This window comes from Pseudomonas sp. YQ_6 (assembly GCF_043103245.1).
GTDB classification, from domain to species: Bacteria; Pseudomonadota; Gammaproteobacteria; order Pseudomonadales; family Pseudomonadaceae; genus Aquipseudomonas; species Aquipseudomonas alloputida.
This window is the reverse complement of record NZ_JBICJR010000053.1, coordinates 170714-274980: the sequence shown is the minus strand read 5'-3', so window position 1 is coordinate 274980 and position 104267 is coordinate 170714. Positions and strand designations below refer to the sequence as shown.

Sequence of the window (104267 nt, the reverse complement as noted above, 5' to 3'; positions counted from 1 at the left end):
CGACCACAAATATCGCATATCCGGATTCGCTGGGCTGTCCATCTGGACATTCTGGCAACAGAATTTCTTGACGACCATAGAGCATTGGAACCACCTGATCCCATCCCGAACTCAGTAGTGAAACGATGCATCGCCGATGGTAGTGTGGGGTTTCCCCATGTGAGAGTAGGTCATCGTCAAGATTCATTTCGCAAAACCCCTATCTGCGTATGCAGGTAGGGGTTTTGTCATTGTGGGCAAAAAAGCCTGGGCTTGCTTGAATCCCTGTGGGAGCGGAGATGGCACCGGCGTTGCCGGTGTTCGCGGGTAAACCCGCTCCTACGACGGGCTGTGTCCAACCATCGATGTGTGTTTACCACCGATCTGTGTAGGAGCGGGTTTACCCGCGAATACGGTGGCGGCGGCAACGGTGAACGGCGGTGGAAATTGGCCAGCAGGCCCGGCCCATTCGCAGGTAAACCCGCTCTTACAAATCATGAAATGTGCGTCATTTATACCTGACGAATGACAGCGTAATGCTACGCTCGCGGAAATACTCAGCACGGATACTTACCATGGAAATGAACTGGCATCAGGCCTTGCAAGAGAGCCTAAGCTGGCTGGCAGTCGCCTCGTTCATCACCCTTGTCAGCTTCACTGCAGCCGCAACTCTGGCCGTGCGTTTTACACGCTGGGGCAGCCAGTTCTGGCAGCTTGCCGGGCCCTATTTCAGTTTCAGGCGCAGTTGGCGGCCGTTGCTGGTGTTTGCCCTGCTGCTGGTCCTGACGCTGTTTTCGGTTCGCCTGAACGTGCTGTTTTCGTTTTGGTACAACGGCTTCTACAGCGCCTTGCAGGGCCTTGACCAGGCGGCGTTCTGGTACCTGCTCGGGGTCTTCGCGGTGCTGGCCACCATCCATGTGCTGCGCTCGCTGTTCACCTTCTATGTCAGCCAGGCATTCAGTATCAAGTGGCGGGTCTGGCTGACCGAGCGCCTGACCCACGACTGGATGCAGGGCGATGCCTATTACCGTGGCCAGTTCCTTGCCGAGCCAGTGGACAACCCTGACCAGCGTATCGAACTGGACGTTAACGCTTTCGTCACCAACTCAGTCAGCCTTGCCTTGGGTGCAGTCAGTGCGCTGGTTTCACTGGTGGCGTTCACCGGCATCCTCTGGGGGCTGTCAGCACCATTGACGGTGGCCGGCGTGGAGATCCCTCGGGCGATGGTATTTGCCGTTTACCTGTATGTCATCATCGCCACCTGGGTCGCCTTCCGCCTCGGGCGCCCACTGATCCGGCTTAACTTCCTCAACGAGAAACTCACCGCCAACTTCCGTTACGCGTTGATGCGCCTGCGTGAGAACGCCGAGAACATTGCCTTCTACCAAGGTGCGCAAGTCGAGCGGGGCACGTTGCTCGGCCGTTTTGCTGCCTTGATCGTGAATGCCTGGGCATTGGTGTACCGGAACCTGAAGTTCAGTGGCTTCAACTTGGGTGTCAGTCAGGTTGCTGTTGTGTTTCCGTTCATTCTTCAGGCTCCGCGCTTCTTCAGTGGGGCGATCAAGCTGGGCGACGTCATGCAAACTTCCCAGGCCTTTGGGCAGGTGCAGGATTCTCTGTCGTTCTTCCGTGAGTCGTACGATGCGTTCGCGCAGTACCGCGCGACCCTTGACCGTCTCACCGGCTTTCTCGATGCCAACCAGCAGGCAAGTGCGTTGCCGCGCGTCACGACCGAAGACCAGGCGCATGCGCTGCAGATCGCGGGCCTGCAGGTGCTGCGCCCGGACGGACATGCCCTTATCGCCGACCTGGACCTGAGCTTGCACGCCGGTCAGGCGTTGTTGATCAAAGGGCCGTCAGGCAGTGGTAAAACCACGCTACTGCGTGCCCTGGCGGGCCTTTGGCCGTATGCCGAAGGCAAGGTCAGGCGGCCAACGGGCCATCAGGCACTGTTCCTGTCGCAACGCCCTTACCTGCCGCTAGGTGACTTGCGTACCGTAATTGCCTACCCGGCAGCCAGCAACCCCAAGGATGAACTGCTCATGCAGCAGGCATTGCGCCAGGTCAACTTGGCCCACCTGGCCGAGCGTCTGGACGTCAGCTGCGACTGGTCACACATCCTCTCGGTGGGCGAGCAGCAGCGCCTGGCTTTCGCCCGGGTGCTGTACAACCGGCCTCAGGTGGTGTTTCTCGATGAGTCCACCTCGGCGATGGATGAAGGGCTCGAGCATGCCCTGTATGCGTTGCTGCGTTCAGAAATGCCGAGTGCATTGCTGGTCAGTGTCGGCCACCGCAGCACGCTGGCGGCGTTTCATACCCACCGGCTTGAGGTGGATGGGCATGGCGGTTGGTCGTTGCTGGAGCAGGAGGCTGCGCTGGCCTAGTTCGGCTTGGGGGTGAGATCGCCACAGCGAGCATCGCGATCATCTCGGCCCCTTTCCTCCGTGTATTGCCGGCATCCTTGGCGCCCCGAACCCCTCTAACGCCTCAATCGCAGGGCTAGCCAGGTTCAGCGCAGCAGCATCAGTCCTGCAAGGGAGGGCCGGCAAGCCCCGCACCGGTCAGCAGGTTCAGCAAAGTTCAGTTACAAACATGTAAACTTCGTAAATAAGATTTACTCGCATTTGCGACTCTCTATATTTACCAACCCTGTTGGCCGCCAAACTGAGTGCGGGGCCGGTGGGCGAGGGCTCCCGGTTTCCTACAGGGATGTGCCTTTTCGCTCATGAATCGCAGGAGATGTACCCATGCAGTGCAGAACTTCACCCAACAGCCTGGCCCTGGCGTTCGTTGCGCTGGCGTCGCCGTCCATGCTGGCGACAGCGGCAGAGTCCGAGGAGCGGCGTGCGGGTGAGGTCCTGGAAGTGCCCGTCGCCGACAACGCTCTGGTGATCCAGGACACCCTGATCACTGCCGAGCGCGAGGCGCGACAGGCCCTGGGCACGTCGATCATCACGGCCGAGGACATCAAGCGCCACCCGCCGGCCAATGACCTGTCCGACATCATCCGCCGCGAGCCCGGGGTTAACCTGACCGGCAACAGTGCCAGTGGGGCACGCGGAAACAACCGGCAGATCGACCTGCGCGGCATGGGCCCTGAAAACACCTTGATCCTCATCGACGGCAAGCCATCCAGCGCGCGCAACGCCGTGCGCTATGGCTGGAACGGTGACCGTGATACTCGGGGTGAAACCAACTGGGTGCCGGCCGAAGCCGTCGAGCGCATCGAGATCTTGCGTGGCCCTGCCGCCGCACGCTATGGCTCCGGCGCCATGGGCGGGGTGGTCAACATCATCACCAAGCGCCCTTCCGACGAGCTGAAAGGCAGCGTCAGCCTGTACACGCAGCTGCCTGAAGACAGCGCAGAGGGCGCCAGCCGCCGAGCCAACTTCAACCTCGGTGGCGGCCTGACCGATAACCTGGGTTTCCGCCTGTACGGTGGTCTGGCAAAGACTGACGCCGACGATCTGGACATCAACGCCGGGCATGCCACCAGCGCCCTGGTAGCCGGGCGGGAAGGCGTTCGCAACAAGGACGTCAACGGCCTGCTGAGCTGGAAACTGAACGACGAGCACCGCTTGGAAGCCAGTGCCGGCTACAGCCGTCAGGGCAACATTTTTGCTGGCGACACCATGAACAGCAATGGCGGCGGAGACGTCGACTTCGTCTCCAGCCTCTACGGCCACGAAACCAACGTGATGCAGCGCAGTACTTATGACCTGACCCACCTCGGTGATTTCACCTGGGGTACCAGCAAGACCACGCTGGCCTACGAATACGTACGCAATTGGCGGCTTAACGAGGGCTTGGCTGGCCGCACCGAAGGTGCCCCAAGCAACGAAGGTGGAGCCATGTCACGTTTGCGCAACACACGCCTGAGCAGTGAGGTGAACCTGCCGTTCGCCATGGGCAGCACAGAACATGTGCTTACCTTGGGCGGCGAGTACCTGTACGAAACCCTCAACGACCAAGGTTCGTTGCGCCCGCAGAGCTCCGACCCCACCAACAATGACAGCCTTGTCGGCTTCGATCGCAGCAGCTCGAAGGTGACCGCACGCAGTTATGCGCTGTTTGTAGAAGACAACATCATCGTTGGCGACACCACCATTACGCCGGGCCTGCGTTTCGACCACCACGAAACCTTCGGTGACAACTTCAGCCCCAGCCTGAACCTGTCGCACAAGCTCACCGAAGCGCTGTCGGTAAAAGGTGGTATCGCCCGTGCCTACAAGGTTCCGAACCTGTACCAGTCCAACCCCAACTACCTGCTGTACAGCCGCGGTAATGGCTGCAGCGTGCAACAGACCAACAATGGCGGCTGCTACCTGCAGGGCAACGCCGACCTCAAGCCCGAGATCAGCGTCAACAAGGAAATCGGCCTGCTGTACGACCGGGGTACCTGGCGCACCAGTGCCACCTACTTCCGCAACGACTACAAGAACAAGATCATCGGTGATACCGATGTGCTTTACACCATTGGTACCGGCAGCCGCGTGACTCAGTGGGACAACGCCGGAAAGGCGCGGGTGGAAGGTGTCGAAGGCAACTTCTTCATCGAGTTGGCCCCGACCCTGGACTGGAACACCAACCTGACCTGGATGCTCGACAACGATGATCGCGAAACGGGCGAGCCGCTGTCGGTGATCCCGGAATACACCGTCAACACCAGCCTCGACTGGCGCGCCACCGAGCAGCTGTCATTCCAGGTAGCGGGTACTTACTTCGGCAAGCAAAAATCGCCGACCTACAACTACCGCACCCAGCAGGACTACGACAAGATCGCCCAGCAGGACGTCGAGGCCTATGGCCTGGTGGACGTGAGCGCCGGGTACAGTTTCAATGCCAACTACGACGTGCGGGTAGGCGTGAACAACGTCTTCGACAAGCAGATCCTGCGCGGCGGCAACGCCAGCAGCTCGGGGGCAAACACGTATAACCAGCCGGGCAGGGCTGTGTTTGCTGCGCTGAATATCAACTTCTGATCCAAAGTGCCGCGATGCGGCCCAATCGCGGGTCAATCGGGTCGCGCATGGCCGACGACATTGTTGCAGCCAAACGTCTCGCAGCATGCTAAACCATGCACCCCAGCCCGCTGCGAGAAATGCCTGGTGAAAGCCATCCGCCTGACCCTGATCTGCCATGCCCTGACCCAGGCCCAGAAGAACGGGCGCCTGCACAATACGGATGATGGCATCCTGCCGCTAGCCCGACAGTCAGACGGCGACCGTTCAGGCGTGCAACTGCTGAGTGCGCCAGAGCGGCGGGCCTGTGAGACGGCTGCGTGGTTAACGGGGGCTGTACAGGTCGATCCGGGATTGACCGATTGCGACCTTGGGCGTTGGCAGGGTGTGTCGTTGAAGCAGCTACAAGCCGAGCAACCGCAGGAGTTGGCCGAATGGCTGCAGGATCCGGCCAGTGCCGTGCATGGTGGCGAGTCGTTCGCTGCGTTATGCCAGCGCCTGGCCGCCTGGCTGGCGGCCTTCGACAGGCCGGGTGACTGGCTGGCAGTGACCCACCCGATGGTCATGCGCGCCATGCTGGTACAGGTACTTGGGTGTCCGATGAGTGCCGGGCAGCGAATCGACGTGCTGCCGCTGTCACGTCTGCAACTGAGCTTTACCGGGCAGTGGCGGTTGCGCCTGGGCTAAGGCTCAGAACGCCAGCTTGTAACCGATCATCAGCAGCATGGCTGCCAGGCAAGGGCGCAGCACGCGGTCGGAGATCCGCCCGGTGAGGTGGCTACCCAGGTAGATGCCTGGCAGCGAGCCCAGCAGCAGGTAGCCCAGCAGCGACCAATCCATGTTGCCCATGCCCGCGTGGCCCAGGCCCGCTACCAAGGTCAGTGGCACGGCGTGGGCAATTTCGGTACCGACCAGGCGACGGGTGACCAGGAACGGGTACAGCAGGAACAGCGCTACCGTACCCAGGGCGCCAGCACCGATGGAGGTGAGGGTGACCATTATTCCAAGCACAACGCCGGTCAGCACTGTGAGGATGTTCAGGCTGCGGTCGCTGAGGTGGTAGTGATCACCGGCATGGCGGCTGGCGAAGGCCTGCAGGCGCGATTTGAACAGGATGGCCAGGGCGGTCAGGATCAGCACCACCGCCAGGCCTTGCTTGATGATGGCGTTGAGCGCCGAGGTATCGGCGTGCAGGGTGCTGAGGAACCACAGGGTCAGCGCCGCTGCGGGCACGCTGCCTAGGCTGAGCAGGCCGGTGATTTTCCAGTCGATGTTCTTGTTGCGCGCATGCACCCACACGCCACTGGCCTTGGTGATCGCTGCATACAGCAGGTCGGTGCCGACAGCGGTCGCCGGGTGGATGCCAAACCACAAAAGGATCGGGGTCATCAGCGAGCCGCCACCGACGCCGGTCATACCGACGATGAAGCCCACGACCAGGCCAGCAATGGTGAAACCGAAAGAACCTACATCCATACGCTACTCGACTGCCCAACTTTGCCCGTTATCGGATGCCAGTCAGCATATAGATTTTTTTATAGCCAAATAGACTTGTTCGTTATTAGGTTATAACCAGGCTTGCCTTGGCGGGCGCGACCGATCAACGATCAGTCATCACCACCATGACATGGGCATCACCACCGTCATCGCTTTCCGACAGGTAGATGTGCCCCACCTGGCTGTCGAAATACGCAGTCTCCTGCGGCCCGATGCTGACCGCTTCGCCGGTCTCGAACTCGATGCGCACGCGCCCGCTCAGCACCAGCGCGAACTCTTGCCCGGGGTGGCGGATAAAATCGTCGAACTGGCCGCGTTCCCGGGCAATGATGCGGGCATAGGCCGGTGTCATGCGTCGTGCGGGGAAATCCCCGGCAATCGGATAATAGTCGTAGGTGCCGGTCGAATAACCCGCCGCTGCGGGCAGTGAGTCGACCACCACGGTCACCGGCACCGGGGCGCTGACCGTGCCGCTGGCGCGGAACAGCTGGGCAATATCGACATTCAGCGCCCGCGCAGCAGCGGCCAGTTTTTCATAGCTGACCGACACCTGCGCCAGTTCCATCTTCGACAACGTGGACAGCGGCACGCCACTGGCTTCGGACAATTGCTTGAGGGTCATCTGGCGCGCCTTGCGCACCTGGCGCAGGCGCTGGCCCACTACTGCACGGTCAAGCTGGGGTAGAGCTGAAGGCATTCAGGGATCTCGGCATGCGGCGTTGGTCGGGCATCTTACCTTGGACCCTTGCGCATTTCTAAATTCTCATATATTAGAATTCTCATAAATGATAATTAGCCTGGCAGGAGCGTTCATGACCCCGACCTACGACACCCTGATCATTGGTGCTGGCATCGCCGGCGCCTCGCTGGGCTACCGCCTGGCCGGCCAGCAGCGTGTGCTGCTGGTCGAGCGTGAATCGCAGCCTGGCTACCATTCCACCGGGCGTTCGGCGGCCATGTTCATGGAGGCTTACGGCACCCCACAGATCCAGGCACTGACCCGCGCCAGCCGGGCCTTCTACGAATCGCCACCGCAGGGCTTCTGCGAGCACCCGCTGCTGGAGCCGCGAGGCTGTCTGTATGTGGCCAGCCTGGAGCAGCGGGAACTGCTTGAGCAAACTTACGCGCAGAACCTGGCCAATGGCACAGAAGTCAGCCTGCTTGACCGGGATGCAGCCTTGGCACTGATACCCAGCCTGCGTGGCGAAACCCTGGCCGGCGCCGTGCTTGAGCCAGGTGCAATGGACCTTGACGTACATGCCTTGCACCAAGGCTTCTTGCGTGGTTATCGCACCGCCGGCGGTGAACTGCGCTGCAACGCCGAGCTGATCCAGGCCTGGTACCTGGACGACGTATGGCAGGTGGAGTTGGCTGATGGCAGCCGCCTGCAGGCCCGATGTCTGGTCAATGCTGCAGGTGCCTGGGCGGACCGTGTGGCCGAGCAGTGCGGGGTGGCGCGCATCGGTTTGCAACCGTGCCGTCGTAGCGCCTTCACCTTCCCTGGTCCGGCAGAGCAGGACTTTACTCGTTGGCCTGCGGTGATTGGCGTCGATGAAAGCTTCTACTTCAAGCCTGATGCCGGCCAACTGTTGGGGTCGCCAGCCAATGCCGACCCGGTTGAGCCACAGGATGCCGCGCCCGAGGAGTTCGACGTGGCCTTGGGTATTTACAACATTGAAGCCATGACCACCCTGGCGATCCGCCGCCCGAGCCACACCTGGGCCGGGTTGCGTTCGTTCGTTGCCGACGGCGACCTGGTGATCGGTTTCGATGCGCATGCCCCCGCGTTTTTCTGGCTGGCGGCCCAGGGTGGCTATGGCATCCAGTCGGCAGCGGGCGCCTCGCGCCTGGCCGCCGACGTGCTACTGGGCCAGCCGTTGTGTGCCAGCCTTATCAGCCAGGGCGTGGCGCCCGAGCGCCTGTCCCCGGCCCGTTTCCAGCAACCCTGAAAGGAGCATCCCATGAGCAATGACATTGAGCGTTTCCCCAGCAGCTTGCCGTTCCCGTTTTCCCGCGCGGTGAAGGCCGGTGGCTTTCTGTTCCTCTCCGGGCAGGTGCCGATGAGCGCCGGCGGCGAAGTGGTGCGCGGTGATATCCAGGCCCAGACCCGTGCTGCCTGCGAGCGTATCGCCGAAAGCCTGGCGGCCTGTGGCGCGCGCTTCGATCAGGTGGTGAAGGTCACGGTCTGGCTGTCGGACATGCGCCATTTCGCCGGCTTCAACGAGGTGTACAAGGCGTTCTTCGGCGCGGCGCTACCGGTGCGTTCCACCGTGGCCTCGGCGTTGGCCCTGGGCGTGGATGTGGAGATCGAAGTGCAGGCGTTCGTCGGCGACGCCTGACAGGGCAAAGAGCCCGTGTAGAGGCGACCTTGTGTCGCGATGGGCTGCAAGGCCGCCCCTACGACATGTATGCGACGGCGATGACAAAACAACAATAAATCCAGAGGTTCACATGCAAGAGCAGCTGAAGATTGCCGGCGCATTTGTCGGCGTGATCGTGGGGGCGGGGTTCGCTTCAGGGCGGGAACTGTTGTTGTTCTTTGTCGATTTCGGCGTGTGGGGCTTGGCTGGCGCGTTGGTCAGCGCCGCCCTGTTCACCTTCCTCGGCATGGCGTTGGCGGGGCTGGGCAATCGCCAGCAGGCCACCTCGCACAAGGATGTGATCCTGGCCATCTGCGGCCGTCACCTGGGCATGTTCGTCGACTGGTTGATCACCTTTTTCATGTTCGCCGTCACCGTGGTCATGCTGGCCGGTGGTGGTGCATTGCTGGAGCAGCAGTTTGGCATCCCGGCCCTGACCGGCAGCGTGCTGGTGACGCTGGTGGTGGTCGGTATCGTGTGCCTGGACGTGCGCAAGATGATTCTTGCAATTGGCGCCATCACCCCCTTGCTGATCCTGGTGGCTTCGGCGATAGCGCTGTATGCCGTGATCACCCGCGAGCAGAGCTTTGCTGCGCTCGATCAGGTGGCCAGCCAGCAACAGGCCGGCACCCGCCATTGGCTGCTGGGGGCGTTCTTGTATGTGTCGTATAACATCGTCGCGGGTGCGCCGATCCTGGCTATTCTGGGCGGTTCGGCCAAGGGCGAGAAAACCGCGGTGTGGGGAGGCCTGCTCGGTGGTGCAGCGTTAGGCGGCCTGATGCTGGTGATGAGTGCCGGGCTGTTGTCGCGCCTGGACAGTGTGGCCGACCAGCCGATGCCGATGCTGTCGATTGCCAACGAAGTGTCACCACTGCTGGGGCTGGTGATGTGCCTGATCATCTTCGGCATGATCGTCAACACCGCGGTGGGCACGCTGTTTTCCTTCCTCTCGCGGCTGTTGCCGGCGGGCACGACGAAGTTTCGCTGGGGCTCGGTGGTGACCGGGGTGGTGGCGTTCGGCTGTAGCCTGGTGGGGTTCATCAGCCTGGTGGGTGAGGTGTACCCGTTCTTCGGTTACCTGGGCTTTGTGCTGATGACGGCGGTATTGCTGGCCTGGGTACGGCGGGGCAGGGCTGCGAAGGCGGTGGCTGCATAAGGGACTGGTACAGGCGACAACAGGCATAGGCCGTCGCCGCCTGAACCCGGCGTTTAAATCCTGAAGCTGCCCACCAACTGCTTCAAACGTCCAGCCTGCTGGGCCAGCTGGTCGCAATGGCGCAGGGTCTCGTTGAGGTTCTCCACACCTTGCTGGTTCAGGGCGTTGATCTGGGTGATGTCCAGGTTGAGGCTCTCGACCACGGCAGTCTGTTCTTCGGTCGCTGTCGCCACCGACTGGTTCATGCCATCGATTTCGCCAATGCGCTGGGTCACGCTGGCCAGGCGTTCGCCGGCCTGGTTGGCCACCTGCACGGTCTGTTCGCTGGAAACCTGGCTGGTGTTCATGGTGTGCACCGCTTCGCGCGAGCCCACCTGCAGGCTGGTGATCATGCGATGGATTTCTTCCGCCGACTCCTGGGTACGGTGCGCCAGGTTGCGCACCTCGTCGGCCACCACGGCAAAGCCACGGCCAGCTTCACCGGCACGGGCCGCTTCGATGGCGGCGTTCAGTGCCAGCAGGTTGGTCTGCTGGGAAATGCCCTTGATCACGTCGAGGATCTTGCCGATTTCGTCGGTGCTGGCGTTGAGCGTTTCGATCTGCGCGCACGACTCGCTGATCCGTTGCGACAGGGCAGTCATGGCGCTGATGGCTTCTTCAACCACTTCACGGCCACCGTGCGCCTGTTCACTGGCACCGCTGGCATGTTGCGAAGCATCTGCGGCGTTGCGGGCGATTTCCTGGGTGGCGGCGCCCAGTTCGTTGATGGCCGCAGCGACGCTGTTGGTGCGCATGCTCTGTTCTTCAGACCCGATGATCGACGCATTGGACGCGCTGACCACTTTCTCCGAAAGGTCATGCACCAGGCGGGTAGCCGAGGACACTTCGCTGATCGAGGCATGGATACGTTCGACAAAGCGGTTGAACGAGGTAGCCAATTCGCCGAACTCGTCCTTGTTCTGCACGGCCAGGCGGCGGGTAAGGTCACCTTCACCCTCGGCGATGTCGCGCATGGCGCGGCCCATGGTGGTCAGCGGGCTCATCAGCACCGGAATCAGCAGGCCGAGCAGGCCGGCGATGGCGGCCACGGCAATCAGTATGGCAATGATCGCCGAGGTGCGGAACTGGCTGAGCGCGGCATAGGCCTTGTCCCTGTCGATCGACAGCCCGATGTACCACTGTGCCGAAGGCAGGCCGGCCACCGGGGCGAACGAGATGATGCGATCCTGGCCGTCGAGGGTGACATCCTGCATGCCGGCGGCAACCCGCAGGTTGCTGCCTGGGTAGATGTCCTTGAGGTTCTTCATCACCTGGTCTTTGTTCGGGCTGACGATCACCTGGCCATTGGCGTCGGCCAGGAAGGCGTGACCGATGCCGCCGAAGTCGACCGAGTTGATGATCTCGACGAGGGTGTCGAGGGTCACGTCACCGCCGACCACACCGATCAGTTCGCCATTGCGCTTGCTCTTCACCGGCGTGGCGATGGTCACCATCAGTCCACCGACTGCCCCTTGGTACGGGGCGGTCAGCACGGTCTGCCCGGCGCTGGCGGCGGCGCCATACCAAGGGCGCTGGCGCGGGTCGTAACCGGCGGGCATCTGGGCATCCGGGCGCTGGGTGAATTCGCCGTTGGCCTGGCCCAGGTAGGTGAACAGGAAATTACGCGTGTAGGACGGCTGCTCGATCAGCCCTGCCAAGGTGTCGCCGGCGCCTTGCTGGCCGATGTCCTGGGCCAGGTTCTCCAGCACCAGAATGCGCCCGCTCATCCAGTTCTGCACACTGCTGGCGGTCAGTGCACCGGACTGCTGCACCGAGGCTTCGATATTCTGGCGGATGGTATTGCGTTGCAGGTAGTCGTTGTAGAGCGTGAACAGGGCAAATGCCAGGACCACGACGCCGCAGGCGCTGAGCAGGATCTTGTGGCGAAATTTCAGGTTCATGTTTCGAGACCTTGAGCCAATGAGGGGAGGGCGCAGCGCGCTCATGACGCGATGCGGGGCCTATCGACCGAGATATCGGCTTGAGGGGTAAAAGATTGAAGTGCTTAGAGAAAATTCTTACAGTCGTTTCGACGGACGGCAGTCACGGGTCAGCCAGCTGCTCGATCAGCAGGCGTGCGGCCTGCTGCAGCGGCTGTTGTTTGCGCCACAGGATATGCACGGGCAGTTGCAATTCGTTGCGTGTATTGCGGAATTCCAGGCGCACCAGACGCCCGCTGGCCAGCAGCGGCGCGACCCGCGTCAACGGCAGATCGCCCCAGCCCAAGCCAGCTTCCACCATTTGCAAAGCCAGATCGAAGCTGTCGGTGGACCAGTGTGTGGCGCCGATCAGCGGGCGAGGGTCAGCCAGTGGCAGGTCGCGGCTGCGCACCAGAATCTGACGCACCCGGGTCAGGTCCTCGAGGTCGTGGATACGCCCCTCACGCAAGGCCGGGTGGGCCGGCGACAGGGTGGCCACCAGCGATTCCATGCCAATGTGCTGGAAGCCGCGGCGGGCATCGACCTGCAGGCCGGCAAAGGCTACGCAGAGGTCGGCACGGCCACTGTCCAGCAAGTGCAGGGCTTCTTCCTGCGGGGCGCTGAGCAGGGCAATGTCCAGCAAGGGGTGGCGCTTACCTAGGTTGGCGATGGCCGCCAGCAGCGGGCGGTGATCGATGTCGGGTACCACGGCCAGGGTCAGGCTGCTCTCCAGCCCTTGGGACAACTCCAGGGCATGAACCTGCAGCAGCCCCAGTTGTTCGGCAATCAGCCTGGCGTGTGGCTTCAGGGCCAAGGCCTGTGCGGTTGGGCGAACTTCACGCGGGCCGCGTTCGAACAGGCTGTAGCCAAGTTCTGCTTCAAGGTTGCCAATGGCCATGCTCACGGCTGAAGGCACCCGCTTGAGGGCGCGCGCTGCGGAAGAAAACGAACCGTGGTCGAGCACGGCCAGAAACAGCTGGATGTTGTCGCTGGAAAAATTCATGGCAGCCTCCTGTCAGTTGATCTGACAGCTGCTGACTTTTGCTGTCAAGTGCGTTGAAGCATGATCGCCCCCGTCGCTTTTTGTCTTTGGAGGAAACCTGGGTGCAGGGATTGAAACGCAAGCTGGTCTACGTGACTTTCTATGAACTGATCGGGCTGTGCATGTCGACCCTCGGGCTGGCCTACCTGTCAGATACGCAGGCGTCGCATACCGGGCCGCTGGCGGTGATGATCACCACCATCGCCATGCTCTGGAACCTGATCTACAACACCCTGTTCGAGTACTGGGAGAGCCGCCAGGCCAAGCGGGGACGCAGCGTGGCGCGGCGGGTGGTGCATGCCATCGGCTTCCAGTTGACCTTGGTGGTTTACTTGATTCCGCTGATTGCCTGGTGGCTGGACATGACATTGCTGGAGGCGCTGCTGGTGGATATGGCATTCATTATCCTGGTGCCGTGCTACACCTTTGCCTACAACTGGGCGTTTGATCGCGTGTTTGGCCTGCCACGTTCTGCCTTGGCCACCGCTTGATACAGCCTGGCGCAGCGAAGGAGCCGGCACAGGCCGCCATTAAGGTGGTAGGCGAATGATCAAAGGCGCCTGCTGCTGCTCGACCTGCTGCTCCACCGGCCGCGGCACACTGGCCAGCAAGCTGTCCTCAACCTGCCCCGACAGGTAATAGACCCCCGCCATGGCCCCGCTCTGGCGGTTCTCCATCAACTCCTGCCACTCCTGGTTCAACGCCACGTTCAGGATCACCCGCAGTTGTTCGACCATCTGCGGGTGGTCACGGTCATGGGTCATCATCCCGTAACCGGCTGCAGCAATCGAAATCATCGCCCCTGCCACTTTGCCCACTGCCGATGCCACGGCACTGGCGATACCGCGTGGGGCCAGGGTGGCGCCAAGCTTTTCGCTGGCCTGGGTGGCCACCGAGTTGAGCCCGACATCGGTCCTGCCAGGGCCTTTGCTGGCCTGTTGATGCAAGTGCTGGCGCATGGCTTGCCAGGCCGGCTGCTGGTCCAGTGACTTGGCCCGCAGCAGCTGATACAGGCTGGCATTGCGCGCATCCGGTGGCCCCAGGGCGATGGCGGGGATACGGTTGAGACGCTGGCTGAACTGCTCGGGCGGCGCGTTGTAACGGCTGATGATGGCCGGCAGTTGCTGGCCGAGCAGTTGCAGGTACAGTTCGCAGGCGCGGTCGCGGATGCCTTCGGGGTTGATCTGCTCGGCTACCGGCTCGATCACCCGCGCGTGATACTGCTCCTGCAGGTACAGGGCCAGGCGTTTTTCTGCCGGTTCCCGACCCTCGCCACTGTCGAGCTTGTACCAGGCCACCTTGAGGGTCAGCCACTGCTGGGTCCAGTAACCCGTGAACCAGGGGATGAAGTCGCTTTCGGTGCGTTGCTGCACCTGCTCCTTCCACACCCGCATGGAGCGCCTGGCATAGTCGTTGGCTGAGCCGGCGGCACCGGTCGAAGCTTCTATCAGTTCCTGGTCGATGCGTTGCCAGGCCGCGGGAGTGAGTATTGTGGGCGGCGGCGGGGCAGGGGGGCGCTTGCTGGCACAACCGCCGAGGGCCAGCAGAAGGCAGAGCAACAGGAGGGCTCGAGAACTCACGCGACCGCCTCCCTGGTAGAGGCTGGGGTGGTTCTCGAAGTATAGGGTGGGGTTATTGGGGCTGCTGTGCAGCCCATCGCCCGCGTCAGCACAGATGCAAATGGTTGCTTGAGCGCGTACTACGGGGGAGCGATCGCGTCAGTCTGGACGGGTTATTCCAGGTCCAGCTTTTCTTCCAGACGGTCAAGGTGCCTGTGCATCAACCCCAGCGCCGCTTCGGCATCACCTTGCTCCACGGCATCGATGATTGCCGCATGCTCTTCCCACGCACAGTGATCGCAGCACGGCGATTCGTAGCGTGCGATGATCAGCGAGGTCATCGGCACCAGCCCATTGAGAAATCGCGCCAGTGGTGCATTGGCCGCCACCTGGGCCAGTTTCAGGTGGAACTCGCCGCCCAGGCGGATCGCTGCGCAGCGTTCGCCACTCTCATGGTGCTGGCGCTCGCGCTCCACCAGTTGCCGTAGCTGGCGTACCTGCGCCGGCCGGGCGCGTTGCGCGGCCAGGGTGATCAGCGTGGTTTCGGCCAGACGCCGGGCACTGAGCACCTGACGTGCCTGGTCTGGGTCGGGGGCAGCCAGATGTGCGGTGTGGCTGGGGCGCTGTACCACTACCTGCTGGTCGGACAGGCGCCCCAGCACGCGGCGGATCACCGTGCGGCTGACACCAAAGGCATGGCCCAGCGCCTGTTCGGGCAACAGGCTGCCCGGCGGCAGGCGCTGTTCGAGAATGGCGTCGAACAGCCGCGGATAAATCTGCTCGGCCGACAGGCGGGTTTCGCCAGCCGCGAGCAGGGCAGGCAAGTGGGGGGCGGCGTTCATGGGCACTCTCCTGAGGTCATGGATGCGGATGTTCGTCCGGGATATTCAGCGCGATGCCCATGCGCAGCCCTTCGGCCACGATGTGCTGACGCATCTGGGCACTGGCCTGGGCGCTGCTGCGTTCGCGAATGGCGCGCACCACCGCTTCGTTCTCCTTCAGCCGCGCGGCCAGGTGCTCTGGCGAGTTGCGCAGCATGTCGGCGCTTTGCTTCAGGGCATTGCCGGTCTGCTGCACCACGCTCTGGAAAATCGGGTTGGTGGTCAGGGCGAACAGCGCCTCATGGAAGGCGATGTAGGCTTTGACCCCGGCCTCGCTGTCATTGGCCTCCAGCGCTTCGCGCATGTCCATCAGGGTCAGGCGCAACTGGCCGATGTCCTGGCTGTTGGCCGACTGCGCCACCAGGCCGACGATGAACGGTTCCAGTGTGTAGCGCAGTTCCAGCACGTCGGCCAAGCTGGCCGCAGTGCTGGTTTCCACGCCCGAAGCCTGGGCATCGGCATCCAGCACCAATACGCCCTTGCCGGGTAACGAGCGCACCAGGCCCAGTGTTTCCAGCACGGTTACCGCTTCGCGCAGGCTGGGGCGGCTGATGCCCAGTTGTTCGGCCAGTTCGCGCTGGCCTGGCAGCATGTCGCCGGTGCGCCATTGGCCGCGGGCCAGGGCCTGGCGGAGTTTTTCCACCACTGAGTTGACGACGGTTGATGAGCTGATCACGGTTCGCTCCTGGAAGGGCCGGCGTCATGCCGGCCACGTTCGCTCAGAATTCCTGTTGATGGGCGTTGGGTTGCTTGCGTGGCGTGGGGGCAAAGCCAGGCTTGCCGTCGAGTACGTTCTGCGCACGCTCCAGGTCAATGTCCTTCTCCCAACGGGCAATGGCCACGGTGGCCACGCAGTTGCCGATCAGGTTGGTCAACGCCCGGCCGATACCCATGAACCAGTCCACCGCCAGCACCAGTACCAGGCCAACCACAGGGATCGCCGGTACCGCAGTCAGGGTGGCGGCAAGAATCACCAGTGCCGAGCCTGGGATGCCGTGAGCCCCCTTGGAAGTCACCAACGACACCAGCAGGATGGTCAGCAGGTCGGTCATTTCCAGTGGCGTGCCGGTGGCGTTGGCGATGAACACGATCGCCAGGGTGAGGTAGATGGAAAAACCATCGAGGTTGAACGAGTAGCCGGTAGGGATCACCAGACCAACCGTGGAACTGCCGATGCCCAGGTGCTCAAGCTTGCGCATGATCTGTGGCAGCACGGCGTCGGAAGAGGCGGTGCCCAGGACGATGGTCAGCTCTTCACGCAGGTACTTGATCAACGGCAGCAGTTTCAGGCCCGACAGGCGCATGACGGTGCCCAGCACGATCAGCACGAAGCCGGCACAGGTCAGGTAGAACAGCGCCACCAGCCCGCCCAGGTGCTGCAGCGACGCCAGGCCGTACTTGCTGGTGGTGAAGGCGATGGCACCGAACACGCCGATCGGCGCCAGGCGCACGATCATGCCCATGATGCGGAAGATCACATGGCTCAGTTCGTTGATCAGTCGCGAAATGCCGGCGGCCGAGTCACCTACCAGGTTCAGCGCGCTGCCGAACAGCACCGAGAACAGCAGCACCTGAAGAATGTTGTTGTCGGCGAAGGCACCGATCACCGAGGTGGGGATCAGGTCCATGAAGAACGCCGTGGCGCCATGGATGTGCTGGCCGCGCTCGGCCAAGCCGTTGGCATCGGCGGCGGACAGTTGATCCAGGTGAATATTGGCACCGCTGCCAATGCCACTGGTGAAGGCGAACACCAGGCCGATCACCAGCGCCAGGGTAGTCAGCACTTCGAAGTAGATCACTGACTTCAGGCCGATGCGCCCGACCTTTTTCAGGTCACCCGCACCCGAAATGCCGCTGACCACCACGCAGAACACGATCAGGCCGATGAGCATCTTGATCAGCTTGATGAAGCCGTCGCCAAGGGGTTTGAGTTGCAGGGAGAGGTCGGGGAAGCTCAGACCGCAGGCGATGCCGAGGGCAAGGCCGAGTACGACTTGCAGGAAAATCGAACGCGAGCACCATTTGAGCATGGGAGGAGTCTCTGATCGGTGTCCTTGCTTCGGTAGCCGCACGGGGCGAAAGAGCGCAGGACTTAATTATTGTGGTCTTACCGGTTTGTTCAGCGCGAGGCCATAAAAGCGCGAAAAATCCCTGATTGCAAGGATTTTTGGCCTTACCGGTCTGACCAGTTGTGGGGCAATCCGGCCTGCCATGCTCTAGTTCGGTGCGTGCCGTGAAAGGGGGCGCGTGAAATAGCTCAGGGCTTGGCCAGTGCCTGGTCCACCGCTGCAATCAGCTTGCCAAGATCTTTGGGCGGGGCGTTGTGGATGACACCGAACAAGTAGGCGCGCTGCTCCTCTTCGTCGTCCGGTTCAGCGAAGAAGTCCTTGGGCTTGACGCCCAGCACCTGGGCAAAAGCCATGATTGCATCAATGCTGGGGGTGTAGGTGCTGGTTTCGAAACGGCTGATGGTCTTGGGGTCGAAGCCGGTTCGTTCGGCCAGTTGTGCCTGGGTCAGGCCCGCCAGCTTACGGTAGCGGCGCAGGGCGATACCCAAAGCTGATCTCGTCATCGCTTAATTCCCATTTAGAATCAAGAACTTAACGATATCTATCAATGTGGCGCAACGCCATGATCGATCACCTTTGTTTTATTTATGTGATGAATTTCGTAGAATTCATGGCTTGACCGGTCAGTCATCGTCACCTTCCTTGTACCGTTCGGCCCCGTGCCGCAACGGCAGGAAGCGCTTTTGCCCATTGGAACGGATCCTCATGAATCGGTTCCGATGGCCGTCGATGAACTGGGTACCGGCTTGTCATCGAATGGAGTCTCATCGTGCGCCTCAACTTGCCGGTAACCCCGGTCGAGCAACGTTTCCCCCCCGATCAGCGGCTGATTTCTGCTACCGATACCGCCAGCCTGATCACCTACTGCAACCCAGAGTTTGCCGCCATCAGTGGCTACAGCGAGGCCGAACTGGTCGGCAGCCCGCACAACCTCGTGCGCCATCCGGACATGCCGCCGGCGGTGTACGAGTTGATGTGGCGCTACCTGAAGGCCGGCAAGAGCTGGATGGGTATCGTCAAGAACCGCTGCCGTAACGGCGACTACTACTGGGTCAATGCCTACGTCACGCCCATCCTCGAAGGTGGGCGGGTCGTGGGTTACGAGTCGGTGCGCGTATGCCCTACGCGCGAGCAAGTAGCCCGTGCCGAAGCCTTGTATGCGCGGCTGCGCAACGGCCAGGCGGCATTGTCGGCGCCGCGCCGGCTGAGCTTGCTGACGCAGGCCTTGGCCTTGCCACTGGCCGGTGGGCTGCTGGCGGTGGGGGTCAACCAGCTGTGGCCTGGCCTGGTGGGGCAGGGGCTGACCCTGGGGCTGTTCGTGGCCTGCGGCCTGTGGGCGCGCAATGCCCTCGGGCGGCAGCTGCAGCAGATTGTGCAGGGTGCCGAAGGTGCCTTCGCCGACCCGGTTGCAGCCTTGACCTACAGCGACCTGTCGGGTGCTGCCGGGCAGTTGCAACTGATGCTGATCAGCGAAGAGGCACGTCTGAAAACCGCATTGACGCGGCTAAGCGATCTGGCCGGGCAAATGGCCGTGGCCGCTCGCGATGCCGGGCAGTTGTCGCGCAGCACCGAGGCGGCATTGCTGGAGCAGCGTGCCGAAACCGACCTGAGCGCCACTGCAATGAACCAGATGGCCGCCTCCATTGGCGAAGTCGCCAACCACGTGCAGTTGACCGCCGCCGAGGCACACACGGCGCACCTGCTGGCCGAGCAAGGTAGCCAGGTGGCCGATGCCAGCGGCACGGCCATTCGTAACTTGGCCAGCACTGTGACGCAGATCAACCAGGCGGTCAGCCACCTGGCGGGTCAGACCGGCGCCATCGCCGAGGCAGCCGGGATGATCCGCGGCATTGCCGAGCAAACCAATCTGCTGGCCCTCAACGCCGCCATCGAGGCTGCCCGTGCGGGCGAGCAGGGCCGGGGCTTTGCCGTGGTCGCCGACGAGGTGCGGGCACTGGCCGACAAGACCCGCCAGTCCACCCTGCACATCCAGGCCATCATCGATGCCCTGCGCAGTGGCGCCGAGGAAGCCGTAGCGATCGCCAGCCGAGGCATCGACGGTGCCGAGCAAGGCGTTGCCCAGGTGCAGGAAGCCCGGCAGGCGCTGCATGGCATTCGTGACGCGGTACAGCGCATCAGCGACATGAGCCAGCAGATGGCCACCGCCTCGCAGCAGCAGTCGGCGGTGGCAGAAGATGTTTCGCGGCAGATCAACGGCGTAGCCGGTATTGCCCAGCACAGCGCCAATAGCGCCAACGCTGCCGCCTCGCGCGGCACCGAACTGGAACACGTGTGCGCCGGATTGCGCGCCCTGGTGGAGCGCTTCAACCGCTAAGGCAGGATGCTTTATGGATGATAACTATCGCGCGGCCGTGGACGCGGCCGCAATTTTCTCGGAAACCGACCTGCGTGGGAACATCACCTACGTCAATCAGCAGTTCTGCAGCATCTCGGGCTACAGCCGTGAGGAACTGCTGGGGGCCAACCACCGCATACTCAATTCCGGGCTGCATGAACCGACGTTCTTTGTCGGCATGTGGCGGGCTTTGGTCGCCGGGCGGGTGTGGAAGGGCGAAATCTGCAACCGGTCCAAGGACGGTTCGTTGTACTGGGTCGACAGCACCATGGTGCCACTGGTCGATCCGCTGACAGGCCAGGTGCGCAAGTATGTGTCGATCCGCTTTGACGTCACGGAGAAGCGCCAGCTGCTGCATACCTTGCAGTGGCGGGTGGGCCACGATGTGCTCACCGGCCTGCCCAACCGCGCCTACCTGTCCGACCTTCTGAACCAGGCCCTGGCCTACTCGCGCCGCGAAGGCATCTCGCTGGCGGTGTGCATGCTCGACCTGGATGGTTTCAAGGCGGTCAACGACGGCTACGGGCATGCCGTAGGTGACCTGCTGCTGGTGGAAGTGGCGCAGCGCTTGAAGAGTATCCTGCGTGGTGGGGATGCCGTGGCCCGGCTGTCGGGCGACGAATTCGTGCTGACCCTGCGCGACGTCGACGATGAGCACCAGCTGCATGCAGCCCTGCAGCGGGTATTGCGTGCATTGGCGGCGCCTTGTGTGGTGCGTGAGCATACGCTGTCGCTCAGCGCCAGTATCGGCGTGACCCTGTACCCGCAGGATGACGAAGATGCCGACACCCTGGTGCGCCACGCCGACCAGGCCATGTATGTGGCCAAGCAGCGCGGGCGCAACCGTTACCACCTGTTCGACGTGTCGCAGGAACAGGAACTCAAGGCCACCCACCAGACCGTGGCGCGCGTGCGCCGGGCGCTGCGCAACGGTGAGCTGTGTCTTTACTACCAGCCCAAGGTCAACCTGCGCAGTGGCAAGGTGCTGGGCTTCGAGGGTTTATTGCGCTGGCAGCGGCCAGGCCGTGGCGTGGTGCCGCCTGGTGATTTCCTGCCCTGGGTAGAGCAGACCGACCTGATCGTCGAAATTGGCGAGTGGGTGATCGGGCAGGCGTTGAGCCAGTTGCAGGCCTGGCAGCGCCAAGGGCAGCCCTGGTCGCTGAGCGTGAATATCGCCGCGCGGCATTTGCAGCGCAGTGACTTTGCCGAGCGCCTGCAGCAGCTGCTGGCAGCGTACCCGGCGGTGGACCCGGCGCTGCTGGATCTGGAAATCGTCGAGTCGGTTGCCATCGACAACCTGCAGCATGTCAGCCGTTGCCTGGATGCTTGCCGTGCGCTGGGTGTGCGTTTCTCGCTGGACGATTTCGGCACCGGTTATTCGTCCTTGAGTTACCTGAAACGCTTGCCGACCCAGACGATCAAGATCGACCAGTCGTTCGTGCGTGACATCCTTCATGACCAGGACGATCTGGCGCTGACCGAGGCGGTGATCGGCCTGGCGCGGGCGTTTGGCCGCGAGGTGATTGCCGAGGGGCTGGAGAGTGTCGAGCACGGCCGGGTGCTGATGGGCCTGGGCTGCGAGCTGGCGCAGGGTTACTGCATCGCCCGGCCGATGCCCGCCAGTGACGTGCAAGCCTGGGCACAGGCCTACCGGCAGCCAGTGCAGTGGCGTGACCCTTGAAGGCCATCAGCGGGCCGTGGTCTTGACCTGCACGGGGGGGCGCCACCTGCTTATCGATCAGGGGTGGCTTCGAAGAGCTGCTGTGCGGCGCGCTTCAGGGCCGATCGAGTCATCGCTCACGCAACCGCTTGTACAGTGTGGTGCGGCTGATTCCCAGTCGGCGGGCCACCGCCGACAGGTTGCCATTGGCTTGCTCGACCAGGCTCTGCAGGTCCGTCTCTTCAGCCGCTATCGGCACCGGTATTTTCGACTCGGCCAGAAAGCCCGCAGGAAGGTGCTCGACGCCGACCGGCCCGTTGGCCGCCAGGGCCAGCGCGACCTGTAGCACACTCACCAGTTCGCGCAGGTTGCCCGGCCAGGGGTGTTGATCGAACAGGTCGATAATGGCCGGGGGCAGCCGCGCAGGTTGCCCGGGCTCGCGGTAGCGGGCATGCACCTGCTCAATCAGCTGGCGCCGGTCACCGCGTTCGCGCAGGGGAGGCAGCACCAGCGTCAGGCCGGCGATGCGGTAGTACAGGTCCTGGCGAAAGCGCCCGGCGCGCACTTCTTCGGCCAGGTTGCGATTGCTCGCCGACACCACGCGGATATCCACCGGCACCGGTTCGCCACTGCCCAGCGGCTGGATGCTGCGCGACTGCAGTACGCGCAGCAGGCGGGCCTGGGTGGGCAGTGGCATGTCGCCAATTTCATCCAGAAACAGGATGCCGTGGTCGGCCTTGCGGATCAGCCCCGGGTTGCCCTTGTGGTGGGCGCCGGTGAACGCGCCTTTGTCATAACCGAACAGTTCCGACTCCACCAGTTCGGCCGGGATCGCCGCACAGTTTACGGCGACCAGCGGCTGCCTGGCGCGGCTGCTGGCCCGGTGCAGGGTGTCGACGAACACTTCTTTGCCTACGCCTGTTTCGCCCTCCACCAACACCGGGATGTCCTTTTCCAATAGCAGGCCGGCTTGTATCAAGGCTTTTTCCAGGCGCGGCTCGGCACTGCCGGCTTCGGGGCGGCGAGTGGTTTCGCGTGGGGGGTGCCACTGGCAGTGAAAGCGGTTGCGCCCGGTGGCCTGCAGGGCGAAGGGCTGTTGTCGGGGATGGCTGAGCAGCTGTTGCAGGGGTAACTGGAACAGTTGCTCGATGTTTTGCTGCAGCGGGTTTACGCCAAGCAGGCTATCGGCCCGGTGATTGGCGGCCAACACCTGTCCGCGTTCATCGAACACCAGCAAGCCGGCCCAAGGGCTGTCGAGGTTGTCGGAGGCGCTGTTGAAGATCAGTTGTGCATGCTGGTCAGCATGTTCGGCGAGGATCAGGCGGTTCTCCAGGCTCTGGCCCATCATGCGCACCAGCCCAAGCGTCTGGCTGGCCGGCAGGTAGCCGTCGCTGGCTACGTCGAGCACCCCGACCAGCTGCCGTGCGGCGTCGAACAGGGGGGCGGCGGCGCTGGACATGTAGCGGTTCTGGCGCAGGAAGTGTTCGTCCTGGCCGACGTGAACCGCTTCGGCGCAAATCAGTGTGGTGCCCAGGGCGTTGGTGCCGACGCCACGTTCGTGCCAATGGGCGCCGGCGCTGAAACCATGGTGCTGGCGCGGTTCGATGAAACGCCGCGAGCCCCAGCTGTCGAGCAGGCAGCCACTGGCATCGGCCAGCATCACCAGGTAGCTGGCGTTACCCAAGAGGTGCGCATAGTGCGGTAGCACTTCCTCGCGGGTCAGGCGCAGCAGGTTTTGGCGCCGCTCCAGCAGGGCACTGAGCTCGGCGCGGGACAGGCAGTCAAAGTCTGGCGCATGCTGCGGCTGCAGGCCGTGGGCGCGGCAGCGGTCCCAGGACGCCTGGATCAGTTGGGCGTGGGTCGAAGTGGATGCGGCCATGGGCCTGTCCTGTGTGATTGTTGTCATGGGTCGACCGCCGTTCAGTGTTGTTCACGGCTGTTCATTGTCAAACTGGCCAGTGTCCAGTTGTGCAGCGATTGTGTTCACGTGCGAGCCCGCGATTTGCCAGCGCTGCCACCCGGGCCCCGAACCAGAGCATCGGGCAAGGATTGGCACGGAACTGGCTGTACTCGGCAGACAACAATCACAAAAAGGCCACGCCATGTCCCTGGTGCTGGAGCAGGTCAGCCGTAGCGTCGACAACCAGCCGTGGATCGTCGATGCATCACTGCGTTTCGAGCCCGGTTCGTTCAATGTGCTGCTGGGTCGCACCCTGGCCGGCAAGACCAGCCTGATGCGCCTGATGGCCGGGCTGGACCGTCCGGACCGGGGGCGGGTGCTGATGGATGGCCAGGACGTCACCGGTGTGCCGGTGCGTCAGCGCAATGTGTCGATGGTTTATCAGCAATTCATCAATTACCCGACCTTGAGCGTGTACGAAAACATCGCCTCGCCGCTGCGCCAGGCGCGCATGGCCGAGGACCAGATCCGACGGCGGGTGCAGGAAACTGCCGAGATGCTACGCATCGAAACCTACCTGCAACGCCTGCCACTGGAGCTCTCCGGTGGCCAGCAGCAACGCACGGCGATGGCCAGGGCACTGGTCAAGGATGCCTCGTTGATCCTCTTCGACGAGCCATTGGTCAACCTCGACTACAAGTTGCGCGAAGGCCTGCGCCAGGAGCTGCGCGAGCTGTTCGCGGCGCGCCATTGCATTGCTGTGTACGCCACCACCGAGCCCAACGAGGCGCTGGCACTGGGCGGCACCACCACGCTTGTGCACGAGGGCCGTATCGTGCAGAGCGGGCCCACCGCCGAGGTCTATCAGCGCCCCAGCAGCGTGCTGGCTGCCGAGCTGTTTTCCGAGCCGCCGATCAACCTGGTGTCTGGCCGTATCACGGGTAACGAGGTGAGCCTGGCCCAGACCGTGCACTTCGCCCGCAATGCCGACCTGGAGCCGCTGGCCGAGGGGGACTACCGTTTCGGCGTGCGCCCCAGTCATATCGCGCTGGTGCCGGCCCACGACGATGACCTGGAGCTTGCGGTGCTGGTGGAGTTGGCCGAGATCAGTGGGTCAGAAACATTTCTGCATGTGCGCAACGAATACTGGCGCATGGTGCTGCACCTTCCCGGGGTGCACGAATACCAGGTGGACACGCCGATACGCGTGTTCATCCCCACGCACAAGCTGTTCGTTTTCGACAGCGCCGGGGTGTTGGTGCAGGCCCCGGGGCTGCGCCAGGCAAGGAGAGGGTGATGGCCGAAATCCGCCTGCGCCAGCTGGCGCACAGTTACAGCCGCCAGCCCGCCAGCGAGGCAGACTATGCCCTGCACGCACTCGAGCATGTGTGGGAGCAGGGCGGTGCCTATGCGTTGCTCGGGCCGTCAGGCTGCGGCAAGTCGACCTTGCTCAATATCATTTCCGGGCTGCTGACGCCGTCTCATGGCGAGGTGCTGTTCGACGGCAAGCCGGTCAACCAGCTGTCCCCGCAGGCGCGCAATATCGCCCAGGTGTTTCAGTTCCCGGTGGTGTACGACACCATGACGGTGTTCGACAACCTGGCCTTCCCCTTGCGCAACCAGGGGCTCGATGAGGCCCGGGTGCATGCCCGGGTGGAAGAAATTGCCGAAGTACTCGAACTGACTGCCGTGTTGCGCAAGAAGGCACGCAACCTCACCGCCGATGAAAAGCAGAAAGTCTCCATGGGGCGTGGCCTGGTGCGCGATGACGTGTCGGCGATCCTGTTCGACGAGCCGCTGACGGTGATCGACCCGCATCTGAAGTGGAAACTGCGGCGCAAGCTGAAGCAGATTCATGAGCAGTTCAATATCACCATGATCTACGTCACCCACGACCAGTTGGAGGCCTCCACCTTCGCCGACAAGATCGCGGTGATGCACGGCGGACGCATCGTCCAGTTCGGCACGCCGCGCGAGCTGTTCGAGCGACCGCGGCATACGTTCGTCGGTTATTTCATCGGTAGCCCGGGCATGAACTTGATCGACGTGCGTGCCGAGGCGGGCGCAGTGGTGTTCGGCGATGTCCAGCTGGTGCTGCCCGATGGCCTGTGCGAGCGCCTGGCTGCATTGGCGGGCGGGCGGCTGCAGTTGGGCATTCGCCCGGAGTTCGTGCAGCTGTGGGACAGCCCGTTCGAGGGGGCCTACCCGGCGCGGGTGCTGGACGTCGAAGACCTGGGTACGTATCGCATCGTCACCCTCGAGCTGGGCGGGGTCGCGCTCAAGGCGAGGCTGGGCGAGGACCGCCCGTTGCCTGTGGGCCAGGCCTGGGTCAGCCTGCCGGCGCAGTGGCTGATGCTGTACGTCGACGATGTGCTGCTGGAGGCCGGGCCATGAACAACAAGGTGGCGAACAACAAGGCCTGGTGGCTGGTGCTGCCGGTGTTCCTGCTGGTCGCGTTCAGCGCGGTGGTGCCGATGATGACGGTGGTCAACTACTCGGTGCAGGACATCTTCGACCAATCCAGCCGCTACTTCGTCGGTGCCGACTGGTACCGCCAGGTACTGCGCGACCCGGCGCTGCACGACGCATTGCTGCGCCAGTTCATTTACTCGGCCTGCGTCCTGCTGATCGAAATTCCGTTGGGTATAGGCATCGCCCTGGCCATGCCAACCAAAGGCCGTATGGCCTCGGTGTGCCTGATCGTCATGGCTATCCCGTTGCTGATCCCGTGGAACGTGGTCGGCACTATCTGGCAGATTTTTGGCCGTGCCGACATCGGCCTGCTCGGCGCTTCCCTGGCCAAGCTCGGGGTCAGCTACAACTACGCCGGTGACCCGTTCGATGCCTGGCTCACCGTGCTGGTGATGGATGTGTGGCACTGGACTTCGTTGGTGGCTTTGCTGTGCTATTCGGGGCTGCGTGCGATCCCCGACGTTTACTACCAGGCCGCGCGCATCGATCGGGCCTCGGGCTGGGCGGTGTTTCGCCATATCCAGTTGCCCAAGCTCAAGAACGTGCTGGTGATCGCGTTGATGCTGCGCTTCATGGACAGTTTCATGATCTACACCGAGCCGTTCGTGCTGACCGGCGGCGGGCCAGGCAACGCGACCACGTTCCTCAGCCAGACCCTCACGCGTATGGCTGTAGGGCAGTTCGACCTGGGGCCGGCGGCAGCGTTTTCACTGGTGTACTTCCTGATCATCCTGCTGGTGTCATGGCTGTTCTACACAGCCATGACCCACGCCGACAAGGACTAGGCCATGAGCACACGCAAATCAATGGCCCTGCTGCTGTACTTCTTCTTCCTGCTGGTGCCGATCTACTGGTTGCTGAACATGTCGTTCAAGAGCAACGCCGAGATCCTTGGCGGCCTGACCCTGTGGCCGCAGGCGTTCACGCTCGACAACTACCGAGTGATCTTCACCGACGCCAGCTGGTACAGCGGCTACATCAACTCGCTGTACTACGTGTGCCTGAACACGCTGATTTCACTGCTCGTGGCGTTGCCCGCGGCCTATGCTTTCTCGCGCTACCGCTTTCTCGGCGACCGCCACCTGTTCTTCTGGCTGCTGACCAACCGCATGGCGCCACCGGCGGTGTTCCTGCTGCCGTTCTTCCAGTTGTACTCGTCGATCGGGCTGTTCGATACCCACATTGCCGTGGCGCTGGCCCATTGCCTGTTCAACGTACCGCTGGCGGTGTGGATCCTGGAGGGTTTCATGTCGGGCGTGCCAAGGGAAATCGACGAAACCGCCTACATCGACGGTTACAGTTTTCCGCGCTTCTTCGTGAAGATCTTCATACCGCTGATTGGCTCTGGCATCGGCGTCACGGCGTTTTTCTGTTTCATGTTCTCTTGGGTCGAACTGCTGCTGGCGCGCACCCTGACCTCGGTGAATGCCAAGCCGATTGCCGCGGTGATGACCCGCACAGTGTCGGCATCGGGCATCGACTGGGGTGTGCTGGCGGCGGCGGGAGTGCTGACCATCTTGCCGGGCATGCTGGTGATCTGGTTCGTGCGCAATCATGTGGCCAAGGGCTTCGCCCTGGGCCGGGTGTGAGGAGGGCAACGCATGGATTGGATGGCCTGGACCCTGCCGACAGCGCTGTTCTTCGCCGCTGTGGGCCTCTTGCTGCTGGGCATGACCCTGCTTGAACTGCGTCGCCCCTGCGTAGAGCGACGGGGCTTTTTGCCGCTGGTCACCAGCCGTGGTGACCGTTTGTTCATCGGCCTGCTGGCCAGCGCCTACCTGCACCTGCTGGTGGTCGGTGTCAGCGACTGGCCATTGTGGGTGGCCTCGCTGCTGTCGCTGGCGTGGCTGGCGGTGGTGTTGCGCTGGGGCTGAGCGAGCGGCCCTGTGGGATAACTGAAACGGGAGATCACAATGTTCGACAACAAACACAACAGGCGACATTTGACCCTGGCCGCGTTGCTGGTACTGGCCAGCGTGCAAGGCACAGCCTGGGCCGACCAGTACGAAGAGGCGGCAAAGAAATGGATCGGCAGCGAGTTCAAGCCTTCGACCCTTACCCCCGAACAGCAGTTGGCCGAATTGCAGTGGTTCATCAAGGCAGCCGAGCCGTTTCGCGGGATGAAGATCAACGTTGTGTCGGAAACCATCACCACCCATGAATACGAATCCAAGGTGCTGGCCAAGGCTTTCAGTGAGATCACCGGCATCCAGCTGACCCACGACCTGCTGCAGGAAGGCGACGTGGTGGAAAAACTGCAGACGCAGATGCAGTCGGACAAGAACATCTATGACGGCTGGGTCAACGACTCCGACCTGATCGGTACGCACTTTCGCTACGGCAAAGTGGAATCGATCACCGACCTGATGGCCAACGAGGGCAAAGCCTACACCTCGCCGACCCTCGACCTGAAGGACTTCATCGGAATTTCCTTCACCACCGCGCCCGATGGCAAGGTCTACCAACTGCCCGACCAGCAGTTCGCCAACCTGTACTGGTTCCGCGCCGACTGGTTCGAACGGCCTGAGTTGAAGGCCAGGTTCAAAGAGAAGTACGGCTATGAACTGGGGGTGCCAGTGAACTGGTCGGCGTACGAGGACATTGCCAAATTCTTCACCGAAGACGTCAAGGAGATCGACGGCAAGCGCGTCTACGGGCACATGGACTATGGAAAGAAAGACCCGTCCCTGGGCTGGCGCTTCACCGATGCCTGGTTCTCGATGGCCGGCGGCGGCGACAAGGGCCTGCCCAATGGTTTGCCGGTCGATGAATGGGGCATTCGCGTGGAGGACTGCCATCCGGTGGGTTCCAGCGTGACCCGCGGCGGCGATACCAATGGGCCGGCCGCCGTCTATGCCACGCAGAAGTACGTGGACTGGATGCGTGCTTACGCGCCCAAGGAAGCGCAGGGCATGACATTCTCCGAAGCCGGCCCTGTGCCGGCGCAAGGCAACATTGCCCAGCAGATATTCTGGTACACCGCGTTCACCGCCGACATGACGAAGCCCGGCTTGCCGGTTGTGAATGCCGACGGCACGCCGAAGTGGCGCATGGCGCCTTCACCGAAGGGGCCATACTGGGAAGAGGGTATGAAACTCGGCTACCAGGACACCGGCTCGTGGACCTTCTTCAAGTCCACCCCCGAGAAGCAACGCTTGGCGGCGTGGCTGTACGCCCAGTTCGTCACCTCAAAGACCGTATCGCTGAAAAAGACCATCGTCGGCCTGACGCCGATTCGTGAGTCGGACATCAACTCCCAGGCCATGACCGAGTTGGCGCCCAAGCTCGGTGGGCTGGTGGAGTTCTATCGCAGCCCTGCGCGGGTGCAGTGGACGCCGACCGGCACCAACGTGCCGGACTACCCGCGGTTGGCGCAATTGTGGTGGAGCCATATCGCCGAAGTCGCCAGTGGCGAAAAGACCCCGCAGGAAGCCCTGGATGGGCTGGCCCGCGACCAGGACCGCATGATGGAGCGCCTGCAACGCTCCAACGCCCAGGCGACGTGTGCACCCAAGCTGAATCCGGAGAAGGATGCCCAGTACTGGTTCGACCAGCCGGGTGCGCCGAAAGCCAAGCTGGCCAACGAAAAGCCCATGGGCGAGACAGTCAGCTACAACGAACTGCTGAAGTCCTGGGAGGCGGCCAGGAAGTGATCGGCTGAACACCGTGGTGGTTTCACCGACCGGGGGGGCCGTGCAACCGCTCGCTCGCGAAGAGGCCATTAGTCACGGGCAAAAAAAACGGCACCTGTAAGGGTGCCGTTTTTGCATCACGCGGTATTACTTGTGCAGCTCTTCTGCCGCATACAGCGTGTTCTCCAGCAGGCACGCCCGGGTCATCGGCCCGACGCCGCCGGGCACTGGTGTGATCCAGCCGGCGCGTGGCAGGGCAGTCTCGTAGACCACGTCGCCGACCAGCTTGCCGTCTTCCTGGCGGTTGATGCCCACGTCGATGACGATGGCGCCTTCCTTGACCCACTCACCTTTGACCAGGCCCGGCTTGCCGGCAGCCACGACCACCAGGTCGGCACGCCCGACATGGCCGGCCAGGTCCTTGGTGAAGCGGTGGCAGACCGTCACGGTGCAGCCGGCCAGCAGCAGCTCCATGGCCATCGGGCGGCCAACGATGTTGGACGCGCCGACGATCACCGCGTTCATGCCGTACAGGTCCTGGCCGGTGCTTTCCAGCAGGGTCATGATGCCTTTCGGTGTGCACGGGCGCAGCAGTGGAATACGCTGGGCCAGGCGGCCGATGTTGTACGGATGGAAGCCGTCCACATCCTTGTCCGGGCGAATGCGCTCAAGCAGCAACGAGGCGTCCAGGTGCGCCGGCAGCGGCAGTTGCAGCAGGATGCCGTCGACGGCCGGGTCGTCATTGAGACGGTCGATCAGCTCGGTCAGGGCTTGTTGCGTGGTCTCGCTGGGCAGGTCGAAAGCCTGCGAAATGAAGCCGACCTCTTCGCAGTCCTTGCGCTTGTGCGAGACATAGACTTGGGAGGCGGGGTCGGTGCCGACCAGGATCACTGCCAGGCCCGGCGTACGCAGGCCTTGCTGGCGACGCTCCACGACACGTTGAGCGATCTGCTGGCGCAGGCTGGCGGCGATAGCCTTGCCATCGATTAGGTGTGCAGTCATAGACGCGTGATTAACCATCGAGAAGGAACAATAAAGAACGTGCATTCTCGCACGACATGGGCCAAGGGCAAAGGCGGGTGGTCGGGCAAATCCCCTAACCCCTTAAATAATTTAAATTTTTTCGAAAAAGGTGTTGACGACTTTCGGGGTCGACTATAAGATTCGCCGCACTTGTCGGGCACAGCCTAGCACTGGTTGGCTAAGTCGGGCAGAATGAGTGGTTTAACAGTTCCTTGTTAGCGTCTCGTTCGGTTAGGCTTCAAGCTTAAGCGCCCGTAGCTCAGCTGGATAGAGCATCCGCCTTCTAAGCGGATGGTCGCAGGTTCGAGTCCTGCCGGGTGCGCCATTAGGCAGCTTTGGCAAGCAAGTAGGCTGTAATGCAATATGGTGGGCGTAGCTCAGTTGGTAGAGCGCTGGATTGTGATTCCAGTTGTCGTGGGTTCGATTCCCATCGTCCACCCCATATTTTTCAAGGGCGCCTCGATAGCATCTGGCGCCTTTGTTTTAAGCGTTACGCGGACGTGGTGAAATTGGTAGACACACTGGATTTAGGTTCCAGCGGCGCAAGCTGTAAGAGTTCGAGTCTCTTCGTCCGCACCATGCTTCTGTAAGGTAGTACTGCAAGACCGCAATATGGTGGGCGTAGCTCAGTTGGTAGAGCGCTGGATTGTGATTCCAGTTGTCGTGGGTTCGATTCCCATCGTCCACCCCATATTCCTGAAAGGCGCCTTGATCGTGAGATCGGGCGCCTTTTTGTTTTGGGTCTGCGTAGCGGTGATGAGCCCCGCCCCAGTCAAAACACCTCCTGCCCCTTGTAATCCACTGGTGGCACCCCAATAAAAGCTGTTAGATTTCAGCCGGTTGAAACACCGGCCTGTTTGGCCGGCAAAGGACATCACGATGATTGCAAAAGAAGCCCGTCAGGCCCTGGCGCTGCAGCGCTTTGCCGACGCCAATCCGCAGTTGCTCGAGGAGATCCGCGAGCTGGATGCGCGTGAGCAGGCCCAGCAAATCGAGTGGGCGTTCGAGGATGCCGCCGAGGAGCAGGGTATTGAGCCTTGGGAGCTGGCGCTGCAATTGATTGCCGAGTCCCCGGAGCAGCTGCAGGCCATGCGTCTGGAAACGCACCGTGAAGTGGCCGAGGCGCTGGGGCTGGAATGGGAGGAGTACTGCCAGTTCAACGACATTGATCCTGAATAAAGGAAGCGAATGCGTTGCGGGTAGTTGTTTGACAAAGTATTTCGGCTGCAGGCCGCCCCCGGCGCCGCGCAGCCCCTGTTGGAAGCAGGCCTGGCGCTGTGCCGTGCGGGCCTTGAAAGTTAATCGACCGGCGTTGTTTTCAGTCGTCCCGTGTGGGGTGACTTCTGCTGCGTGACTCACTAGAATGTTTGCCCTTGATTCTGGAGTCGGGCTAACGCCGGCTAACGTCTGTGCAACGAGGAATATCCATGCAAGTTTCTGTTGAAAACACTTCCGCTCTCGAGCGCCGCATGACCATCGCCGTTCCGGCCGAGCGCGTCGAGAACGAAGTCAACAAGCGTCTGCAGCAGACTGCCAAGCGCGCCAAGATTGCGGGCTTCCGTCCTGGTAAAGTACCGATGACCGTGATCCGCCAGCGTTTCGAGGCGGACGCCCGTCAAGAGGCTTTCGGTGACCTGGTCCAGGCCTCTTTCTACGAAGCCATCGTCGAGCAGAAGCTGAACCCGGCTGGCGCCCCGGCTGTAGAGCCCAAGTCCTTCGAAAAGGGCAAGGATCTGGAGTTCGTTGCCATCTTCGAAGTGTTCCCTGAGTTCACTGTTGCGGGCCTCGAGTCGATCAAGGTCGAGCGCCTGAGCGCCGAAGTGGCTGACAGTGACCTGGACAACATGCTGGAAGTGCTGCGCAAGCAGAACACCCGCTTCGAGGCCGTTGAGCGCGCTGCGCAGAATGACGACCAAGTCAACATCGACTTCGTCGGCAAGGTCGACGGTGAAGCGTTTGCCGGTGGTTCGGCCAAGGGCACCCTGCTGGTGCTGGGTTCCGGCCGCATGATCCCAGGCTTCGAAGAGGGCCTGGTAGGCGCCAAGGCTGGCGAAGAGCGCGTTGTCAACGTGACCTTCCCAGAGGACTACCAGAACCTGGATCTGGCTGGCAAAGCCGCCGAGTTCACCATCACCGTCAACAGCGTTTCGGCACCTGTACTGCCAGAACTGAACGAAGAGTTCTTCGCCCAGTTCGGCATCAAGGAATCGACGCTGGAAGGCTTCCGCGCCGAAGTTCGCAAGAACATGGAGCGTGAGCTGCGTCAGGCGATCAAGACCAAGGTCAAGAACCAGGTTATGGACGGTCTGCTGGCTGCCAACCCGATCGAAGTTCCAAAGGCCCTGCTGGAAAACGAAGTCAACCGTCTGCGCGTGCAGGCTGTTCAGCAGTTTGGTGGCAACATCAAGCCTGAGCAGCTGCCAGTCGAGCTGTTCGAAGAGCAAGCCAAGCGCCGCGTCGTGCTGGGCCTGATCGTGGCCGAAGTGGTCAAGCAGTTCGAGCTGAAGCCGGACGACGCCAAGGTTCGCGAGATGATCGAAGAAATGGCTTCGGCTTACCAAGAGCCTGAGCAGGTCATCGCCTGGTACTACAAGAACGACCAGCAACTGAACGAAGTGCGTTCGGTTGTGCTGGAAGAACAAGTTGTAGATACTGTTCTGCAGAAAGCGACTGTGACCGACAAGTCGGTCTCGTACGAAGAAGCCGTTAAACCAGTCGAGGCTCCTGCCGCTGCTGAGTAACGGGCTTCTCTCGTAGGAAACCTCCACAAGCCAGCCTTCGAGCTGGCTTGTGCGTATTCAAGCCATGACTATTTGGGAGTGAGCGCAGGACATGTCCCGCAATTCTTATATTCAGCAGAGCTCTGACATCCAGGCCGCAGGCGGCCTGGTCCCGATGGTTATCGAGCAGTCCGCCCGTGGCGAACGCGCTTACGACATCTACTCGCGCCTGTTGAAGGAGCGTGTGATTTTCCTGGTTGGCCCGGTAGAAGACTACATGGCCAACCTCGTCGTTGCGCAACTGCTGTTCCTTGAGGCGGAAAACCCGGACAAGGATATCCATCTGTACATCAACTCGCCGGGCGGTTCCGTCACCGCCGGCATGTCGATCTACGACACCATGCAGTTCATCAAGCCGGACGTTTCGACCATCTGCATCGGCCAGGCCTGCAGCATGGGCGCCTTCCTGCTGGCGGCAGGTGCCAAGGGCAAGCGTCATTGCCTGCCTAACTCGCGCGTGATGATCCACCAGCCGCTGGGCGGCTTCCAGGGGCAGGCCACCGATATCGAGATCCACGCCCAGGAAATTCTCAATATCAAGGCCCGTCTGAACGAGCTGCTGGCCTATCACACCGGCCAGGACCTCGAAACCATCAAGCGTGACACCGAGCGTGACAACTTCATGAGCGCCTCGCGCGCAGCCGAGTACGGCCTGATCGACTCGGTCTACGACAAGCGGCAACTGGCCTCCTGAACCGGGGGGTCAGAGCAGGTGGGCGTCGAAAGCGCCTACCTGCGGACTTGAAAAAGCCCGCAATTGCCTTCATCTTGTGTTGCAAGCCTACCGGATTGGATCGATCGAATGACTGACACCCGTAACGGCGAGGACAGCGGCAAATTGCTTTATTGCTCCTTCTGCGGCAAAAGCCAGCACGAAGTGCGCAAACTGATTGCCGGGCCCTCGGTATTTATCTGCGACGAGTGCGTCGACCTGTGCAACGACATCATCCGAGAGGAGGTGCAGGAAGCCCAGGCCGAGAGCAGCGCGCACAAATTGCCTTCGCCGAAAGAAATCAGCGGCATCCTTGACCAGTATGTCATTGGTCAGGAGCGCGCAAAGAAGGTGCTGGCCGTAGCGGTGTACAACCACTACAAGCGCCTGAACCAGCGTGACAAGAAGGGTGACGAAGTCGAACTGGGCAAGAGCAACATCCTGCTCATCGGGCCGACCGGCTCGGGTAAGACCCTGCTCGCCGAAACCCTGGCACGCCTGTTGAACGTACCGTTCACCATTGCTGACGCCACCACCCTGACCGAAGCCGGTTATGTGGGTGAGGACGTTGAGAACATCATCCAGAAGCTGTTGCAGAAGTGCGACTACGACGTGGAAAAGGCCCAGATGGGCATTGTCTACATCGACGAAATCGACAAGATCTCGCGCAAGTCGGACAACCCGTCCATTACCCGCGATGTGTCCGGTGAGGGCGTGCAGCAGGCGCTGCTGAAACTGATCGAGGGCACCGTGGCCTCGGTTCCGCCGCAGGGTGGCCGCAAGCACCCGCAACAGGAATTCCTGCAGGTTGATACCCGCAACATCCTGTTCATCTGCGGTGGTGCGTTCTCGGGCCTGGAAAAGGTCATCCAGAACCGCTCCACCAAAGGTGGCATCGGTTTTGGTGCCGAAGTGCGCAGCAAGGAAGAGGGCAAGAAGGTTGGCGAGTCCCTGCGTGAGGTCGAACCGGACGATCTGGTCAAGTTTGGCCTGATTCCGGAATTCGTCGGCCGTCTGCCGGTACTGGCTACCCTTGACGAACTGGATGAGGCTGCGTTGATGCAGATCCTCACCGAGCCGAAGAATGCCCTGACCAAGCAATATGCCAAGCTGTTCGAGATGGAAAGCGTCGACCTCGAGTTCCGCAGCGATGCGCTCAAGGCCGTTGCACGCAAGGCCCTGGAGCGCAAGACTGGCGCTCGTGGCCTGCGTTCGATCCTCGAAGGCGTGTTGCTCGATACCATGTATGAGATCCCTTCGAAAAAGGATGTCAGCAAGGTGGTTATCGACGAGAGCGTCATCGAGGGCACCTCGCAGCCGCTGATGATCTACGAAAACAGCGAGCCGCAAGCCAAGGCCGCGCCAGACGCCTGATTCAGGCAATGGCCGGTTCTCGGTTGCAAGCAAGAGGGGGCCTACGGGCCCCTTTCTGCTTTTCCTGTGCAAGCGCTTGTAATTTCCCAAGCGTACCCCCACATTAGGTCCAAGCATCATTTCCACCGGTTTCCGGCCATAAGGCCGCTGTAGAGGCGAAATCATGAAGACCACCCTCGACTTGCCTCTTTTGCCATTGCGCGATGTCGTTGTTTACCCGCACATGGTTATCCCGCTGTTCGTGGGGCGCGAAAAGTCCATCGAAGCCCTCGAGGCGGCGATGACGGGCGAAAAGCAGATCCTTCTGCTGGCCCAGAAGAATCCAGCCGACGACGATCCGGGCGAGGACGCCCTGTACCGCGTCGGTACCGTTGCCACCGTGCTGCAACTGCTGAAGCTGCCTGATGGCACCGTCAAGGTGCTGGTCGAAGGCGAGCAGCGTGGTGCGGTCGAGCGCTTCTCCGAAGTTGATGGGCACATCCGTGCCGAAGTCTCCCTGATCGACGAAACCGACACTGCCGAGCGTGAGTCGGAAGTGTTCGTGCGCACGCTGCTGTCGCAGTTCGAACAATACGTTCAGCTGGGCAAGAAGGTGCCTGCCGAAGTGCTGTCTTCGCTGAACAGCATCGACGAGCCAGGGCGCCTGGTCGACACCATGGCCGCGCACATGGCCCTGAAGATCGAGCAGAAGCAGGAAATTCTTGAAATCGTCGACTTGACTACCCGTGTCGAGCACGTGCTGGCACTGCTGGATGCCGAAATCGACCTCCTGCAGGTCGAAAAGCGCATTCGCGGCCGGGTCAAGAAGCAGATGGAGCGCAGCCAGCGCGAGTACTACCTGAATGAGCAGATGAAGGCCATTCAGAAAGAACTTGGCGATGGTGACGAAGGCCACAATGAAGTCGAAGAGCTGAAAAAGCGCATCGAAGCCGCAGGTCTCCCTAAAGATGCCTTGGCCAAGGCTCAGGCGGAGCTGAACAAGCTCAAGCAAATGTCTCCGATGTCGGCCGAAGCTACCGTGGTGCGCTCGTACCTCGACTGGTTGGTGCAGGTGCCGTGGAAGGCTCAGAGCAAGGTGCGTCTGGACCTGGCCAAGGCCGAGGAAATCCTCGATGCCGACCACTATGGCCTGGAAGAGGTCAAGGAACGCATCCTCGAGTACCTTGCCGTGCAGAAGCGCGTCAAGAAGATCCGCGGTCCGGTACTGTGCCTGGTCGGGCCACCCGGCGTCGGCAAGACCTCGCTGGCCGAGTCTATCGCTGCCGCCACCAACCGCAAGTTCGTGCGCATGGCCCTGGGTGGCGTGCGTGACGAGGCCGAGATCCGTGGCCACCGCCGTACCTACATTGGCTCCATGCCGGGTCGCCTGATCCAGAAGATGACCAAGGTGGGTGTGCGCAACCCGCTGTTCCTGCTCGACGAGATCGACAAGATGGGCAGCGACATGCGCGGTGACCCAGCCTCGGCACTGCTGGAAGTGCTCGACCCTGAGCAGAACCACAACTTCAACGACCACTACCTGGAGGTCGACTACGACCTCTCGGACGTGATGTTCCTGTGTACCTCGAACTCGATGAACATCCCGCCGGCGCTGCTGGACCGGATGGAAGTCATCCGTCTGCCTGGCTACACCGAGGATGAAAAGATCAACATCGCGGTCAAGTACCTGGTGCCCAAGCAGGTCAAGGCCAACGGCTTGAAGAAAGAAGAGCTGGAAGTCGACGTCTCGGCGATTCGCGACATCATCCGCTACTACACCCGTGAAGCCGGTGTGCGGGGTCTGGAACGGCAAATTGCCAAGGTCTGCCGCAAGGTGGTCAAGGAACATACCGGGCAGAAGCAGGTCAAGGTCAAGGTGGCCAGCGAGCAGCTGGAGCACCTGCTGGGCGTGCGCAAGTTCCGCTATGGCCTGGCCGAGCAGCAGGACCAGATCGGCCAGGTAACCGGCCTGGCCTGGACCCAGGTGGGCGGCGAGTTGCTGACCATCGAGGCCGTGGTCATCCCCGGCAAGGGCCAGTTGATCAAGACAGGCTCGCTGGGCGATGTCATGGTCGAGTCGATTACCGCCGCGCAGACCGTGGTGCGCAGCCGCGCCCGCAGCCTGGGGATTGCCGCCGACTTCCACGAGAAGCATGACGTGCACATTCACATGCCTGAGGGCGCCACGCCGAAGGACGGCCCAAGTGCCGGTATCGGAATGTGCACCGCACTGGTGTCGGCGCTGACGCAGATTCCGGTACGTGCCGACGTGGCCATGACCGGCGAAATCACCTTGCGTGGCCAGGTATTGGCCATTGGCGGGCTGAAGGAAAAACTGCTGGCGGCACACCGTGGCGGGATCAAGACGGTGATCATTCCCGAGGAAAATGTTCGCGATCTCAAGGAGATTCCTGAAAATATCAAACAGGATCTTCAGATCAAACCGGTCAAATGGATTGACGAAGTCCTGCAAATTGCGCTGCAATACGCCCCGGAGCCCTTGCCAGATGTGGCTCCGGAGATTGTCGCGAAAGACGAGAAGCGCGACGGCGATGCTAAGGAAAGAATCAGCACGCATTAGTAGTTTTTGGCTGGGGGGCTTTCCTTGACAGTATTTTCGGCGCCTTGCTATAAAGCGGCACGTTATTGTCGCCATGCCTCCCAGCACACGTTTCATAAGCTTTTCATTACATACTTAGAAACAAACTCAATAGAGAAATAAGGGGACTTAGAGTGAACAAGTCGGAACTGATTGACGCTATCGCCGCATCTGCAGACATCCCGAAAGCTGTAGCCGGCCGTGCGCTGGACGCAGTCATCGAATCCGTCACCGGCGCCCTGAAGCAAGGTGACGATGTAGTACTGGTTGGCTTTGGTACCTTCTCGGTCAAGGAGCGCGCCGAGCGTACTGGCCGCAACCCGCAAACCGGCAAGGCAATCAAGATCGAAGCCGCCAAGGTTCCAGGTTTCAAGGCAGGCAAAGGCCTGAAAGACGCCGTCAACTAAGTCGTCTTTCAGCCGGACCCGGCCTGGCCTGGTCCGAGCACGGTGATGGCGGGCCGCAAACGTTCCCGCCTGACACGTTTGCTAAGAAAAGGCGCATCCTCGGATGCGCCTTTCTTTTATCAGGATTCTACCCACGCTCCGCGGTTGTCGACGCAGTGGTACAGCCGTTTCTGGGGGACGCATGCTGCAAAATATCAGGGACAATTCACAAGGTTGGATTGCCAAGACCATCATCGGCCTTATCGTCGTGTTGATGGCATTGACCGGTTTCGAAGCCATTTTCCAGGCCGCCACTCATAGCCAGGACGCCGCCAAGGTGAACGGCCAGACCATCAGCCAGAACGAACTGAGCCAGGCGGCCGACATGCAGCGCCGTCAACTGATGCAACAGTTGGGCAAGGATTTCGACCCGGCGCTGCTGGATGACAAGTTGCTGCGTGAGGAGGCACTCAAGGGGCTGATCAGCCGCAAGCTGCTGCTGCAAGGTGCTGAGGATGCCAAGTTCGCATTCTCCGAGGCCGCGCTGGATCAGGTGATCTTGCAGACCCCTGAGTTCCAGGTGGACGGCAAGTTCAGCGCTGACCGTTTCGACCAGGTTATCCGCCAGATGGGCTACGGCCGCATGCAGTTCCGCGAGATGCTCGGCGAGGAAATGCTCATCGGCCAACTGCGCACCGGCCTGGCCGGCAGCAGCTTCGTCACCGATCAACAGGTCGATGCCTTCGCTCGCCTGGAGAAGCAGACCCGCGACTTCGCCTCCCTGACGTTCAAGGCCGACCCGGCCGCAGTCAAGGTCAGCGACGAAGAGATCAAGGCGCACTACGACCAGCACGCCAAGGAGTTCATGTCGCCTGACCAGGTCGTGATCGACTACATCGAGCTGAAGAAGTCGGCTTTCTTCGATCAGGTCAAAGTGACCGACGAAGAGCTCAAGGCCCAGTACGAGAAGGAAATCGCCAACCTGGCCGAGCAGCGCCATGCCGCGCACATCCTCATCGAGGTCAACGACAAGGTCACCGACGCCCAGGCCAAGGCCCGCGCCGAAGAGATCGAGCAGCGTCTGGCCAAGGGTGAGGACTTTGCCGCTTTGGCCAAGGAGTTCTCTCAGGACCCAGGCTCCGCCAACAGCGGTGGTGACCTCGGCTTTGCCGGCCCGGGCGTATACGACCCGGCCTTCGAAGAGGCGCTGTACCAGCTGCAGAATGGCCAGGTATCTGCTCCGGTGCGCACCGAATTTGGCTACCATCTGATCAAGCTGCTGGGCGTCCAGGCGCCAGAAGTACCGAGCTTCGCCAGCCTGAAGGACAAACTGACCCGCGATCTGAAGATGCCGCTGGTCGAGCAGCGCTATGTCGACGCCAGCAAGCAACTGCAGGATGCTGCCTACGAGGCTTCCGACCTGGCCCAGCCGGCTCAGGACCTGAACCTCAAGGTACACACCTCCGCCGCCTTCGGCCGCGAGGGCGGTGAAGGCATTACCGCCAACCGTGCGGTGGTGCAGGCTGCGTTCTCTGAAGAAGTGCTGGATGAGGGTGCCAATAGCACCGCCATCGAGCTCGACCCCGAGACCACGGTGGTGCTGCGCGTCAAGGAACACCGCAAGCCAGAGCAACTGCCGCTGGACGCTGTGGCCAAGAACATCAGGGAGCACCTGGCCAAAGAGAAAGCGACTGCCGAACTCAAGGCCAAGGCAGACAAGCTGATTGCCGGCCTGCGTGACGGTTCCATCGCAGCAGGCAGCGTGCACGAAGGCCAAGGCTGGAAAGCCTATGAAGCAGTTACCCGTGGTGAGGACGGTATTGACCCGGCCGAACTGCAGGCACTGTTCCGTCTGGGCAAGCCGCAAGCCAAGGACAAGCCTGTGTATGGCAGCGTGGTGCTGCGTGACGGTAGCCTGGTGGTGTTGCAGCTCAAGGGCGTGAACGAAGGCGCTGCCGCCACCGACGAAGAGAAGCAGCAAATTCGCCGCTACCTCGCGTCACGTGCTGGCCAGCAGGACTTTGCGGCTTACCGCAAGCAGCTGGAAGCCAATGCAGACATCACCCGTTACTAAGGTGTTCGTTGCATGAAGAAACAGGCCGCCTCGTGCGGCCTGTTTCGTTTTCGCCAGCCGCGAGCACGGTCATCGTCGAAGACCGCACCGCCTTCAGGGGCGGCGCCAACCAGGCTCTACCGTTTCACCCCTTCATAACTGTCCAGCGTATCGCGCGCAATCTCTCGCCCCAGGGCGATGAGCTCCGGCGCCTTGTAGAACTCGAAAAACCGGCACACCCGCTTGGGCACGTTGATCAGCACATCCGGTGGATAGCCGGCAATCTTGTACTGTGCCAGCGAAGTCTGCATGACCTCGAAGCTCTGGTTGATCAAGTCCAACAGCGACGCTGGCCCCACGTTGTCGATGATGAAAGAACCGGTGGCCGACTTCGGCGCGCCCTCGCGTTCCGGGGCCGCTGCCGCTTGCTGGCTTTCCGGGTCGGCGCTGTCAAGCCACGGGCTTGGCGGTGCCAACCCCTCGGCGACGATTTCCTTTTCGATGCGGATCAGCTCTTCCGCCGGTTTGCGCCGGAATGGCAAGCGTGAACCCAGCGAGCTCAACAAGGCGTCAAAGCGCATCTTGAACGCCGCCGGGCGCTCTATCACCGGCAACTGGTACTGCTTCTGGTTGGTGGCGTTGAGGTTGACCGCGATGATCAGGTCGCAATGGCTGGACACCACCGGCACGATTGGCAGCGGGTTGAGGATGCCACCGTCGACAAGCATGCGGTTGCCTTGCATCACCGGCGTGAACAGGCTGGGAATGGCCGCCGAGGCGCGCATGGCCTGATGCAGGCAACCCTCCTGGAACCAGATTTCCTGCTGGTTGGTAAGGTCGGTGGCAACTGCGGTGTAGGGGATGCGCAGTTGCTCGATGTTGATCTCGCCGACGATCTTGCGGATCTGCCCGAACACCTTGTCGCCGCGAATCGCGCCGAGGCGAAAGCTGACGTCGACCAGGCGCAGCACATCGAGGTAGTCGAGGCTTTCGATCCAGTTGCGATAGTCGTCCAGCTTGCCGGCGGCATAGATACCGCCAATCACCGCGCCCATGGAACACCCCGCGACGCAGGCTATGTCGTAGCCGCGGCGCTCGATTTCCTCGATTACGCCGATGTGTGCATACCCGCGGGCGCCGCCCGATCCCAGTACCAGTGCCACACGTTTACTCATGAACATTCCCCGGCCAGTGCCATCATGGTCCTACAATGCACCCATCGCTGCCTGTGCTTCAATGTAGATCGTGCTGAGCTACTGTAATAAAACTGGCTGGGCAAAGCCGGCCGGGCATGGCACTTTCCAGCTGTCGGAGCGTCGAACAGCCACCGTTTTTCCATAGAGGTATTACTGATGAAAGCCTGGATTTGCCTTCCACTGATTGCCTTGGCCCTTGCTGGCTGCGCGGGCAAGACGGCCTACCGTGACAGCTGCGCGACCCAGCTGGATGCCGCCTGGAAGGAGCTGGACCTGGCCAAGGCCGAAGGCTTCGCCGGGGCCGTAAGTTATTCCAAGGCCTTGTCATTGCTGACCGGGGCCAAGACCCAGCAGCAGTTCGAAGGCTACGAAAGCTGTACCCGCAAAGCTGAAAAGGCGCGATTCTACATTCGTGAATCTCGCGCCGGGCGCTGAACAGGGAGCATCGTATGTCTGCCATGCTCGACCATGTCGTTGCCCAGATACTGACCTTGCAGGTGCGCTTGCTGGCCTGTCGTGAACGCCTGGCTGCCAATACCGACAGCGAGGCCTTGCACGACTTGCGTACCACCTTGCGGCGCCTGCGCAGTCTGCTGAGGCCGCTGCGTGGGCTGCCTGGTGTGGAGCAGCTGGAGGATGCTGCACGTTCGCTGGGGACCCTTACCACGCCGCTGCGTGATCGCGAGGTGCTGGCAGCCGAGCTGATCGGGCGCGGTCACGCGGCAGCCGGCCAGCGGCGTCTGGAGGGGCGAGACAGGACTTTCGCCAGTGTCGCTGCCAGCCCACAGCTGGCCAGGGTATTGGCGATTCTCGACGCATTTCCATTGTTCCTGCGAGCGGCGGGCCGGGAGGGGCTGGTCAAGTCGCTAAGCAAACGTATCGACAAGCGCTTGGTCAAGCAGTGGCGCAAGTTGCACAAAGCGTTGCAGGACCCTGCTCACGATCGCCACCGCCTGCGTTTGTTGATCAAGCGTGCACGCTATGGCGACGAGGCCTACCCGCAACTCGATCACGCTGGGAAGAGACTGCAACGCCTGTTGAAAAAGGCACAGGGCAACCTGGGTAATTGGCACGACCGCCTGCAATGGCAGCTGCAAGCGCGCGACCATGCCGACTTGCTCCCCTGCAAGGCCGATTGGGAGCAGGAGCTGCATGAGGCGGAGCGCCAGTCGGATGTGACGCTGGATGCCCTGCAAGAGGCGCTGGCGCGGCGTTATCACGGAAAATGACCGATATGCGGGCTGATTGCCCAGCGTTTGCTGGCTAGGATGAGCGGACCTTTTCTTTGCAGGCAGGAGCCGGCCAATGAATTTCAACCAACTGCTCGACGCCGTGCGCGCCAACCCGGATTCCGTCAGCATTCCGCCCAGCTGGGCCCAGGGGCGCGCTGCCTTTGGCGGGCTGATGGCGGCCATGGTCTATGAAACCATGCGCCTCAAGATCTGCGACAACCGCCCGGTACGCTCATTGGCCATCAGCTTCGTGGCACCCGCGGCGGCGGATGTGCCCATCCGCTTCGAGGTGGAGGTTTTGCGCGAAGGCAAGGCGGTTAGCACGTTGCTGGGCCGCGCTGTTCAGGATGGCCAGGTGGTGACTTTGGTGCAGGGCAATTTCGGTGCGGGCCGCCCTTCGGTGGTCGAAGTGCCGGCGTTACCGGCCATTGAAATGCCTGCGCTCGAAGAGGCGGCCCCGGAGTTGCCCTATATCAAAGGCGTTACCCCGGAGTTCATGCGCCACGTGGCCCTGCGCTGGGCAGTAGGCGGGCTGCCGTTCAGTGGCAATCAGTCGCGCAAGATGGGCGGCTGGGTGCGTTTGCGGGATGTGGCTGACGAGCCGGTGAACGAGGCGCACTTGCTGGCGTTGGTGGATGCGTGGCCGCCCAGCCTTATGCCGTTTCTCAAGCAACCCGCTGCGGGCAGTACGCTGACTTGGACCATCGAGTTTATCCAGCCAACGGCGAAGCTTTCGACCCAGGAATGGTGCCGGTACTGCGTGGAAACCGAGCATGCGCGGGATGGCTATGGTCATGCTGCCGCGGCGTTGTGGACGGCGCAGGGTGAGTTGTTGGCCTTGAGCCGGCAGACCGTCACCGTTTTCGCCTGATCCTTACCAGGCTGCTCACAAGGAGCGCTCCGGCAGCTGGCTCAGTGTCGGTGCTTGTGCCGTTCGCGCCAGGCCCTCCACCAGGCCCCGCTCACCACAAAGCGCGGAAAGGTGATGAACTGCTCCGTCAGTAAGCGCTGCACGGCATCCTGGCGGTTGGCGAACGGCTCGGGCTGCTGGGCTTCAAGGCGGTGGCCTTGGCGCTGCAGGCCCAGCGCGGCGACCAGGGCAATCACACCCACCGCGATCTGGCCGAGGTCGAAACCGAACAGGCCGGACAGCACCAGCAGTGCCCCTAGAATGAACAACGGCACAGCGATCAGGTGCAACACCAGGTTGGCCGGGTGGCGGTGATTATGGTGATAGCCGCGCCATTGCCAGGCGGGAAGATTGGGCAGGCGTTTGCTCATGGGGATTTCCTCTCGGTCATGCCCAAAGCTTAGTGCGGCCCCCAAGCGGGGGCCAATCGAACCTGGCTATGGTGACTATAGTTTGAGCTGGCCAATGGCCTTGTTCAGTTCGCCGGCCAGGGTCGCCAGTTCGCTGCTGGTGGTCGCCGAACCGACCGTCTGCTGCACGGTCCGCTCGGTGACATCGCGGATGCTGACCACCGCGCGGTTCATTTCCTCGGCTACCTGGCTTTGCTGCTCGGCCGCTACAGCGATCTGGGTATTGCTTTCGCGCATCTGCGCTACGGCACCGGTAATTTCAGCCAGCGCCTCACCGGCTTCCTGTGCCTGACGTACGCAGTCGTCGGCCTTGTACGAACTTTCCTGCATGAACTCCACCGCATCGCGGGTGCCAGACTGCAGAGCCGAAACCATGGTGGTGATTTCATCCGTGGAGGTTTGCACGCGTTTGGCCAGGTTACGCACTTCATCGGCCACCACGGCAAAGCCGCGGCCCAGGTCGCCGGCCCGCGCGGCTTCGATGGCAGCATTAAGCGCCAGCAAGTTGGTCTGCTCGGCAATACTGTGGATCACACTGACTACACCGTTGATCTTCTGGCTGTCCTCGGCTAGCTGTCGAATCATCTCGGCAGTTTGCTGCACGCCGCTGGAAAGCCCGGAAATCGAATCCTGCACTCGGCTGACCACCGCTTGGCCGCTGCCGGCCAAGGTGTCGGCGGTTTGTGACAAATCGCGGGTGGCACCGGCGTGCTGGGCAATGTGGTGCACGGTCGCCGACATTTCGTTGATGGCAGTGGCGGCCTGGTCGGTTTCACTCTGCTGGCCGAGCATGCCATGGCGTACGTCGCTCATGCTGGCGGCCAGGCGTGCGGCGCCCGAGTCCAGCTGTGCTGCGCTTTGGGCGACGGTGCTGACTATGCGGTGATAGGTGGACTGCATGGCGTTGAAGGCCCCGGCCATCTGGCCGACCTCGTCGCCACTGGCTAGCGGTACGCGGGCCGACAGGTCGCCGGTTTTTTCCACGTGCAGCATCACGTCCTTGAGGGTGTTGAGTTGGCTGAGCAGGAAGCGGATCAGCAGTTGCGAGGCGCCGAGCATGGCCAGCATCAGGATCAGCACACACACCGCGTAATTGCTGAAGCGATCGAAGAAGACCTGGCGCAGGCTGGGTGACTGGGCCAGCACAGCCAACTGCTGGTCGCCATTGCGCAACACCTGTGCGCCACGCAGTGGGTTTTCACCGAGGATCCAGGCGCTCGGCAATGCTACCCAGCCTTGGGCGTTGCGCAGGGCATCGAGCGCCTCCCCGGCGTAGGTTGGCGTTTGCCCTGTTGACCAACTGATGACGTTGGCCGGGCGTGGCAGTGCTTGCCCGGCTGGCCAGGCGGCCAGCAACTGGGCTTGTGCGACCGCCTGGCCCTGAGCCGCCTCGGCACGTGCGCGTTGCTCCAGGTGCACGGCGTACAGCACCAGCAGCAAGGTGGTGACAAAGGCCACTGCGTTGACGGCCCAGAATTTGTACTTCAGGGAAACATTGCTAAGCCAGGCACCCATGGGCAGGTCTTCTCTGAGTTGAGCGGAAACAATATTGGCAAGGTGCCATCATTGTGCCCATATCCTCCTGGATATGTGTTGATGCATATCAACTGTGTTCACCCGCCCCGCAGAAACACGCGAGATTCAGGGGAGCTGGAAAAAAGCCCGCGCCGTTGCCGTGGTATGCGCCGCCGTGTGCTCGGCTGATTCACCGCGATGCAAGGCCACCTCGCGCAGTACCTCCGGCAAGAACGCCGGCTCGTTGCGCCCACTCTTCGGCTTGGGCCGCAAGCTGCGTGGCAGCAGGTAGGGCGCGTCGCTTTCCAGCATCAACCGGCCTTGAGGGATGTTGCCCACCAGCGGATGCAGGTGCGTACCGCGGCGTTCGTCGCAGATCCAGCCAGTGATGCCGATATGCAGGTCCAGGTCCAGATAGGCGTACAGCGCTTCGCGCTCACCGGTAAAGCAGTGCACCACCGCGCCGGTCAGGTGGTCGCGGTAGTCCTTGAGAATCGCCAGCAAGCGCTCGCTGGCATCGCGCTCGTGCAGGAACACCGGCAGGCGCAGCTGCGCAGCCAGTGTCAGTTGGGCTTCCAGGGCTTTTTCCTGCAGCGGGCGAGGGGAAAAGTCGCGGTTGAAATCCAGGCCGCATTCGCCTACCGCGCGTACGCGCGGTTCGCTCAGCAACAGTCGCAGCTGGCGCTCGCTGTCGGCATCCCAGGCCTTGGCATCGTGAGGATGCACGCCGGCCGTGGCGAACAGGTGCGCGCCGCTTGCATCCAGTTGTTGGCACAGCGCCAGGGCTTGTTCGCTGACCGCCAGGCTGGTGCCTGTCAGCAGCATTTGCGTAACGCCGGCCTCCAGTGCTCGCTCGACGATTGCGGCCTGTTGGTCGTGGAAACTGCTGTTGGTCAGGTTGACGCCGATATCGATCAGTTGCATGGTGCTATCTCGTGCCGCGGGGCGGCCAGCATAGCAAAAACCGCGTTTTTCTGAAAAAAACCAAGAACTTCATGCTGTTGCCGTGGTCTTTTACCGTCGTTTATCACTTGGCGGTGCAACCCATGGATGCCGCTCACCGACCACGGACACGTTTTCGCATGCAGCGATGCTGGCTCATTTTTCTGCTGACGCTGGGGTTGGCCTTTGCCGGTCCCGCCCAGGCGCGCTCGCCGGGGCCGCAGCAAAACATACCGCCTGCCAAGGTGCGTGACCTGCCGCAGATTCGCACCAGCAAAGTACTGCGAGTGCTGGTCAACCAGAGCCGCAACAGCTCTGGTGAGGTCAAGGGCGAGCCAGTCGGCATCGAGTATTATCGCCTGCGTGCCTTGGAGCATTTCCTAAATGCTCGCACCGCTGACGACCAGCAGATCCAGCTAAAGCTCATCCCGCGGGCCAAGGAACAGTTGCTGGGCGCCCTGGCCCGCGGCGAGGGTGACCTGGCTGCGCCCGGCGAGCTGCTTGACCCCACTACGGTGAGCGGTGTCCGCGGCAGTGCGCCGATACTCGACCAGGTGCCGCTGATGCTTGTCGGGCGCAAAGGCGAGCGAAGTTTCAGCAAGGTCGAACAGCTGTCAGGGCGTACCGTGGCCCTGACCAGTGCCAGTGCCGCCGGGCCGCTGATCCAGCAGGTCAACCAGCAACTGGCACTGCGCAAGCGGCCGCCGATCAAAGTGGAGTGGGTCGATTCGACGCTGGCGGTGGAGGATGTGCTGGAGATGGTACAGGCAGGCATCTACCACCTGACCGTGGTCGAGCAGCCCATTGCCCGGCGTTGGGCCCGGGTTATGCCGCGCCTGCGCCTGGACAGCCGGGTGCGCCTGGGGGCGCCGCAAGCCATGCGCTGGTATGTAGGGGGTGAAGCGCCGCAATTGCTGGCCGCAGTGGATCACTTTCTGCAAGGTTACCGCGCGCCAGATAACCAGGATGCGGCGTTCGAGCGCATCTACCGCCGCCAGTACCGGGTACACAACCCGTTGGCCAGCAAGGACCGCCAGCGTCTGGCATCGGTGCGGGCGGTGTTGCAGAAGCATGGCCAGGCGCAACAGATCGACTGGCTCAACCTGGCTGCATTGGCCTTCAAGGAGTCGACGCTCAACCCGGCTGCACGCGGTACTGGTGGTGCCCATGGTCTGATGCAGATTACCCCTTCGGCGGCCCAGCGGGTGGGGGTGAGCAATACTGCGACGGTAGATGGCAATGTCCTGGCCAGTGCCCGTTACCTGGCGCTTATCCGGCGCAAGTTTTTTGCCAGTACCAAGATCAACGAGCGTGAGCGCATGGCCTTTGTGCTGGCAGCCTACAACCTCGGCCCCGAGCGGGTTCAGGCCATGCGTGCAGAGGCTCGACGGCGGGGGCTCAACGGCAACCAGTGGTTTTTCCAGACCGAACGCATCGCCATGGAGCAAGTGGGGATGGGACCGGTCAATTTCGTCAACAGCATCAACAAGTACTACCTGGCGTTCAACCGCGAACGCGCGGCGCTGGAGCGCGTAGCGAAGCGTTAAGCATCGATTTTATCGATTGTTATGTTGGGTTTTTTGCGATTTTCATATCAATAGAATTGATTATGATGGCGCCCATACCCACACAACTGCTTCACTTCAAGGACGCTTCGACATGAACAACACTACCCTCAACGCTCTGTTCTCTACACGTGCTGGCGCTGGCTTGAGCGTTATCCGCATCCTGGTCGGCATCATCTTCATGGCTCATGGTGCGCAAAAACTCTTCGGCCTGTTCGGTGGCTACGGCCTGGAAGGCACCGGCCAATGGATGGAAAGCATCGGCCTGGCGCCGGGTTACCTGATGGCCCTATTGTCCGGTAGTGCCGAATTCTTCGGCGGCCTGGCCTTGGTGGTCGGCCTGCTGGCTCGCCCGGCGGCCCTGGCGCTGACGGTGACCTTGATAGTGGCGATCGTTTCGGTGCACATCGGCAACGGCCTGTTCATGTCCAACAACGGCTACGAGTTCGCCCTGGCGCTGTTGGCCGGCACCGTTGCAGTCATGATCGAAGGCGCTGGCCGCTTCTCGCTCGACCGCCTGATCGCCCGGTAATCAGCTGCACGCTGTGAGCTACGAGCCGCAGGCAAGCGCGGGCCAATACTCGGCTTGTTCTTGCTTGCGGCTTGTCGCTTGCAACTTGGGGCTCATCGCTCTAGCATACCGCCTGCGCCGATTTAAACAGCTACTTGCGGGGCGCAGGAAAGCCCCACCTCCGGGCCGTCCGAAATACCGCTAAAGCGCTGGTTCGGTGACGCCTCCCACCGCTGCCCAGCGGGATTCGCGAGGCGGAGAGAAGCTCCATGAGTTGCCCACGTACCAGTGTCTGTTTGAGCCCTTTGCCTGCCAGCCAGGCGTCCCGCACACCGCGCATCCTGCTCGGCGGCCGGCATCAGCCCACCCTTTTACGTCATCTTGAAGGCCTGTCCCGGCGCAAGGGCCAGGCGCGTGCCTTTCTGATCCAGTTCGCCGATAGCGGCTGCCACCTTGCGCTGTATGGCAACGACCGTTTCGACCTGGCTGTGATCCAGGCGCCGGCACCGGACGAAGCCGCTGAAGTTATCGGCCATCTCACCCGCATCGCGCGTCAAGGCCTGATTACCCGCCGCTGAGGAATGCGCTATTGAGCACCAACATCATCACCACAGAAGGCCATGAGGCGCTGAAGAAAGAGCTGGACCACCTGTGGCGGGTGTATCGTCCGGAAATCACCCAAAAGGTTGCCTGGGCGGCTTCGTTGGGTGACCGCAGCGAGAACGCGGACCTCGCTCAATCACCCCAGCGACACTACTATTTCCGCTGCAGCCCTTAGCCCACTTGGCCTGAACAGATAGTAGTGCTACTAGTTGAAGCCTACTATTTCGAGTAGGTATTTGGCCTCGAAGCAGCGTCGCTTTGCAGCGGCGTAGGCTTTTTTCGTTGAACAAGACCCATCTCTGCTTCAGGAAAGTCCTCTACGCGAGTGACCTAGATGGAGGCGGGAACCCGATCGGCCAAGCCTCTACACGAACCAAACCCACGCAATTCGCTTCAGAAAAAATCGCGAGCCGTCTCGCGAAAAAGTAGCGAGCCCGGCTATCCAGCATCAGAGTTTTGCGAATCGGTGGCTGGTTTCTCCTGAGAGTCCTCTGGGGTCTTCTCTCGTTTTTCCGGTGGCGGAGTCGCGGGCTTTCCGATCAGGCCTCCTACCCTCGGTTTCGGTTTCGGTTCCGGCTGTGCCGGCGGGGGTACATCGTCAGTAGCGTGATTGGGCGATGCCGCTGCTTTGGGCAACCTGTTTGACAGACCCACCATGAGTGACATTGCTGGGTCATGCTCCAAGGCACCGCGATCCTGAAGCTCTTTACATGCCTTGTTCGCCAAGAGCTCCTGCAGTGCGGCAAAGACCTCGGGCTCTCGTTCGCTGAGCATGGATCTGAGTTGGATGAACATGTTCCATGCGTAGGCCCAGCCTGGGTTGAGTTTTGGTGTACACAGCTGGCTTTGGAGACTCGCGAGCGCTGCTTTGGGATCTATTTCAAATCCAGTGACGCCGGGTTCCAGCCACTCGCCTGAGTCGTCAGCCCTCAGAATCTTGAAGGGAGCGGGGGCGGAGAAGGAGAGGATATTGCCTGTCGTTGCGAAGAACGTGGTCGCCTGAAACGAGGTTTTCTCGAAGTCAACATGATTGAGGGTGACGCCGAAGAACGAAGCGAGCGAGAGGTCTGCCCCGTAGAACAGAGAATTTTCGACTGTTACGTTGTCCCAAAATGTCCCTTTCAAGCTGGTCTGTACGAAGGTCATGGAGTTCAGATTGACGTTCATGAACGTCGCACCGTCCAAGGAGGCCAAGTCGAAGCGGGCTCCATCCAGGATTGTGCCTTCAAAGACTGAACCGTACAGGCGAGTGATCGCAAAGTTGGCTCCCGCCAAGTCAGCCTGGTGAGCCCAGATGCGAGGAAGAATCTGCTGGCTGACGTCGAGGTAACGCAGGTTACGTGAGCGAAGATCCATTCCGACCTCGCGTGCCATGAAGTAGTCCTTGAGGTCTGGATGGCCAGCTAACGTGGCCAGTTGGACATTGGTTGTTGCCGGGCCAGCCCAGAGGCGCTCTTCACGATCGATCTCGATGTGGGGTATCCACGAGACCGTACCGCCATCTGTGTTATTGAGAAGTTTTGTGTGTGCCTTAATCCAGAGAAGAGGGGACAGGTGGCTGGGCACATAAATCACCTCAACGCAGATGGCGAGCCATGCAATCAGTACCGTGACTCCTGCTCTGCGCCCCCATCCCACGATGGTTAGTGCCAACTTGCTTGAACCCGCAGTCAGAAGCTCCCGGGCGCGTACCAAAGCGGCAGAGCAAGCCCAAGAGAGTGACGCTACCTGGATCGCGAACAGATAAGGGCTTTGATACGCGGTGAACTTGGTGAGAATGAAAAGCAGGGTTGCCGGCCCGGCGCATAGCAGGCAAGCCAGCATGAACCGGTCAGTATGATGGTTGAGAGCCTCATGAGGTGTCGACGCACGGTCGGCCTTGAGTCCGGCGAACATTTTCGGCAGCCGCCGCAAGGTTACCAGGTGACCGATCAGGACTAGCAGAGGGCTTAGGGTGTAAAAGCCGACAACCGAGACAGTGACGCTCACAAGTGGCAATTGGATGCCCTTGCTGGGTACCAGTAGCATTACATCCTTGGTCGACGACACGCTGGCCAGGATGTACAGGATAAGAAGAGCGTAGGTCAGACAGGACGATAGGTCGGGTGCGGTGGGGTCGTCTTTGCGAACCGTTTTTCGAGGGAATACGACGCGGCTAGGCTGCTTCCGAGATAAGGGCATAGGAGTCATCTTGTAGGGGTTAAAAAGGGCGGCAAGGGTAGCCGAGTGCTTTGGTCGGGAACACCTGCTGACCAAGGCAGTAGCACTTCACTCTGCTGAGATTTGGGGATATCTCTTCGGGCTGGAATAGAGAAGCGGGCCCATAGGCAGCGCGATACCTGTTTACGAACGGCCAGGTGGGCAGTGACGCCGGGGGCGCGTGCGCAATTGACCTCACTCTGCCGTCCACTGCTGGCATGGCCAGGAAAGCGATTGCTGACGCCGCGCTTTTTGTGGTCGGTTTGCTCGAATGGAGAAGCCGAAATCCGCCACCGCGTTGCGCGATGCGCACTGGCCTTCGATCCCGTGTAGCCAGGAATCAGCGTTCGCAGCGGCACGGAAAATCCTGTGACCCCAGCAGGCGCAGCACCCGTTCGACCAGCTACAATTTCGTACTAACGGCGAGCCGCTCTAAGGCCTGACCGCCTAAGCGATCCTTGACAAAAAATCGCCGCTTGATGAAAAATGTCTAGAGAATTGCTATAGCTCTATTCATAGCAGATGTGAGCTTCAACGCTGAACCAGGGGGTATGAATGTCTAACGTGTCGATTGCACTGATCAAGGAGAGCAACAAAATGCTTTCCTCGACTGCAAAGAAAGCCGTGGCTGCTCGCTCCTCGAAGCTGTCTTCGGACAACATCAACAACCTCATGAAGAAGGCGTTCGATCGCCTTGCACGCTGATCCAGGATTTGTCGCCTCTTGAGTTCATACGAAGACAGTGGTGTAGGTGACATCACTGATCAGCCTAGCGTCGCAATCGCCGGATTCGAAGGAGCGCCCAGCCAGGCGCCTGATTCGAATCCGGCGTCTTCGCATTCTGAGATCCAGTTCGACGTTTTCCGTAAGCTGGTGCCCGATGCGGATGATTTTCTAGGGCTTCTTGCCTATTCACTCTACAAGCGTCATAAGATTGAGTGGATTGAAAACCACCCTCAGGACGACCACAAGGCTTTCAAGAAAGTCGCTTGTACCCCTCAACAGCTGGGAATGTACCGCTATCAAGCGGAGCAGATGGCCAAGAGCTTCATCGACGTTTCGCTCGATCAACTCGAAGCAGGCATGCGCAAGTCGATTGAGGAAGAGGGGGTCTTGGCGCTTATCAGCGATATGGATAAGCGCGTCCATTCAGAAATGGGATCGATTAAGGCAGCCGTTTCAACAGGCGTGGAAAGCCTGAGGTGGGGTTTTTGGCCTGCCTTTGGCAATCACATGCTCAGCGGCTTGGCGTCGGTGATCGTGGCGCTGCTGATCTTCGGCAGTTTCTCGCTGTACAGCAAATTCCAGGAGAGCGGTGGGCTTGAGGGCATGGCTAGGGAAGCATCCCACCAACTCAGTCAGCCACCTGTAGCTTCAAATCCAGCACCTTCGCCTGCTCCTGTGCAGCCTCCTCAAGGTTGATGCAGACGATTTTGTAGGTCGTGCAGATCACCAGGCAGCGACTTGTACAGTCCAGCAGCTACTACGTTTTCTGCTGTACGTCGGGCCTCACCAGGACGGCAATTTTTCGCGCTCCCACCACCTGTAAGCCCCGTATCAGGGGCTTCGTTAGGGGATGGTTGCCCTGGCTGTTGGGCGCGGCGTGTGGCGGTACAACCTTGACCAGCTGATCTAGCATCATTAACGTCAGGTAGTCATGGCGTGGTCGCGGCAGCCCAACGCTGATAGCTCTGTTCAGCTTGCTCTGGATTTTCGAGCTTCGGCTTTGCCCGCAAGGCGAACGCTTTCTTTGCCAATGTCTCCAACCGTTCAGCCGCCTTGGGCAACCAGCCATGCTTGATTGCCCAGCGGCGAATGTTTTCCGCAGGCTCATGATGGTCGCGCGAGCGAAGGATACGAAGGATCCGCTTTGCATGTTCCTCATCAGAGGGATGAAGGATGTTGTGTGCTTTGTTGATGACCTTGGTCAGCGACAACATCGCTTGCTCAACGACTGGGTCTGCTATGAGCTTGGCAGCTGGTTTGGCTGGCTTGCTCGACTGGCCCAACACTTGTGGTGACCAAGTCTGCACCCAATCATCGATCTCCCCCGCCGTCCAAGGGATAGCGATGACCGCTGCCACATTCTGCAGTGCGTCGATCTTGTCCATCATCTTTTGGCTGGCATATACCGCGATCACTATGGACGGCCCTGACAGCCATTGCATGGTCTGCAGCGTCTCGCACCGCATCTCGGCACCGCTTGGAAGCTTGACAGGTTTCCCTTTGAGGAGCGCGCTGTGGACTGCTTCACCTAGGGCATTTTGCAGGTCGCCGGAGGTAAGGGAGGCTTTGGCTGGTACCAGCAATATTACTTCCGGGATTTTCAACGAGGCGCTGAGATGATCAGCAACAGCGAACCCCTTCAGAATATGTTCAGGGCTCTGGTTGGTGTCAGGCAGCAGGATCCTTTTTACAGCAGGCATGCATTTGTCCTTGTGGCGGTGGCGACGAATGTGCGCCAGTCCAGGCTTTGGAGCTTTACCCGCTTTGTCGAATAGATCAAGCGATGGCCCGTTGCGTCGGTACGACTTGATTTGCGACGGCAGTGAATCAGACATGACCTCTGCGAGCCATTGGCGCTTCGTAGCGTGAACAGCAGCGCGCATATGTGGCAGGGTTGGCGTATCGGGAGGTTTACCAGGTGCGATCTACATGCCCCTGCACCTGGCACACCTCCCTGCTGCACTCAGATCGGGACGACGATCCGGCTACGAGCAACACATACGTTCTCTTTGACTGCGTAGCACTCGACGTAGTGGTCGCCCTGGAAGGTGGAGTGTTCAGTGATCTGTTGGTAACCGCTGTCGATGCGAATCTGACCACGTATCATGTCGCGCTCAATAGCCTGAGGCCCGACGTTCTTCACTTTCCAGTAAATTTTGTATGGTGGTGGAACATCGATCTCGGAGACCCAGAACGTCAATTCACGCTGTCTGGGAATACGATACGCGATGACGCGTGACATCAGGTTGCGCAGCCGGTCGCCCTCGTTTTTGACCGAGCAATCGATCTGCAGGGTGTACTGGATGTCGAGTCTGAATCTCTGACCGATGAACTGCTCGCCGTTCTTGACACGATTCTCTGCGATCGCCTGCTGCTTCTCCTGCTCGACGTACTCGGGGAAGTGCTCGCCAAAGACTGTGCTCCAACGCTCATGGGCCACCTCAGGGTCGTCCAGGGCCTCTTGCAAGCGTCTCAACGCTTTCTTGGCCTTGGGGTGGAAATTGCCTGATTTGGTAATGATGGAGCCGCTGCCAGGCGCCCGCCATTGTTCCTTGTCCTCGTCGATATCGACCAGGTAGGCGAAGAAGTCGCGGGTCATTTCGCCGTAGGCGGCATAGGACTTGGTGTCATAGTCAGTAGTGCTGTTGAGAAACTGATAACAGAGCGTATCGATCAGCATGCCTTTCAACGGCACACCATGGTCGTTCTTCCAGGCGCGAACCATTTTGCACAGGCGCTTGAGGTTATGGTTCTTGTCCTGGTTGAGGCTGTTGATCTCATTGATCTCGGCGACGGGATTGCACTTTTTCCAGCTGCCTCCGTCATTGGCATCCGGGTAGGTGTAGCTGCCGTCGTCGTGCTCGAAAACCGGCAGCACTTCTACCACGTAGTCCAAGAAATCTATCGATACAACCTGCTGCTGCGCCTTGACGTCGTGGGTAGGAAACCGTTCTTTGAGAGCCAGCCGGATCTCCCCCAGCAGGGACGATTGCTTGTTGTTTTCGTAGCGCTGAAAGCGATCGTACACCGACCACGGCAACACGAACGCCATGTCCAGATCGCTCACGCCATCTACAGCAGTGTGGCGCCCGTATGACCCGACTTGCCGGCAGTGCAAGGTGTCAGAGGTGCTGTCGTAGTACTTTTCATTCAGCTTTTCAGTGATCTGCCGGTAGCTCTTGGAAATCTCGTCGGCATTCTTGACCGCCAGGTTCCTACGAAACTGCTCAAAAAGCTCTTTACTCATGAGTGCAGACATCCTTAAGGGAGAGGAGGAGTTCCGGGTGCGCTGCAAGCCAAGAACCACCAACTGCGGCGATCAGAATCACGACGATCAGGGCGTAAACAGAAAAAGGGATCTTGTCTCTGAGGAGCGAGAACTCGCGGTGCTCAGCGATCCAGTCGATCTGGTGATCCCAAAAGAATTTTTTGTGGGCAAGCCAGCCCGAGAACAGGATGTGTTTCCTCTGGCAGGCCGGCCCGAAGTCCGCCGTGATTTGATCCAGTTCTGCCTGATCGGCGGCGGTGAATTGCTGGCTGGATTTGCACCGGGCTGACATGGCCTTCAACTGATTGAGCAGATCCGTGAGTTTGTTACCAGCTTGGAAATACTGCTCTTTGGAGTCGGCGTAATAGGTGATGTAAAGGCTGCAAATACCGATCACGGTGATGAGCGCCGAGACATGTTTGGCCGCCAAGAAATCGATGTAGAGTGCCAGCACGCCAATCACCAAAGAGATCAGGCCAATCCATCCCGGGGCTTTCTCCACAATGTCGTAGGTGGAGAAGTGAAGCTTGGCGGAGTAGCCAACATCGTAAGCCTTTTCGGCGATCAATTTCAGCGCTACCTGATGATCCATGAATTTACCTGCAGCAAGTCTCATGATATGGCCGCGCTGCCGGGGGTTAGTAGCGTCCAGACAGCCTTCGCACTGCAGGAGGCGAGAGTGCAGCGTATTTCTCTTAAGCCTCCCATTCGGAAAACCTAGAACTTTCGTAGGTTTCTCAGATTGTCCTTAGCGTTATGGTTCGGGTTTGCCCGGAGGTAAATCCTTTCGAATACATCCACATCGGCTCCGGTATGCCACTCCTTACCGTCATGGTAACGGGACTTGAAGACCAGGCCGGATTGGATAAGTTGTACCACAAACTGCCTTGGGATAATGAACTGCTCTTTTGAAGTCGACTTTCGAACACGCACGTATTCGATATGCTCGTCATCTTCATCGAGTTTGATTCCGTTGATGTAGTAAACGTCTGTCATGGCGGCTCCAGCGTGGGTGAGGGCACATTCATATATCGGGACGGAAGTTGGTAATTCAAGGCGGCTCTTTGATTTATTTTTTTGGCGGAAGCTTGACGGTTAATCAAGTCAATAAACCGGCATAAACACATGCGCTTGAGCATATTTGTGCAAAATTTCTATCCAAATGGATGTTTGTTTTGTTGACTGTAAGGCTCTTTTAGGTCGCAGCGCTTTATGAGCCATTGGGATTTGGTCTCATTTTGCGGTATCTATGGCTACCTCACAGATCACGAGCAGTTTCCCGCTCGCGTATGACCACCGTGATGGAGGTAGTTTTTGAGTAAGGAATACGTTTGGGGCCCGTCTTTCTTTGGCAGGGTTCTGACCGGGTCTTCACCCTGGTTGCTGCGTCTCGCGAACGGGCGCTTTCACCTCATCGTAGATAATGAAAGCGTAGTAATCGGCTGGAGTGGTCGTGATCGGTTAGCAGCGACGAGAGGCGTGCTGTGGGGGAGCTTGAGATACGCGGGAGGTGTCCTCGGCGGGCTGCCAAACTCTTCTGTAGCTGGGCTCAATGACGTCATTGCAGACGTTATCAGGGCTCAAGAGCGGCAGGAGGCCGAAAGGCTCTTGCAGACCCAGAGTCAGAAAGACGAGCAGATTGCGCGTTTCAGAACATCGTACTCTCTTCTACGATCTTGGTTGTCCGACGCTAACCGGCTTTTGAATGATTCAAGAACCCAGCGGCGGTGGGTCACACATGAGCAACAGGTCGCGTTGCAAGCAGCCAGGCCGAGCTTACCGATTGCTGATAATGAGCTGGATGTATTGCTGCACGATGAAGCACTTAGGGATGCTTTGGGTGTTCCCCTCATCGACGTTCAACGTGCGCTGGCCATCTGGCGTGGCGATTGGAGCGCACTCTGGAAAAAGATCAACAAAGAGCACACTGAAAGCGAGCTGGTGGCCTCGAAATGGCTGCTCTCTAATGTGGAGAAGCTGCCGTTGAATGACGAGCAGGCCAGGGCAGTGATCTGTTTCGACAACCGCGTGCAAGTCGCAGCTTCAGCAGGTTCGGGCAAGACCTCCACCATGGTTGCCAAGGCGGCTTACGCGATTGACCGTGGGTTCTTCCAGCCCAAAGAAATCGTGATCGGTTCATCAGGCCGACCTGGTGAGAAACAGGGCTAATCGCTTCTTGGTGTTGGCTGGAAAGCCTGATGAAACAAGTAGTGCAATTATCGCCGGTACCCCATCCAGTACTATTCACCCAATATTCCTACTCTCCCCCTACCCAAACACCCCAAACCCCCCTCAACTCGAGCCCCCATAAACCCCTTTTGTCCCCGCCAAATTACCAAATCACCGCATACTATCTACTCACTACTACTACCTCTTCGGGTGCTTTGCCCACGAGCTTTGCAGGCAAAGACACCCCAGCTAGCCCTCCTGGAGAGCCAAGAAAACATACGCAGATGGCAGCAGGGTAGGGTGCGATCACGCAGCAGGAGGCCTGACCAGAACCAGAGATTCGTCGTCCTGTTCGTACACTTCAGGTATGGCTTCCTCACCAGGAAACTCCATTGCCACCAGAGCTTTCGCTTGGTTGAACGCTCGGTGGATAGAGTGACCAAATCCGATAGCTGAGTAGAATTGTGCAGCGAAGAAGCGAGCGGGCAGATCGCCAACATCGCGGTTCATGCCTATCGCTGCTGGTACGTGCCGGATACATGCTGCGGCTTGGTTAAACGAAAAACAGGTGTTGAAGAAGACGAGCTTCAGGTTGTCGGAGCCGATTGCCATGGCGCTCACGATACCCTCCAGTGGGACATGCTTTGCGTTCCCCTGGTCATCCTGGAGTACCAGCGTGTCAGCACTTGTGCCGTGGCCGCTGAAGTGGACAATGGTCGGTTCAAGCTCGTTTATGGCTTGGAACACATCCATGGGCCTAACCGCCCAGCGGGTATGAAATTCAAGCACGTCCCGATGTGCGGATGCCCTGATCTTCTCGCCAATCAGACGCGCTTCCTCATCCAGCAGTAGCCTGTTGCTTTTATCGCTACCGGGGTCAGCTGCGAAGAACACCACTGTGATTTTCTCAGGCAGTGCTTTTAGCTTCTCGATCTCTCTGGCAGTTTGATCGTGCAGTTCTTCATGACGGGTCAATCCATCGTTGATCTCCCTCAAGCGCTGCTCCTGTGCAGCATCCAAGCGCTGCTGTTCACGCTTGAGCGCCTGGGCCAGACGCTGTTCACTCTGGGCTAGCCGCTTCTGAGCTTCGAGGATCTTCTTCTCTAGTTGGCTGACATCAGAAAGCGCTTTGGTCTGTTCGCTCTGGTAGCGTTGGGCATCACGTAGCTTAGATTTCACCGTACTAGCGGAAGAGGTCTTGCTGGCTGCGGCGCTTGCATCGGCGCTTTTCTTGCCGGCATTCGCCGCCGCCTTGACCTTCTTTACTTTGTCGCCCTGTAGCCTGGCGATGGTGCGTTGATGCTGCTCCACTTGGGTGCGATAGAGGCTGATGCTCACCGGTAGGATCCTTTCTTTAGGCGCAGGGTGCCCAGCAGGGCGCTGGAGGCGCTATCATAGTGCCACTCCCGCATGTGCGATCGCTACAGCTAGCCATCACAGCCAAGCCTTGACGCATGACGCACTGCCAGCAATCTTTGGATGGTCTTATGGACGAAACCATTTCCTACCTGAAAGACAGGTTCAAGGATGAGCAAGACCGCTTCAATCACGTCGAGAACAAGAGCGCGCGATTCTTCACGGCGGTCTCGATTCTAATTGCAGGCCTCAGCGCAATCGCAGGCCTCAAGAACGGGGTCATTTTTCAGCTTGGATCGCCGCTGGCCATCCTGACCTTCATTGCCTTCATCGTGGCTGCGTTCGCCATTGCCTGTGCGTGGGGGCACGCCCTGAGCGCACTTCGCATCAAGGACTACCCGAACCTCCCGTCCTCCCGCGCCACTGGCGAGTATTTGATTGCCGTGGATGACGAAGGGCAGAAGAAGCACATCTACAACTGCTACATCGATACGCTTGAGGCGCTTAAGGTCACCGTAGCGGAGAAGACCAAGCCCCTGGATCTCGCATACCAGGAAATCACTATCGGAGCGGGTGCCTTCGCAGCGCTCGCTGTTCTAGTCACCTTGAGGGAGCTAATTGCGTGACCGACCAGAAGAAACCAAGCAATAGCGAGCAAACGCGTGTTCCGCCACCGCCGCCTACAACTGAATACCAACGGCGCGCTGAGGAGCCTCCTGTTAACCGTCAAGGCACAACAGACCGTCGTCGCTGAGCCGTCACTCCAGCCGAGGGGCAAGCCAACCAGGTCAGGTAGACCCACAAGCTATGTAGGTCAACCAGGCCTGGTAAGCTCATCAATATCATCAATCCGTCGACTCTCAAGGGGAGCGATTGCCCTTCATCGAGAAGGGATTAGAACAGCTGCAAACAACAATGCGACGTAGGGCAATCAATGCTCGTGGCATCACAACAAACAATCTAGGCATTGTTTTGGGTAAACGTCAGCGAGTTAATTGCCAATTCGGCACACCTCGACCTGGTAGCCCATCGCACCAAGCCTTTGTGCAAATTGCCTGAAGTTTACCTTCGAGAAAAACGGCATGTGCAGTTCTGCATTGGGTTGCATGATGGCGAACACGATTTTGTTACGCGGCTGGGTGCCTGGGTTGAAAGCGAATTGGAACCCTCCCAGATCTGCGAGGTGTGCGTTCACCTGGGTAACAACGTCCGGGGAGTTGATCAGAGCCTCAGCAGACACGTAAGCCTGAGAGAAGAGGTGGCTGAGTACGCTAGATGACGAGTACTTTTTGACGTGGATGATGTGGTGATCCGGTGTGAGCAAATCACAGAACTCGAACGGGCCGCCTGCGCCTGTAAGTCTTACCAGCTTTTGGTCGAGCAGATAGAAATTTACGTTATCGGCGATGCGCCTCAGGTAGGCGCCTTCGTGGTCAGTACGGTAGGGGGGGAACTCTAGGTTGCACGGAGTTGCAGCCTCAAAAAAGCGATTCACTTGCTCGGTATAGTCGCGATCGATCTGATACCAGTCACCTTCGCTGAGTAGGTAGATTTTGCCTTCGTGCTCAATCTCCGCCTCAAGACACATGTACAAAGGCCAGGTGGCAAGTCTTTGCTCGTCCGCCCCGTAGAGGTAGATGCGCTCAGAATCCAGCGCTGGGCGGGTGACGCCGCCCAGTAAGTGCTTGGCGAGCAGCGCTTGTCTAAGATCCAGGTCAAATGAGATCACTGGGCCATTGTGCGATCGCGCGCTACGTTTGACATAGCTAAAGCCGCTGACATCATTTCCGAGCATTTCAGGTGCAGCTGCGCGGACGCAGTCAAACCGCTCAGCATTCATCGCTTCCACCAGCACACGATCTAAATGTCCTTCGAGTGCCGCATCTCGCACCGGGACGATGAAGTCCATCCAAGGATATTTTTCCTTGCAGTGATCATCTTCGTAGGCCGTCAACAAACGAAGCGCGATCTCTGGGAAGTCTTCAAGCTTGACGTCGGAATGTAGGGCCAATGAGTCCGAGCCGCTGACGTACTCGCCTTCATCTTGATCGTTCTCCACGATCCCGGTCAGCGACTTGAGGATCTCCGAATCGAACTTGAAGTCGAATTCGGTTATCGACAATAGCCTCGACGACTGCGCCTTTGAGCGTAACGGAGTGCGGTCAATGTTGGATTTCTCCACAGACTTGATCAGCAGTGGATCCGTAAGGCTGAGCGCTGTGCGTAGCCCGAAGTAGCGCTCAATCGCGAGAGGATCAATCAGGTGCCTGGCATGGCCAAAAGTGAAGCAAAAAACCCTGCCTCTAATTGCCAGGACGAGCAGCGCTTTGAGCGATCTGCCGGTCAGATCAAGGCCCGCTACTTCTGGAACTGCGCCGAAGAGCTGCGTCCACTTTGGATGGGAAGGGTTTTTCTGGTGATAGAAGAGGCATTCAACATCACCTAACGCGAACGCGATTGGTCGTAGGTTGACCTCGTCGGAAAGCGCGTCCTGGATGGTTCGCCCTTCCTTGAGCAAGAACACATTGATTGTGATCTTCACGCATCACTCCTTGACCCCTCGCCTTGATGTTAAATTGGCATCTGCCACTGTCCCCGTCAAGCCAGGTAAACGACGCGCTAGGCCATCTACTTTGACCAAGGTGAGGATCATGAAATTAGGGTGTGCAGCACCCGTACGCGCTACCCTGTTGTATCACTCATGCAATGCATCTTGAGCGCCAATGAAGTGAGATCTGGATTCAATGCTCATGCCCGACGATCCTACTGTGCAAGAAGCCGTTGAGGTCATGAAGCGCTATCACCAAGCTCAAGACGCAGGCGAATCTGACTGTGAAGTCGAGCAGTTAAGATTGGCAGCAGAACAGCTGTTCCAGGCCGTCAGCGACTACCAGCTCGCAGCGTTGGGGCATTAAGCCCTGGTTCGCCACTGAGCATGGCCGAGCACCCTCAAACGCCCGATGGCCGCTATTTCGTGGTGAGGGGGCGCCTATGGAGATGCAGCGATCCCACGCTCACCGTTGAGCACCGGCAGCAACTGGTCGACGCATTGATGGACGCTCGGCGCGCAGTGAAACTGGCAAAGGCAGCCAATGATCCTTACCAGCTTCTGAGAGCCAGGCAACAGGTTGACCAGGCGAAAGTAGCCTTGGGTGAGCGCGGGCCAGTTTGGTGGAGCGATAGTGCGCCCGATTACAACCGCAAGCTGGTCACCCACTCGCCTTACCATAGCTGGTACCAAGCTTTGAAACCTGGAGCCTAGCGTGCGCTATGCAGTGCATGCTCAGTCCTTACTCGATATATTGATGATCAGCCTGGTTGTTGAGTAAGCGCATGCGACAGAGATAGATGCACGCCTTCAGGCCACGAAATCGACAGAGTTTGGCGGATTCAAAGCCTCGTCCGTGTTCAGTTGGACTAACGCCGAATGGTGCGTTTGTATGCACCTAGCAAAAAAAATCTAAAAAATATCGATCTTTGATTTCAAATTCTAAAAGCAGCGGTAGCTGACGCTACCGAAAGGGGCGACTCCCCCATGCCCCAAGGGGGCAGAGAAAGGACAAGGTGACCTGGCCGATCTCATTCAGTCAGGGCAAAAAACAGGAAGAGCAGGGGCCTTGGCGTTCAATTCAAGCCACAAAAAGTAGTGGCATTGAGATCCAGCTTTTCTTTGGGTCTCAAATATAAGAACTCCGTTAATTTTTTTAGAATGACAGAGTTGAATTTTGGGAAATGCTGAAAAATGTGATGGCGTTCACAAATTTAGGTCAAATTTGTGGCTTATCACCGGGGAACCTTGCTCAACGAGCGCAGATATCCGCCGCTCACGACCTGTTCGTTGACTCGGAGAGGGCAGTCGAAACTTGTTCGGCCAGCTCCCTGAGGGCATCCGATAGTCGTCGATCCTCTCTCGCGTCGCCAGATTCTGGGTTGAAGGATTGGGCATGTCTAAGCAAGGCCTCGGCATCGTTGGAGTTGAGATCCAATTCAATACGCATGATGCGGGCCTTTAATGGAGTGAAAGCGCGACGGTGGTGTCCGTCGCGCCGAGGAGGGCTAGCGATCCTTGTTAAATGGCAGCACGACACCGCTTTCTTCGTGCGGGCTGGAAATGCGAGCTACCGAGCTTTTGAGTTTGGCCAGGTGTATCACCGGCGCCTTGTGAGTCAGGTAGTTCTGAGGCAGGCCGGTTAGCTTCTCGATATCGCTGGCCGACAACCCCACGTAGGCCGAAACAGCTTCCAGTGGCAGCACGCCAGACGAAGCCAGGAGCTCAATGGTGCGTTTAAGGAGACGAACCTGCTCTGGGGCTCGTCCATCATCACCTGGTTCAGCCTTGACGCCCCAGCGCGCAGAGCGGCGTTTGAACAGCAGTGACTTGGCGTCATCATCAATGATCTTGAGTGCCCACAACCTCATCACCATGGCGGCAACTGAAACTCCCCAGCGTTGTTTCAGCAGCAGCAGGCTATCGAGGGTTACAGGTGTTTTCACATCCGCGGCAAACGTCTCGGCAGGGAGCAGGAAGGCACCGGCGAATCGGTGCGCCTGGTCTTCCATGAGCTTGTAGCGATGTGGGTCAGTTGAGCGCTCGATGCCCTTGTGCAGAATCAAATGGCCGAGCTCATGTGCAAGATCAAATCGGCTGCGGAACCCATTGCCTTTGTCGGAGGAGAGCAGGACAAAAGGCCGGGCCAAGGCCTGGCTCCATGCTGACAACCCCTCGATTGTCGCAACGCCGGTTGTTTCGCGAACGACAATAACGCCGGCGCCTTCCACAGCCAGGGCCAAATCGGGAATTGCACGTCGACCAAGGCCCCAGAGGTCTCGGCATTCACAAGCAGCTACTTCGATGTCGCTACTGGTGATTTGCTCAGGATCGGTGAACGATCGCTTAGGTAGGTTCACCTCAGGGAAGTCGACAAACTCCCCTAAGGACAGCACCACATCCTGTGCCCATTCGAGGCGAGCCTCCAGCATCGAGCGGGCGGCGGCGTGGGCGGACGCATTGCTTCGAAACAGCGGTAGAGAGCACTTATCCGGTAGTGGGCGAGTAAACCACTCTGGGCTTACGTCAATCGCTTGAGAGAGGCTGCTGAGCGCTTCAGCTTCCGGAGCCTGCTGGCCATTCTTCCACTTGCTGATGGTTGCAGGAGATACCCCAACCATCGATGCCAGTTGGATCTGAGAAAGCGAACGTGCCGCGAGCGCCTGTACCAGGCGCCCGGGCTGAAAATCATTAATTCCACGGCTCATGATGCTGTTTGCTGTTCCGTATTTGGCAGCTTCGTTTTGAGTTTCGGTTGCGCCAGGTCTTTCTGCTTCGGCGCTTCGTCGTAGCGCGCGATGAAACGATCGAGAGGTTCGCGGAACAGCCAGCCCTGCATGCTTTCGTCAGGCACTGCGATGTAGATCCTCAGCGGCTTTTCCGGACTGAGACTCAGCGAGCCGCTGAAGCAGGCCACGATAAACAGGGCGCCAGAGTTGACGTCGACTGGGCCAAAGAGGGAAGGCTGCAACAGGTGAGCCATTGCCTCGTTATCCTCTGCCAGCTTGCGTCGGGTAATGCTGCGGCTGCTGTTGTTCCAGGCTGCTTCCGAAATGTTGAGGCGGCTTAGCTTGAAGAGACCGGATTTACCGACCACGACACCATTACCTCGGAGCGGAACCATCTCCGCCCCCGCGGCCATCAGTGCCTCATCGAACAACTCGTTCATGTGGAAATGGCGCATCTGCCCCAGCGCATTCTTCCGATGCCCATGAGCCAGATCTTTGGTCGCCAGGAAGGCGCGCATTGCGCCTGCGTCTAGCGCGTCCTCGATACCCATCAGCAGGTCACGTGGTACGTTGGCCATGATCAGGTCGGGAATGGAGTGCGATGGGTTTGGGATCATTAGATGATGAACTCGGGTTTCGATGAACGGGATTTTACATCAAAAAAATTTCGTGTGAAGGGGCAGGATTTGGTTTTAGTTGCTGCTTATGAGCGGTTGGACGGCCTGATGTCGCCCAGGCAATAGCAGTCCAGCCCGTAACTCAGGCTGATGGGCGTTGCTCGGTTTGGAGTGGAACCGAGGTAAAGCAAGCAAAGCGGTCGGATCAGGGGGCACGCAGGGGAGAGGGCTAAAATGCGCCCCGGTGGAGTGAAGGGGGCCACATTGCAAGGGAAGCAGCAGAGCAGGTCGACCTAGGTGTCGGATCTTCGTGGGCAGTTTTCCACCTGCATCTGAGGGGAGGTTGCAGGTGGAGGAGGCCGCTATGCAGGTGGATCGAGATTGAGCATCGCCGGAATGAGATTCACGACGGGTAGCGGAGCCGCGTAGCGTTCAGTGATCACCCCTATTTGCTGCAAGACCTTTTCCCTGCTCAGTTCCTGCGCACGCAGCACGGTTTTGTAAAGAATTTCATAGTGGCTCGAAAACACGTGATAACGGCCATCTTCTGCACGGCCCAATTCGCCCGATACAGCGAGCACTGCGATGTAACGGCGAGTACCCACCTTCAGGGAAAGTGGAACCAGGCACGTGGCTTCGTTCAGGTCGGGCTGATCATCAATCAGAAACTTAAGGTCGAGGGTCGCTTCGTTATGCAGATATGCTGTCAATCCTCGCACCTCGGGATAAAGTTGCATGAGGTCGTTTACCGATACCTCAAGTGCTCCTCGATCCTGGAAAAATGCCTTGGTCTTCGCCAGAAGGTCAGCTGCTCCAAGGAGGGAAGACAGGTTCATTACCGCCGTGCCATTTCTGATGGTGGCGGAATGATGGAAGCCCGGAAGGTCGACCTCCACGATGAGGTTCTCAGGCTCGTGGATCAGGCTCATGACTTGGAGAAAATTACAGAGATCATCGAGCAAGACAGGTTGACTCGGATCAAGCGTCGATTGAAATTGCGCGTTAGATCCATCCTCGTTGATTAACCAGTCAAACATTCCACAGTCAAAGCGGATCTTTCTAAGATGCTTAGGCAGCGCATCATGTAACGGACTCATGTACGCCAAAGCCGCCACCTGCGTGCTTGCGCCAGTCGCTGGGTCACGGAAGGTCAGTGTTCCCTGAGCGGTAGGCGCTACAGGGCCGAGCTCCATTAGGCCTCCTTCATTCAAACTGCGACTGCCAGGATCCTCCATGCCAAACCGCTTGGTGGACATTTGCATGCTCTGCAGAGGGATCGTACCCCCCATGCCTAATGTCGCGTTGACCAGGGCGGTTAGACTCTCTATGCCCTGGATTTCGAAACGCAGGAGGTGAGAGCCGTCGCTGTTACCAACGTCCCTCAGGAAAGCCGATTTCCGATCAGCATATGCAGATGCCGACCTACCAACAGCGTCAAGCACTGCGTGCTTGAAGGTGTCGGAATCATTAAGTGCAATTTCCCGCCCTTGCTCGAAATCGACGCGCATGGTGCTCTTATGCAGCTTGTGTGCATTCCCCTCTACGAGCAGCGCATTGACCCTCTCAAGGGTCTCTTTGATCAACGCTTCATCCATGTGACGCAGAAATGCTCGTCGAGGAGGGGCGCCTTCAGAAAAGTCAAGAAGCACGTAGAATGTTGGTAAGGGGCTCGTGGCCAGCTTCCGCAGGTTGGACAGCGTGACGTCGACCTTCAGTGACTTCTTGCGAGTGGACTTGACCTGAACCTTCGCAGTGATGATCGGTTCATGCAGCGTATGCTGGCTGAGTTGGCGCGGATCCTGGTCAACCTCCACGATGACGTCCCAGCCATTCTTGTCTGCACCGCATTTGTTAGCGTTTACCCCATCGGCGAAGCAGAATCCCATGAAGAAATGTTCGCCCGCTGATCCAATATCGCTCATGCATCCCTCATGTCTGCCGCAAATGGGTCGTTGTTGCCATCGTAACCCTGATCGGAGAGAAGTAAATTTTTGATCGCCACGACCTACCTCTGAACATGACTACGCGAAATTCAGCACTCGGCACTAAGCCTGGCGGATTGTGCTGTACCGCAGTCCTGGAAGGAGTTGTCTGATGGTCAGAAGCTGGGCATGAAATGACCCTGTTTGCCAGGAGCGAAATGAGAACCCGCAGCAGGGTTATGATGCTGTCCGGATGGATAAGATATATGAGCTGCGAAAGGATGGAAGCGAGCGACCGACTGATCGCCCGCCGGAGGGTTAAATCAGGCCGCTCTTCTTCTGCGCGCGACGAATTCTGCGTTTAACTTTCTGAAGGGGAGGATCGGTGACGACCAGGTGCTCCTTCAGGAACAGTGAGGGGAAATTGGCTTTTGCTAGCGCCACTGGGACGGCTGCAAACGACCCCCAGTTCCACTGCCAGGCTGACAGCTCAGCATCAGTCTCGATCACATAGAGCGGCTCTTCATAAAACGCGCGGTAGTCCATGATCGCCAATTGCTCGTAACCGGTATTGGGCATACGAACCTCCCTCCCGTTTCTATCCCATCCAATGAAGTAAGAGTCATAGCCGATCGACTTGCCGTCAAAATGACTGAACCGCACATGTGCGATACCCTCTTCGGGCACACGCAAGGCGCAGATTTTCTTCATGAGCGTCGTGTAAAAATCACCGAGGCGGTCGGACGGCGCCGTCTTCAGGCAGCGCTTGAAGTGCTCATAATCTTGGTAGCCCAGGCGCTGAGCCAGGTAGCGAAGGTACTGGGTGTGTTTGAGCTTTGGGGCATCCGCAACCTTGGTGGTTTTAAAGGTTTCCAGGATGGTTTCGGCATTGAAACGCATGACATTGACTCCGGTGTCATGGCCGAAAAAGCACTCGTTAGACGAGATCTTTGCAGATCAGACGCGCTTTGCTGAGCTTGCTGCTAGCCGGGCTGGCCACGTGGAGTAATGTGGTAAGCAAGTACAACACCGTACTTTCCCAACGCAGCGGGGCGGTATACGGCAACCTGGGCACTTGGCCCTGATCGGCAGGATAGCAAGGCTTCGAATTTGGGTGCAAGCGCTCTATCGTCACGCCCTTCCTGCTTAAATGCTTTGGGGGGATGCCAAGTTTGGACTGCTTGCGGGGTGTGCTGATCGCAGTGGTACGGGCCTGATCTTTGGCATCTGCTGCTGCAGAGGAGCTTGCCGGCAGGCTGGGTCTGGCTCTTTTCGGCATCAATGCTTTAAGGATCGCAGGCCCACACCTCAGAGTGCATCCATACGGCTACTACGCTTGGCTGGCCTCGCTTGAAGCGGACAGGCCGTGAGAGGGTTAGCATTTTCTCCAGTAACGGCTCAGAGTGGATCTAGGTAAGTCCAGCAACGCCATGGCCTCTGATTGAGTCTTGCCCTCAGCCTTCAGCGCCTGAACCTTCAACAAAACCGCCTCAGCGCTCCTGGTGCGAGGATGTGCTTGCTTGACTGGCTCCGTGGGGAGTGGCGCATCGATCAGATCCATGCGCTCCAACTGGCCGAGCGCCTGCTCCAGCATTTGCCTCGCGGTTTTCTGCTCATCAGCTGCGTGCACGAGCGCCAGGAAAGCGATCGGATGCAAGTTCAGCGCTTTGGCGAGCTCTTGGCTGGTTTCCAGAGTGGCATTAGATTTCAAGCCTTCCAGTCGACTGATGTGCGACTGAGTCACACCTCCAGCGACATCGTATTGCGAAAGCTGCTGCTGCTCTCGCAGAAGCTGGAGCACGGCCGCAAAGGCATCTCGAAGACTCATTTCATCCGCCCTGATAAAAGCGGAGGGTATGCCGCGTTTGCGTGCGCTCACTCAAATGTATATATTCATCACTGTGGGAGTCAGGTGGCTCTGTTGGCCTCGGCTGTAATTGGGGGCAGCCCTCTGACCGCAGGCCCTGGCCCGGAGGGGGCTCTCCAATATATCTCTAAATCGTAAATCAGTAGCGTCACCGTGTGGCAAGCCTCGGCCCGCACTCTGTGTGGCCCGTTAGCTATCCATCAACATCAACGATGAAAATTGATCATTTCTTGTCGGAATCATCATGTCGAGGCGGTTTAGCTGTGCGTTGGAGTAAGCGATGAAGGCGGTGGAATCAGTTCTAATTGCAGACATCCTGTACGGGGAGGCACGGAATCTTAATGGGTCGAGCCTCAGCGATGGCGACCTCATTAGCATCGTTCAAGAGGACTTTTCCGACCGTGCAGTTTGTGTGGTGAGGCAGTGGTTGTTGCTGGATGTCTTGCTGGCCGAGGGCATGCGCGCTGAGATCGAAGGAGAGGGGCGTCAGCCCACCATTCTCTACGCCCACAACGTGGTCTTTGATAACCGAGAGTGCATTCCCGCGGGGGATGGCCTTGTGACTGATTACGAACGGGAATTCTACGGCTGCCTGTTTGAAACCGGGGATGTCTTGGTGGTGCTTGCCGGCCCTGGGGGACGCAAATATGTGAGTCAGCCCGCGGTGGCCGCGCTCAAAAATCCCGACATTCGGAGTGCTGCAGGATTGCTGGTGCACGATCTTTAACACCTGCAGGTGCCGCTTTCCTCCCTGGTCGTGCAATGGGGCAGCTAGCTCCAATATTCGTTTCTCTGCGCTGAGAGGCGGTGCTCAGCCGGGAGACCGGTTTTGACGTCGGGGCAGTAACTATTAAAGGAAATTTTCAGGGTGAGTAAGCTTAGAGTTCCGCCGTTTACCAATAAGCCGGCTTGGAGTGACTGGGCCGCGATACCGAGTAGTGTCGCAAAAGCCATGGACACGCAGTTCGACGTGACCGTAACGGCATACCTATCTTCAGTGCAGTACGGGGAGGGGGAGGCGTACATGATCGGCGTGATTTTTGGCGACGACCGAAAGCGGTTTACTGATGGGTCGACAATTTGTACATCAATAATCATGAAGACTGAAGAGTGGCGGGGCTACCTGGTCGTCCATACCATGAATAGCTGTTACGTCATATGCGACTGGGCGGCAAGTAATAGGAAGGAAAATCTAGGCTTTGTTCACTGAGGCTTCCCGTCGGAGCTGGAACTTGAAAAGAGTGAGCTTCAGGGTGAGCGGGAAATGAGGAAATTTACTTCGGCCAGGCATCGCATGGCACGCTTCGCTAGCTCGTGTTAGGCAATCCTGGACGACCGACTCCCCCTGGGCTGGGAGCCCACCTATGGATCGGATTGAGCGCCTCTGGCGGCGGGCTGAGCAGGTGTTTGGTGACAGAGCCAAAGCTGTCGTTTGGTTGTCGCTATCCCGGGCAGCATTTGATGGTTGCTCGGCGCTGGAGCTTGCGCGTGAGGAGGCTGGCTATCGTATGGTCATGCAGACCCTAGAGCGGATTGCTCACGGCTACTGCTGCTGACCAGCGTGCATCACCGCATCGAGAATGTTCGCTATGGCACAAGCTACATGAAACTGGAGGACGATCAGCCTAATGGGAAGATTTTGGAGATGGCTTAGCCTCCAAGAGCTTCGAGCAAAGCTGATTGAACGTCTGCGATTAGATGATGATTGAATCGCAGATGAAGACAAAATGCGTCGAGCCTGGGGTGACCTTGAGTGATTCGAGTCTCTCGACCTTAGACGGCTAAAGCCGAATGAACGAGTTCTCGATCTCGATTTTGATTTGCTGCCTCATTTGGGTGCAGCGGAGAGACGATCAGTGTCGAACAGGAACCTGCTGACCCGATGAAAATTTTGATTTATTCAGATCTGCACCTAGAGTTCGCTGACTTCGAACCTCCCGCGACGGATTGCGATTTGGTCGTTCTAGCAGGCGACATTTCGGTGCGTGGTCGTGGAGTGGTCTGGGCTAACGACACCTTCACCTGTCCAGTGATCTATGCCAGTGGTAACCATGAGTTCTACAAAGGCCACATCGATCGAACACTGACCAAGATGCGTGATGTCGCTGCAAAGCATGTGGACGTCCTGGAGAACCAGTGCCTGGTCATCGGCGACATTAGGTTTTTAGTAGCAACAGCGTGGACAGACTTCACCGCGACCGGAGACTACAGGGCCGCGATGAGAGAGTGCGCCGAGTGGATGAACGACTTCAGGAGGATTAGGGTTGGGGAGGGCTACAGAAAGCTTCGACCCGTTGATCTTATTAGTCGGAATATCGCGACTCGTGAATTTCTCGTCAGTGAGCTCGCTAAACCCTTTGAGGGAAAGACGATCGTGATTACTCATCACTGCCCAATCCAAGACGTTGCCGGCGAGGGGCATGAAGGTCATCTAGGCGCAGCTTATTTCAATCAGTGGCACGACCTTGTGGCCCAAGCTGACGTGTGGATTTTTGGACACACCCATCACGCGGTAGACACAGTCATCGCGGGGTGCCGGCTCGTGTCGAACCCGCGTGGTTATCCAGGCGAACGTACAGGCTTCTCAGCTGACCTCACCATCGAAATCTAGGCTCATCTCAATGATGCTAGGCTGAGGCGGTTTAGTCTTCTGGGTAGTGCCAGAGGCGGCCCACCGTTGACTTAGGAATACCCAGGCGCGCACTAACTGAGGCTTGTGATTCTCCCGCGGCCTTTGCAAGTCGAATGGCTGCCAGCTTCTGGGGATCAGTCTGTTTCCCTGGTCGCACCCGGGTGACCTTGCCCTCTTGGTAGTGATCAGCAATGCGCTCGAGTGCCCCACGGCTGTTGAGACCTTGGCATTGCTGTTGGATCACTTCCAGCAGTTGCTCATCGCTCATCCCTTTACTAAGCGCAGATGCTAGGACAATGAGCGTGGCGGGATCGACCTCCAGTTTTGCAGCCACTGCTTCAAGGCGATCGATCGTGATGCTGGAGCGGGCATTTTCAATATTGTGCAAATGACGCGCTTCGACTGAGCCGGACATCTGCTCTTGCGTCAGCCCCTTGGCATGTCTGATCACGCGCACCAGGGCGGCTAGTGCCGGCATGAGTGACATTCAGCATCCTCGCTAAAAACGAGGATGAAGCCACGTTGATGCATCCCGCTCTATGCAATATAGTGCCGATTGAGAGATATCATTCTGACATCTCAGTTGGTAAGGCCTGCCCCACATGCATGGCCAAGGAAAATACTGCGGCGAGGGCATGCCTCCGCTGCACATCGCAGTCCGAATGGACGAATGGGTAAGCACGCTGCCTTTGGCGCGTGGACGTATGGAGAGGCTGAAATGTCGGATGCGAGTGTTCTGAAGGGTGTACTGGAAGTGGTTGGCCCTCACCGAAATCTTCCGGAAGGGAGCGAGTACGATTATCTGCGCCTCAAGGAGCCAGGGGGGGCTGTGCGTATGGTCAAAAAAGTTGGGACTGGTCACTACATCGCGTCATATCTCAAGCCGGGTGTGGAAGGTGAGTTCCACTTCGTAAAGCTTGGGAAGCTGGGCTTCATTTTGTACGCAATCAAAACGGCAGCGGGAGAAAAGCTGTATGAGGCGGACGGCTTTACCTCGTGGATCAAAAAGATGCGCGTTATGGGCGCTTTCCTTGGGTTGCTGTTCATCCCGTTGAGCCTGGTCGCATTGCTGTTTGGTGGCTTCTTCGGAGTCATTGTCCCAATCGGCTTCATCTACGTTATGTGGAAATTGATTGTGAGCTTTCCCAAGGTTCTCAAGGACAGTTTCCTGAGGTCTCAGCTCGCATCCCACGGCTTCAGCGTCTAAGTCCTTCATAAAACATGTCCTTGGGCAGATCGGCGCGAGGCGACCCGTAGGCAGCATCGCGCGCTTGTCAGTCACCGATCCGATTTCCAAGCTCGATGTCGAGCTGATAGAGAATTCGGTCTGCCAGGTGGAAAGGTAGCTTGTCTGAAGCGATCTCATGCATGGCGTCGAGGTAGCTGAAGTACGTTTCCACCGAATTGTTTAGGTAGCTGACAAGGCTGCCGCCGCTTGCGGGTTTGTCTGGATAGCGTCGCTGCCCCGGCATGAGTACCCTGAACACCCGATCGTCGATGATCTGGAATACCTCTGGGTTTAGGAAGCGCAGGATGGTCGAAGCCATCGGCAAACGAATACCTGGAGAGGACAGCAGCTTTCGCAGCAATGCATCTGCCTGGCGATGTTCGTGCGGCTGAAGATCGCCAAGCGTTCGGAGCTCGTCCATCACGTCAGGAGGTAGTTGGGGGTATCGGTTGACCTTCCACAAAACGATCTCCAGCAAGGTCTGCTCGGTAAGCTCCCTAGCATCCAGGCCGTCGAGCCTCTTTGTAAGCTCGGGTTGGTATTTGTACTTGTCCAGCAGGTCAGTAGGATTTTCACCCCACACATGCTGGAAGCGCTTAAGAATGTCCATCAAATCGAGCTCTCATGGCCAGTAGTGATCGTTGTACGAGTTAAGCCTGCATATCATGGCTACGATATAGCGACTAGGGATCAGGTGATTTTCGAGTATATTGCTACCCGTTTTCCCAGCAGGGCCATCTTGGCTCCCCGGGCAGTTGAGCGCTGCGAATGGATAGCACCATCACCCTTGAAATCTGGAGCCGCGCCTCGGCTTGTTGCGGTGATGAATTCGTCCTCGTTCTAAATGGGTTGCTCGACGAATATGAGCGCAAACCCGGCAAGGACGAGCCAGTGCGGGTCACTGCCGAATGGGTGGGCCAGGATGGTTACTCTTCCCTAGTCGTAGCTCTGAATGGAAAGTCTCGTCGGGATGTCAGGTACTACGACCATGGCTGGCATATCGAGCTGCGATCGCGTTTATGGACGCACATCTGCAGGGGCATACAGCATCGACTGGTGTTGAGTGGGTTGGCGCCGGAACCCATTACTGAGGATCTGCTGGCTTTCGAAATCGGCGCTTGATGCGATCCATTGGACGGGATGCGGTGCTCATGGCACCTCTAAGCGAATCATCGCTAGGCTCATATCCTGTTGTCTGTCATCGACCGGAAATTTCAGTCCATTGTGAACGGATTGATCCATCGAGCGCTGCGCGCCTTGGCATTGAACGCAAAATGAAAAGCAGCGGCCTGCGGCCAAAGAAGCGACTGCCCCGAGCACCAAGGGGCCAATCCGCATCAGTTCCATCGTTGCGATACGAGATCAGAGGCAAAACGGCATCGAAAAGCATGTGGCCAAGATCGCGGAAGAGACGGAAGGAATGCAGCGGCGCAGATCTCGCTTTTCTTTGGGTCTCAAATATAGAACTCCGTCTCGTAAAAAAATTGACAGCCCAAAACGGCGACTTATTTTCAAAGCGTGATTGGCGTCACACTTTTTCTCTGTTCTCGATGAAGTCGGTCACCGCTAGGGATCTGCGGTCACCTGGCCGATCGACATGCCTCAGATTTCTCGTATTAGCTCACCTGCTTATCCTGGCTGTTGGATGGACTCGTGCGCCTTACAACGACCAAAGGAACATTACGGCTGAAGCTGGAAGCGCTATCATCCCGCCATCAGCTCAAGAGGGGCCCCTTGGCCGGCCTATTCCGGCACTCCCTTGGGTATAACGACAAGGAAGGTTGCGCATGGACAACATCGTTCAGCCCCTCGCTGCTCAAGAAGAAATCCCGCCTAAAGAAGTCAAGATTCTGGCCACGTTGGTGGCGAAGCTGAACCTTGCCGACTTCCAGAACGCCATTCCCGTGATCCGCGAGCTTCGTATCGCGAACGAGACCGAAGACCGCTTCGTCAATGCGACCCTGACATTGACCTCAGAGCCTGAGGTGTTCAGGGCCAAGGTGTGGCGAATCGACGAAGTCGCACCTGACAGCTTTCGAGTTATTCCCGGGCTTGATCTAGTCCTGGATGGCCCCTTGCTCAGTCGCCTTACAGAGGCGGAGCTTTCCACTTTTACCTTTGCCCTTGAGGTCGATGACAAGGCGTTCGTGAGTGGTCGGAAGGAAGTTGCTCGCCTAGAGCAGGTTGTAGACCTTCTGCCACGTAACCAGTGGGGTGGGCTTCGTCATATCCCAGATATGACAGCCGCGTTCGTACAGCCCAATGATCCGGCAGTTGATCGGTTGTTGAAGCAGGCGGCTGAATTGCTACGTCTCAGTGAGAAGTCTTCGGCGCTCGACGGCTATGAGGGTGGTGCAAAGCGTGTCTGGCAGCTGGCGTCAGCGGTCTGGGGCGCCGTGGCGCGAATGAAGCTTGATTATGCGTTGCCACCGGCGAGCTTTGAGCAGACTGGTCAAAAGATACGCAGTCCTAGCCAGATCGCCGACACCGGTTTGGCTACCTGCATGGATCTCACCCTGCTTTTCTGTGCTGCTCTTGAGCAAATAGGGTTGAACCCAGTGATCGTATTCACGAGGGGTCATGCCTTCGCAGGCTTGTGGATGAAGCCAGAAGAGTTTACGAGTGCGCTGGTGGATGATGTGACCGCGGTGCGCAAACGGGTGAAGCTGCGCGAGCTAGTGCTTTTCGAGACCACCCTCGTTACTCAGAACCTTGCTCCGTCTTTCTCCTATGCCGTCGAGCGCGGAGCGAATCAGATAGCCGAAGACTCTGACAGCGACTTCGAGATGCTGCTCGACATACGTCGCGCACGTCTGCAGCGCATCAAGCCCCTGGCGAGCTCCGAGGCTCAGATACCACGAGTTGCTCCGGAAGTACCGGACGAGGCGGCACCGCTGCTGGTTGAGGACGGCTTGGACATGCCAGATGAAGTGCATGAGGTGGTCGTCGAAGATCTTTCTAAACTCGATCCTGCTGATCGTCTAGGCCGCTGGCAGCGCAAACTGCTGGATCTGTCGCTTCGAAACAACCTTCTCAACTTCAAGACGGGTAAGCGGGCTTTGAAGCTCGAGTCTCCAGATCCTGGCGCTCTTGAGGACGTGCTGGCCAGTGGTCAGTCGCTGAAACTGCTAACCCGTCCAGACCTCATGGATGGTGCTGATCCGCGGGAGCGGGCGCTGTATGAGCAACGCGAGCGTGAGGATGTTCGTCGCCGGCATGCCGAGGATGCCCTTAAGCGCAGAGAGGTGTTCGTTGCGCTGACATCCAACGAGATGGATGTTCGACTGACCGAACTGTATCGAGGTGCTCGCACAGCGCTTCAGGAAGGTGGCTCCAATACCCTCTTCCTGGCCATTGGTTTCCTGAGTTGGACACGCGAGGACAGGGCAGGGCAGAAGTATAAAGCGCCCCTCGTGCTGGTTCCGGTCACGCTGGAGCGCAAGAGCGCTCGTTCCGGATTCACGATGGTGCTTCATGATGATGAGCCGCGGTTCAACCCGACCCTGATTGAGATGCTTCGCCAGGACTTCGAGTTGGGCTTGGGCTCCTTGGAGCACGAGTTGCCTCGGGACGATTCAGGCTTAGATATCAGCGGCATCTGGAACAAGGTCGGCCATGCCATCAAGGACATCCCAGGTTGGGAGTTGAGCGAAGACGTCGTGCTGTCGATGTTCTCGTTTGCCAAATACCTCATGTGGAAGGATCTGGCCGAGAACGCCGAGCACCTGCGGCAGAGCCCAGCGGTTCAGCATCTCCTGGATACCCCACGCGACTCCTTCATTTCGGATACCCCGTTCCCAGAGGCGCAATCGCTGGATCGTGATTACGGCCCGACCGATGTTTTCTGCCCACTGCCATCTGACTCATCTCAGTTGGCTGCAGTGATGGCGGCAGCCAAGGGCAAAGACTTCGTGCTCATCGGCCCACCTGGTACCGGTAAGAGCCAAACGATCTCCAACATGATCGCCCAATCGATCGCTCAAGGTCGTCGCGTGCTTTTCGTCTCGGAGAAGATCGCCGCGCTGGATGTCGTGTACCGTCGCCTGCGCGAGATTGGCTTGGGTGAGTTCTGTCTGGAGCTTCACTCTAGCAAGGCTCGAAAAACTGATGTGCTGGCCCAGCTGCAGTCCGCTTGGGAGGCGAAAGGGCAGGTTGATTCCGCTGCATGGGAGGTTGAGGCTCAGCGCCTCGCAACGCTGCGCGACAGCCTGAACATTTACGTGGAACGACTGCACCGGCGCCACCGCAACGGTTACACCATCTACCATGCGATTGGCACCGTCACTTCGGGCGGCGATGAAGCTGTTGCGCCTGTTGGTTGGGCGTCACCTGACACGCATGACCAGAAGGCCATGCTCGATCTACGGGAGTTGGCCGATCGTCTCGAAGTAAACGCGCAGGCTGTGGGATACAGTCATTTAGTGGGCAATGCGTTGTCCGCTATAGGCCAGGCGGAATGGTCACCCCATTGGCAACAACAGCTGGTGCAGGCAGCTCGCGATGTCTTGCCTGCCGTGCTGGATGTGCAGCGGGCGGCTGATCGGTTCGTTGAGTTGGTTGGGTTCCCGGCTTCGGAATACACCCCGACAGCACTGGAGGGGTTGTCAATCCTTTCCCAGGCATTACCTTCGGCGGCAGGACAGGATTGGCGCTTCGCGCTACGGCCTGATGCCCGCTCCATTACTCAACGGCTGGGCGATGGCTGTGCGTGGGTTGAACAACACCGAGAGCTCAACGCTAAGCTTTCGCCGCTCTGGCCTTCTCGGGTTGTGGCCGATGCGAAGCAGGGTATTGAGCTGCTGCAGCAACGTCGCACCGTATTCGGTGAGCTCAGCCCGGCCTGGCCGGAAAGTGCCACCGATGTACTTGCTCAGGCGGTGGCACTGCTTGGCCAAATAGTAGAGCTCAATCAGCAGCTCAGTACGACCTATGGCGATTCGATCGAATCGCTCGACATTGATCTGTTGCTCCGTGAGTGGAAGGAGGCTGAAGACTCGTTTTGGCCAAAATCCTGGTTTGGGAAGCGTCGTATTGCGGGTTTGCTAGCCCCGACACAAACCACTGCAGGCGAGGCCGATCACGGTAAAGATTTGGCAATTTTGGCAGAAATCCGCGCCGTGCGCCGTGCTATTGATGAACTTGAGCCCGGGCACGAGTGCGTTGCCGTTTGGCAAGGTTCAAAGTCTGTGGCCGAGCAGCTTTCGACGTCGATCAAGCTTCAAGAGGCCATTCGGCTCCAGCAAGCAGACTCGGACTGGATCGATGATGGATTCCAGTTGGTCGAGCAAGGCCAGCTGGGAGATGTATTGAAAGAAGAGCTCCGGCGGCTTCGCACGCTGACTCGCCTTGATCGCGATATGGCCGCCTTGTCCGACCTTGGCTCGAGCACTCAGCAGCTTTGGTGCGGCAAGGACACTAACATTGAACTCCTTACTGCAGCGCTCCGTTTCCAGGCTGAGCGTTGGGATATCGAAGAGCGCGGTCGCCTTGTTGATGATCACCCAGAAGTGCAGGAGGGCCGCTGTGGAGCGTTGCTGAAAGGTGACTTCGATCTGTTGAAGCAGCGGGCAGCGGTTGAACGTGATCTGTCCGACCTGGCTGACTTGCGAGAGCTGGTGCCGGTCTGGAGTGACCTGAAGACCAAGCTTGAGATTGCACGTCAGGCTGCGGTGTTCCAAGGGCAGGTAGCAACTGCTGTTGCGAAGCTCGCGTTGAACCCTGAGCAGATTGCAGCTTACAAAGCTCCCCTGCAAACACTCCTGGGTGATGGCAACGCGCTGCTGGAGCCGGAAGGCGCGATCGCACTTGCTGGTGTTGCTCTGCGTGACAAGCTTGGGCTGCTTCAGGAGCGATCATCGCATCTGACTTCGATAGGCCACTTCACTGAAGCAGGTGCAGATGAGACCGCTCACCTGTCATTGAATGACCTCAAGAAAAACTGCGAAACTGTGGTTTCTTCTGAGTCCCGACTCAAGGCATGGTGCGCTTGGCGGAAGGTGCGCGATGAGGCCTTCGCCGTGGGCCTCGCGCCAATTGTTCAGGGCATGGAAAGCGGAGCAATCACTTCTGGAAAAGTCCGTCGCGTTCTTGAGGTGAACTACGCTCGCTGGTGGCTGAATACCACTGTTGACAACGAGGAGGTCATTCGGACGTTCGTCAGCGTCGAGCACGAGCAGCGCATTCGCGACTTCCGCGCATTGGATGACAAGTTTACCGAGCTGACGAAGGACTGGCTCCGTGCTCGGCTTTGTGCCGACTTGCCGAGTCAGGACAGCGTGAGTCGATCTTCTGAGTGGGGGTTGCTCCGCCATGAAATGGGCAAGAAGACCAAGCACATTCCACTACGAGAGCTGATGACTCGAGCACCCGAGGCGCTGACGAAGCTGACGCCTTGCTTGCTGATGAGCCCGCTCTCGATTGCCCAATACCTGCCACCGGCTTCGACTCCGTTCGACCTGGTCATCTTCGATGAGGCCTCTCAGATTCCGGTCTGGGATGCGATCGGTGCGATGGCGCGAGGAAAGCAGGTTGTGATGGTGGGCGACCCGAAACAGCTCCCACCCACCTCGTTCTTCGACCGTGCCGAGTCTACGGCTGATGATGAGGATGTCGAGGCTGATCTCGAGAGCATCCTCGATGAGTGCATCAGTGCGAACCTGCCGATGCGAAACCTGAACTGGCACTACCGTAGCCGACATGAGAGCTTGATCGCCTTCTCAAACCAGCGTTACTACGGCTCGAAGCTGGTGACTTTCCCATCGCCGTTCACGGCTGACAAGGCAGTGCGGTTGTGCCCCGTAGCTGGTGTCTACGACAAGGGCGGTTCGCGTACCAACCTGATCGAGGCGAGAGCACTAGTCGCTGACCTGGTTGCTCGACTCCAGTCGCCAGCGTTCCGCGAGAGCCGGCGCACCGTAGGTGTAGTCACATTCAATGGTGAGCAGCAGAAACTCATCATGGATATGCTTGATGAGGCATGTCGGAAGGATCCGTCGCTCGAGTCGTATTTCGCTGAGTCGGAACTGGAGCCTGTGTTCGTGAAGAATCTGGAGAGTGTTCAGGGCGACGAGCGCGACATCATCTACTTCTCGACCACCTACGGAAAAGACGCTGCCGGCGTGATGTCGATGAACTTCGGCCCTATGAACCGTCCAGGAGGCGAGCGCCGGCTCAACGTTGCAATTACACGTGCTCGCCAAGAATTGGTGCTGTTCTCGACACTTCGTCCAGAGCACATTGACCTCGCCCGCACGCAAGCTGTTGGGGTGCGTGATCTGAAGCACTTCCTTGAGTTTGCTGAGCGTGGGCCCCGGGCCTTGGCGGAAGCTAACTTCGGCAGCGTGGGAGGATTCGACAGCCCGTTCGAAGAGGCGGTTGCAGCTGCCTTGGCCAAGAAGGGTTGGCAGATCCATACCCAGATTGGTGTGTCTTCCTTCCGAGTCGACCTGGGTGTCGTGCACCCTGATGCTCCGGGGCGCTTCCTCGCGGGCGTCGAATGTGATGGAGCTACCTATCACCGCAGTGCGACTGCACGAGATCGCGACAAGCTCCGAGAGTTCGTGCTGAGAGGGCTCGGGTGGGAGATTGTTCGAATCTGGTCGACCGACTGGTGGGTGGATGCTGTTGGGACTGCTGAGAAGGTACATCAGCATTTGACCGAGCTGCTTGCTGAGTCCCGTGCTAAACAGGCAGCCATCGATGCAGTACAAGAGACTGAGCGCTTGAAGGTCGATGCTGCGATGGCAGAGGCTATCAATGTCGTAGAAGCGGTCACAATGGTGGCGGCGGAAGGTAGCCCTGCAGAGGCCAATGATCCTGCAGGTGCGTTGCCGGAGTTGAAATACGCCAGAGCGGCAACAGCTGCCGCGGTCGATGATGTCGTTACCTTCTCCTTTGCTGTCGAGCACTTGATTTACAAGGAGGCCGATCCTAGTCAGGTGGTAGAGAGGGTTGATCCCGAGCAGTTCTTTGACCAAGGCTACACCGCGACCCTGGAGCGCATGATTGATTACGTGATTGCAGAGGAGGGGCCTGTCTTGGATACCGCGCTGGCTAGGAGGATTGCTCGGGCTCATGGCTGGGTTCGGACTGGCTCAAGAATTCGTGATCGTGTGGAGCATATCGCGCGTGCCAAATACCGATCACATGAAGAGGAACAGACAGGCGTGTTCTTCTGGCCACCTCAAATCGAAACCGACGCCAATGTCGTCTTCCGTCGGCCAGGAGACGATGACTCAATACGAGGCCTGGCTGAGATCTGCCTACAGGAGTTGTCTGCACTGGTTGATGAAATGTCGAAACGAGGACATCAGGGTGAAGCACTGGTTTATGCCGTAGCCAAAGAGGCGGGAGTAAACAAGCTAGCTCATGCTGGGCGTCTTCGGATCGAAAAAGCTATTCGTGCATCGATGACTTAATGCTGGTTGGGGGCATCTTCCGGATGCCCCATTTTTATGTTGCTTGGGCAATATTCAGAGGAGGCCAGCTTTGGCGGCGACTGTTCAGCGAGGTGTGGGGTATCAAAAAAGATAATTCATCAAATCCTGATCGCCTTGATTTCTCGCGCCACTTTCACCGGTGTTTCATGGGGTAGCTTAGCTGCAAGAGCTTAAGCTGGTAGCGGTTCTACGGGCGTTTACAAGGCTGCTATGAGGACTTTGCCGAATGGATGGCCCTGCATGGAGGCAGTCCAATTCGAGCGCATCGGCAGCTATACGCTTTCCTTGAGAGGTCTATCACGAAAGTGATAGCAAAAGGCCAATCGGGCTGGCGAAAGGTATGTGTCTGTTTACGAATGAGTTCCAGCAGCAATGGTATTGGCGCTGTGACGGTTCTTGATTGAACAGCCCGGCTACGTGTATCTGAGAAGAAACTGAGCTTTGAGACGAGCCGGCTCTCCGGCGAGGCGGCGCCAGGTCATTTCCATTCGGCCGTCGTTCTGAACTGACCTATTTATTGATGTATCGGGATTGATCACCTGCGTCCACTCGGTGGGGCAGGTAAATCGATGTGATGCTAGGCATTTGGTGGCCAGAGCATTTTGCTCGCAAAAGAAAGCATTTTGCTCGCTATAAAAAGCCAGTTGGCAGGTTCCCAGCTTTGAGGGTTGGCGTAGCATCGTTTGTGAGAATTTGGAATTCTTGATGCAACTGGTGTTGGAAGCAGCCAATTAGGTGCTTCGCGGATACGGAGCCCGGAGACACCATGAGCCTGATGTTTAGGCGAAAAAATCATCAAAGCCCTGAATAAATTACAAAAGCTAGGGAGCAAATATGATTTCACTTCGTAAGTTGTCAGTTCTCGCAATCCTTCCTTTGTTCACTGGTATTGTCTCTGCTAAAGAATATACAGAGATCCGATTTGGCGTGGATGCTAATTATGCCCCTTTTGAATCTAAATCCCCTGACGGTAGTTTGGTGGGCTTTGATATCGATTTAGGTAACGCAATCTGTGCTGAGCTCAAGGCTGAGTGTAAATGGGTTGAAAGTGATTTTGATGGTCTTATTCCAGGACTCCGTGCCAATAAATTCGACGGGGTTCTGTCTTCCATGACCGTTACACCAGCGCGCGAGAAGGCAGTGGACTTCACCAATGAGCTTTTCTCAGGCCCGACATCCTATGTTTACAAGAAAGGTTCTGGTCTCAGTGCTGACGTCAACTCCTTGAAGGGTAAGCGGGTTGGCTATTTTCAAGGAAGCATCCAGGAAGGCTATGCTAAAGCAGTCTTGAAAAAGGCAGGTGTTAAGGTTCAGTCATATCAGAATCAGAACCAGGTTTACTATGATCTCGTATCTGGCCGTCTTGATGCCTCTATCCAAGATACCCTCCAAGCCAAAGCAGGCTTTTTGAGTTCGCCCCAGGGGACGGACTATGAAATGAGTGAGCAGGTTGAAAGTGAACTGTTGCCTTCTAAAACAGCTATTGCTGTTGTCAAAGGCAATGATGATCTCAAGGAGCAACTGAACAAAGCTATCAAGGCAATCCACGAGAATGGTACTTATGCCAAGCTTCAATCGAAATATTTTGGTGATTTGAATCTTTATAGTGGCAAGTGATTGTATGCGCCTATCTGGTATAGGCGCTTCATCTCATCAAGAGTCATTCGATCATGATTGATAATTTTTTTGAAGCTGTTGGTCTGCCAGGGCTAAGCATGCAGGGTTTTGGGCCGCTGCTGCTGAAGGGTACCTGGATGACTATCAAGCTATCCTTATTGTCCCTTGTGGTAAGCGTGATTTTGGGACTAATTGGTGCGAGTGCCAAGCTTTCATCTTTGTATCTGGTTAGACTCCCAGCTCAGATGTACACCACATTGATCCGTGGAGTGCCGGATCTGGTACTGATGCTCTTGATATTTTATAGTCTTCAGACTTGGCTAACTAATCTAACTCAATATCTTGGTTGGGATTATTTTGAAATTGATCCCTTTGTAGCTGGTGTGGTCACTCTTGGTTTTATCTATGGTGCCTACTTCACTGAGACATTCCGGGGAGCAATGCTCTCTGTTCCTAAGGGGCAGCGAGAGGCCGCAGTAGCCTATGGTCTAGGCCGCTCTCAGTGTTTTTTTCTGATCACCTTTCCACAAATGATGCGCTTTGCACTGCCTGGTATAGGCAATAATTGGTTGGTTCTGCTCAAGGCTACAGCTTTAGTTTCGATCATTGGGCTTGCGGATTTGGTAAAGGCAGCCCAGGATGCTGGCAAAAGTACATTCCAACTGTTTTATTTTCTTGTGCTTGCGGCTCTTGTTTACTTGCTTATTACAACACTATCGAACTACGTATTGCGTAGGCTTGCACGTAAATATTCCGCTGGCTCCCGCGAGGCTCTGCAATGATTGACTTACTGCAGGAGTATTGGAAAGCTTTCCTGTACACGGATGGAACAGAAATCACTGGTTTGGCGATGACGCTATGGCTACTGACCGCGTCTATCATCCTAGGCTTTTTGGGCGCGATTCCACTGGCTATAGCAAGAGTATCGGATCGATTTTATGTTCGTTGGCCTGTGCAGTTTTACACCTACCTATTCAGAGGAACACCGCTCTACATTCAGCTGCTGATTTGCTATACCGGTATCTACAGTATAGCGGCAGTACGCTCCCAGCCTGTGCTGGATGCTTTTTTTAGAGATGCTATGAATTGCACGATCTTGGCATTTGCGCTCAATACCTGTGCATATACCACGGAGATTTTTGCAGGCGCGATCAGAAACATTCCGTATGGTGAGCTTGAAGCTGCTAAAGCTTATGGTCTGAATGGTTGGAGGCTGAATGCATTTGTAGTGGTGCCATCTGCATTGAGGCGTGCGCTTCCGTACTACAGTAATGAGGTGATATTGATGCTGCATTCCACCTCTGTAGCCTTTACAGCGACAATTCCAGATATATTGAAAGTCGCTCGCGATGCTAACTCCGAGACCTTCTTGACTTTTCAGTCTTTCGGAATTGGAGCGTTGATTTATCTATTTCTCTCATTTGCCCTAGTTGGATTGTTCCGCTTAGCTGAGCGACGTTGGCTGTCGTTTCTAGGCCCCGCTCATTGATTTAAGGAATTTGCCGATGACCAGTTTAATAAAACCAAATAGCATTGAGCCGAGCCAGTACATGGGCAAAGATCTTGAATCAGGATATAAGCTGACCGTTGAGGGGCTTCATAAGAGTTATGGCGATCATCACGTTCTTAAGGGCGTGTCGCTGAGGGCGAATAAAGGTGATGTAATTAGCCTGATCGGGGCTAGTGGCTCTGGCAAAAGTACATTTTTGCGCTGTATTAATTTTCTTGAGACTCCTACAGACGGCGCAATGACGCTTGATGGCCAGGAAATCCGTATGGTCAAGGACAAACATGGACTGCGCGTGGCCTCAGCAGCAGAACTTCAGCGGCTACGCACTCGCTTGGCGATGGTTTTCCAGCATTTCAATTTGTGGAGCCACTTGAGTGTTTTAGACAACATCACTCTGGCGCCTCAGCGAGTCTTGGGTGTTAAGAAAGCTGATGCCGAGAAGGCAGCCCGCCAGTACTTGGATAAGGTAGGCCTACCCTCTAGGGTTGCAACACAGTACCCAGGTTTTTTGTCTGGAGGGCAGCAACAACGTGTTGCTATTGCGCGGGCTTTAGCCATGGAGCCTGAGATTTTACTTTTTGATGAACCAACCTCGGCATTAGATCCGGAACTGGTTGGAGAGGTGCTTAAGGTACTCCAGGCGCTGGCAGAAGAAGGTCGAACCATGTTGATGGTTACCCACGAGATGGCGTTTGCGAAGCAAGTCTCCAGCCAGATTTTGTTTTTGCATCAGGGTTTGGTAGAAGAGCAAGGTGGTGCAGATATTCTAACCAACCCTCGTAGTGAGCGCTTGCAGCAGTTTTTGTCGAATGGTCTCAAGTAGGAGACATCATTTTGCACGCGGGCCAATCGGAAGTTCGATTGGCCTTTTTTTTCGGCGATAGGGTGGTCGTCATGAAGCTGATGTTTTCACATAAAATCATAATTTCTGCTGCGCTGGTGGTTGCTGCAGCCTTCACTAGCTTTGCAGCATACAATGACACAGTGCAGCGCCATGCTCTGTATCGTGGTATTGAAGCCAAACTTTCAGGTCTAAGCATTTCTACAGCAAGCGGTATTTCGCAATGGATGTCCGGTAGGCTGCTTCTGCTTGATAGCCTGAAAGAGTTACTTGCGAATTCTGCAGGCCCAGAAAGCCTAATCACTGTTCTTGATCAATCCATTTTGAAATCAGTATTCGCGTTTACCTACTTTGGCAACGTTGATGGAGCGTTTTTCATTCGCCCCCAAGACGAGATGCCTGCTGATTACGACCCTCGCGTGCGTCCCTGGTTCAAGACTGCAGTGTCGGAAAACAGGACTGTGTTAACAGAACCTTACCGAGATGATACCAACGGAAAACTCATGCTCACTGTTGCGGCGCCAGTCAAAAATGGTGACCGCTTGCATGGAGTCGTGGCAGGTGACTTGCCGCTTGATACGGTTGAAAGGATTATAAATGCGGTTGAGCTCAAAGGCATGGGATATGCGTTCCTGGTTGACTCAAACGGGAAAATTCTTGTTCATCCTGATCGCGACCTTCTGATGAAAGGCTTTTCATCAGTCTACCTCGGGGGCACAGAGGGGTTCGGCAGCAAGCTCATGGAGGTGCAACGGGCAGGCAAGGATGAGCTGGTCATGTTTGCCGCCATCGAGGGACTACCCGCAGTCAAGTGGTACGTCGGTCTGGCGCTCGACAAAGACCAGGCGTTTCAGGAACTCAACGGTTTTCGCTTTGCAGCAGTCATAGCGACATCAATCACCGTAGCTGCGACGATATTACTACTGGGCACCATGATTTACTTACTCATGCACCCTTTGCGACGGATGAGTGATGCGATGAAGGACGTCGCTAAAGGGGAGGGAGACCTAACAAAGCGCCTTGAGGTTAAAACCCAAGACGAGTTTGGTGTTTTGGCTCAAGACTTTAACGTGTTTGTAGAACGGATTCATGAGTCAATCCGCGATGTTTCATCCGCGACTGAACTGGTGTTTTCTGAAGTGAAGCGTGTAACGACATCATCGGCAGGATCTCTGTCGATGTCGGGTGAGCAGGCGCAGCGAACAGATAGTGTGGCAGCAGCTATTCATGAGTTAGGGGCTGCAGCCCAAGAGATTGCTCGCAATGCCGGCGATGCCTCAGTGCAAGCAGCAAAAGCCCGAGGGCAGTCCCATGAGGGAGAGCAAGTGGTTGCTGGTACGATCTCCAAGATGAGCGATCTCTCCGACAATCTTCGGCTTGCTTCGGACAGCATTGAGTCATTGAACGATAAGACGGTAAGCATTGGGCGAATCCTGGAGGTCATCAGGGGCATTTCTGAGCAAACTAACTTGCTTGCACTCAATGCAGCAATCGAGGCTGCCCGAGCGGGGGAAGCTGGACGGGGGTTTGCGGTAGTCGCAGATGAGGTTCGCAGCTTGGCTTATCGAACGCAGGCTTCGACTCAAGAGATACATGGGATGATCGACGAGCTGCAGGCAGGTGCGCGGGAAGCGGTCAATCGGATGGAGGTGAGTGAGCATCTCAGTGCGCAGGGGATGGCGGTGGCTAATGATGCAGGTGCTTGCCTGCATGTCATTAACCACCATGTTGGCGATATCGATGGCATGAACCAAGCTGTGGCTACAGCCACTGAGGAGCAGTCCTGTGTCATTGAATCTCTCAATGTCGACATAGCTCAGATCAATAGCTTGAACGCTGAAAACGTCAAGAACCTTGAGTCAACCCTGAGTGCTTGTGAGAGCCTGCGGTCTCAGGTTGAGCGCCTGAGGGGCTTGGTAGGGTCATTTCGGACATGATCTCAGGATGCTCTGATGCTAAAAACTGTGCTGTCGCAGTTCGTCACTCACGAAAGAAATGAACTCGCGGACTCTGGCCGTATACCGGAGATCACGATGCGTCAGGATCCATAGGCCAGTTGTGAATTGATCCAAAGCGTTCGACTCAAGCCTGGTCAGCCCGGATGTGTTATCTCCAAGATAGCGGGGAAGAGGAACAATTCCCATCCCTGCTATCGCGGCTTGGCTAAGCGAGATCAATGAGTCTGCCCTGAAGATAATTGAACTGGCAGGAATGGTTGACTGAATCCACTTCGTCACAGCCATTTGACTGAAGGTCAGGTCGGGTGAGATCCACTTGTTGAAGGTCAATGGGTTGGTACCCTCGATCAGATTGGCAATTTCGTTGGATGCATACAGGGCGAAGCGGACGTCAGCAAGGTGTCTGCCAATGAGAGACTCTGTAGGATTATCACCCGTCCTGATGGCAACATCAGCCTGGCGCTGAGCAAGGTCAGTGACAAAAGACCCAGTTGATAACTCAACAACAATTTTCTCGTGCTGCTTGCTGAACTTCTCAAGAATTTGGGGAAGGATTGACCCCATGATGGTATCGCAGGTGGTGATTCGAAGAACTCCCTCTAGCTTAAGATCTTTTCCTTCCAGTCTTAGTGACAAATCGCTTACTGCTCCTCTCATAATTTCAGCAGTACGCAGCAATTCTTCTCCAGCATCAGTCAGTGTATAACCTGTCGCAACTCGGTTGAAAATTCGTAATCCGTGTGCTTGCTCAAAGGTATTCACGCGCCGTAGCACGGTGGTGTGATTGACATTAAGGTGCCTTGCTGCTGCTGCAAACGACGCATGCTCAGCTACAGCAAGGATCAGCCGAAGATCATCCCAGTCCCAGTTGTGCATTCTTGCAGTCCTGTTTAGTAAAAAAGCTGATTGTCTCAAACTCACATAGTCACCAGAATTACTATCAAGCAGGGCAACCGGCACTGCATAAATAAGGGAACGAATATGACTACTCTTAGCCTTCCGCATCTGGGTGGAACTCTGCTCCGGCTAACGGCAGGGATTGCATTAATAACTCATTCTCTCTATCTAAAGGTATTTATATTCACGATAAGCGGGACGGTGGCATTTTTCGAATCAATAGGGCTTCCGGGGTTATTGGCTTGGGTGACTCTTCTGGTGGAGATTGTTACTGGTGCAATGCTTATTTTTAAGATAAAGCCGCATCTTGCTGCGACTGCTGCAGTTCCCGTTCTGCTTGGCGCAACCTGGGCACACTCAAGCAATGGTTGGCTGTTCAGTAATGCCGGCGGAGGTTGGGAGTATCCTTTGTTCTGGACAATGACGCTGCTATCGATTGCACTGACTGAATGGCAGTCCACTAAGGTTGTAGCGTCTTCTGACGTAGAGACCTGTGCACTGCCCAAACACTGAAATTGTCTACTTTTCTAGATGAGAGTCTGAGGCAGAGCCACCTTAATCCTAAAGGCGTTTAATTAAATCCTTGAGCTACTGCTTGTTGCAGGTGCTCAAGGATTGGCTCGTAAGCTGCTTAAATGACTTACTTATCCACTAAGATCTTTGGATTGGAGTTTCCCCAGACGGTGTACAAGTCGGCGAGTAGTGCCCCATTTATGTCCTCCATCTCGGCTTGCGTAACCACCGCTTGACCTTGTTTTCCAAATAGCACTACCTCGTCACCTTCTTTGATCTCAGGGAAGTCGGTGACGTCAATCATCAGCGTGTTCATTGAGACTTTACCCACTACCGGAACCCTATGCCCATCAATGAGCACATAACCTTTGTTGGTGAACGCGCGACGGTAACCGTCAGAATAGCCGACAGGGAGGTTGGCCAACTTGGAGTCGCGTTTTAATGTCAATGTACGATCGTAGCCAACTGTATTTCCAGCAGGGTAGGGATTGATTGAGGCCACTCGCGACTTAAACTCCATCACTCTTTTGTATTCCGTGTGGGATGGAACAGTATCACCGAACAAAGCCCCACCTGGTCTTACCATATCAAGTCGAGCCTCAGGCACTTCGAGTGTGGCAAAAGAATTCGCTGTGTGTAGGGTGATGTTTCTCCGATCGAGCTTGCCGTTCTCGATCAGCCAACTGGATTGTTTCTTAAAGTCGTCCAATCCCTTCAATACATCGGCGCGATCCTCGACAGCGTAATGAGTCATGATTGCGACAACCTCGAGGTTTTTATCATGTGTCACGCTCAAAGCGTCCTGGCGGCCTTGATCACTATGAAGTTCAAATCCGTTTCGGCTCATGCCGCCAGCATTAAGCGCAATGTGGACTTTTAGCTTTTTGCCGTTCTGCGCAGCGATGGCACCTGCTTCTTTCGCCAGTTGAGCGTTGCCGATTAACTCTTCGATGTTGTATTTCAGAGCGTCTTGAATTTCTCCGATGGATGCAGTTCGGACGCGTACAAGCTCGCCGGTGAAGCCACTCTCACGTACGACCCTGGCTTCTTCGTTACTCGCAACAGCAACACAAGGTACCTGCATTGCAATGATTGAGGGCATAACTAACCCAATCCCATGGCCGTAGGCGTCAGCTTTGAGAACTGCACAAATTTTGGATTTACCCTCAAGCGTAGACTGTAGGGTTTTGATGTTGTGCTCGAACGCGGCTTTATTAATTTCCACCCAGGCATTGCTTGCTTGAATAGTAAGATCCGTGTTGCCATTGTGAAGGCTCAAGGGTGGGGCAGCCCACACATGGCTGTGGCAGAAGGCGAGGCTTAGGGAAATAGCGAGAATTGAACGACGGAAGGGCATATGCATTACTCCATGGGCGAAGTGCTTGATATTTATTTTTGTAGCGCTGCCTTGTCCCGCCTATACCCATTACTATCTGGCGCCGTAGTGCTTACCTTTGATGCAATAGCAACGGCCTTACAGAAAAGCACAGGATATAAAGCTCTTGGGATTTCTCTGTTCTATCACAAGTGTTGCGACAAAGGCGCAGAGGCTCAGGTAAAATTTTCTAATGGTACGCTAGTTTTTCTTGAGTGATCGCCTCGCCTCGGCGTGGTGTTTGTGTTTTCTCACTGGGTATGAAGATGCAATGTGGTCAATCGTTGATTTTACATTTGGCGTAGAGAATCAACTTTTCAAATTCGCGTAAGGGTGAGTTTGTTGTCGTAATTATGTATTGGCTTGTTGTTTTTGGATTTTTGCTTCTGCCAACATAGCAGGCCCTATCGCTTGTTCACCTCGGTCTATGAGTTCTTTACCAGCTGCACTCATGTCCCTCGCACCATCATCCTGGTTGAGTTTGAATTTTCCAAATAGACTAGTGATCTCTATTTCAATTGAAGATATTTGTTTTAGTAGTTTGCTGATGTACTCACTAGGAGCATCTGACATTCTCCAGGGGCTATCCATTGATGCCTCATGTCGTTTGGTGAGTTTTGCAACAAGTTTACGGGTGCGGGTTTCATTGTCATGGAATTTCAAACGTCCTTTTGCATGGACAATCATGTAGTTCCAGGTGGGTACTTGTCGCTGAGTTTCTTTTTTGCTCGGTAGCCATGTTGGCGATATGTAAGCATCGCCTGCTTTGAAAATGACTAAAACTTCGTCTAGGTTGCTTGTTTCAGTCAGGATGGGATTTTTGTTCGAAACATGTGCGCTCAGCATTCCTAATTTCCCAACATCTGGTTCCAGCTCGAATGGAAGATGGTTTGCATCGAGACCTGATTGTCCCTGAGTTACTAGTGTTCCGAATGGATTTTCCACTATCAGTTTATGCAATACTTCTATTCGGTGTTCGCTAAAATGCTTCGGTAGATACATGTTTTTTGTCTGCTCTAGTGTGATTTCAGGTTGAGTTGGTATGTTTTTCTGTTGGATTAATATGTGGGTATGTTAAAGGTCAGGTTTTTCATTTTGTGTTGTTTTTTTACTTTTCCATCAGGTTTGATAAGGAATTAAGATTTTTTTCGAGTATTTGCGAACTGCTACGGTCAGTAAGTCCAGATTTTTGGAGTTGAAGCTCCACCGATGCCAGTGGAGTGGCACGTCCAGATAATATTCGGGAGCAATGTTCGTAAGCCCTCTAGCGTCTGCGAGGCCCGCGGCAAGTATCTCAGGAACCATTCCCCAGCCTAGGCCTCGCGCCATCGCCTCAAGAAAAGCATTTGAGGTTGGTATATGGTTAACTGGCGGAGTAAGTGCTTCGTTCGTTAATAACTTTAGGAAAGCATGTTGGATTTCGTCTTTCTGATTGAACGCGAGTAGAGGAGCGGTGGAGAGGCTTACGGTATTCAATCCGCTGGCAAAGTATTTATGTTCAAAGGTTTTTGACGCTAATGCTATATAGCGCATTAGCCCTAAGCACTCGACTTGGCAGCCTGGTGCAGCAATAGGGTTTACGCTAATAGCTGCAACTACATTGCCGTCTTTCAGCAAAGCTTGTGAGTGGTTCTGGTCTTCAGCGCGGATTTCGAAAATGACGTGTGATTGTTTTTGGACGAACTCCATGACGTCTATAAACCATACCTCAAGTGAGTCTGCGTTGACGGCGATGGGGAGTCGAGTCAGGGTGTGATGCTCATTATCAAATATTCCTAGGTCGCGGTTTAATTCGCTTTCGAGAAAGTCGATTTGTTCTGTGAATTTTAAAAGCGTCAAGCCTGCCCTGGTGGCTTTACAGGGGGCGCCGCGCATGATGAGCACCTGTCCGAGCCTGTCTTCAAGCTGCTTGATTCTTAGGCTTATTGCAGATGCAGTTATGTGTAGTTTTCGAGCTGCGCCCTCAAAGCTTCCTTCCCGAATCACTGATGAGAAGGCGGCGAGTTGCGAGTTGTCGAGCTTCATATTCAGTGATCCGGCTGGCTGGTTGGAAGTTGGTTCTGAATTTCTATCATCACAGTCTATGTTTAGATGTTGATGCTGTGGTGCAGCGTTGGTTTTGTACTGCAGCTTGAGTTAATGTTTTAGGAATGTGGTGAAGTGGTCTTGCCAACCTTCTGCCGCTACAAAAGGTATTAGGCCGCTGACCATTCCCCGGTGCAGTAGGCCATGTGATAAGACATGACTAAGTATTTCTGATTTACTCATGTTTCCCGGCTTCCCATCCGCGAAAATAAAATGAACCCTTTGTTCTAGCTCAGTTGCAGTAACAGACTTGGTGTAGCTGACGAACCAGTTATTTGTCTCTGTGAATTTAAGCGATAAATCTGAGATTTGTTGCGGTTCTTCTGAGGTGGTTGTAGTGCATGGCATTGGGTTGCCGAGCAGCCTCCCAATGAACAGGTTATCCACGATGTTGATGTGAGCTAAATGCCAGAGGGCATCTGCCAGATTTGGCGCAGTCAAGGTACTGGGCGACTCGACCAAGATTTTGAACAGTTCAGATTCAGACCAAGCTTTGTACTGGAACAGTGAGTGGAAAGCGCCTGCTGCAGTCATTTCTTCTCCTTCGCGCTCACGGGCTGGGGCCCTTGCCGTCCTGGCAAAGGCTGGATGGTGAGGCGACGGTCAGTATATTGACTTTTTCGGTCGATGGCACGAAGCTGTGGCGGTGACCGATGAGCAACACCGGGTGCTGCGCATCCTGGCTGCCCTTTGGTTCCTACGCTCCAAGGGTCACCCTTGTCGTGATTGCTGGTTTGCCTCAGTCGATCTCTAGGGATGAAGCTTTGAGGCATCTGAATAAAAATTATGTGTGAGTGATTGCTTTACGCGATCCGGAGGTGGCGATGAAACGCACTTTGGACAAAGTCGATGAAAAAATAATCGAAGAACTTACTAGGAATTCGCGTTTAGCACACAATGATATCGCGATGAAAGTTAATCTTTCTCGAAATGCTGTTCGGCTCAGAATTGAGCGATTGGAGCGAGATGGGTATATCAAGGGGTACACTATTGTAAAAGGGTCAGCTTCTTCAGAGCATCCCCCGATCAGGGCTTTGGTATTTGTATACAGACAAGATCGTATGAGGGGGGCTGAGGTGGTTCGCTCTGTGGCAGCTATTCCTGAAGTTGTTGCCTGCAATGTGATGAGTGGTGATCTTGATATTGTTCTGACTGTTGAAGCGTCCTCTCCGGATAGAATAAACAAGGTCTGGACTGATATTTCAAGTTTGCCAGGTGTTGTGAATACGGTTACTTCTTTTGTTTTGTCGAACACGAAATAACTCACAGGCAAATTGGCATGCAAGGCGAGCGTTTTGCCAGCAAAATCAGTCTGTTTGGCATATTCGGTAAAGCAGGGTTGCGGCTTACGATTTCCTCCAGTGGTGAACAACAAAATGAGGCCGTTGCTGTGACTGAATATAAAATTGCTTTGCTGGGTTTCGGCGGTGTAAACCGTGCTCTGGCTCAACTGGTTGCTGAAAAGAATGAGCTGTGGGCTGAAGAGCTGGGCTTCACGTTGAAAATCGTTGGCGTCAGCGACATCTTCTTGGGCTCTGTAATTGGCAAGGACGGCCTGGATCCCAAAAAGCTGGTAGCTGTGCCTGCAGCCAAAGGCGCCTTTGCGGCCCTGGAAAATGGTAGCGCTGAGCCGGCCAACGAGACGGTCATTCGTTTTTCTGGTGCAGATATTGTTGCTGAGGCCACCTTCACTAATCCGGTTGATGGTGAGCCAGCAACCACATTCTGTCGCTGGGCTCTGGAAAAGGGCATTAGCGTTGTGACTACAAACAAAGGCCCAGTGGCTCTCCACTCGGCTGCGCTGAAGAAGCTGGCTGCGACGAATGGTGCAGCCTTTGAGTTTGAAGGTGCCGTGATGAGCGGTACTCCAGTGATCCGTCTGGCACAGGAAACATTGGCCGGTTCGGAAATTACTGGCTTCAAGGGCATTCTGAACGGCACTTCCAATTTCATTCTCAGCAGCATGCAAGCCGGTCTCGACTTCGGTGACGCATTGTCGGAGGCTCAGGAGCTGGGCTATGCCGAAGCAGATCCAACTGCAGACGTTGAAGGTCATGATGTACGTCTGAAGGTAGTGATCCTGGCAAATGAACTGCTGGGTGCGAAGCTGACTCCGAACGATGTGTGCTGCGAAGGCATCTCGAACATCACTGCCCAAGACATTCAGAAGGCTGCTCAAAATGACTCTCGCTGGAAGCTGATTGGCAGTGCACAGCGCACCCCAGCTGGTACTGTGACTGCTTCGGTCAGCCCGCAACTTCTCCCGAACACTGATGCATTGGCCGGGGTAAGTGGCGCCACGAATGCTGTCAGCTTCGAAACCAACCTCCTGGGCCCGGTCACTGTTGTAGGTGCTGGTGCTGGCCGTATTGAAACCGCCTACGCACTGCTGTCCGACATCATCAGCATCCACAAGAACAAAATCAAACAGGCGATCTGAATATGAATAGCTTGAGTATTGCTCTGTCTACAGATTACGAAGAGATCACAGTATTCAACCCGTTTGATGGTTCTGTGGTTGGTGAAGTGGCTAAGGTGCCAGCGACCTCTGCTCACCTGGTGATCGATGCTGCCAAGCACGGTGCTGTGACCGCTCGCAGCCTTTCTCGCGCCGAGCGTTCTCGTATACTGGAGCACGCAGCTGCACTGGTGGAGAAGGATAAGGATGATTTCGCGAAACTCATTTCAGCGGAGTCTGGTAAAACAATTCGCCAAGCGCGCAAAGAAGTCCTCCGCTGTGTAAACACGCTCAAGCTTTCGGCTGAAGAGGCCAAGCGTAACGCGGGAGAGGTGATTCCATTCGACTCCTATGTTGGCTCCGAATCTCGCCAAGGGTGGTTTACTCGCGAGCCACTGGGCGTGATCCTGGCTATTACTCCTTATAACGACCCACTGAACTTGGTTGCTCATAAGCTGGGCCCGGCCATCGCCGGCGGCAACTCGGTAGTGCTGAAGCCTTCCGAGCTCGCTCCGCTGTCCGCCATCAAGTTGGTTAGTTACCTGAACAAGGCTGGTTTGCCTACTGAAGTTGTTTCGGTGGCTACCGGTGATGCTGACTTGGGTAAGGCGCTGGTTGCTCACCGTGCAGTGCGAATGATTTCGTTCACTGGTGGCTTCGCTACAGGCGAGCAGATCACTAAGACTGCCGGTTTGAAAAAAATGGCCATGGATCTAGGCGGTAATGCGCCAGTGATCGTAATGGGCGATTGTGACCTTGAGTCTACTGTGGAGTCCTGTGTGTCCGGTGCTTACTGGGCTGCAGGGCAAAACTGTATTGGTACTCAACGAATTCTGATTGATAGCAAAATCTATCAGTCCTTCAAGGAGAAATTCGTAGAGCAGTCGCGCGCGTTGGTAGTGGGTAACCAGGCAAACGAGGCGACTGACGTCGGCCCAATGATCTCTGAGGCAGCGGCCAAACGTGCAGAAGAATCTGTGCAGGAGGCCGTCAGCAAGGGTGCCAAGGTTCTGCTCGGTAACAAGCGGGAGGGTACCCTGTTCTACCCAACTGTCCTGGAAGACGTGAGCTTTGAGTGCAAGGTCTGGCAGGAAGAGGTGTTCAGTCCGATCGTCATCTTGCAGGAGATCGACACACTTGAAGATGCTCTGGCGCTTGCCAACCAGCCAGAGTACAGCCTGCATGCTGGCATCTTCACCAGCAATCTGAACACCGCCATGAAGGCCGCGAAGCTGCTTGAGGCGGGTGGCGTGATGATTAACGACTCGTCTGATTATCGTTTCGATGCGATGCCATTCGGTGGCTTCAAATACGGCAGCATGGGACGTGAAGGTGTGCGTTTCGCCTACGAAGACATGACCCAGCCTAAGGTCATTTGTCTTAACGGCCCTAGCGAATAAGGCCTGAGATTCTCTAAGGCTCTGATATTCGATAGGTAGGGAAGAGGGGGGCGTCAGCTCCCCTTCATTCAGGATCAGGGGGTGAAAATGAGCGGTCTTATTCAACGATACCCTAGTCAGGCACCTCTGCCTCTTTCCAGGGCTGTTAGGGCGGGTGGTTTTCTGTTCCTTTCAGGTCAAATTCCTGTCAGTCCGACTGGTGAAGTAATTAGAGGTGACATCCGAGTTCAAACCAGAGCCGTATGCCAGCGAATTGGTGAAAGCCTCGCTGCTTGCGGGGCCAGTTTTGAGCAAGTAGTAAAGGCAACTGTTTGGCTTTCGGACTTGAATCATTTTGATGGTTTAAATGAAGTCTATAAGGAGTTTTTTGGCTCCCACCTTCCTGCACGTTCTACGGTAGTCTCGGAGCTGGTTTTGGGTGTTGATGTGGAAATTGAAGTTCAAGTCTTTTTTGGGCAGCCTTAGGAATATTGTTGGATCTCTCAAGGCTTTTCGCTCCTGTGAATGAGGCGCGTTCTAGCCTTGGTTGAGTAGAAAGCTGAAGAAATTTATATGTGAGTATGCTGCTTATGTAAGGCGTGCATTAGCTTCGTCTTGCCGTAATACAATAACAAGGTGTTGGCGTATGAGCTTTAAAGAAGTTGTATCTGCTGGCTCGGTCACTGAGAGTACCGGTAGGGCTAAATATGTGGGTGCAGAGGATGTAGGTTACAAAAAGACCTTACGTGCTCGCCAAATACAGATGATTGCCATTGGTGGTGCTGTTGGCAGTGGTTTATTCCTAGGTGCGGGTGCTCGGCTTTCTGAGGCAGGCCCATCGCTTGTTTTCGCATTTGCTGTGTGCGGTGTGTTCGCATGGTTCATCATTCGCGCTCTCGGTGAGTTGGTTCTCCACAGACCGTCCACAGGGTCATTTGTGTCTTATGCCCGAGAGTTCTATGGTGAAAAACTGGCTTATGCAGCGGGTTGGATGTACTGGACAAACTGGGTAACGGTGGCGATTGCTGAGCTCACTGCGACGGCGCTTTACCTGAATTTCTTCAAAGCGTATGTTCCATTCCTCGGAGACGTCCCACAATGGGCCTCTGCACTGGGTGTGCTAGCGATTATTACTGGTATTAACCTGGTATCTGTAAAAATTTTCGGCGAGCTGGAATTCTGGTTTGCCTTTTTTAAAGTAGCAGCCTTGGTTACATTCCTCTGCGTGGGGGTTTACATGGTTGTCTTTGGTACACCCATTGACGGTCATGTTCCTGGATTCCAGTTGATTTCAGATCATGGGGGGTGGTTCCCTTATGGCGTGATGCCGGCAGTAATTTTGATACAGGGTGTGGTGTTTGCTTACGGTAGTATTGAACTTGTTGGCACAGCAGCAGGGGAGGCCAAAGATGTTGAAAAGGTCATGCCTAAAGCCATTCGTGCAGTTGTCTTCCGTATTGTTGTTTTCTATGTTGGCACTATATTGCTGCTTTCATTGCTTATGCCGAGCTCCTCTTATATCCCAGGAGTGAGCCCACTGGTGACCTTCTTCGGTGCCATAGGAGTGCGCGGTGCTGATGCAATCATGAACATGGTGTTGTTCACTGCGGCCATTTCATCCCTCAATGCTGGGATTTACACTACCGGACGTATTCTTCGCTCGCTTGCTGTAACAGGGTCTGCGCCGCCATTCCTTGTGAAAATGAACAGCAATGGGGTACCGTTTGCAGGGATTATGTTCACGACAATTGCTTCCTTGGTTGGCGTTGCAATGAACGCATTTCTGCCCGGCCAGGCTTTTGAAATTGCCATGTCGTTGACGGCTATTTTGATGCTTGGTGCCTGGGGGGTGATTATTCTCTGTCAGCTCAAGCTCTTCAAGCTTTCCCAACAAGGCCTTATTGAACGACCTAAATTCAGGATGATGTTCGCGCCTTATAGTGGTTACGCAACGCTGGCATTTTTCGTTCTGGTCTTCATTCTGATTGCTTGCGACTACCCAGTGGGTACGTACTCCGCAGCGTCTATTCCCTTCTATGCAGCGGTTCTTGTGATTGGCTGGTATGTGGTTCGAGGTCGAGTTTACGGGATCGCAAACGGTAAATTGAGTTTTGATGAAAATCAGGAGTTGGTTTCAACCACTGCTGCTGAACCAAACGATGAGTTGGCTGTTAAGTCCACACTAAAAGAAGCTCAATAAGCAAGAGGGTATTAAGATGCGTCCTGATAAAGAAAACCTGGCCACGTTGGGCGTTAGCAGCCAGGCAGTTCATGGTGGCAACGTCATGGATGTCACCACCGGCGCCGTGCGCACCCCGCTGGTCATGGCAAACTCTTATCGTCTTCCTGATGACCCAGAAGACATGGACTGGTCGAGCCCTGATGGCTTGGTTTACACCCGTAACGCAGGCCACAACCAGGTGTGCCTGGAGAAGAAACTCGCAGCTATCGAGGGCGGTGAGGCTGCAGCTGCGTTTGCGACCGGTGTTGCTGCCCTGCACTCGGTGTTCTTCACATTTCTGAAAAGTGGAGATCACATTGTTGTCGGCGACGTGACCTACGAAGCGGTGTGGCGTCTGTTCGCAGAGCTGCTTCCTGAGCGCTATGGCATTCAAGCGACCTTCGTCAACATGGGTGATTTGGACGCGGTGAATAAGGCGATGAAGCCTAACACCAAGCTGATCCACACCGAGTCCATCGGGAATCCGACCACCAAGGTCGCTGATATCGAAGGCTTGGCAGAAATTGCCAAAGCCCATGGTGCTTTGCTGTCGGTCGACGCAACCTTCACTCCGCCGCCGTTCTTCCACGCCTTGAGCAAAGGGGCTGATCTGGTTGTTCACTCCCTGACCAAGTACATCAATGGTCATGGTGACGCCATGGGGGGTGTTGTGATTGGCAGCAAAGAATTGATCGGCAAGATCAAGCATGATGCTTTGGTTGACCTGGGTGCTGTCATCTCCCCATTCAATGCCTGGCTGATCATGCGTGGTTCAGTAACCTTGCCCCTGCGCATCCGTCAGCATCTCGCGACGGCTGAGAAGGTGGCTGCGTTCCTGGATTCCGATGACCGCATTGCCTACGTCTACTACCCGGGTCTGCCGTCCCATCCTCAGCACGAGCTGGCCCGTCGTCAGTTCGAAGGCAAAGGGTTTGGCGGTGTGATGGCGTTTGCTGTGAAAGGCAGCTCTGACAAGCAGAACCGCTTCGTGGCGAAGCTGAGGGTTATTACTTCAGCCGTTTCCATCGGTCATGATGAATCGCTCATCGTTCATGTGGGCCCTGAAGCCCGTGGTGGCTCCGAGCACTATCCAAAAGAGTTCCTTGAGTATGGTCACCTGCGTCTTTCGATTGGTCTCGAAGATGCTGACGACCTGATCAAGGACATTTCGGCGGCCTTGGACGAGACCTTCAGTAACTGAAATTCATTCGGGAGACCTCATGCAATCTCCCGAATCACTGATCTTCGTAGGTAACCCTCTTTGCCTCCCTACCCGGGAGGCTTTTTTTTCTTAGAAAAGTTACTGATGAAGCTCGGCTACGGTCATGGCGAAAATGACGGCCTTTTTTCCATCGTTGATGTACCGATGGGGGACATCTGTTTTCGCAACTGCTGAACACCCCTGCTCAATGATGAGCGTTGTCTCGCTGATCTCCAGGGTCAACGTACCTTGTTCAACATGAAACAGCTCGAAGGTGCCCGTGGGATGGCCGCTGGACTCGAAAACTTCACCAGGTTTGATTTCCCACTTCCACAGCTCAATCATATTAGGCCCGCTTGTGCCTGCGAGTAGGCGGGCTGTGCCTCCTTCAGGCCCATTCCAGAGCGTCGGGATCTCCTGCGCCTCAATTAGGCGGGCCGTGGGGGTACTCGCCACATTCACGACGTCAGCGACGGACAACCCAAGGGCTGCTGAGATCTTGCACAGGATGCCAATACTTGGGTTCGCTTTGCAGTTTTCAATCTCCACTACCATTCCCTTGCTGACGCCAGAGCGACGGGCAAGCTCATCGAGAGAGATTTTCTGCTGCTTGCGTACCTCCCTAAGCCGCTTGGCCACTGCCTCGCTGACCTGTTGGACGTGGATTTCTGGATCGGTCGTTATATTGACTTTTTTGGTCATCGGTCAGTAAAATGCTCTAAATTGGTCAGTTTAGGAGATTCTCTGATGCTTTCTGTACATCCGTCAATTGACCCAAGGATTGCCGAGCTCACTCCAGGATTTCGAGCCGTCAGCGTCGTCGTAGAGGCGGCTCCTATCATCAATCCTGGTGTAGCTGCTGAAGCGATGGAGCGTGCGTATCAGGTTGTTGAGGCAGGCACTGCACATTGGGCTGATGCTCATCTCGCTGCTTGGGGTGATGCGTTCCGTAAGTTTGGTGTGAAGCCGCAGCGCACCCCGTGCTCTGCCGAGGCGCTCCTGAAGCGGGTCAAAAAAGATGGGAAGCTTCCAACAATTGATCCGGTTGTCGACCTTTACAATGCAATCAGCATTCAATATGCCATTCCAGTGGGTGGCGAGAATTTTGCCGCCTACGTTGGCATGCCCCGGTTGACCATCGCTGATGGAAGTGAAGAGTTTGACACGATGAAAAGTGGCGAGCCTGCGAATGAACCACCTGATGCTGGTGAGGTCATTTGGCGCGATGATCGGGGTGTCACCTGTCGTCGTTGGAACTGGCGTCAAGGTGTCCGAACCCGTCTGGATGCCGAGGCGAAGCAGATGTGGTTCATTCTCGAAAGCTTGCCTGAAATGCCAATTGAGGCACTGAACGCAGCAGCAGATGATCTTGTCACCGGCTTGTCGAAAATGATGCCGGGCGCTGTAATTACTAGTGAGCTCATCGAAGCTTGAGTTAACTTCAGAGTTCTGGTGCCCAGGGGACGACCCCTTGAAATTGGGTTAATCTTGCCGGGACGACCCGGCTTCTTAATGGAGCCGTCGATGGCTTGGGTTAGTTTGATAATTGCAGGAATTCTCGAGGTTGTGTGGGCCTTTTCGATGAAACAATCAGAAGGCTTCACAAAGGTCGGAGCTTCAGTTGTAACTATCATTACAGTTGTTGCAAGCTTTGTTTTGCTTTCCTATTCGATGAAGAGTTTGCCATTAGGTACGGCCTATACTATCTGGACAGGAATAGGCGCTGTTGGCGCTTTCGCTGTAGGTATTGCATTTCTTGGTGAGCCGGCAGGCTCGCTCAGGATCCTAGCTGCCATTATGATTATAGGTGGCTTGTTGCTTATGAAGTTTTCGTCGGCAGCATGAGCTAGATTAATGACAAAAGGCCGCCATTGGGCGGCCTTTTTTGCATTACAGAACGAGCATGCTTTTTCGATTTGCATGGTTTGCGATCAAAATGCTCTTATTTTGGTGTTTTTACCATGAAATAATGCGATTTGTTCTATTCAGTTGCGAATGCTTCGTGCATAAAGTGGTTTTAGAGCTGCTTGACAAATTCTCTTGCAGCACGGAATGGTCGCTTGATTATTATTTGGAGTAAATATGGACTACGTAAGCACTCGTGGTTCTGCTGAGCCTGCCAATTTTCGTAGCGTTGTTCTCTCAGGCATGGCATCTGATGGAGGGCTCTACGTGCCGGAGAGCCTCCCACACTTTGATAGTGAAGCCATTGCCAGCTGGTCATGGCTTCCCTTTGATGAGCTCGCGTTTCGTGTAATTTCCCCATTTGTTGGCGGTGAAATTGAAAGCTCTGCCTTGAGGACGATACTGAAGGACTGCTACCAATGCTTTGACCATCGAGCGGTGGCTCCTCTTCAGCAGATTGGCCCAAATGAATGGGTTTTGCAGCTGCACCATGGGCCCACGCAGGCTTCCAAGGATTTCGCAGCCCAACTCCAATCTCGGCTTGTTACATATTTTCTGACCCCGCCCAGCCAAGCATTCGTTATTGGGGCGACCAATGGTGATACGGGGCTTGCAGCTGTCGAAGCCTTCAAAGATGTGCCCAACGTAAAGGTGTTGGCCCTCTATCCCCAGGACGGTGTGCCTGCCGATCGGTTGGCTGGTTTGATGGGATCCAGCTCAGATCATGTTCGGTTGATCGAGGTTAGCGGTAGCTTCGATGATTGCCAGACACTGGTTTCCAAAGTGCTCAGAGCCTGGCCGGTGAAAGATGTCCTTCCAATCAGTTTCAACTCTACGAATTGGGTGGGGGTCTTAGCTCAGATCGTCTTCTTTTTCCACAGTGCCTTGCAGCTTGGTGGAGGCGTGCGCCCGGTTGGTTTCAGCATACCGGGTGCGAGCTTCGCCGAGATCTATGCTTGCTTCATTGCCCAAAAAATGGGGCTGGCAATCAATCAGGTCATTGTGTCAACCAACACCAATGACTCTCTGCATCGCTTCATCAATCAAAACAGCTACTCTACCCGAGAGGTCAGCCATTCGCTGTCCCCCTCTATGGACTTTTCACTCTTTTCAAACCTCGAGCGCTTTATCTGGGAACTCTATGATCATGACGGCAGTACCGTGCAGCGCCTGATGGCTGCTTTCGAGGACTCCGGTAAGCTGAGTATTGGGAACAAGCAGTGGCTGCAGGCACGGATGTTGTTTGACTCGTATGCCGTTGCTGATGAGCAAGTCAAAGCGGAGATGGTCACCTTGTACAAAGAGGCGGGAACAGCTGTCGATCCGCAGACTGCAACGGGCGCCCTCGCAGCAAGGCTGCATCGTCGGAGCATTGCGAGCCCAATGGTCACCCTGGCGCAGCTTGCTCCCAGCAAGTCTTCGCAACTTTTGGCGGAGCTGGACATGTGGAAAGGTGAAGTGACTGAGACGGCCAGTCTGTCTGTGGATCATCTAGTGCTGAGCAAAGGAGATATCGATGGCCTTTCCAGCTTCATTCGAGGCATATAGAGATACTGCATGAAAAAACGTCTGCTCGACCCACAGGGTGAGCGGATCCTGGTTGAGCTCATCGCCAACGCCAAAATTGCCCATGCAGAGCTAGGTATCAAGGTAACCTTTTGCGCAACGCAGTCCGTCAGTGTATTGAACACATGTAGCGCGATGGAGTAATTCACGGATACACAGTTAGGGTGGGGGATGGACTTAAGCCTCCAGCACCCATAAGCCCCATCATCTTCTTGTATCGGCATGACCGGATACATGGAGGTGACGTGGTGACGGGGGTGAAGGGTATTCCCGAAGTCACCATTCGTGAAGTCATGAGCGGTGAGTTCGATTTGATGGTGGGGATTAAAGCGGCCCACTCCGCGGGTTCACACGGTTTGGAAGCTAATTGCAGCCATGCCTAGCGTTGAAAATACAGTCCTACATTTTTGCTGAGCAAGCTCATCTAGCAAAACACTGAAAGTAAAGGGGCTACCGGAGCATGACCTGGTAGCTCTTTTTTGTTAGGAGGCGGAGGGCTCGTTAGCCAGCTGCGGTGCCTGACGTTTTCGACGGTAGGTATAGCCAGGATGGCAAACCAGATTGGCATGCAGGGCATGGTGTGTGTCGTGTTTGGGTCTAAGGCCAGAAACATAGTCACAAAGGCGAAGGCAGCGATAGGCACTGCAAAGCCAAAGCATAGCTCGGTTGGAGCATCCGTATGACCTTATCCTGGCCCTACCAGCTTGTAAGCTGAGAAGCATGAACTCTTTCTGCATATGGAATTCGCAATGAACAGGTCTAAATTTTGGGCGTTTGCTCTAGTGCTTGTCACAGCTATTTGGGGCTGGAGCTTTGTCGCAAAGCATAATCTCCAAGGCATGGCGGCCTCGTGCCTCAATAGCTGGTTATTTTTGCTTGGAGGGGCCAGTCTGTTACCATTCGCTTTGAACTCGTTGCTCAGAATAGGACGAAAGGATTGGTTAGTCGGCGTGGCGGCGGGCGTTGTGCTGTTCGTTGCGTTTGCATTTCAAACGACAGGCATCCAGCTCACGTCGCCCTCGAATGCTGGATTCATAACCGGGCTTGCAGTGGTTTTCACTCCTTTGATCCTGTATTTCGTGAGTGGTGAAAAGACCAGTAGCATCCAGCTGACAGGAGCTGTCATTGCCTTGGCGGGCTTGGGCCTATTGAGCGCCAGAGGGTTTGAGTTTCACGTGGGTGATCTGCTGATCCTGTTGTGTGCTGTCTTCTTTGCGGCTCACATTGTGGTTCTCGCTAAAGGACGCTTTTCGGGCTCGCCACTGGCTTTTGCGGTGATCCAGGTGTTCACGGTTGGCGTGCTTTCCTTGGCTTGGAGCTTGGGAGCGGGTGAGTTCTCAGTACCTGCTGATGTGGAGAGTCAGACGGTTGTGGTGCTGCTTGCATTACTGAGCACGGCCCTTGCGTACGTAGTCCAAACCAAAGCACAAACAGTGATTCCAGCCCAGAAGGTTGCATTGATTCTTTTAGCTGAACCGGTGTTTGGTGGTGTATTCGGCTATTTCCTTGCAGGAGATAGGTTAACCAGCGTTAACTTGCTCGGAGGGGCTCTCATCGTCTTTGGGATGTTGATCAGTGAGCTACGTTCGGCCAATCAGCTCAAATCGTTGATATTCAGAGTAATAAGTAGAAAGCCCCACGTGAAAAACGAGCAGAATGCCAGTTGACGCTTGCGTTCGTGAGCGGCGATTATTTTCCAAGACTTACGCAACGAGCGTTTACAATGACTCAATTCAATCAAGCAGGAATTGCTTTTGGCCTAAAGGCCTT

Annotated in this window: 91 protein-coding genes, 4 tRNA genes, 1 rRNA gene and 6 pseudogenes; 66 read left to right on the top strand and 36 right to left on the bottom strand. The window is 57.2% G+C overall.

All coding sequences use genetic code 11. The annotated features are described in order from the left end of the window. Positions 1-66: 66 nt before the first annotated feature. The 4 genes from rrf to ACF8FG_RS18480 all read left to right on the top strand — a co-directional run bounded on the left by rrf (position 67) and on the right by ACF8FG_RS18480 (position 5627). Positions 67-182, top strand: a 5S ribosomal RNA gene (rrf, locus tag ACF8FG_RS18495). A 372-nt stretch (positions 183-554) separates the two neighbouring features. After that, the gene (locus ACF8FG_RS18490; protein ID WP_070384139.1) at positions 555-2363 is read left to right on the top strand and encodes an ABC transporter ATP-binding protein/permease; all 1809 of its coding nucleotides are present in this window, start codon (positions 555-557) and stop codon (positions 2361-2363) included. A 363-nt stretch (positions 2364-2726) separates the two neighbouring features. Beyond that, positions 2727-4961, top strand: a complete 2235-nt coding sequence (locus tag ACF8FG_RS18485; RefSeq protein WP_014591703.1) for a TonB-dependent siderophore receptor — start codon at positions 2727-2729, stop codon at positions 4959-4961. Positions 4962-5087: 126 nt separating this feature from the next. After that, complete coding sequence (locus ACF8FG_RS18480) at positions 5088-5627, top strand: histidine phosphatase family protein (protein WP_081384725.1); 540 nt, start codon at positions 5088-5090, stop codon at positions 5625-5627. A 3-nt stretch (positions 5628-5630) separates the two neighbouring features. Here the strand turns inward: ACF8FG_RS18480 and ACF8FG_RS18475 are convergent, their stop codons facing one another. After that, positions 5631-6416: a sulfite exporter TauE/SafE family protein gene (locus tag ACF8FG_RS18475; RefSeq protein ID WP_014591701.1), complete on the bottom strand. Its 786-nt coding sequence runs from the start codon at positions 6414-6416 to the stop codon at positions 5631-5633. A gap of 124 nt (positions 6417-6540) precedes the next feature. Then, positions 6541-7134, bottom strand: coding sequence for a helix-turn-helix domain-containing protein (locus ACF8FG_RS18470; protein WP_012053085.1), 594 nt, complete (start codon positions 7132-7134; stop codon positions 6541-6543). Positions 7135-7249: 115 nt separating this feature from the next. Here ACF8FG_RS18470 and ACF8FG_RS18465 point away from each other — a divergent pair, with 115 nt between their 5' ends. From ACF8FG_RS18465 to ACF8FG_RS18455, 3 genes are all read left to right on the top strand, one after another. Then, the gene (locus ACF8FG_RS18465) at positions 7250-8386 is read left to right on the top strand and encodes an FAD-binding oxidoreductase (RefSeq protein WP_267273808.1); all 1137 of its coding nucleotides are present in this window, start codon (positions 7250-7252) and stop codon (positions 8384-8386) included. Positions 8387-8398: 12 nt separating this feature from the next. Further along, positions 8399-8776, top strand: coding sequence for a RidA family protein (locus tag ACF8FG_RS18460; protein ID WP_014591699.1), 378 nt, complete (start codon positions 8399-8401; stop codon positions 8774-8776). Positions 8777-8888: 112 nt separating this feature from the next. Further along, the gene (locus tag ACF8FG_RS18455; protein WP_014591698.1) at positions 8889-9953 is read left to right on the top strand and encodes a membrane protein; all 1065 of its coding nucleotides are present in this window, start codon (positions 8889-8891) and stop codon (positions 9951-9953) included. Between the two features lie 53 nt (positions 9954-10006). Here the strand turns inward: ACF8FG_RS18455 and mcpA (ACF8FG_RS18450) are convergent. From mcpA (ACF8FG_RS18450) to ACF8FG_RS18440, 3 genes and pseudogenes are all read right to left on the bottom strand, one after another. After that, positions 10007-10603: pseudogene (gene mcpA, locus ACF8FG_RS18450) on the bottom strand (methyl-accepting chemotaxis protein McpA); the annotation flags it as partial. Positions 10604-10861: 258 nt separating this feature from the next. Next, positions 10862-11893: pseudogene (gene mcpA, locus ACF8FG_RS18445) on the bottom strand (methyl-accepting chemotaxis protein McpA); the annotation flags it as partial. A gap of 142 nt (positions 11894-12035) precedes the next feature. Continuing rightward, positions 12036-12914, bottom strand: coding sequence for a LysR family transcriptional regulator (locus ACF8FG_RS18440; protein WP_014591696.1), 879 nt, complete (start codon positions 12912-12914; stop codon positions 12036-12038). A gap of 101 nt (positions 12915-13015) precedes the next feature. On the opposite strand from ACF8FG_RS18440, the gene ACF8FG_RS18435 reads away from it, so the two are divergent. Continuing rightward, positions 13016-13444, top strand: a complete 429-nt coding sequence (locus ACF8FG_RS18435) for a PACE efflux transporter (protein WP_014591695.1) — start codon at positions 13016-13018, stop codon at positions 13442-13444. A gap of 39 nt (positions 13445-13483) precedes the next feature. Here ACF8FG_RS18435 and ACF8FG_RS18430 read toward each other — a convergent pair whose 3' ends face one another. The 5 genes from ACF8FG_RS18430 to ACF8FG_RS18410 all read right to left on the bottom strand — a co-directional run bounded on the left by ACF8FG_RS18430 (position 13484) and on the right by ACF8FG_RS18410 (position 17965). After that, positions 13484-14533: a hypothetical protein gene (locus ACF8FG_RS18430; RefSeq protein WP_019438687.1), complete on the bottom strand. Its 1050-nt coding sequence runs from the start codon at positions 14531-14533 to the stop codon at positions 13484-13486. Between the two features lie 152 nt (positions 14534-14685). After that, a complete protein-coding gene (locus ACF8FG_RS18425) occupies positions 14686-15354 on the bottom strand; it encodes a GntR family transcriptional regulator (RefSeq protein WP_014591693.1) in 669 nt (222 codons plus the stop codon). 16 nt (positions 15355-15370) lie between these two features. Next, complete coding sequence (locus ACF8FG_RS18420; protein WP_014591692.1) at positions 15371-16069, bottom strand: FadR/GntR family transcriptional regulator; 699 nt, start codon at positions 16067-16069, stop codon at positions 15371-15373. A gap of 43 nt (positions 16070-16112) precedes the next feature. Further along, positions 16113-17423, bottom strand: coding sequence for a C4-dicarboxylate transporter DctA (locus ACF8FG_RS18415; RefSeq protein ID WP_012053078.1), 1311 nt, complete (start codon positions 17421-17423; stop codon positions 16113-16115). A gap of 227 nt (positions 17424-17650) precedes the next feature. Beyond that, a complete protein-coding gene (locus ACF8FG_RS18410; RefSeq protein ID WP_003250216.1) occupies positions 17651-17965 on the bottom strand; it encodes a helix-turn-helix domain-containing protein in 315 nt (104 codons plus the stop codon). A 266-nt stretch (positions 17966-18231) separates the two neighbouring features. Between ACF8FG_RS18410 and ACF8FG_RS18405 the strand changes: the two are divergent. The 3 genes and pseudogenes from ACF8FG_RS18405 to ACF8FG_RS18395 form a co-directional block, all read left to right on the top strand. Then, positions 18232-18561: pseudogene (locus ACF8FG_RS18405) on the top strand (PAS domain-containing protein); the annotation flags it as partial. Between the two features lie 360 nt (positions 18562-18921). Continuing rightward, complete coding sequence (locus ACF8FG_RS18400; protein ID WP_392519109.1) at positions 18922-19797, top strand: methyl-accepting chemotaxis protein; 876 nt, start codon at positions 18922-18924, stop codon at positions 19795-19797. 13 nt (positions 19798-19810) lie between these two features. Continuing rightward, the gene (locus ACF8FG_RS18395) at positions 19811-21499 is read left to right on the top strand and encodes a bifunctional diguanylate cyclase/phosphodiesterase (RefSeq protein WP_019438684.1); all 1689 of its coding nucleotides are present in this window, start codon (positions 19811-19813) and stop codon (positions 21497-21499) included. A gap of 109 nt (positions 21500-21608) precedes the next feature. On the opposite strand, the gene ACF8FG_RS18390 is transcribed toward ACF8FG_RS18395, so the two are convergent. Beyond that, positions 21609-23357, bottom strand: coding sequence for a sigma-54-dependent Fis family transcriptional regulator (locus tag ACF8FG_RS18390; RefSeq protein WP_135198850.1), 1749 nt, complete (start codon positions 23355-23357; stop codon positions 21609-21611). 223 nt (positions 23358-23580) lie between these two features. On the opposite strand from ACF8FG_RS18390, the gene ACF8FG_RS18385 reads away from it, so the two are divergent. The 6 genes from ACF8FG_RS18385 to ACF8FG_RS18360 are packed head-to-tail and all read left to right on the top strand — an operon-like array spanning position 23581 to position 29503. Then, complete coding sequence (locus tag ACF8FG_RS18385; RefSeq protein ID WP_014591686.1) at positions 23581-24675, top strand: ABC transporter ATP-binding protein; 1095 nt, start codon at positions 23581-23583, stop codon at positions 24673-24675. After that, a complete protein-coding gene (locus ACF8FG_RS18380; RefSeq protein WP_014591685.1) occupies positions 24675-25772 on the top strand; it encodes an ABC transporter ATP-binding protein in 1098 nt (365 codons plus the stop codon). The genes ACF8FG_RS18385 and ACF8FG_RS18380 overlap by 1 nt, the downstream gene beginning before the upstream one ends. After that, positions 25769-26635 (top strand): carbohydrate ABC transporter permease, encoded by an 867-nt coding sequence (locus tag ACF8FG_RS18375; protein WP_014591684.1) that lies wholly within the window; start codon positions 25769-25771, stop codon positions 26633-26635. Before ACF8FG_RS18380 ends, ACF8FG_RS18375 begins: the two co-directional genes overlap by 4 nt. Before the next feature lie 3 nt (positions 26636-26638). Beyond that, positions 26639-27439 carry a carbohydrate ABC transporter permease gene (locus tag ACF8FG_RS18370; protein WP_003250228.1) on the top strand — a complete coding sequence of 267 codons (801 nt, stop codon included), beginning with the start codon at positions 26639-26641 and terminating at the stop codon, positions 27437-27439. Between the two features lie 12 nt (positions 27440-27451). Beyond that, complete coding sequence (locus ACF8FG_RS18365; protein ID WP_014591683.1) at positions 27452-27724, top strand: DUF2160 domain-containing protein; 273 nt, start codon at positions 27452-27454, stop codon at positions 27722-27724. A gap of 39 nt (positions 27725-27763) precedes the next feature. After that, complete coding sequence (locus ACF8FG_RS18360; RefSeq protein WP_003250232.1) at positions 27764-29503, top strand: ABC transporter substrate-binding protein; 1740 nt, start codon at positions 27764-27766, stop codon at positions 29501-29503. Between the two features lie 126 nt (positions 29504-29629). Here ACF8FG_RS18360 and folD read toward each other — a convergent pair whose 3' ends face one another. Further along, positions 29630-30484 (bottom strand): bifunctional methylenetetrahydrofolate dehydrogenase/methenyltetrahydrofolate cyclohydrolase FolD, encoded by an 855-nt coding sequence (gene folD, locus ACF8FG_RS18355; RefSeq protein WP_003250234.1) that lies wholly within the window; start codon positions 30482-30484, stop codon positions 29630-29632. Between the two features lie 269 nt (positions 30485-30753). On the opposite strand from folD, the gene ACF8FG_RS18350 reads away from it, so the two are divergent. From ACF8FG_RS18350 to ACF8FG_RS18300, 11 genes are all read left to right on the top strand, one after another. After that, positions 30754-30830: transfer RNA gene (locus ACF8FG_RS18350), tRNA-Arg, on the top strand. 41 nt (positions 30831-30871) lie between these two features. Beyond that, positions 30872-30947, top strand: a tRNA-His gene (locus ACF8FG_RS18345). A 52-nt stretch (positions 30948-30999) separates the two neighbouring features. Further along, positions 31000-31084: transfer RNA gene (locus ACF8FG_RS18340), tRNA-Leu, on the top strand. A 36-nt stretch (positions 31085-31120) separates the two neighbouring features. Further along, positions 31121-31196: transfer RNA gene (locus tag ACF8FG_RS18335), tRNA-His, on the top strand. Between the two features lie 188 nt (positions 31197-31384). Then, on the top strand, positions 31385-31684 hold the full coding sequence (locus tag ACF8FG_RS18330) for a DUF6388 family protein (RefSeq protein ID WP_014591682.1): 300 nt from the start codon (positions 31385-31387) through the stop codon (positions 31682-31684). Between the two features lie 248 nt (positions 31685-31932). After that, on the top strand, positions 31933-33246 hold the full coding sequence (tig, locus tag ACF8FG_RS18325) for a trigger factor (RefSeq protein ID WP_014591681.1): 1314 nt from the start codon (positions 31933-31935) through the stop codon (positions 33244-33246). Positions 33247-33337: 91 nt separating this feature from the next. Next, positions 33338-33979: an ATP-dependent Clp endopeptidase proteolytic subunit ClpP gene (gene clpP, locus ACF8FG_RS18320; protein ID WP_003259400.1), complete on the top strand. Its 642-nt coding sequence runs from the start codon at positions 33338-33340 to the stop codon at positions 33977-33979. A 108-nt stretch (positions 33980-34087) separates the two neighbouring features. Then, entirely contained in the window at positions 34088-35371 is a 1284-nt protein-coding gene (clpX, locus tag ACF8FG_RS18315; RefSeq protein WP_003250242.1) for an ATP-dependent Clp protease ATP-binding subunit ClpX, read from the top strand. Between the two features lie 163 nt (positions 35372-35534). After that, on the top strand, positions 35535-37931 hold the full coding sequence (lon, locus tag ACF8FG_RS18310) for an endopeptidase La (RefSeq protein WP_014591679.1): 2397 nt from the start codon (positions 35535-35537) through the stop codon (positions 37929-37931). Positions 37932-38083: 152 nt separating this feature from the next. After that, the gene (gene hupB, locus ACF8FG_RS18305; RefSeq protein ID WP_003250246.1) at positions 38084-38356 is read left to right on the top strand and encodes a nucleoid-associated protein HU-beta; all 273 of its coding nucleotides are present in this window, start codon (positions 38084-38086) and stop codon (positions 38354-38356) included. 181 nt (positions 38357-38537) lie between these two features. Next, positions 38538-40409: a SurA N-terminal domain-containing protein gene (locus ACF8FG_RS18300; RefSeq protein WP_014591678.1), complete on the top strand. Its 1872-nt coding sequence runs from the start codon at positions 38538-38540 to the stop codon at positions 40407-40409. A 116-nt stretch (positions 40410-40525) separates the two neighbouring features. Here the strand turns inward: ACF8FG_RS18300 and ACF8FG_RS18295 are convergent, their stop codons facing one another. Further along, a complete protein-coding gene (locus ACF8FG_RS18295; protein WP_041167184.1) occupies positions 40526-41563 on the bottom strand; it encodes a patatin-like phospholipase family protein in 1038 nt (345 codons plus the stop codon). 177 nt (positions 41564-41740) lie between these two features. On the opposite strand from ACF8FG_RS18295, the gene ACF8FG_RS18290 reads away from it, so the two are divergent. The 3 genes from ACF8FG_RS18290 (at position 41741) to ACF8FG_RS18280 (ending at position 43687) form a co-directional block, all read left to right on the top strand. Continuing rightward, positions 41741-42019: a lipoprotein gene (locus ACF8FG_RS18290; protein ID WP_003250254.1), complete on the top strand. Its 279-nt coding sequence runs from the start codon at positions 41741-41743 to the stop codon at positions 42017-42019. 14 nt (positions 42020-42033) lie between these two features. Next, positions 42034-42813: a CHAD domain-containing protein gene (locus tag ACF8FG_RS18285; protein ID WP_318078896.1), complete on the top strand. Its 780-nt coding sequence runs from the start codon at positions 42034-42036 to the stop codon at positions 42811-42813. Positions 42814-42889: 76 nt separating this feature from the next. Continuing rightward, on the top strand, positions 42890-43687 hold the full coding sequence (locus ACF8FG_RS18280) for an acyl-CoA thioesterase II (protein WP_014591675.1): 798 nt from the start codon (positions 42890-42892) through the stop codon (positions 43685-43687). Positions 43688-43728: 41 nt separating this feature from the next. Here the strand turns inward: ACF8FG_RS18280 and ACF8FG_RS18275 are convergent, their stop codons facing one another. The 3 genes from ACF8FG_RS18275 to ACF8FG_RS18265 all read right to left on the bottom strand — a co-directional run bounded on the left by ACF8FG_RS18275 (position 43729) and on the right by ACF8FG_RS18265 (position 46575). Beyond that, positions 43729-44097, bottom strand: a complete 369-nt coding sequence (locus ACF8FG_RS18275) for an Mpo1-like protein (protein ID WP_014591674.1) — start codon at positions 44095-44097, stop codon at positions 43729-43731. A 75-nt stretch (positions 44098-44172) separates the two neighbouring features. Further along, entirely contained in the window at positions 44173-45651 is a 1479-nt protein-coding gene (locus tag ACF8FG_RS18270; protein WP_019438675.1) for a methyl-accepting chemotaxis protein, read from the bottom strand. A gap of 126 nt (positions 45652-45777) precedes the next feature. Continuing rightward, on the bottom strand, positions 45778-46575 hold the full coding sequence (locus ACF8FG_RS18265) for a TatD family hydrolase (protein ID WP_318078897.1): 798 nt from the start codon (positions 46573-46575) through the stop codon (positions 45778-45780). A gap of 158 nt (positions 46576-46733) precedes the next feature. On the opposite strand from ACF8FG_RS18265, the gene ACF8FG_RS18260 reads away from it, so the two are divergent. The 4 genes and pseudogenes from ACF8FG_RS18260 to greB form a co-directional block, all read left to right on the top strand. Further along, positions 46734-48140, top strand: a complete 1407-nt coding sequence (locus ACF8FG_RS18260; RefSeq protein ID WP_318078898.1) for a transglycosylase SLT domain-containing protein — start codon at positions 46734-46736, stop codon at positions 48138-48140. 112 nt (positions 48141-48252) lie between these two features. Continuing rightward, positions 48253-48690 (top strand): DoxX family protein, encoded by a 438-nt coding sequence (locus ACF8FG_RS18255; RefSeq protein WP_010953281.1) that lies wholly within the window; start codon positions 48253-48255, stop codon positions 48688-48690. A gap of 248 nt (positions 48691-48938) precedes the next feature. Then, positions 48939-49247, top strand: a complete 309-nt coding sequence (locus ACF8FG_RS18250) for a hypothetical protein (RefSeq protein ID WP_076403340.1) — start codon at positions 48939-48941, stop codon at positions 49245-49247. Between the two features lie 11 nt (positions 49248-49258). Beyond that, positions 49259-49399: pseudogene (greB, locus tag ACF8FG_RS18245) on the top strand (transcription elongation factor GreB); the annotation flags it as partial. Between the two features lie 311 nt (positions 49400-49710). Here greB and ACF8FG_RS18240 read toward each other — a convergent pair. Then, positions 49711-51300 carry a pentapeptide repeat-containing protein gene (locus ACF8FG_RS18240; RefSeq protein ID WP_392519097.1) on the bottom strand — a complete coding sequence of 530 codons (1590 nt, stop codon included), beginning with the start codon at positions 51298-51300 and terminating at the stop codon, positions 49711-49713. 726 nt (positions 51301-52026) lie between these two features. Here ACF8FG_RS18240 and ACF8FG_RS18235 point away from each other — a divergent pair. Then, a complete protein-coding gene (locus ACF8FG_RS18235) occupies positions 52027-52176 on the top strand; it encodes a hypothetical protein (RefSeq protein ID WP_186476773.1) in 150 nt (49 codons plus the stop codon). A gap of 18 nt (positions 52177-52194) precedes the next feature. After that, positions 52195-52893: a hypothetical protein gene (locus ACF8FG_RS18230; RefSeq protein ID WP_392519096.1), complete on the top strand. Its 699-nt coding sequence runs from the start codon at positions 52195-52197 to the stop codon at positions 52891-52893. A gap of 233 nt (positions 52894-53126) precedes the next feature. Here ACF8FG_RS18230 and ACF8FG_RS18225 read toward each other — a convergent pair whose 3' ends face one another. The 4 genes from ACF8FG_RS18225 to ACF8FG_RS18210 all read right to left on the bottom strand — a co-directional run bounded on the left by ACF8FG_RS18225 (position 53127) and on the right by ACF8FG_RS18210 (position 56461). Further along, the gene (locus ACF8FG_RS18225) at positions 53127-54032 is read right to left on the bottom strand and encodes a hypothetical protein (RefSeq protein ID WP_392519094.1); all 906 of its coding nucleotides are present in this window, start codon (positions 54030-54032) and stop codon (positions 53127-53129) included. Between the two features lie 128 nt (positions 54033-54160). Beyond that, positions 54161-55444 carry a nucleotidyltransferase gene (locus ACF8FG_RS18220; RefSeq protein ID WP_392519092.1) on the bottom strand — a complete coding sequence of 428 codons (1284 nt, stop codon included), beginning with the start codon at positions 55442-55444 and terminating at the stop codon, positions 54161-54163. Next, on the bottom strand, positions 55437-56057 hold the full coding sequence (locus ACF8FG_RS18215; RefSeq protein WP_392519090.1) for an SLATT domain-containing protein: 621 nt from the start codon (positions 56055-56057) through the stop codon (positions 55437-55439). Before ACF8FG_RS18215 ends, ACF8FG_RS18220 begins: the two co-directional genes overlap by 8 nt. A 125-nt stretch (positions 56058-56182) precedes the next feature. After that, on the bottom strand, positions 56183-56461 hold the full coding sequence (locus ACF8FG_RS18210; RefSeq protein ID WP_392519089.1) for a DUF3892 domain-containing protein: 279 nt from the start codon (positions 56459-56461) through the stop codon (positions 56183-56185). A gap of 318 nt (positions 56462-56779) precedes the next feature. Between ACF8FG_RS18210 and ACF8FG_RS18205 the strand changes: the two genes are divergently transcribed. Continuing rightward, on the top strand, positions 56780-57634 hold the full coding sequence (locus ACF8FG_RS18205) for a UvrD-helicase domain-containing protein (protein WP_392519088.1): 855 nt from the start codon (positions 56780-56782) through the stop codon (positions 57632-57634). A gap of 306 nt (positions 57635-57940) precedes the next feature. Here ACF8FG_RS18205 and ACF8FG_RS18200 read toward each other — a convergent pair whose 3' ends face one another. After that, positions 57941-58972 (bottom strand): hypothetical protein, encoded by a 1032-nt coding sequence (locus ACF8FG_RS18200; protein ID WP_392519087.1) that lies wholly within the window; start codon positions 58970-58972, stop codon positions 57941-57943. Between the two features lie 149 nt (positions 58973-59121). Here ACF8FG_RS18200 and ACF8FG_RS18195 point away from each other — a divergent pair, with 149 nt between their 5' ends. Next, positions 59122-59616 (top strand): hypothetical protein, encoded by a 495-nt coding sequence (locus ACF8FG_RS18195; RefSeq protein ID WP_054901947.1) that lies wholly within the window; start codon positions 59122-59124, stop codon positions 59614-59616. A 365-nt stretch (positions 59617-59981) separates the two neighbouring features. Here the strand turns inward: ACF8FG_RS18195 and ACF8FG_RS18190 are convergent, their stop codons facing one another. Continuing rightward, positions 59982-61532 carry a TIGR04141 family sporadically distributed protein gene (locus ACF8FG_RS18190; protein WP_392519085.1) on the bottom strand — a complete coding sequence of 517 codons (1551 nt, stop codon included), beginning with the start codon at positions 61530-61532 and terminating at the stop codon, positions 59982-59984. A gap of 208 nt (positions 61533-61740) precedes the next feature. Between ACF8FG_RS18190 and ACF8FG_RS18185 the strand changes: the two genes are divergently transcribed. Continuing rightward, complete coding sequence (locus ACF8FG_RS18185; protein WP_392519083.1) at positions 61741-61905, top strand: hypothetical protein; 165 nt, start codon at positions 61741-61743, stop codon at positions 61903-61905. Between the two features lie 20 nt (positions 61906-61925). Next, the gene (locus tag ACF8FG_RS18180) at positions 61926-62252 is read left to right on the top strand and encodes a hypothetical protein (RefSeq protein WP_392519082.1); all 327 of its coding nucleotides are present in this window, start codon (positions 61926-61928) and stop codon (positions 62250-62252) included. Positions 62253-63046: 794 nt separating this feature from the next. Here ACF8FG_RS18180 and ACF8FG_RS18175 read toward each other — a convergent pair. The 5 genes from ACF8FG_RS18175 to ACF8FG_RS18155 form a co-directional block, all read right to left on the bottom strand. Further along, positions 63047-64246, bottom strand: coding sequence for an XRE family transcriptional regulator (locus tag ACF8FG_RS18175; protein ID WP_392519081.1), 1200 nt, complete (start codon positions 64244-64246; stop codon positions 63047-63049). Next, positions 64243-64845 (bottom strand): hypothetical protein, encoded by a 603-nt coding sequence (locus tag ACF8FG_RS18170; RefSeq protein WP_392519080.1) that lies wholly within the window; start codon positions 64843-64845, stop codon positions 64243-64245. The genes ACF8FG_RS18175 and ACF8FG_RS18170 overlap by 4 nt, the downstream gene beginning before the upstream one ends. Before the next feature lie 401 nt (positions 64846-65246). Next, positions 65247-66806, bottom strand: coding sequence for a hypothetical protein (locus ACF8FG_RS18165; RefSeq protein ID WP_392519078.1), 1560 nt, complete (start codon positions 66804-66806; stop codon positions 65247-65249). Positions 66807-67124: 318 nt separating this feature from the next. Beyond that, on the bottom strand, positions 67125-67706 hold the full coding sequence (locus tag ACF8FG_RS18160) for a hypothetical protein (protein WP_392519077.1): 582 nt from the start codon (positions 67704-67706) through the stop codon (positions 67125-67127). Positions 67707-68181: 475 nt separating this feature from the next. Further along, on the bottom strand, positions 68182-68634 hold the full coding sequence (locus tag ACF8FG_RS18155; RefSeq protein WP_392519076.1) for a helix-turn-helix domain-containing protein: 453 nt from the start codon (positions 68632-68634) through the stop codon (positions 68182-68184). A 319-nt stretch (positions 68635-68953) separates the two neighbouring features. On the opposite strand from ACF8FG_RS18155, the gene ACF8FG_RS18150 reads away from it, so the two are divergent. The 3 genes from ACF8FG_RS18150 (at position 68954) to ACF8FG_RS18140 (ending at position 71284) form a co-directional block, all read left to right on the top strand. Further along, positions 68954-69400 carry a DUF6957 family protein gene (locus ACF8FG_RS18150; RefSeq protein WP_392519075.1) on the top strand — a complete coding sequence of 149 codons (447 nt, stop codon included), beginning with the start codon at positions 68954-68956 and terminating at the stop codon, positions 69398-69400. 637 nt (positions 69401-70037) lie between these two features. Further along, positions 70038-70229 carry an antitoxin Xre/MbcA/ParS toxin-binding domain-containing protein gene (locus ACF8FG_RS18145; RefSeq protein WP_392519073.1) on the top strand — a complete coding sequence of 64 codons (192 nt, stop codon included), beginning with the start codon at positions 70038-70040 and terminating at the stop codon, positions 70227-70229. Between the two features lie 326 nt (positions 70230-70555). Then, positions 70556-71284 carry a metallophosphoesterase gene (locus ACF8FG_RS18140; protein ID WP_392519072.1) on the top strand — a complete coding sequence of 243 codons (729 nt, stop codon included), beginning with the start codon at positions 70556-70558 and terminating at the stop codon, positions 71282-71284. Between the two features lie 31 nt (positions 71285-71315). Here ACF8FG_RS18140 and ACF8FG_RS18135 read toward each other — a convergent pair whose 3' ends face one another. Then, on the bottom strand, positions 71316-71792 hold the full coding sequence (locus ACF8FG_RS18135; RefSeq protein ID WP_392519070.1) for a helix-turn-helix domain-containing protein: 477 nt from the start codon (positions 71790-71792) through the stop codon (positions 71316-71318). Between the two features lie 231 nt (positions 71793-72023). Between ACF8FG_RS18135 and ACF8FG_RS18130 the strand changes: the two genes are divergently transcribed. Next, positions 72024-72512 carry a hypothetical protein gene (locus tag ACF8FG_RS18130; protein ID WP_392519068.1) on the top strand — a complete coding sequence of 163 codons (489 nt, stop codon included), beginning with the start codon at positions 72024-72026 and terminating at the stop codon, positions 72510-72512. Between the two features lie 67 nt (positions 72513-72579). Here ACF8FG_RS18130 and ACF8FG_RS18125 read toward each other — a convergent pair whose 3' ends face one another. Beyond that, positions 72580-73143, bottom strand: coding sequence for a hypothetical protein (locus ACF8FG_RS18125; protein WP_392519066.1), 564 nt, complete (start codon positions 73141-73143; stop codon positions 72580-72582). Between the two features lie 158 nt (positions 73144-73301). Here ACF8FG_RS18125 and ACF8FG_RS18120 point away from each other — a divergent pair, with 158 nt between their 5' ends. From ACF8FG_RS18120 to ACF8FG_RS18085, 8 genes and pseudogenes are all read left to right on the top strand, one after another. Next, the gene (locus ACF8FG_RS18120; RefSeq protein ID WP_392519064.1) at positions 73302-73655 is read left to right on the top strand and encodes a hypothetical protein; all 354 of its coding nucleotides are present in this window, start codon (positions 73302-73304) and stop codon (positions 73653-73655) included. 665 nt (positions 73656-74320) lie between these two features. Beyond that, positions 74321-80950, top strand: a complete 6630-nt coding sequence (locus ACF8FG_RS18115; RefSeq protein WP_392519063.1) for a DUF3320 domain-containing protein — start codon at positions 74321-74323, stop codon at positions 80948-80950. Positions 80951-81805: 855 nt separating this feature from the next. Then, positions 81806-82588, top strand: coding sequence for a transporter substrate-binding domain-containing protein (locus tag ACF8FG_RS18110; protein WP_392519061.1), 783 nt, complete (start codon positions 81806-81808; stop codon positions 82586-82588). 53 nt (positions 82589-82641) lie between these two features. After that, on the top strand, positions 82642-83370 hold the full coding sequence (locus ACF8FG_RS18105; protein ID WP_325950642.1) for an ABC transporter permease: 729 nt from the start codon (positions 82642-82644) through the stop codon (positions 83368-83370). Then, positions 83367-84077 (top strand): ABC transporter permease, encoded by a 711-nt coding sequence (locus ACF8FG_RS18100; protein ID WP_262110472.1) that lies wholly within the window; start codon positions 83367-83369, stop codon positions 84075-84077. The genes ACF8FG_RS18105 and ACF8FG_RS18100 overlap by 4 nt, the downstream gene beginning before the upstream one ends. A gap of 61 nt (positions 84078-84138) precedes the next feature. After that, positions 84139-84921 (top strand): ABC transporter ATP-binding protein, encoded by a 783-nt coding sequence (locus ACF8FG_RS18095; RefSeq protein WP_392519107.1) that lies wholly within the window; start codon positions 84139-84141, stop codon positions 84919-84921. A 71-nt stretch (positions 84922-84992) separates the two neighbouring features. Then, a pseudogene (locus ACF8FG_RS18090) lies at positions 84993-86021 on the top strand (cache domain-containing protein); the annotation flags it as partial. A 96-nt stretch (positions 86022-86117) separates the two neighbouring features. Then, the gene (locus ACF8FG_RS18085; RefSeq protein WP_392519105.1) at positions 86118-86876 is read left to right on the top strand and encodes a methyl-accepting chemotaxis protein; all 759 of its coding nucleotides are present in this window, start codon (positions 86118-86120) and stop codon (positions 86874-86876) included. 18 nt (positions 86877-86894) lie between these two features. On the opposite strand, the gene ACF8FG_RS18080 is transcribed toward ACF8FG_RS18085, so the two are convergent. Beyond that, on the bottom strand, positions 86895-87773 hold the full coding sequence (locus ACF8FG_RS18080) for a LysR family transcriptional regulator (protein WP_392519059.1): 879 nt from the start codon (positions 87771-87773) through the stop codon (positions 86895-86897). 105 nt (positions 87774-87878) lie between these two features. Here ACF8FG_RS18080 and ACF8FG_RS18075 point away from each other — a divergent pair, with 105 nt between their 5' ends. Next, entirely contained in the window at positions 87879-88307 is a 429-nt protein-coding gene (locus ACF8FG_RS18075; RefSeq protein ID WP_392519057.1) for a DoxX family protein, read from the top strand. 127 nt (positions 88308-88434) lie between these two features. Here the strand turns inward: ACF8FG_RS18075 and alr are convergent, their stop codons facing one another. Beyond that, positions 88435-89664 carry an alanine racemase gene (alr, locus tag ACF8FG_RS18070; RefSeq protein WP_392519055.1) on the bottom strand — a complete coding sequence of 410 codons (1230 nt, stop codon included), beginning with the start codon at positions 89662-89664 and terminating at the stop codon, positions 88435-88437. On the opposite strand from alr, the gene ACF8FG_RS18065 reads away from it, so the two are divergent. Beyond that, positions 89665-89901, top strand: a complete 237-nt coding sequence (locus tag ACF8FG_RS18065; protein ID WP_392519054.1) for a hypothetical protein — start codon at positions 89665-89667, stop codon at positions 89899-89901. A gap of 132 nt (positions 89902-90033) precedes the next feature. On the opposite strand, the gene ACF8FG_RS18060 is transcribed toward ACF8FG_RS18065, so the two are convergent. The 3 genes from ACF8FG_RS18060 to ACF8FG_RS18050 all read right to left on the bottom strand — a co-directional run bounded on the left by ACF8FG_RS18060 (position 90034) and on the right by ACF8FG_RS18050 (position 92301). Beyond that, on the bottom strand, positions 90034-90684 hold the full coding sequence (locus ACF8FG_RS18060) for an FMN-binding negative transcriptional regulator (protein ID WP_392519053.1): 651 nt from the start codon (positions 90682-90684) through the stop codon (positions 90034-90036). Positions 90685-90801: 117 nt separating this feature from the next. After that, positions 90802-91707 carry a LysR family transcriptional regulator ArgP gene (locus ACF8FG_RS18055; RefSeq protein WP_392519052.1) on the bottom strand — a complete coding sequence of 302 codons (906 nt, stop codon included), beginning with the start codon at positions 91705-91707 and terminating at the stop codon, positions 90802-90804. Between the two features lie 111 nt (positions 91708-91818). Then, the gene (locus tag ACF8FG_RS18050) at positions 91819-92301 is read right to left on the bottom strand and encodes a DinB family protein (RefSeq protein WP_392519051.1); all 483 of its coding nucleotides are present in this window, start codon (positions 92299-92301) and stop codon (positions 91819-91821) included. Positions 92302-92591: 290 nt separating this feature from the next. Between ACF8FG_RS18050 and ACF8FG_RS18045 the strand changes: the two genes are divergently transcribed. From ACF8FG_RS18045 to ACF8FG_RS18020, 6 genes are all read left to right on the top strand, one after another. Next, the gene (locus tag ACF8FG_RS18045; RefSeq protein WP_296233379.1) at positions 92592-93029 is read left to right on the top strand and encodes an Lrp/AsnC family transcriptional regulator; all 438 of its coding nucleotides are present in this window, start codon (positions 92592-92594) and stop codon (positions 93027-93029) included. A gap of 128 nt (positions 93030-93157) precedes the next feature. Further along, positions 93158-94207, top strand: a complete 1050-nt coding sequence (locus tag ACF8FG_RS18040; RefSeq protein WP_289135284.1) for a homoserine dehydrogenase — start codon at positions 93158-93160, stop codon at positions 94205-94207. 2 nt (positions 94208-94209) lie between these two features. After that, on the top strand, positions 94210-95625 hold the full coding sequence (locus ACF8FG_RS18035) for an aldehyde dehydrogenase family protein (protein ID WP_392519050.1): 1416 nt from the start codon (positions 94210-94212) through the stop codon (positions 95623-95625). An 87-nt stretch (positions 95626-95712) separates the two neighbouring features. After that, positions 95713-96090 (top strand): Rid family hydrolase, encoded by a 378-nt coding sequence (locus tag ACF8FG_RS18030; RefSeq protein WP_325950659.1) that lies wholly within the window; start codon positions 95713-95715, stop codon positions 96088-96090. Positions 96091-96250: 160 nt separating this feature from the next. After that, positions 96251-97804 carry an amino acid permease gene (locus ACF8FG_RS18025; RefSeq protein ID WP_392519049.1) on the top strand — a complete coding sequence of 518 codons (1554 nt, stop codon included), beginning with the start codon at positions 96251-96253 and terminating at the stop codon, positions 97802-97804. 16 nt (positions 97805-97820) lie between these two features. Beyond that, entirely contained in the window at positions 97821-99026 is a 1206-nt protein-coding gene (locus tag ACF8FG_RS18020; RefSeq protein WP_325950663.1) for an aminotransferase class I/II-fold pyridoxal phosphate-dependent enzyme, read from the top strand. A gap of 99 nt (positions 99027-99125) precedes the next feature. Here the strand turns inward: ACF8FG_RS18020 and ACF8FG_RS18015 are convergent, their stop codons facing one another. Then, positions 99126-99728 carry a helix-turn-helix domain-containing protein gene (locus ACF8FG_RS18015; protein WP_296233387.1) on the bottom strand — a complete coding sequence of 201 codons (603 nt, stop codon included), beginning with the start codon at positions 99726-99728 and terminating at the stop codon, positions 99126-99128. Positions 99729-99773: 45 nt separating this feature from the next. Here ACF8FG_RS18015 and ACF8FG_RS18010 point away from each other — a divergent pair, with 45 nt between their 5' ends. The 5 genes and pseudogenes from ACF8FG_RS18010 (at position 99774) to ACF8FG_RS17990 (ending at position 104164) form a co-directional block, all read left to right on the top strand. After that, positions 99774-100460: a B3/4 domain-containing protein gene (locus tag ACF8FG_RS18010; RefSeq protein ID WP_325950665.1), complete on the top strand. Its 687-nt coding sequence runs from the start codon at positions 99774-99776 to the stop codon at positions 100458-100460. A 90-nt stretch (positions 100461-100550) separates the two neighbouring features. After that, entirely contained in the window at positions 100551-100871 is a 321-nt protein-coding gene (locus tag ACF8FG_RS18005; protein WP_262109749.1) for a multidrug efflux SMR transporter, read from the top strand. A gap of 237 nt (positions 100872-101108) precedes the next feature. Next, positions 101109-102479 carry a pyridoxal-phosphate dependent enzyme gene (locus tag ACF8FG_RS18000; RefSeq protein WP_392519048.1) on the top strand — a complete coding sequence of 457 codons (1371 nt, stop codon included), beginning with the start codon at positions 101109-101111 and terminating at the stop codon, positions 102477-102479. 9 nt (positions 102480-102488) lie between these two features. After that, a pseudogene (locus tag ACF8FG_RS17995) lies at positions 102489-102911 on the top strand (Lrp/AsnC family transcriptional regulator). Between the two features lie 335 nt (positions 102912-103246). Then, on the top strand, positions 103247-104164 hold the full coding sequence (locus ACF8FG_RS17990) for a DMT family transporter (RefSeq protein ID WP_392519047.1): 918 nt from the start codon (positions 103247-103249) through the stop codon (positions 104162-104164). Positions 104165-104267: the final 103 nt, after the last annotated feature.

Bases quoted from the DNA above. Each gene is read 5' to 3' on its own strand.
- ACF8FG_RS18490 (WP_070384139.1), top strand. From the start codon at position 555: ATGGAAATGAACTGGCATCAGGCCTTGCAAGAGAGCCTAAGCTGGCTG.
- ACF8FG_RS18485 (WP_014591703.1), top strand. From the start codon at position 2,727: ATGCAGTGCAGAACTTCACCCAACAGCCTGGCCCTGGCGTTCGTTGCG.
- ACF8FG_RS18475 (WP_014591701.1), bottom strand. From the start codon at position 6,416: ATGGATGTAGGTTCTTTCGGTTTCACCATTGCTGGCCTGGTCGTGGGC.
- ACF8FG_RS18470 (WP_012053085.1), bottom strand. From the start codon at position 7,134: ATGCCTTCAGCTCTACCCCAGCTTGACCGTGCAGTAGTGGGCCAGCGC.
- ACF8FG_RS18465 (WP_267273808.1), top strand. From the start codon at position 7,250: ATGACCCCGACCTACGACACCCTGATCATTGGTGCTGGCATCGCCGGC.
- ACF8FG_RS18460 (WP_014591699.1), top strand. From the start codon at position 8,399: ATGAGCAATGACATTGAGCGTTTCCCCAGCAGCTTGCCGTTCCCGTTT.
- ACF8FG_RS18455 (WP_014591698.1), top strand. From the start codon at position 8,889: ATGCAAGAGCAGCTGAAGATTGCCGGCGCATTTGTCGGCGTGATCGTG.
- ACF8FG_RS18440 (WP_014591696.1), bottom strand. From the start codon at position 12,914: ATGAATTTTTCCAGCGACAACATCCAGCTGTTTCTGGCCGTGCTCGAC.
- ACF8FG_RS18425 (WP_014591693.1), bottom strand. From the start codon at position 15,354: ATGAACGCCGCCCCCCACTTGCCTGCCCTGCTCGCGGCTGGCGAAACC.
- ACF8FG_RS18415 (WP_012053078.1), bottom strand. From the start codon at position 17,423: ATGCTCAAATGGTGCTCGCGTTCGATTTTCCTGCAAGTCGTACTCGGC.
- ACF8FG_RS18410 (WP_003250216.1), bottom strand. From the start codon at position 17,965: ATGACGAGATCAGCTTTGGGTATCGCCCTGCGCCGCTACCGTAAGCTG.
- ACF8FG_RS18400 (WP_392519109.1), top strand. From the start codon at position 18,922: ATGCTGATCAGCGAAGAGGCACGTCTGAAAACCGCATTGACGCGGCTA.
- ACF8FG_RS18395 (WP_019438684.1), top strand. From the start codon at position 19,811: ATGGATGATAACTATCGCGCGGCCGTGGACGCGGCCGCAATTTTCTCG.
- ACF8FG_RS18390 (WP_135198850.1), bottom strand. From the start codon at position 23,357: ATGGCCGCATCCACTTCGACCCACGCCCAACTGATCCAGGCGTCCTGG.
- ACF8FG_RS18385 (WP_014591686.1), top strand. From the start codon at position 23,581: ATGTCCCTGGTGCTGGAGCAGGTCAGCCGTAGCGTCGACAACCAGCCG.
- ACF8FG_RS18380 (WP_014591685.1), top strand. From the start codon at position 24,675: ATGGCCGAAATCCGCCTGCGCCAGCTGGCGCACAGTTACAGCCGCCAG.
- ACF8FG_RS18375 (WP_014591684.1), top strand. From the start codon at position 25,769: ATGAACAACAAGGTGGCGAACAACAAGGCCTGGTGGCTGGTGCTGCCG.
- ACF8FG_RS18370 (WP_003250228.1), top strand. From the start codon at position 26,639: ATGAGCACACGCAAATCAATGGCCCTGCTGCTGTACTTCTTCTTCCTG.
- ACF8FG_RS18365 (WP_014591683.1), top strand. From the start codon at position 27,452: ATGGATTGGATGGCCTGGACCCTGCCGACAGCGCTGTTCTTCGCCGCT.
- ACF8FG_RS18360 (WP_003250232.1), top strand. From the start codon at position 27,764: ATGTTCGACAACAAACACAACAGGCGACATTTGACCCTGGCCGCGTTG.
- folD (WP_003250234.1), bottom strand. From the start codon at position 30,484: ATGACTGCACACCTAATCGATGGCAAGGCTATCGCCGCCAGCCTGCGC.
- ACF8FG_RS18330 (WP_014591682.1), top strand. From the start codon at position 31,385: ATGATTGCAAAAGAAGCCCGTCAGGCCCTGGCGCTGCAGCGCTTTGCC.
- tig (WP_014591681.1), top strand. From the start codon at position 31,933: ATGCAAGTTTCTGTTGAAAACACTTCCGCTCTCGAGCGCCGCATGACC.
- clpP (WP_003259400.1), top strand. From the start codon at position 33,338: ATGTCCCGCAATTCTTATATTCAGCAGAGCTCTGACATCCAGGCCGCA.
- clpX (WP_003250242.1), top strand. From the start codon at position 34,088: ATGACTGACACCCGTAACGGCGAGGACAGCGGCAAATTGCTTTATTGC.
- lon (WP_014591679.1), top strand. From the start codon at position 35,535: ATGAAGACCACCCTCGACTTGCCTCTTTTGCCATTGCGCGATGTCGTT.
- ACF8FG_RS18300 (WP_014591678.1), top strand. From the start codon at position 38,538: ATGCTGCAAAATATCAGGGACAATTCACAAGGTTGGATTGCCAAGACC.
- ACF8FG_RS18295 (WP_041167184.1), bottom strand. From the start codon at position 41,563: ATGAGTAAACGTGTGGCACTGGTACTGGGATCGGGCGGCGCCCGCGGG.
- ACF8FG_RS18290 (WP_003250254.1), top strand. From the start codon at position 41,741: ATGAAAGCCTGGATTTGCCTTCCACTGATTGCCTTGGCCCTTGCTGGC.
- ACF8FG_RS18285 (WP_318078896.1), top strand. From the start codon at position 42,034: ATGTCTGCCATGCTCGACCATGTCGTTGCCCAGATACTGACCTTGCAG.
- ACF8FG_RS18280 (WP_014591675.1), top strand. From the start codon at position 42,890: ATGAATTTCAACCAACTGCTCGACGCCGTGCGCGCCAACCCGGATTCC.
- ACF8FG_RS18275 (WP_014591674.1), bottom strand. From the start codon at position 44,097: ATGAGCAAACGCCTGCCCAATCTTCCCGCCTGGCAATGGCGCGGCTAT.
- ACF8FG_RS18270 (WP_019438675.1), bottom strand. From the start codon at position 45,651: ATGGGTGCCTGGCTTAGCAATGTTTCCCTGAAGTACAAATTCTGGGCC.
- ACF8FG_RS18265 (WP_318078897.1), bottom strand. From the start codon at position 46,575: ATGCAACTGATCGATATCGGCGTCAACCTGACCAACAGCAGTTTCCAC.
- ACF8FG_RS18260 (WP_318078898.1), top strand. From the start codon at position 46,734: ATGCAGCGATGCTGGCTCATTTTTCTGCTGACGCTGGGGTTGGCCTTT.
- ACF8FG_RS18255 (WP_010953281.1), top strand. From the start codon at position 48,253: ATGAACAACACTACCCTCAACGCTCTGTTCTCTACACGTGCTGGCGCT.
- ACF8FG_RS18250 (WP_076403340.1), top strand. From the start codon at position 48,939: ATGAGTTGCCCACGTACCAGTGTCTGTTTGAGCCCTTTGCCTGCCAGC.
- ACF8FG_RS18240 (WP_392519097.1), bottom strand. From the start codon at position 51,300: ATGCTACTGGTACCCAGCAAGGGCATCCAATTGCCACTTGTGAGCGTC.
- ACF8FG_RS18235 (WP_186476773.1), top strand. From the start codon at position 52,027: ATGTCTAACGTGTCGATTGCACTGATCAAGGAGAGCAACAAAATGCTT.
- ACF8FG_RS18225 (WP_392519094.1), bottom strand. From the start codon at position 54,032: ATGTCTGATTCACTGCCGTCGCAAATCAAGTCGTACCGACGCAACGGG.
- ACF8FG_RS18220 (WP_392519092.1), bottom strand. From the start codon at position 55,444: ATGAGTAAAGAGCTTTTTGAGCAGTTTCGTAGGAACCTGGCGGTCAAG.
- ACF8FG_RS18215 (WP_392519090.1), bottom strand. From the start codon at position 56,057: ATGGATCATCAGGTAGCGCTGAAATTGATCGCCGAAAAGGCTTACGAT.
- ACF8FG_RS18210 (WP_392519089.1), bottom strand. From the start codon at position 56,461: ATGACAGACGTTTACTACATCAACGGAATCAAACTCGATGAAGATGAC.
- ACF8FG_RS18195 (WP_054901947.1), top strand. From the start codon at position 59,122: ATGGACGAAACCATTTCCTACCTGAAAGACAGGTTCAAGGATGAGCAA.
- ACF8FG_RS18185 (WP_392519083.1), top strand. From the start codon at position 61,741: ATGCCCGACGATCCTACTGTGCAAGAAGCCGTTGAGGTCATGAAGCGC.
- ACF8FG_RS18180 (WP_392519082.1), top strand. From the start codon at position 61,926: ATGGCCGAGCACCCTCAAACGCCCGATGGCCGCTATTTCGTGGTGAGG.
- ACF8FG_RS18175 (WP_392519081.1), bottom strand. From the start codon at position 64,246: ATGAGCCGTGGAATTAATGATTTTCAGCCCGGGCGCCTGGTACAGGCG.
- ACF8FG_RS18170 (WP_392519080.1), bottom strand. From the start codon at position 64,845: ATGGCCAACGTACCACGTGACCTGCTGATGGGTATCGAGGACGCGCTA.
- ACF8FG_RS18165 (WP_392519078.1), bottom strand. From the start codon at position 66,806: ATGAGCGATATTGGATCAGCGGGCGAACATTTCTTCATGGGATTCTGC.
- ACF8FG_RS18160 (WP_392519077.1), bottom strand. From the start codon at position 67,706: ATGCGTTTCAATGCCGAAACCATCCTGGAAACCTTTAAAACCACCAAG.
- ACF8FG_RS18155 (WP_392519076.1), bottom strand. From the start codon at position 68,634: ATGAGTCTTCGAGATGCCTTTGCGGCCGTGCTCCAGCTTCTGCGAGAG.
- ACF8FG_RS18150 (WP_392519075.1), top strand. From the start codon at position 68,954: ATGAAGGCGGTGGAATCAGTTCTAATTGCAGACATCCTGTACGGGGAG.
- ACF8FG_RS18145 (WP_392519073.1), top strand. From the start codon at position 70,038: ATGGATCGGATTGAGCGCCTCTGGCGGCGGGCTGAGCAGGTGTTTGGT.
- ACF8FG_RS18140 (WP_392519072.1), top strand. From the start codon at position 70,556: ATGAAAATTTTGATTTATTCAGATCTGCACCTAGAGTTCGCTGACTTC.
- ACF8FG_RS18135 (WP_392519070.1), bottom strand. From the start codon at position 71,792: ATGTCACTCATGCCGGCACTAGCCGCCCTGGTGCGCGTGATCAGACAT.
- ACF8FG_RS18130 (WP_392519068.1), top strand. From the start codon at position 72,024: ATGTCGGATGCGAGTGTTCTGAAGGGTGTACTGGAAGTGGTTGGCCCT.
- ACF8FG_RS18125 (WP_392519066.1), bottom strand. From the start codon at position 73,143: ATGGACATTCTTAAGCGCTTCCAGCATGTGTGGGGTGAAAATCCTACT.
- ACF8FG_RS18120 (WP_392519064.1), top strand. From the start codon at position 73,302: ATGGATAGCACCATCACCCTTGAAATCTGGAGCCGCGCCTCGGCTTGT.
- ACF8FG_RS18115 (WP_392519063.1), top strand. From the start codon at position 74,321: ATGGACAACATCGTTCAGCCCCTCGCTGCTCAAGAAGAAATCCCGCCT.
- ACF8FG_RS18110 (WP_392519061.1), top strand. From the start codon at position 81,806: ATGATTTCACTTCGTAAGTTGTCAGTTCTCGCAATCCTTCCTTTGTTC.
- ACF8FG_RS18105 (WP_325950642.1), top strand. From the start codon at position 82,642: ATGATTGATAATTTTTTTGAAGCTGTTGGTCTGCCAGGGCTAAGCATG.
- ACF8FG_RS18100 (WP_262110472.1), top strand. From the start codon at position 83,367: ATGATTGACTTACTGCAGGAGTATTGGAAAGCTTTCCTGTACACGGAT.
- ACF8FG_RS18095 (WP_392519107.1), top strand. From the start codon at position 84,139: ATGGGCAAAGATCTTGAATCAGGATATAAGCTGACCGTTGAGGGGCTT.
- ACF8FG_RS18085 (WP_392519105.1), top strand. From the start codon at position 86,118: ATGTCGGGTGAGCAGGCGCAGCGAACAGATAGTGTGGCAGCAGCTATT.
- ACF8FG_RS18080 (WP_392519059.1), bottom strand. From the start codon at position 87,773: ATGCACAACTGGGACTGGGATGATCTTCGGCTGATCCTTGCTGTAGCT.
- ACF8FG_RS18075 (WP_392519057.1), top strand. From the start codon at position 87,879: ATGACTACTCTTAGCCTTCCGCATCTGGGTGGAACTCTGCTCCGGCTA.
- alr (WP_392519055.1), bottom strand. From the start codon at position 89,664: ATGCCCTTCCGTCGTTCAATTCTCGCTATTTCCCTAAGCCTCGCCTTC.
- ACF8FG_RS18065 (WP_392519054.1), top strand. From the start codon at position 89,665: ATGCATTACTCCATGGGCGAAGTGCTTGATATTTATTTTTGTAGCGCT.
- ACF8FG_RS18060 (WP_392519053.1), bottom strand. From the start codon at position 90,684: ATGTATCTACCGAAGCATTTTAGCGAACACCGAATAGAAGTATTGCAT.
- ACF8FG_RS18055 (WP_392519052.1), bottom strand. From the start codon at position 91,707: ATGAAGCTCGACAACTCGCAACTCGCCGCCTTCTCATCAGTGATTCGG.
- ACF8FG_RS18050 (WP_392519051.1), bottom strand. From the start codon at position 92,301: ATGACTGCAGCAGGCGCTTTCCACTCACTGTTCCAGTACAAAGCTTGG.
- ACF8FG_RS18045 (WP_296233379.1), top strand. From the start codon at position 92,592: ATGAAACGCACTTTGGACAAAGTCGATGAAAAAATAATCGAAGAACTT.
- ACF8FG_RS18035 (WP_392519050.1), top strand. From the start codon at position 94,210: ATGAATAGCTTGAGTATTGCTCTGTCTACAGATTACGAAGAGATCACA.
- ACF8FG_RS18030 (WP_325950659.1), top strand. From the start codon at position 95,713: ATGAGCGGTCTTATTCAACGATACCCTAGTCAGGCACCTCTGCCTCTT.
- ACF8FG_RS18025 (WP_392519049.1), top strand. From the start codon at position 96,251: ATGAGCTTTAAAGAAGTTGTATCTGCTGGCTCGGTCACTGAGAGTACC.
- ACF8FG_RS18020 (WP_325950663.1), top strand. From the start codon at position 97,821: ATGCGTCCTGATAAAGAAAACCTGGCCACGTTGGGCGTTAGCAGCCAG.
- ACF8FG_RS18015 (WP_296233387.1), bottom strand. From the start codon at position 99,728: ATGACCAAAAAAGTCAATATAACGACCGATCCAGAAATCCACGTCCAA.
- ACF8FG_RS18010 (WP_325950665.1), top strand. From the start codon at position 99,774: ATGCTTTCTGTACATCCGTCAATTGACCCAAGGATTGCCGAGCTCACT.
- ACF8FG_RS18005 (WP_262109749.1), top strand. From the start codon at position 100,551: ATGGCTTGGGTTAGTTTGATAATTGCAGGAATTCTCGAGGTTGTGTGG.
- ACF8FG_RS18000 (WP_392519048.1), top strand. From the start codon at position 101,109: ATGGACTACGTAAGCACTCGTGGTTCTGCTGAGCCTGCCAATTTTCGT.
- ACF8FG_RS17990 (WP_392519047.1), top strand. From the start codon at position 103,247: ATGAACAGGTCTAAATTTTGGGCGTTTGCTCTAGTGCTTGTCACAGCT.